The 115,343-nt window shown below is 60.3% G+C and carries 97 protein-coding genes (2 of these 97 cut by a window edge); 52 read left to right on the forward strand and 45 right to left on the reverse strand.

The window, feature by feature from the left end; all coding sequences use genetic code 11:
* The 3 genes in view from OK411_RS05620 to OK411_RS05630 are tightly spaced (at most 10 nt apart) and all read left to right on the forward strand, a layout consistent with a single transcriptional unit that may run on beyond the window.
* Positions 1-2,001: the 3' portion of an FUSC family protein gene (locus OK411_RS05620; RefSeq protein WP_217879356.1), read on the forward strand. 192 nt of this gene lie to the left of the window's left edge; 2,001 of the gene's 2,193 nt are visible here — the last part of the coding sequence; its start codon lies beyond the left edge, outside the window; it ends in the stop codon at positions 1,999-2,001.
* On the forward strand, positions 1,991-2,191 hold the full coding sequence (locus tag OK411_RS05625) for a DUF1656 domain-containing protein (protein WP_016771611.1): 201 nt from the start codon (positions 1,991-1,993) through the stop codon (positions 2,189-2,191). The genes OK411_RS05620 and OK411_RS05625 overlap by 11 nt, the downstream gene beginning before the upstream one ends.
* Before the next feature lie 10 nt (positions 2,192-2,201).
* The gene (locus tag OK411_RS05630) at positions 2,202-3,068 is read left to right on the forward strand and encodes an HlyD family secretion protein (protein ID WP_125927504.1); all 867 of its coding nucleotides are present in this window, start codon (positions 2,202-2,204) and stop codon (positions 3,066-3,068) included.
* Between the two features lie 45 nt (positions 3,069-3,113).
* Here the strand turns inward: OK411_RS05630 and OK411_RS05635 are convergent, their stop codons facing one another.
* The 3 genes from OK411_RS05635 to OK411_RS05645 form a co-directional block, all read right to left on the reverse strand.
* Positions 3,114-4,409 (reverse strand): hypothetical protein, encoded by a 1,296-nt coding sequence (locus OK411_RS05635; RefSeq protein WP_217879357.1) that lies wholly within the window; start codon positions 4,407-4,409, stop codon positions 3,114-3,116.
* 161 nt (positions 4,410-4,570) lie between these two features.
* Positions 4,571-5,395: an SDR family oxidoreductase gene (locus OK411_RS05640; protein ID WP_264364556.1), complete on the reverse strand. Its 825-nt coding sequence runs from the start codon at positions 5,393-5,395 to the stop codon at positions 4,571-4,573.
* Between the two features lie 36 nt (positions 5,396-5,431).
* Positions 5,432-5,896: a multidrug transporter gene (locus OK411_RS05645; protein ID WP_130926965.1), complete on the reverse strand. Its 465-nt coding sequence runs from the start codon at positions 5,894-5,896 to the stop codon at positions 5,432-5,434.
* Between the two features lie 170 nt (positions 5,897-6,066).
* Here OK411_RS05645 and OK411_RS05650 point away from each other — a divergent pair, with 170 nt between their 5' ends.
* The gene (locus OK411_RS05650; RefSeq protein ID WP_264364557.1) at positions 6,067-8,802 is read left to right on the forward strand and encodes an RHS repeat domain-containing protein; all 2,736 of its coding nucleotides are present in this window, start codon (positions 6,067-6,069) and stop codon (positions 8,800-8,802) included.
* Positions 8,803-8,881: 79 nt separating this feature from the next.
* On the opposite strand, the gene OK411_RS05655 is transcribed toward OK411_RS05650, so the two are convergent.
* The 13 genes from OK411_RS05655 to yaaA all read right to left on the reverse strand — a co-directional run bounded on the left by OK411_RS05655 (position 8,882) and on the right by yaaA (position 27,010).
* Positions 8,882-10,333: a mannose-1-phosphate guanylyltransferase/mannose-6-phosphate isomerase gene (locus tag OK411_RS05655; protein ID WP_024011673.1), complete on the reverse strand. Its 1,452-nt coding sequence runs from the start codon at positions 10,331-10,333 to the stop codon at positions 8,882-8,884.
* Between the two features lie 154 nt (positions 10,334-10,487).
* Positions 10,488-11,144, reverse strand: coding sequence for an alginate O-acetyltransferase AlgF (locus OK411_RS05660; protein ID WP_016771605.1), 657 nt, complete (start codon positions 11,142-11,144; stop codon positions 10,488-10,490).
* A 14-nt stretch (positions 11,145-11,158) separates the two neighbouring features.
* Positions 11,159-12,331 carry an alginate O-acetyltransferase gene (locus OK411_RS05665; RefSeq protein WP_016771604.1) on the reverse strand — a complete coding sequence of 391 codons (1,173 nt, stop codon included), beginning with the start codon at positions 12,329-12,331 and terminating at the stop codon, positions 11,159-11,161.
* A 10-nt stretch (positions 12,332-12,341) separates the two neighbouring features.
* Entirely contained in the window at positions 12,342-13,907 is a 1,566-nt protein-coding gene (locus OK411_RS05670; protein WP_024011674.1) for an MBOAT family O-acyltransferase, read from the reverse strand.
* A 211-nt stretch (positions 13,908-14,118) separates the two neighbouring features.
* The gene (locus OK411_RS05675; RefSeq protein WP_123418168.1) at positions 14,119-15,243 is read right to left on the reverse strand and encodes a mannuronate-specific alginate lyase; all 1,125 of its coding nucleotides are present in this window, start codon (positions 15,241-15,243) and stop codon (positions 14,119-14,121) included.
* Between the two features lie 8 nt (positions 15,244-15,251).
* On the reverse strand, positions 15,252-16,718 hold the full coding sequence (locus tag OK411_RS05680) for an alginate O-acetyltransferase (RefSeq protein WP_024011676.1): 1,467 nt from the start codon (positions 16,716-16,718) through the stop codon (positions 15,252-15,254).
* A gap of 11 nt (positions 16,719-16,729) precedes the next feature.
* Positions 16,730-18,301: a mannuronan 5-epimerase AlgG gene (gene algG, locus OK411_RS05685; protein WP_130926962.1), complete on the reverse strand. Its 1,572-nt coding sequence runs from the start codon at positions 18,299-18,301 to the stop codon at positions 16,730-16,732.
* Between the two features lie 26 nt (positions 18,302-18,327).
* Entirely contained in the window at positions 18,328-19,809 is a 1,482-nt protein-coding gene (locus tag OK411_RS05690; protein ID WP_016771599.1) for an alginate export family protein, read from the reverse strand.
* Positions 19,806-21,323 carry an alginate biosynthesis TPR repeat lipoprotein AlgK gene (gene algK / locus OK411_RS05695; protein WP_413694505.1) on the reverse strand — a complete coding sequence of 506 codons (1,518 nt, stop codon included), beginning with the start codon at positions 21,321-21,323 and terminating at the stop codon, positions 19,806-19,808. The genes OK411_RS05690 and algK overlap by 4 nt, the downstream gene beginning before the upstream one ends.
* Positions 21,324-21,338: 15 nt before the next feature.
* Positions 21,339-22,508 (reverse strand): alginate biosynthesis protein Alg44, encoded by a 1,170-nt coding sequence (locus OK411_RS05700; protein WP_024011680.1) that lies wholly within the window; start codon positions 22,506-22,508, stop codon positions 21,339-21,341.
* Positions 22,509-22,543: 35 nt separating this feature from the next.
* Positions 22,544-24,025 carry a mannuronan synthase gene (gene alg8, locus OK411_RS05705; RefSeq protein ID WP_161806094.1) on the reverse strand — a complete coding sequence of 494 codons (1,482 nt, stop codon included), beginning with the start codon at positions 24,023-24,025 and terminating at the stop codon, positions 22,544-22,546.
* Positions 24,026-24,104: 79 nt separating this feature from the next.
* Positions 24,105-25,421: a nucleotide sugar dehydrogenase gene (locus tag OK411_RS05710; RefSeq protein WP_016771595.1), complete on the reverse strand. Its 1,317-nt coding sequence runs from the start codon at positions 25,419-25,421 to the stop codon at positions 24,105-24,107.
* A gap of 809 nt (positions 25,422-26,230) precedes the next feature.
* Positions 26,231-27,010, reverse strand: coding sequence for a peroxide stress protein YaaA (gene yaaA, locus OK411_RS05715; RefSeq protein WP_016771594.1), 780 nt, complete (start codon positions 27,008-27,010; stop codon positions 26,231-26,233).
* Positions 27,011-27,374: 364 nt separating this feature from the next.
* On the opposite strand from yaaA, the gene OK411_RS05720 reads away from it, so the two are divergent.
* Positions 27,375-28,451, forward strand: coding sequence for a polysaccharide deacetylase family protein (locus OK411_RS05720; RefSeq protein ID WP_413694506.1), 1,077 nt, complete (start codon positions 27,375-27,377; stop codon positions 28,449-28,451).
* Between the two features lie 177 nt (positions 28,452-28,628).
* On the opposite strand, the gene OK411_RS05725 is transcribed toward OK411_RS05720, so the two are convergent.
* Entirely contained in the window at positions 28,629-28,775 is a 147-nt protein-coding gene (locus OK411_RS05725; protein WP_264364559.1) for a hypothetical protein, read from the reverse strand.
* Positions 28,776-28,789: 14 nt separating this feature from the next.
* Here OK411_RS05725 and OK411_RS05730 point away from each other — a divergent pair, with 14 nt between their 5' ends.
* The 5 genes from OK411_RS05730 to OK411_RS05750 all read left to right on the forward strand — a co-directional run bounded on the left by OK411_RS05730 (position 28,790) and on the right by OK411_RS05750 (position 32,631).
* Positions 28,790-30,184 carry a PhoH family protein gene (locus OK411_RS05730; protein WP_024011685.1) on the forward strand — a complete coding sequence of 465 codons (1,395 nt, stop codon included), beginning with the start codon at positions 28,790-28,792 and terminating at the stop codon, positions 30,182-30,184.
* 240 nt (positions 30,185-30,424) lie between these two features.
* Positions 30,425-30,898 carry a cyclic pyranopterin monophosphate synthase MoaC gene (moaC, locus tag OK411_RS05735; RefSeq protein WP_264364560.1) on the forward strand — a complete coding sequence of 158 codons (474 nt, stop codon included), beginning with the start codon at positions 30,425-30,427 and terminating at the stop codon, positions 30,896-30,898.
* The gene (locus OK411_RS05740) at positions 30,895-31,137 is read left to right on the forward strand and encodes a MoaD/ThiS family protein (RefSeq protein ID WP_016771591.1); all 243 of its coding nucleotides are present in this window, start codon (positions 30,895-30,897) and stop codon (positions 31,135-31,137) included. The genes moaC and OK411_RS05740 overlap by 4 nt, the downstream gene beginning before the upstream one ends.
* 2 nt (positions 31,138-31,139) lie before the next feature.
* Positions 31,140-31,592: a molybdopterin synthase catalytic subunit MoaE gene (moaE, locus tag OK411_RS05745; RefSeq protein WP_016771590.1), complete on the forward strand. Its 453-nt coding sequence runs from the start codon at positions 31,140-31,142 to the stop codon at positions 31,590-31,592.
* 262 nt (positions 31,593-31,854) lie between these two features.
* The gene (locus tag OK411_RS05750) at positions 31,855-32,631 is read left to right on the forward strand and encodes an ABC transporter substrate-binding protein (RefSeq protein ID WP_264364561.1); all 777 of its coding nucleotides are present in this window, start codon (positions 31,855-31,857) and stop codon (positions 32,629-32,631) included.
* A gap of 101 nt (positions 32,632-32,732) precedes the next feature.
* On the opposite strand, the gene OK411_RS05755 is transcribed toward OK411_RS05750, so the two are convergent.
* The 5 genes from OK411_RS05755 to OK411_RS05775 form a co-directional block, all read right to left on the reverse strand.
* Positions 32,733-33,359, reverse strand: a complete 627-nt coding sequence (locus tag OK411_RS05755; RefSeq protein ID WP_122610760.1) for a transcriptional regulator — start codon at positions 33,357-33,359, stop codon at positions 32,733-32,735.
* Positions 33,360-33,443: 84 nt separating this feature from the next.
* Positions 33,444-34,571, reverse strand: coding sequence for an NAD(P)/FAD-dependent oxidoreductase (locus OK411_RS05760; RefSeq protein ID WP_122880348.1), 1,128 nt, complete (start codon positions 34,569-34,571; stop codon positions 33,444-33,446).
* Positions 34,572-34,721: 150 nt separating this feature from the next.
* Complete coding sequence (locus tag OK411_RS05765; protein ID WP_264364562.1) at positions 34,722-35,666, reverse strand: ornithine cyclodeaminase family protein; 945 nt, start codon at positions 35,664-35,666, stop codon at positions 34,722-34,724.
* A 117-nt stretch (positions 35,667-35,783) separates the two neighbouring features.
* Positions 35,784-37,262, reverse strand: a complete 1,479-nt coding sequence (gene rhlB, locus OK411_RS05770) for an ATP-dependent RNA helicase RhlB (protein ID WP_016771585.1) — start codon at positions 37,260-37,262, stop codon at positions 35,784-35,786.
* Positions 37,263-37,358: 96 nt separating this feature from the next.
* Positions 37,359-38,015, reverse strand: coding sequence for an alpha/beta hydrolase (locus tag OK411_RS05775; protein WP_110600245.1), 657 nt, complete (start codon positions 38,013-38,015; stop codon positions 37,359-37,361).
* Between the two features lie 468 nt (positions 38,016-38,483).
* On the opposite strand from OK411_RS05775, the gene OK411_RS05780 reads away from it, so the two are divergent.
* The 4 genes from OK411_RS05780 (at position 38,484) to OK411_RS05795 (ending at position 42,646) form a co-directional block, all read left to right on the forward strand.
* Positions 38,484-39,515, forward strand: a complete 1,032-nt coding sequence (locus OK411_RS05780; protein ID WP_016771583.1) for an amino acid ABC transporter substrate-binding protein — start codon at positions 38,484-38,486, stop codon at positions 39,513-39,515.
* A 66-nt stretch (positions 39,516-39,581) separates the two neighbouring features.
* Positions 39,582-40,763, forward strand: coding sequence for an amino acid ABC transporter permease (locus OK411_RS05785; RefSeq protein ID WP_073473652.1), 1,182 nt, complete (start codon positions 39,582-39,584; stop codon positions 40,761-40,763).
* Positions 40,764-40,773: 10 nt separating this feature from the next.
* Positions 40,774-41,868 (forward strand): amino acid ABC transporter permease, encoded by a 1,095-nt coding sequence (locus OK411_RS05790; protein WP_024011693.1) that lies wholly within the window; start codon positions 40,774-40,776, stop codon positions 41,866-41,868.
* A gap of 13 nt (positions 41,869-41,881) precedes the next feature.
* The gene (locus OK411_RS05795) at positions 41,882-42,646 is read left to right on the forward strand and encodes an amino acid ABC transporter ATP-binding protein (RefSeq protein ID WP_016771581.1); all 765 of its coding nucleotides are present in this window, start codon (positions 41,882-41,884) and stop codon (positions 42,644-42,646) included.
* Between the two features lie 53 nt (positions 42,647-42,699).
* On the opposite strand, the gene OK411_RS05800 is transcribed toward OK411_RS05795, so the two are convergent.
* Positions 42,700-43,188 (reverse strand): type II toxin-antitoxin system MqsA family antitoxin, encoded by a 489-nt coding sequence (locus OK411_RS05800; RefSeq protein WP_264364563.1) that lies wholly within the window; start codon positions 43,186-43,188, stop codon positions 42,700-42,702.
* Positions 43,185-43,496, reverse strand: a complete 312-nt coding sequence (locus OK411_RS05805; protein ID WP_122610756.1) for a type II toxin-antitoxin system MqsR family toxin — start codon at positions 43,494-43,496, stop codon at positions 43,185-43,187. The genes OK411_RS05800 and OK411_RS05805 overlap by 4 nt, the downstream gene beginning before the upstream one ends.
* A 166-nt stretch (positions 43,497-43,662) precedes the next feature.
* Here OK411_RS05805 and OK411_RS05810 point away from each other — a divergent pair, with 166 nt between their 5' ends.
* The 5 genes from OK411_RS05810 (at position 43,663) to OK411_RS05830 (ending at position 47,640) form a co-directional block, all read left to right on the forward strand.
* A complete protein-coding gene (locus tag OK411_RS05810) occupies positions 43,663-44,322 on the forward strand; it encodes a FadR/GntR family transcriptional regulator (RefSeq protein ID WP_016771578.1) in 660 nt (219 codons plus the stop codon).
* Positions 44,312-45,616 carry a CynX/NimT family MFS transporter gene (locus OK411_RS05815; RefSeq protein WP_123443481.1) on the forward strand — a complete coding sequence of 435 codons (1,305 nt, stop codon included), beginning with the start codon at positions 44,312-44,314 and terminating at the stop codon, positions 45,614-45,616. Before OK411_RS05810 ends, OK411_RS05815 begins: the two co-directional genes overlap by 11 nt.
* 189 nt (positions 45,617-45,805) lie before the next feature.
* Entirely contained in the window at positions 45,806-46,276 is a 471-nt protein-coding gene (locus OK411_RS05820) for a nuclear transport factor 2 family protein (RefSeq protein WP_264364564.1), read from the forward strand.
* Positions 46,277-46,317: 41 nt separating this feature from the next.
* Positions 46,318-46,620 carry a GIY-YIG nuclease family protein gene (locus tag OK411_RS05825; RefSeq protein ID WP_073473642.1) on the forward strand — a complete coding sequence of 101 codons (303 nt, stop codon included), beginning with the start codon at positions 46,318-46,320 and terminating at the stop codon, positions 46,618-46,620.
* Positions 46,621-46,704: 84 nt separating this feature from the next.
* On the forward strand, positions 46,705-47,640 hold the full coding sequence (locus tag OK411_RS05830; RefSeq protein WP_122610752.1) for a glutathione S-transferase family protein: 936 nt from the start codon (positions 46,705-46,707) through the stop codon (positions 47,638-47,640).
* Between the two features lie 117 nt (positions 47,641-47,757).
* Here the strand turns inward: OK411_RS05830 and OK411_RS05835 are convergent, their stop codons facing one another.
* Both OK411_RS05835 and yejK read right to left on the reverse strand, forming a co-directional pair.
* Positions 47,758-48,108 carry a glutaredoxin family protein gene (locus OK411_RS05835; protein WP_217879368.1) on the reverse strand — a complete coding sequence of 117 codons (351 nt, stop codon included), beginning with the start codon at positions 48,106-48,108 and terminating at the stop codon, positions 47,758-47,760.
* Positions 48,108-49,112, reverse strand: a complete 1,005-nt coding sequence (gene yejK / locus OK411_RS05840; RefSeq protein WP_016771572.1) for a nucleoid-associated protein YejK — start codon at positions 49,110-49,112, stop codon at positions 48,108-48,110. The genes OK411_RS05835 and yejK overlap by 1 nt, the downstream gene beginning before the upstream one ends.
* Positions 49,113-49,507: 395 nt before the next feature.
* On the opposite strand from yejK, the gene OK411_RS05845 reads away from it, so the two are divergent.
* Positions 49,508-49,789: an HU family DNA-binding protein gene (locus OK411_RS05845; protein ID WP_003221909.1), complete on the forward strand. Its 282-nt coding sequence runs from the start codon at positions 49,508-49,510 to the stop codon at positions 49,787-49,789.
* A 194-nt stretch (positions 49,790-49,983) separates the two neighbouring features.
* On the opposite strand, the gene rlmF is transcribed toward OK411_RS05845, so the two are convergent.
* Positions 49,984-51,003 carry a 23S rRNA (adenine(1618)-N(6))-methyltransferase RlmF gene (gene rlmF / locus OK411_RS05850; protein WP_016771571.1) on the reverse strand — a complete coding sequence of 340 codons (1,020 nt, stop codon included), beginning with the start codon at positions 51,001-51,003 and terminating at the stop codon, positions 49,984-49,986.
* A gap of 233 nt (positions 51,004-51,236) precedes the next feature.
* On the reverse strand, positions 51,237-54,083 hold the full coding sequence (locus OK411_RS05855) for a valine--tRNA ligase (RefSeq protein WP_073473636.1): 2,847 nt from the start codon (positions 54,081-54,083) through the stop codon (positions 51,237-51,239).
* Positions 54,084-54,241: 158 nt separating this feature from the next.
* On the opposite strand from OK411_RS05855, the gene OK411_RS05860 reads away from it, so the two are divergent.
* Complete coding sequence (locus tag OK411_RS05860) at positions 54,242-57,199, forward strand: RHS repeat protein (protein WP_136491997.1); 2,958 nt, start codon at positions 54,242-54,244, stop codon at positions 57,197-57,199.
* 52 nt (positions 57,200-57,251) lie between these two features.
* Here the strand turns inward: OK411_RS05860 and OK411_RS05865 are convergent, their stop codons facing one another.
* From OK411_RS05865 to OK411_RS05875, 3 genes are read right to left on the reverse strand one after another with little or no spacing between them, the layout of a single operon-like run.
* On the reverse strand, positions 57,252-57,638 hold the full coding sequence (locus OK411_RS05865) for a hypothetical protein (protein ID WP_056783087.1): 387 nt from the start codon (positions 57,636-57,638) through the stop codon (positions 57,252-57,254).
* Between the two features lie 8 nt (positions 57,639-57,646).
* Positions 57,647-58,075 (reverse strand): DNA polymerase III subunit chi, encoded by a 429-nt coding sequence (locus OK411_RS05870; protein WP_125918303.1) that lies wholly within the window; start codon positions 58,073-58,075, stop codon positions 57,647-57,649.
* A gap of 57 nt (positions 58,076-58,132) precedes the next feature.
* Positions 58,133-59,623 (reverse strand): leucyl aminopeptidase, encoded by a 1,491-nt coding sequence (locus OK411_RS05875; protein ID WP_039759172.1) that lies wholly within the window; start codon positions 59,621-59,623, stop codon positions 58,133-58,135.
* Positions 59,624-59,919: 296 nt separating this feature from the next.
* On the opposite strand from OK411_RS05875, the gene lptF reads away from it, so the two are divergent.
* From lptF to pdxJ, 8 genes are all read left to right on the forward strand, one after another.
* Positions 59,920-61,041, forward strand: a complete 1,122-nt coding sequence (gene lptF / locus OK411_RS05880; RefSeq protein ID WP_016771566.1) for an LPS export ABC transporter permease LptF — start codon at positions 59,920-59,922, stop codon at positions 61,039-61,041.
* Positions 61,034-62,095: an LPS export ABC transporter permease LptG gene (lptG, locus tag OK411_RS05885; protein ID WP_073473630.1), complete on the forward strand. Its 1,062-nt coding sequence runs from the start codon at positions 61,034-61,036 to the stop codon at positions 62,093-62,095. Before lptF ends, lptG begins: the two co-directional genes overlap by 8 nt.
* Before the next feature lie 173 nt (positions 62,096-62,268).
* On the forward strand, positions 62,269-64,065 hold the full coding sequence (gene lepA, locus OK411_RS05890; RefSeq protein ID WP_016771564.1) for a translation elongation factor 4: 1,797 nt from the start codon (positions 62,269-62,271) through the stop codon (positions 64,063-64,065).
* 9 nt (positions 64,066-64,074) lie between these two features.
* Positions 64,075-64,929: a signal peptidase I gene (lepB, locus tag OK411_RS05895; protein WP_016771563.1), complete on the forward strand. Its 855-nt coding sequence runs from the start codon at positions 64,075-64,077 to the stop codon at positions 64,927-64,929.
* Positions 64,930-65,098: 169 nt separating this feature from the next.
* Positions 65,099-65,788, forward strand: coding sequence for a ribonuclease III (gene rnc / locus OK411_RS05900; protein ID WP_024011703.1), 690 nt, complete (start codon positions 65,099-65,101; stop codon positions 65,786-65,788).
* The gene (gene era / locus OK411_RS05905) at positions 65,781-66,683 is read left to right on the forward strand and encodes a GTPase Era (protein WP_016771562.1); all 903 of its coding nucleotides are present in this window, start codon (positions 65,781-65,783) and stop codon (positions 66,681-66,683) included. Before rnc ends, era begins: the two co-directional genes overlap by 8 nt.
* A 166-nt stretch (positions 66,684-66,849) precedes the next feature.
* A complete protein-coding gene (gene recO / locus OK411_RS05910) occupies positions 66,850-67,539 on the forward strand; it encodes a DNA repair protein RecO (protein ID WP_016771561.1) in 690 nt (229 codons plus the stop codon).
* A 39-nt stretch (positions 67,540-67,578) separates the two neighbouring features.
* The gene (pdxJ, locus tag OK411_RS05915; protein ID WP_076566005.1) at positions 67,579-68,322 is read left to right on the forward strand and encodes a pyridoxine 5'-phosphate synthase; all 744 of its coding nucleotides are present in this window, start codon (positions 67,579-67,581) and stop codon (positions 68,320-68,322) included.
* 127 nt (positions 68,323-68,449) lie between these two features.
* On the opposite strand, the gene mltF is transcribed toward pdxJ, so the two are convergent.
* Entirely contained in the window at positions 68,450-69,910 is a 1,461-nt protein-coding gene (mltF, locus tag OK411_RS05920; RefSeq protein ID WP_264364565.1) for a membrane-bound lytic murein transglycosylase MltF, read from the reverse strand.
* Between the two features lie 285 nt (positions 69,911-70,195).
* On the opposite strand from mltF, the gene purL reads away from it, so the two are divergent.
* The 3 genes from purL to OK411_RS05935 all read left to right on the forward strand — a co-directional run bounded on the left by purL (position 70,196) and on the right by OK411_RS05935 (position 75,726).
* A complete protein-coding gene (purL, locus tag OK411_RS05925; RefSeq protein ID WP_024011705.1) occupies positions 70,196-74,092 on the forward strand; it encodes a phosphoribosylformylglycinamidine synthase in 3,897 nt (1,298 codons plus the stop codon).
* 5 nt (positions 74,093-74,097) lie between these two features.
* Positions 74,098-74,409 carry a YqfO family protein gene (locus tag OK411_RS05930; protein ID WP_016771558.1) on the forward strand — a complete coding sequence of 104 codons (312 nt, stop codon included), beginning with the start codon at positions 74,098-74,100 and terminating at the stop codon, positions 74,407-74,409.
* A gap of 963 nt (positions 74,410-75,372) precedes the next feature.
* The gene (locus tag OK411_RS05935; protein WP_136491999.1) at positions 75,373-75,726 is read left to right on the forward strand and encodes a DUF6124 family protein; all 354 of its coding nucleotides are present in this window, start codon (positions 75,373-75,375) and stop codon (positions 75,724-75,726) included.
* Positions 75,727-75,788: 62 nt separating this feature from the next.
* Here the strand turns inward: OK411_RS05935 and OK411_RS05940 are convergent, their stop codons facing one another.
* From OK411_RS05940 to OK411_RS05975, 8 genes are all read right to left on the reverse strand, one after another.
* Positions 75,789-81,506 carry a membrane-targeted effector domain-containing toxin gene (locus OK411_RS05940; protein WP_264364566.1) on the reverse strand — a complete coding sequence of 1,906 codons (5,718 nt, stop codon included), beginning with the start codon at positions 81,504-81,506 and terminating at the stop codon, positions 75,789-75,791.
* A gap of 129 nt (positions 81,507-81,635) precedes the next feature.
* Complete coding sequence (gene nagE / locus OK411_RS05945) at positions 81,636-83,351, reverse strand: N-acetylglucosamine-specific PTS transporter subunit IIBC (protein ID WP_264364567.1); 1,716 nt, start codon at positions 83,349-83,351, stop codon at positions 81,636-81,638.
* 23 nt (positions 83,352-83,374) lie between these two features.
* Positions 83,375-85,888: a phosphoenolpyruvate--protein phosphotransferase gene (gene ptsP / locus OK411_RS05950; RefSeq protein WP_264364568.1), complete on the reverse strand. Its 2,514-nt coding sequence runs from the start codon at positions 85,886-85,888 to the stop codon at positions 83,375-83,377.
* A 34-nt stretch (positions 85,889-85,922) separates the two neighbouring features.
* Positions 85,923-86,945: an SIS domain-containing protein gene (locus OK411_RS05955; RefSeq protein WP_217879375.1), complete on the reverse strand. Its 1,023-nt coding sequence runs from the start codon at positions 86,943-86,945 to the stop codon at positions 85,923-85,925.
* Positions 86,926-88,032, reverse strand: a complete 1,107-nt coding sequence (gene nagA, locus OK411_RS05960) for an N-acetylglucosamine-6-phosphate deacetylase (RefSeq protein ID WP_264364569.1) — start codon at positions 88,030-88,032, stop codon at positions 86,926-86,928. The genes OK411_RS05955 and nagA overlap by 20 nt, the downstream gene beginning before the upstream one ends.
* A gap of 40 nt (positions 88,033-88,072) precedes the next feature.
* A complete protein-coding gene (locus OK411_RS05965) occupies positions 88,073-88,804 on the reverse strand; it encodes a GntR family transcriptional regulator (RefSeq protein WP_016771550.1) in 732 nt (243 codons plus the stop codon).
* Between the two features lie 282 nt (positions 88,805-89,086).
* On the reverse strand, positions 89,087-89,602 hold the full coding sequence (locus tag OK411_RS05970) for a L,D-transpeptidase family protein (protein ID WP_024011712.1): 516 nt from the start codon (positions 89,600-89,602) through the stop codon (positions 89,087-89,089).
* A 76-nt stretch (positions 89,603-89,678) separates the two neighbouring features.
* Positions 89,679-90,230 carry an NUDIX hydrolase gene (locus tag OK411_RS05975; protein WP_264364570.1) on the reverse strand — a complete coding sequence of 184 codons (552 nt, stop codon included), beginning with the start codon at positions 90,228-90,230 and terminating at the stop codon, positions 89,679-89,681.
* A gap of 147 nt (positions 90,231-90,377) precedes the next feature.
* Between OK411_RS05975 and OK411_RS05980 the strand changes: the two genes are divergently transcribed.
* From OK411_RS05980 to purT, 5 genes are all read left to right on the forward strand, one after another.
* A complete protein-coding gene (locus OK411_RS05980; protein WP_136492005.1) occupies positions 90,378-90,977 on the forward strand; it encodes a CoA pyrophosphatase in 600 nt (199 codons plus the stop codon).
* Positions 90,978-91,016: 39 nt separating this feature from the next.
* Positions 91,017-91,541, forward strand: a complete 525-nt coding sequence (locus OK411_RS05985; protein ID WP_264364571.1) for a gamma carbonic anhydrase family protein — start codon at positions 91,017-91,019, stop codon at positions 91,539-91,541.
* Positions 91,538-91,753 (forward strand): DUF1289 domain-containing protein, encoded by a 216-nt coding sequence (locus OK411_RS05990; protein WP_264364572.1) that lies wholly within the window; start codon positions 91,538-91,540, stop codon positions 91,751-91,753. The genes OK411_RS05985 and OK411_RS05990 overlap by 4 nt, the downstream gene beginning before the upstream one ends.
* Positions 91,754-91,907: 154 nt before the next feature.
* Positions 91,908-92,375: a VUT family protein gene (locus tag OK411_RS05995; RefSeq protein WP_016771544.1), complete on the forward strand. Its 468-nt coding sequence runs from the start codon at positions 91,908-91,910 to the stop codon at positions 92,373-92,375.
* Positions 92,376-92,475: 100 nt separating this feature from the next.
* Positions 92,476-93,657 carry a formate-dependent phosphoribosylglycinamide formyltransferase gene (purT, locus tag OK411_RS06000; RefSeq protein ID WP_024011715.1) on the forward strand — a complete coding sequence of 394 codons (1,182 nt, stop codon included), beginning with the start codon at positions 92,476-92,478 and terminating at the stop codon, positions 93,655-93,657.
* A 97-nt stretch (positions 93,658-93,754) separates the two neighbouring features.
* On the opposite strand, the gene OK411_RS06005 is transcribed toward purT, so the two are convergent.
* The 3 genes from OK411_RS06005 to OK411_RS06015 all read right to left on the reverse strand — a co-directional run bounded on the left by OK411_RS06005 (position 93,755) and on the right by OK411_RS06015 (position 97,370).
* A complete protein-coding gene (locus OK411_RS06005; RefSeq protein ID WP_264364573.1) occupies positions 93,755-95,071 on the reverse strand; it encodes an MFS transporter in 1,317 nt (438 codons plus the stop codon).
* A gap of 232 nt (positions 95,072-95,303) precedes the next feature.
* On the reverse strand, positions 95,304-96,545 hold the full coding sequence (locus OK411_RS06010) for a CNNM domain-containing protein (protein WP_264364574.1): 1,242 nt from the start codon (positions 96,543-96,545) through the stop codon (positions 95,304-95,306).
* A 12-nt stretch (positions 96,546-96,557) separates the two neighbouring features.
* A complete protein-coding gene (locus tag OK411_RS06015; protein ID WP_016771539.1) occupies positions 96,558-97,370 on the reverse strand; it encodes an inner membrane protein YpjD in 813 nt (270 codons plus the stop codon).
* A gap of 210 nt (positions 97,371-97,580) precedes the next feature.
* On the opposite strand from OK411_RS06015, the gene ffh reads away from it, so the two are divergent.
* The 5 genes from ffh to rplS all read left to right on the forward strand — a co-directional run bounded on the left by ffh (position 97,581) and on the right by rplS (position 101,151).
* Positions 97,581-98,957, forward strand: a complete 1,377-nt coding sequence (ffh, locus tag OK411_RS06020) for a signal recognition particle protein (protein ID WP_007967791.1) — start codon at positions 97,581-97,583, stop codon at positions 98,955-98,957.
* Positions 98,958-99,206: 249 nt separating this feature from the next.
* Complete coding sequence (gene rpsP, locus OK411_RS06025; RefSeq protein WP_003185073.1) at positions 99,207-99,458, forward strand: 30S ribosomal protein S16; 252 nt, start codon at positions 99,207-99,209, stop codon at positions 99,456-99,458.
* A 5-nt stretch (positions 99,459-99,463) separates the two neighbouring features.
* Positions 99,464-100,000, forward strand: coding sequence for a ribosome maturation factor RimM (rimM, locus tag OK411_RS06030; RefSeq protein WP_016771538.1), 537 nt, complete (start codon positions 99,464-99,466; stop codon positions 99,998-100,000).
* Positions 100,001-100,002: 2 nt separating this feature from the next.
* Positions 100,003-100,755, forward strand: a complete 753-nt coding sequence (gene trmD, locus OK411_RS06035) for a tRNA (guanosine(37)-N1)-methyltransferase TrmD (RefSeq protein WP_038860625.1) — start codon at positions 100,003-100,005, stop codon at positions 100,753-100,755.
* 45 nt (positions 100,756-100,800) lie between these two features.
* Positions 100,801-101,151, forward strand: a complete 351-nt coding sequence (gene rplS / locus OK411_RS06040; protein ID WP_003175895.1) for a 50S ribosomal protein L19 — start codon at positions 100,801-100,803, stop codon at positions 101,149-101,151.
* Between the two features lie 163 nt (positions 101,152-101,314).
* Here rplS and OK411_RS06045 read toward each other — a convergent pair whose 3' ends face one another.
* The gene (locus OK411_RS06045; RefSeq protein ID WP_136492008.1) at positions 101,315-103,123 is read right to left on the reverse strand and encodes a cation:proton antiporter; all 1,809 of its coding nucleotides are present in this window, start codon (positions 103,121-103,123) and stop codon (positions 101,315-101,317) included.
* A gap of 108 nt (positions 103,124-103,231) precedes the next feature.
* Between OK411_RS06045 and xerD the strand changes: the two genes are divergently transcribed.
* The 7 genes from xerD to OK411_RS06080 all read left to right on the forward strand — a co-directional run bounded on the left by xerD (position 103,232) and on the right by OK411_RS06080 (position 110,641).
* Complete coding sequence (xerD, locus tag OK411_RS06050; RefSeq protein ID WP_024011721.1) at positions 103,232-104,128, forward strand: site-specific tyrosine recombinase XerD; 897 nt, start codon at positions 103,232-103,234, stop codon at positions 104,126-104,128.
* A gap of 365 nt (positions 104,129-104,493) precedes the next feature.
* On the forward strand, positions 104,494-105,225 hold the full coding sequence (gene dsbC / locus OK411_RS06055) for a bifunctional protein-disulfide isomerase/oxidoreductase DsbC (protein ID WP_016771534.1): 732 nt from the start codon (positions 104,494-104,496) through the stop codon (positions 105,223-105,225).
* 131 nt (positions 105,226-105,356) lie between these two features.
* Positions 105,357-106,661, forward strand: coding sequence for a homoserine dehydrogenase (locus tag OK411_RS06060; protein WP_024011722.1), 1,305 nt, complete (start codon positions 105,357-105,359; stop codon positions 106,659-106,661).
* A gap of 107 nt (positions 106,662-106,768) precedes the next feature.
* Positions 106,769-108,178 (forward strand): threonine synthase, encoded by a 1,410-nt coding sequence (thrC, locus tag OK411_RS06065; protein ID WP_024011723.1) that lies wholly within the window; start codon positions 106,769-106,771, stop codon positions 108,176-108,178.
* Positions 108,179-108,298: 120 nt separating this feature from the next.
* The gene (locus OK411_RS06070) at positions 108,299-109,672 is read left to right on the forward strand and encodes a transporter substrate-binding domain-containing protein (RefSeq protein ID WP_264364575.1); all 1,374 of its coding nucleotides are present in this window, start codon (positions 108,299-108,301) and stop codon (positions 109,670-109,672) included.
* Positions 109,673-109,789: 117 nt separating this feature from the next.
* A complete protein-coding gene (locus OK411_RS06075; protein WP_016771531.1) occupies positions 109,790-110,197 on the forward strand; it encodes a response regulator in 408 nt (135 codons plus the stop codon).
* A 162-nt stretch (positions 110,198-110,359) separates the two neighbouring features.
* On the forward strand, positions 110,360-110,641 hold the full coding sequence (locus OK411_RS06080; protein ID WP_016771530.1) for a DUF3509 domain-containing protein: 282 nt from the start codon (positions 110,360-110,362) through the stop codon (positions 110,639-110,641).
* 222 nt (positions 110,642-110,863) lie between these two features.
* On the opposite strand, the gene OK411_RS06085 is transcribed toward OK411_RS06080, so the two are convergent.
* Positions 110,864-112,063: a CaiB/BaiF CoA transferase family protein gene (locus tag OK411_RS06085; RefSeq protein ID WP_264364576.1), complete on the reverse strand. Its 1,200-nt coding sequence runs from the start codon at positions 112,061-112,063 to the stop codon at positions 110,864-110,866.
* Positions 112,064-112,209: 146 nt separating this feature from the next.
* Between OK411_RS06085 and OK411_RS06090 the strand changes: the two genes are divergently transcribed.
* From OK411_RS06090 to OK411_RS06100, 3 genes are all read left to right on the forward strand, one after another.
* Positions 112,210-112,752: a YaeQ family protein gene (locus OK411_RS06090; RefSeq protein WP_083366913.1), complete on the forward strand. Its 543-nt coding sequence runs from the start codon at positions 112,210-112,212 to the stop codon at positions 112,750-112,752.
* Between the two features lie 54 nt (positions 112,753-112,806).
* Positions 112,807-114,516, forward strand: a complete 1,710-nt coding sequence (gene recJ, locus OK411_RS06095; protein WP_016771527.1) for a single-stranded-DNA-specific exonuclease RecJ — start codon at positions 112,807-112,809, stop codon at positions 114,514-114,516.
* 255 nt (positions 114,517-114,771) lie between these two features.
* Positions 114,772-115,343: the 5' portion of an NADH:flavin oxidoreductase/NADH oxidase gene (locus OK411_RS06100; protein ID WP_039759093.1), read on the forward strand. Its footprint extends 535 nt past the window's final position; 572 of the gene's 1,107 nt are visible here — the first part of the coding sequence; the start codon lies at positions 114,772-114,774; the stop codon falls past the right edge of the window.

Below are 115,343 nucleotides of genomic sequence, written 5' to 3' on the forward strand. Positions count from 1 at the left end.
ATCGTCATGCAGCCGCAAAGCGGTCAGGTGTTCGCCAAAAGTTTCTATCGCTTGCTCGGCACGCTGGCCGGGTCGGCGATGATGGTCACGCTGATCGCTTTGTTCGCGCAGAACACGGAGCTGTTTCTCGGCTCGCTGGCGATCTGGGTCGGCATCTGCTCGGCCGGTGCCGCGCGTTGCCGCAATTTTCGCGCCTACGGTTTTGTTCTCGCCGGTTACACCGCAGCGATGGTCGGTCTGCCCGCGCTGGCGCACCCGGACGGCGCCTTTATGGCGGCGGTGTGGCGGGTGCTGGAGATCTCGCTGGGGATTCTCTGTTCGACGCTGATCAGCGCGGCGATTCTGCCGCAGACCGCCAGCGCGGCGATGCGCAATGCCTTGTATCAGCGCTTCGGTGTGTTCGCCTTGTTCGTCACCGATGGCTTGCGCGGGCGCAGCAAAGCCGAGGCGTTCGAAGCCAGCAACGTGCGCTTCATTGCCGAAGCCGTCGGCCTGGAAGGGCTGCGCAGTGTGACCGTGTTCGAAGACCCGCACATGCGCCGGCGCAACGGTCGTCTGAGTCGTTTGAACAGCGAGTTCATGGGCATCACCACGCGCTTCAACGCCTTGCATCAGTTGCTTGAACGCCTGCGCGGCAATGGCGAAGAGCATGTCGTGGCGGCGATCAAACCGGGCTTGCAGGACCTCGCCGAAGTGCTCGACGGCTTCAGCGGTCGCGCCCTGACCAGCCCCGATGCGGCCCGTTTGGCGACCGCGTTGGCCACCTATAAGGAAGGTCTGCCGGCACGTGTCAGAACCCTGCGCGGGATCTTTCAGGACACTGCTCCGAGCGAAGCCGAACAACTGGATTTCCACACCGCCTACGAATTGCTCTACCGCTTCGTCGATGACCTGCACAGCTATGCGCAGACCCATGCGTCCCTGGCCGAGCACCGCCACGAACGCGAGCGCTGGGACGAGCCGTTCACCCCGCAAACCAACTGGTGGGCCGCAGCCGCGTCGGGAATTCGTGCCTCGTTCATCCTGATTGTGTTGGGCAGTTATTGGGTCGCCACCGCGTGGCCGAGCGGGGCGACCATGACCCTGATCGCCGCCGCCACCGTCGGCCTTTCCGCCGCCACACCGAACCCCAAACGCATGGCCTTTCAAATGGCCTGCGGCACGTTTCTCGGCGCACTGATCGGCTTCGTCGAGATGTTTTTCATCTTCCCGCTGATCGACGGTTTCCCCTTGCTCTGTGTGATGCTCGCGCCGGTGATCGTGCTCGGTTCGTTCCTCGCTTCACGACCGCAATACGCCGGTGTCGGCCTCGGGTTGTTGATCTTTTTCAGCACCGGTTCAGTGCCGGACAATCTCACGATTTACAACCCCTACACCTTCATCAACGACTACATCGCCATGGTCATGGGCATGCTCGTGTGTGCGGCTGCGGGGGCGATCATTCTGCCGCCGAACAGTCGCTGGCTGTGGCAGCGCCTGGAGCAGGACTTGCGTGGGCAAGTGGTCTACGCGATCAGCGGCAAACTCAAGGGTCTGGCCTCGCGTTTCGAGAGCCGCACCCGCGATCTGCTGCATCAGGCCTATGGCCTCGCGGCAGGGCAACCGAAAGTGCAAAAAAGCCTGCTGCGCTGGATGTTCGTGGTGCTCGAAGTCGGCCACGCGATCATCGAATTGCGCAAGGAACAGGCGATCCTGCCGGTGCACCCGGCGTATGCCGAATCGCAGCCGTGGCGCCAGGCAATCCGCGTGATGGGGCGCGCGTTGGTGCGCCTGTTTTTGCAGGCGAACGCGAGCAATCTCGAACGCGCACTCGTGGCGGTCGATCACGCGATCAGCCGCGTCGCCGCCACCGACGAGCCGTTCGCGCCGCACTTCGATACCTCGGCGTTGCGCCGGGTGAAAAGCTACCTGCACTTCATCCGCACCTCGCTGCTCGACCCGCAATCACCCCTCGCCGAATTCGCTTCTGCCAGGCCCGAAGGACTTGCCCATGCCTCGTGAAATCGCCTTCCACGGCGTGTACATGCCGACCATGACCCTGATGTTTTTCATCGCTGCGGGACTGGCCTGGGCAGTTGACCGCTTCCTCTCGGGGTTCGACCTGTACCGTTTTTTCTGGCACCCGGCGCTGCTGCGTCTAAGCCTGTTTACCTGTCTGTTCGGCGCCATGGCGCTGACTGTCTACCGTTGAGAACATCTTGATGAAAAAGTTTTTCAGCCTGCTCGCGACCCTGCTGGTGTTGGCCCTGGCGCTGTGGATCGGCCGCACGTTGTGGGAGCACTACATGAACACGCCGTGGACCCGCGATGGTCGCGTGCGTGCCGACATCATCAACGTCGCCGCCGACGTCACCGGCGAAGTGGTCGAAGTGCCGGTGCGTGACAACCAGTTGGTGAAGAAGGGCGATCTGCTGATGCGCATCGACCCCGAGCACTATCGCATCGCGGTCAAGCAGGCGCAGTCGTTGGTCGCCTCGCGCAAGTCGACCTGGGAAATGCGCAAGGTCAACGCCCACCGCCGCGCCGACCTCGACAATCTGGTGATCTCCAAAGAGAACCGCGACGACGCCAGCAACATCGCCGACGCTGCGCTGGCCGATTACCAACACGCCCAGGCGCAACTGGAAGCCGCTGAACTCAATCTCAAACGCACCGAAGTGCGTGCGGCGGTGGACGGCTACGTGACCAACCTCAATGTGCATCGCGGCGACTACGCGCGCATCGGCGAGGCGAAAATGGCCGTGGTCGACATGAACTCGTTCTGGGTTTACGGATTTTTCGAAGAGACCAAACTGCCGCACGTCAAAGTGGGTGACAAAGCCGATATGCAGTTGATGAGCGGCGAGGTGCTCAAGGGCCATGTCGAAAGCATTTCCCGCGGCATCTACGACCGCGACAACCCGGAAAGCCGCGAGCTGATCGCCGATGTGAACCCGACGTTCAACTGGGTGCGCCTGGCGCAGCGGGTGCCGGTAAGGATTCACATTGATGAGGTGCCGGCGGGGGTGTTGCTGGCGGCGGGGATTACTTGCACGGTGGTGGTGAAGCAGGACATGGCAGGCAATTGATCGACCGAGTCGCCCCTGGACCGGGCGACGCGGTTATGCTTCCAGCTACTGGGAAATGTTGTAGCGATACAGACAACCCAGAGGATTTTCTGGGTTGATGTTGAGGGCAACAATCAATTTTCCAGGGTCCTGCTGATAATGAAGCCTGGAGAGAGAGTCGGTGGTCTCCTCGCGAGGGATGACGCCACCCGCGTCTGAAAAATCGGAGTTGTAGCCACCGCTGCGTGCTTTAACACAGGCAATATAATTGCCCTTCTCGTCTCCACCAGAAACTACGATGTTATCAGCGAAAGGAACATGGTCCGCCCAGTTGACTCGCCTGTCGCTGCCGAGATCTGCTGGAAGCGGCATGATATTCGGACTGCCGAAAACGTCGAAATCGGGCTTACCTTCTTCATCGAAGGCGATCAACATGCCGTATCGGTCACTCAAGGCGTTGCCCATGTTGGTGTAGCCGGATGCCGTGAACCTATTGGGGGCTCGCTGTCTCACAGTATTGAGTTCGGCACCCCTGGAGTTGTACCGGACTACCAGAATCCCGGGTCTTTCCGGGTGACCGAAATTCTCATGGGGCGCGCCACTGTCTGAATTCAACATCACGACGAGACCGTCCGTGTTCACGTCGGGCTCGTATTTTTCGTAGCCTGCAAATAACAACAGTCCATTGTCGAGCACGCAACCGTCGCTGAGTGACGTCGATGCATGCCGCAGCCTGTGCTTTATTTCAACTCGGCCATCTGTGCCGAATGCCTTTACGGGTGCTCCCTGCGCATCGAATTTGTACAGGTGCGCCCTGAGCACGTCAGGCGTGTGGTAATCAACGCCGACAATAATGCTGCCATCGGGTAACGCGAACACGAATGCCGGGCCTTTTTTCGTAAGCCGTTGTGTGTTTGGGGGATCGATGATGACTTGGCCATTGTCGCCAAAGCTGCTCACTCGATTGCCTTTGCTGTCGAGGCAGAGAATCGCGGGGCTAACCTCGCTCGACTTCCCATTGGTTGTGCTGCCCGCCATGAACAGCCGCCCATCGGCACCTTCTGCAATAGGCCCGCCAGAGGCCTGCTCATTGGCCAGGAACGAACCCATGACACGCCCTTCGACACCGAACGCCAGGTCTACGGCACCCAAGTGGTTCAGCTTGGAAATGAAGAAGGAGCTATTGTCGAAGGTACTGGTAACCAGCAACGATTTATCGCGCAGCAGCGTCGATCCGGTGAGGGGCCGGGACTTCGCCGGGTCGTCCTGAAATATATCGTCAAGTTGAAGTTTGCCTTCACCGCTTCCCCATGTAGCGTCGATTGTGGCCCTGATGTTCGTGGCCTTCTTAGCGGTTGTCATATACGTCCCTGCGCGGTTGTCGTGAGGTCGGATTACTCGCCGGGCTTTAACACAGCCTCAACACCGTTCACCTGGCTTGAACTCACGATAGGCCTTCCTTTAGAGGGCGCCTACTGTCAACTCTGACAGGTCGGGATACCGCTCGTCGCAACAACTGGGTATCAGAGCTTTGCGCGCAATCCGAAGCGCTTCATCAACGTCGATTCCAACAACCCTTTCGGCAACAACGCCGCCAGCAACGGCAACGCCCGGCTGCCGTTGCCGATGCGAACCAGCCGTGGCGGCTTGCTCTGCCGCACCGCTTTCAACAGCTCGGCAGCAAACTCACTGGCCGGGGTGGGTTTGTCCTGCGATGCCTTGGCCCGTGCCCGAATGCCTTCACGCAATGGAAACCACGGCGATTGCTCGTTGATCAATTGCTCGGCTTCATGTCCGGCATTCTTCGCAAAGCTCGATTCGATGGCGCCGGGCTGGACTTCAATCACACGAATGCCAAACGGTGCCAGTTCCATTCGCAAGGCATCGCTCAACGCGTGTACCGCCGCTTTGGACGCGCAGTAGGCGCCGGCAAATGGCGTGACCAGTACACCTGACACGCTGCCGATATTCACCACCAGCCCCTTGGCCCGACGCAGCAGCGGAAACAACGCGCGGGTGACGCCGACAATCGAAAACACGTTGGTCTCGAACTGGCGCTGCATCGCCTGCACGCCGCCATCGAGCAGCGGCCCCATCGCGCCGTAACCGGCGTTGTTGATCAGTACATCGAGGCCGCCGTGTTCCTGGTTCAGACGCTCGGCGAGTTGCTCAAGCGCGGCGCCATCATTGACGTCCAACTGAATCGCGGTGAAACCGGCGGCGCTGAGCGCAGCGACGTCTTCAGTCTTGCGCGCACTGGCCCAGACTTCGTAGCCGGTGGCTTTGAACGCGTCGGCGAGGGCGCGGCCGATGCCGCTGGAACAACCGGTAATCAACGCAACGGGCATGGCGCATTCCTTGTGCAAAAAAGTCGGGGGAGGGGATCAGTCGGCAAAACTACCCTGCAAATGCTCGGCGCGAAACTCCAGGGTTTGCGGGCGATAGCCGGGGCGCAGCGGCGGCAGTGGCAAGCAATCTTCCCAGGTGGCGCCGGCCTGCAGTTCGCCGGGGCCGCGATAGCGCGGGGCGGTGTATTGATTGTCGGCCAGATTGACCGTATCGCCCGGCGCGTACGCGGCGATGCGCCAACGCAGTTCGGTCAGCGGCACATCGTTACCGTTGTTCATTTTCAATTGCAGTGGACGGTCGGACGGACATTGTTCGGGAGCATAGGCAATGCGCAGTTCCAGGCGCGCCAGTTGTTTGATCTCGCGGTTGTCCAGCCACACCACCCACATGGCTACGAAGCCGAGGCCGATGGCAGCGGCCACCGACACCGGCAAGGCCTTGGCCGGATAGCGCAGCAGCAGGATCAGCCAGGTGATGACCAGCAGGATGCCGATGAACATGCGGGAACGCTCCGTGAGTGAGTGAGCTTCATCCTACCGAAGGCGTCGCACAATGGATATTCGGAGCGGCAACAAGCCTGCCGTTGGTCGGGACTGTAATTTCTGACAGTAGGCATCCACGTCCGGGCTTGCTCTCATGCGCGAAGGGCACACTGGGACGTTGACGCACTATGGGCATCCACCGCAATACGCCAACGCTTGCCGTGAACGATCCGCGTGGTTTGGCGATCCTCAACGTCAACTACTGGCGCGCCGATGCGGCGCTGGCAAGTGAGCCCCGAATCGAGCGGACGTTGCGGGACGTTGCCGGGCGTGTAGTCAAACAATGGGATGCGCGATTGTGGGCGTTGCAGGTGATCGATCCGCAAGCGCCCGCCAGCCTCACCACCACCCATGCCTTGAACGATATCGCGCTGCGCTCGGACAGTAGCGATGCGGGAGTCCAGGTCCGGTTGCCGGGTTTGGCCGGCCAGACGCTGTTCAACTGGGACAGTCGTGGCACATGCCGCGAGATTGCATACGATGACTTGCTGCGCCCTGTCGCGGTGTTCGAAGAAGGCACAGGCGTACCTCGCCGCTGCGCCGAGCGTTTTGCCTATGGCCGGCCCGGCTTTGGCGAGGCGCTGCGCAATCAGCTCGGTCAGTTGATCCGGCATGACGATCCGGCCGGCAGTGTCCTGTTCGAGCAATTCGCAATCACCGGCCAGTGTTGTGAAAACACCCGACACTTCGTGCTCGAGTCGGTTGTGCCGGATTGGCCAGATGCTGACGTTGAGCGCAAGGTACCGCTGGAGTCCGAAGGGGCAACCACGCAATGGCGCTTTTCACCGCAGGGCTCCGTGCTGGAACAGGTGGATGCCGCTGGTCATCGGCAGGTATTCGCGCTGACTCACGACGGACGATTACGCGGGGTTGATCTACGGCTCAGGTATCAGACTTCAGACCATCCTGTGGTCAGTGATATTCGGTACAACGCCGAAGGTCAGGTCACCCAGGAGCTGGCAGGTAACGGCGTTCTGACCACGCTGAGCTACCGCCGTGAAGACGGCCGTCTGCTCATGCGTCATGCTCAGGATCAAGAGGGCAACGTTTGGCAGGACCTGTTGTATGCCTATGACCCGATGGGCAATGTGCTGAGCATCGAAGACCAGGCATTGCCGGTACGCTGGTTCGCCAACCAGCGCATCGAGCCGGTCAGTCGCTACCGCTATGACAGCCTTTGCCAGTTGACTCACGCCACTGGCTGGGAGGCCGGCGCTGCCGGTGGTGGGCCGACCGCTGTCGCCAACTACAGCCAGAGTTATCGTTATGACGCCGCCGGCAATTTGCTCGAGCTGAGTCACGTTGGCCCACAGAGTCCAGGTCATCAATTGCAGGCCGCGCGCTACAGCAATCGTTGCTTGCCGTGGCATGACGGTAAGCCGCCATCTGAGTCCCAGATCGCTGAGGCGTTCGATGCGCGAGGCAATTTGCTGTTGCTGGATCAAGGACGCCGGTTGCAGTGGAATCTGCGGAACCAGCTGAACTCGGTGGTGCTCGTGCTGCGCGTATCAGGCGCCGATGATTGTGAAAACTATCTCTACGACGGCGCCGGTCAGCGGGTATTGAAAACGCGTTCGTCACGCACGGCTGCGCGTAGTCTTCTTGCACGGGTGCGGTATCTGCCAGCGCTGGAGTTACGCACCGACACTGGCACCGGAGAAAGCCTGCAAGTGCTCACCGTGCAGACCGGACTCAACACCGTACGCGTCCTGCACTGGCAAAGCCCACCGCCGACCGGCCTGAATAATCTCTACCGATACAATTTCAAAGATCACCTGGGTTCGATCAGTGTTGAGCTGGACGCCGATGCGCGGCTGATCAGCCGCGAGCATTTTTATCCATTTGGAGCGACGGCGTGGGCCAAGGAGCCCGACGTCAGCTACAAGACCGCGCGCTATTCGGGAAAGGAACGTGATGCCACGGGGCTTTATTACTTTGGGTTTCGCTATTACGTGCCGTGGCTGCAACGCTGGTTGAATACCGATCCTGGCGGGGCGATCGACGGTCATAATCGCTATCGCGCGATGCGCAATAACCCAGTCACTTACAGAGACAGCGACGGGCGCAAGCCCGACAAGCATGCTCCCGATCGGGTGTACCACGATCTTGCCGACCAGAAACTGGTCAATCCCGTGCAAGCCGCCGGCATGCAGCCAGTGCGCCGTTACTTCGAGAATGACCCCAATCCCGATGTCCAGGCCTATCGCCGCGAAATACCGGTAGCGCTGGCAGAGCTGGGAGCCCGGGACAACTCCGTGCTCAACACACATCAGGCACATGTCATTGCCGCCGCGCGGACGCACACCGCGCCACCTTCGGGGGCCGTGCTGTACCACTCCGGTGAATTCGTTTCTTCGACAATGAATCGGGTGTTGGGGGAGGAGACCACCAGCCGGATCATGGGACCCATGTCCGTTGCGTTCAACAGCCCTGTCGAAGAACCGCAAGTGCTTGCAGCCAGGCGCGGTGCCGTGGCCAAAGGCTTCCAGATCGGCGGAAATCTGCTGATGCACGCCGCTAACCCCGCAGTTCAGTTGGTGGGCTCACTGAGTGTGGCAATGGGCAATGCCATGCAGGTTTCCGAGGCTCAGACGCGGATCCAGTACAAACTGCTCAGCACACCCGTTGCCGTGCCTCTTGCCATCTCCTCGAACAGTCCGGCGGTCGACTTGCAGTCCTTCAATCGATCGACCCGGCGGCAGCCGTTGTTTGCAGAACCGGAATCAACACCGACACCGTTGGCGCAGCAACTGTTTGCAGCCGCGTTTACACAGGGTCCCGCGGGGCTGGCGCAGGGGACGGAAGGCGAGTCGGTCGATGAGGATTCACCGCTGGCGAGACGCCGCAATTCAGTCTTCGGCTAGACAAAAAAAGCCCCCGCCCAGCCCGCTGCGGATAGGGAACGCAACGGGCTGGACGAGGGCTTCTCGTTTTAGTGATCGATTACTGCGCGATGGTCTTCACCGACACGCCGCGTTCGATCGGGGTGGAGCGGCCGTAGATATCTTCGAAACGTTCGATATCGTCTTCACCCAAGTACGAACCCGACTGCACTTCGATGATTTCCAGCGGGATCTTGCCCGGGTTGCGCAGGCGATGCACCGAGGCGATCGGGATGTAGGTCGACTGGTTTTCGGTGAGCAGGAACACGTTCTCGTCGCAGGTCACTTCGGCGGTGCCGCTGACCACGATCCAGTGTTCGGCGCGGTGGTGGTGCATCTGCAGCGACAGGCACGCGCCCGGCTTGACCGAGATGTGCTTGACCTGGAAACGCCCGCCCATGTCCACCGAGTCGTACGAGCCCCACGGACGATAGACTTCGCAGTGGTTCTGGGTTTCGCTGCGGCCCTGGGCATTGAGGGTGTTGACCATCTGCTTGACGCCCTGGACCTTGTCCTTGTGGGCAATCATCATCGCGTCCTTGGTTTCGACCACGACGATGTTTTCCAGACCGATCACCGAGACCAGTTTGCCGTTGCCGTGGATCATGCAGTTCTTGCTGTCCTGGATGACCACGTCGCCTTTGCTGACGTTGCCGTTGGCGTCTTTCTCGTTGACTTCCCACAGCGACGACCAGCAGCCGACATCGCTCCAGCCGGCGGTCAGCGGCACCACGCAGGCGCGCTGGGTTTTTTCCATCACCGAATAGTCGATGGAGTTGTCCGGGCAGCAGGCGAAGGTGGCTTCGTCGAAGGTGATGGTGTCGGCGTCCTGCTGGCTGCGCTCAAGGGTCAGCAGGCAGGTGTCGTAGATGTCTGGATCGTGCTTTTTCAGTTCTTCGAGGAAGCGGCTGGCGCGGAACAGGAACATGCCGCTGTTCCAGTAGTAACCGCCGGATTCGACGTACTCGGTGGCGCGCTTGACGTCCGGTTTTTCGACGAAGTGCGAGACGCGGCTGACGCCTTCAGGCAGCAGCGAATCAGCAGTGGATTTGATGTAGCCGTAGCCGGTTTCCGGTTTGGTTGCCGGTACGCCGAACAGGACCATCTCGCCGTTCTCGGCTGCGACAGTCGCCAGGGCCAGCGCACGTTGCAGGGCTTTCTGGTCTTCCAGCACGTGGTCGGCCGGCAGCACCAGCATCAGTTCGTCACGGCCTTCATTGACCAGCATCATCGCGGTCAGGGCCACGGCCGGCGACGTGTTGCGGCCGAACGGTTCCATCAGGATGCGCTGGCATTCCAGATTGCGTGCGGCCAGTTGCTCGTTGACGATGAAACGGTGTTCCTTGTTGCAGACCACGATCGGGGTGTCCATGCCTTCGAACACCAGGCGCTCGAGGGTTTGTTGGAACAACGTGTGTTCGCCGGTCAGAGCGAGGAATTGTTTAGGGAACTGCTTACGCGAAAGAGGCCACAGACGCGAACCGCTACCACCTGACAAGATCACCGGAATCATAATGTTTACTCCATAAAATCAATTTGGTTAGAGCCCTGTGGGAGCGAGCCTGCTCGCGATGGCGATGGCTCAGTCGACATTGATGTTGCATGTCAGACCGTATTCGCGAGCAGGCTCGCTCCCACAAGGGGTACTGCGTCAGTTCACAAAAGGATTAGCGAGTCGACACCGGGCGTTTCACCCAGACTGGCGACAGGTTGCTGCCGTTGCCGGTGACGTACAGTACGGCTGCCTCACCACGCTCCAGAGCGACCGGTTTCACGTCGCCGACTTTCTTGTCGCCTTCGTACAGCGCCAGGCTGACTTTCACCGGGTTGATTTCACGTTCGCCACGACCCTTGGCTGCCACGTTCGGCACCACTTCGGTCTTGCCGTCGGCGGTCTTCAGGGTCAGCGGTTTGTCGCTGAGGTTCTGCACACGAACCAGGGATTTCTGCTTGTTCTTGAACGGCGGCTCTTCGATCAGTTGTGGCGCGCCGGAAGCGTTGTTGACCAGGGTGTAGTAGTGGTCACCGGCAAGCTTGACCGGCAGGGTCTGGCTGCCGACCTTGGCGCTGTAGTCGCCGCCCGGCATGAAGCTGAAATCGCTGCTGGCCAATGGCGCGATGTCGCTCAGGTTGGTGCTGCCGACAGTCGCGCTGACTTCAGCGTTGCTGGCGTTGTAGACACGCACGAAGGTCGAGCCTTTCGGAGCGGTCGGGCCGTACAGCGCGGCGTCGCCACCGGCGAAGGCTGGGACGGAAAGTACGCTGAGGCCAGCAACCAGTGCGAAGCTTTTAGCGAGACGACGAGGAGTAGTAGTGAAAGTCATGGTGTACCTCTCTTTCAGTTTTGCGCCCGATCGGGCGTCTCGGATTTAGTGTTGATGGCTACGTTTTGTTGGCGGGCGCCGGCTTGTTTGAGCTCTGCGACCCACTGCGGGTCGGCGTCGCCGATTTCGTTGTTCACAGGCAGATATCGTTCAGGAAACTCCCAGATCAGCACTTGTGGCGGGCTGTTCTTGAAGTCATCGCTTTTCAGGTAGCTGAGCATCGGCAGAATCGGGCCATGGCCGTCTTCGGCGTAGTTGACGACGTCGCTGTGCAGCGCTTGTTTGAGCGCACCGACGAAGTTCCAGTTGGGGTTGGCGCTGTAGCTGGTGCCGATCAGCGCGACCGGTACTTCGCTGTTGGCGAACAGGGCGTCGTCACCGGCAGGCTGCTCGGCGGCAACGGTGTTGCGTTTGAGCAGTGGCTCAGGCGCCGGCATCATGTTTTCGAACAGCGGATCGAGCGGCAGGAACAGACGCAGATCGCCCTTGTGCGTGACCTTCTCTGCTGGCGTGGTGACAAAGCGCTGTGGCTCGCCGCTCAGCGGGAATTTCTCGGCAATGGTTTTCGCCAGCGTGTTGGCGGCGATCTCGGCGCCTTCCGGCGTCCAGTGGGTGTCGGTGCGCAGGAACACTTGCTGACCGTTCTGCTTGGCCTGTTGCAGCGGGCCGAGCAGGTCAGGGGCGAGGATCTTGTCGGCCGCGACACGGGCGTGGAAATCCTGATACAGGTTCTGGTGAATGCTCGAAGGCTTCACTTCATCCAGATGCTCCGGATACAGACGCACCTTGGCCGGTACGATCGCCATCACCAGTTTCACGCCTTTCTCTTTCAGGGTCTGGCGCACGCCTTCGACCAGCGCGTAGTTGCCTTGCAGGTTCTGCTGTTCGTTGACGATCGGGTTGAATTCCTCATCGCTGTACAACCACTGGTCGCGGCCGAGCACGACGCCCGGACGACCTTCGTTGAACAGTTTGAAATCCAGCGCGGCCCAGAGGTTGGTGCCCAGACGCTTGATCGGGAATTCATCGTCGTAGTGGGTTTCCACCGCCTTGGTCCAGCGGCCATTGAGCACCGTCGCGTCGGCGTTGGTGCTGAAGCCGAAGAAGCTGCGAATCGACCACAGACCGAGGACCAACAGCGTCACCAGGAACAGGGCGATGTAGAAGATGCGTAATGAGCGGGTCATGTCAGATCCCTCAGAACTGGAAGTAAAGGAACGGCGAGAAGCTTTGCGCCGAGAGTTTGAGAATCGAGGCGATGAACAGCAGCAGGATCAGCCCGCGCATCACGTAGCGCGACCAGTCAGCGGTCCAGTAAGCCGGTTGCACCTGGGCTTCGACGCCGACGGTGTAGCCAGGTTCGTGGATGCTCGCCGGATTTTCCCCAGGCGCTGCCTTGATCATTCCCGGCGTCGCCGTGGCAGGGCCATCGGCCTCGACGTTGACTTCCGGTTTGGTCTTGGCTGGCGGCTGATTGGTGTACAGATCACGCAGGCCGAAGAAGGCCAGGGTCACGTAAGCCACCACCAGGGTTGCCACTTGCAGACCGGTGAGGCTGGCCTGATTGAGTTCCGACAGCGACCAGTCGCCGAAGCTGAACATTGCACCGTACATGCGCCCGGCAACGTGCAGGTTTTCGGCACGGAAGATCACCCAGCCCATGACTACCAGCAGGAAAGTCAGTGCCCAGCGGATCGGGTTGAGGCTGCGCGGCGAAGTGTTCAGGCCGAGCATTTTTTCGATCGCCAGCCACATGCCGTGCCAGGCGCCCCAGATGATGTAAGTGATGTTCGCGCCGTGCCACAGACCACCGAGCAGCATGGTCAGGAACAGGTTGCGATAGGTCATCAGCGTGCCTTTACGGTTACCGCCGAGGGTGATGTACAGGTAGTCACGCAGCCAGGTGGACAGGCTGATGTGCCAGCGGCGCCAGAACTCGGTGATCGACTGGCTGATGTACGGCTGTTTGAAGTTTTCCATGAAGCGGAAACCCATCATCAAGCCCAGACCGATGGCCATGTCGCTGTAACCGGAGAAGTCGAAATACAGCTGCGCGGTGTACGCCAGCGCACCGAGCCAGGCATCACCCGTGGTCGGGTTCTGCAGGGCGAAGCAATGGTCGGCGACCACGGCGAGGGTGTCGGCGATGAAGACCTTCTTGATGAATCCCTGCATGAACCGCGTGCAGCCCTCGGAGAACTTGTCGAGGGTGTGCGTGCGGTTGTTGAACTGATCGGCGAGGTCGCGAAAACGCAGGACCGGGCCGGCAATCAGGTGCGGGAAGATCGCCACGAATGCTGCGAAGTCGATCAGGTTACGCGTGGCCGGAGTGTCGCCACGGTACACGTCGATGATGTAGCTGATCGATTCGAAGATGTAGAACGAAATACCGATCGGCAGCAGCACGTGGGTGAGGATGAACGGCTCGAGACCGAACGAAGTCATGATCTCGTTGATGCTGTCGACACCGAAGTTGGCGTACTTGAAGTAACCGAGGATGCACAGGTCGACGGCCACGCCGAGCAGCAGCCAGCGCTGCGCCGGTTTGGTTCGCACGCCGGCAGCACCGACCTTGAGGCCGATCCAGTAGTTCCACAGCGTGACCGCTGCGAACAGCGCGAGGAAGTCCACCCGCCACCAAGCGTAGAACACGTAGCTGGCGATCAGCAGCAGCAGGTTGCGATAGCGTTGCCCGCTCAGGTAGTACAAGCCGAGAAAGATCGGCAAGAACAGAAACAGGAACACGTTGGATGAAAATACCATCCCGATCTCTCCATGTTTGAACCAACAGTCAAGGGCCAAAGCCCCCCCAAACCCCCCGTGGTAGTGGAGGGGTGAAACAGTCCTGCGATCGTTCCCACGCTCTGCGTGGGAATGCCTCAATGGACGCTCTGCGTCCGCTTCGGCATGGGACGCGGAGCGTCCCGGGCTGCATTCCCACGCGGAGCGTGGGAACGATCAGCCATCAGTGTTTTCAGGAACCCTTGTTGCCCTTTTCATGCGACGGGTCGTAGACCTTGGTCAGGTCGCCGCCAAGACGGAAGGTCTTGAACGGTTGCATGTCGCGCTTCTTCTCGATCACATCCGGCGCACAGGTGTAGAGCGTGCAGAACGGTTCGAGCCAGGCGAATTTCATGTCCTCTTTCAGGTCGGTCATGTCCTGCTTTTTGCCGTTCTTTTCTTCGAACTCGTCAGGGTCCTTGACGCCGGCCAACACCCGATCACCCAGACGCTTCAGTGCGCCATTGTTTTCCTGACGCAGATCGACACCGTTGACCTGAGCGAAACTGGCGATCATTGCCAGCGGCGGCAGGGCGTAGTTGTGATAGGCGAGGGCGCGTTGCTGGCGCTTGAGTTCGTTGGGCAGGAAGCCATCGGCATCGACTTGATTGACGCCGACCTTGTATTCCTTGACGGCCCAGTCGAACAGGTCGCGGCGGTTGGTGGCGACGGCGGTGGCCATCACCGACCAGGCGGCCCAGTACGAGTGGTTGTTGGTTTTTTCCAGCGGCAGGTTGTCCCAGTCGCTGACCACCTGATCAGCCATTTTGCTGAACCAGGCTTCGATCAACTGCGCTTCCTGCTGATGCTGGGCCAGCGGATGCGAGTCGGAAAACTTCAGGCGAATGTACGACGAGGCCATGCTGCCCAGCGCCCATTTGCGCATCGACTTGCCGGTGTGGTTGAAGTCTTTGGACATCAACGCGTCAGCCTTGGCCCACGCGGTCAGCCAGTTGAGCGTGCATTCGAGCTGCTCCGGGCGACCGTCGCGCATGAACTGCATGACCCGCTTGGCGGTGCCGCGCTCCAGCGTAGTGATGTCTTTGGTGGTGTCGCGAAAGGCTTTTTCCGACTGCACGTTCAGCGTCGCGCGGGCCTTGTCCGAACCTTCGTATTTGCTGCGAAATTGCAGCGGACCGGTGTATGGCGCCGGCATCGCGTCGCAGCCATCGCTGTTGTCGCCCGTCTTGAATTTATCCACCGGGGCGAAGTAGCCCTGCGGTGGACGCAATGGCGCGGCAGCCTGAGTTGCCCCGGCGAACATCGCCAGGCTCAGGAGTGTCGGTGCCAACAGGTTTTTCAGTTTCGGATTTCGCATAGCAGACCTCATTGCCCGAGCTGCGCGGTCTGTTGACCAGCGCCCGGGAATACGTTGCGTTTGCAGATTTTCGCTTCGACTTTTTGTGGCGCGGCGTCAGGTCCGGCTTCAGGACCCTGGACTTCGACCGCCAGCAGGTTTTGCGAGGCCCAGTCTTCGTCCGTGCGCAGCTCAAAGGCGAAACGACCGTCGGTGTCGGAGGTTTCCGGTTTCTCGATCTTGATGTCCTCGTGGCGACCGTTCATGTACCAGAGGGTGGCTTGCAGGGTTTTCACCGAGGTGTCGGCGAAGCGGATGTCGACCTGATGGTTGGCGTTCTGCAGGTTCAGGTTCTTGCTGTTGACCAGCAGTTCTTGCTTGCTGCCCGGCTTCAGCGTGGCACTGGCGGACATCTGCGCGTCCTTGCCTTCGCAACCGTTATCGAGCAGCGCCATCATCTGGCGATAGATGGTTTCCTGGTCGAGGCGATACAGCGGCGAGAATTCCCAGATGAGAATCTTCGGCGGGGTCTTCTGGAATTCCTCGCTGCCCAGGTACTGCAGCATCGAACCTTCGAAACCACCGCCGGGGAAGGCCACGTTGAGAATGTCAGCGCCGATGGCTTCTTCAAGGAAACCGGCGAAGTTGTAGTTCTTGCCGCTGTGCGATGTACCGACCAGGGTGATCTGCGGATTGCCGGAATCGCCGAACAGATCGCCGTCACCAGCCTCGCCTTTCGGCTCGGTGGTGAACTGGTCCATGTACTGGATCGCGTAGCTGGTGCCGCACAGTTGCCCGGCCATGTTGTGCAGGGTGCCGGTCTTGCCCATGCGTCCGGAGCGCTTGGTCTCGAATTCACGCTTGGGAATGTCGGCGAAGGCCGGGATCTGCTTGACCTTTTCGGCGACGATTTTTGCCGTGCGCTGGGCACCGTAAGGTGTCCAGTGTTGGTCGCCACGGAAGTAGAAATCGTGGGCGGGCAGGGTGTCCGGCAGCGATTCGTTGGTCAGTGGCGATAGGTCAGGCACCACGTAGCCCATCTTGGCGAAACGGCCAAGCATGGTCTTGTAGTTGCCCAGCGCTTTCTCGTAATCGAACGCGGCTTTTTCCTGCGGGTTGAGCTTGTTGCGGTTCACCAGGCCACGGGTCGGCTGGTAGACGATCACCAACTCGACGCCTTTGCTCTTGAACGCATCGTGCAACTGTTGCAGGCGCTTGTAGCCGGCCGGCGTGGTGTTGAACTCGGTACGCAGGTCTTCCTGGGTACGGAACAGCCAGTCGCCCTGAGCCTGTACCAGGGTGGTGAAATTCTGCTGATAACGCGTGGTGTAGTTCTTCGCGTCATGGGCCGCCGGGCACAGGTTGCAGCACGGCTCGGCGGTGAACTTCGGTGGCGTGACGCTTGCGCCTTCAGCGTCGGCGCGGGCGTTGCCGGCAGCGAGAATGCCGAGGGTCAGGGCCGAGAGGCTGAGCAGTTTGATCATGTGTGGGTGCATAAAAATTATCCTCAGTCCTGCAATTCGGTCTGGCGTTCGACAGGGTCGATCAGCACGGCTTTCTGCTGGCGCACCAACAGATCGAGAATCTCATCCTGGCGCTCGCCGAGGATGCCGTTGAAGCTGATCCCGCTGGACTTGGTCGGCGCCAGCATCGACACGCGATACAGCTCGACACTCAGCGGCGAGTCGATCGACAGCGGGCCGCTGCCATTGGCCGCCAGCTCGCCGCCGACCACGATCAGCGAGACCTGCGCATCGAACGGGTCGAGCTTGATGTCACGGTCGGTGTCGGTCAGGTCCTTGATGTGGCCGTAGATACCGGTCAGGCCGTTGGTCATGGCAACGTTTTCGTAGAGGCGGATGTTCACGCTGTTACGGATACGAATGCCGTGACGGGTATTGCTGATGACCTTGTTGCCCCACAGCAGGTTGTCGGCGGACTCGTAGAGCGTGATGCCGTCGGTGTGGTTCTTGTAGATCTCGTTGTAGGCAATGATGTTGTTGACGCTGTTACGGTCGATCACCAGGCCCGACAACTTGTTGTCGAAACTCTTGTTGTTGAAGATGAAGCTGTCGTTGACCTCACGGGAAATAATGATCCCGTGCTTCTTCTTCGTGCCGTGAACGGTGTTCTCGGCAATGATCAGACGGTGCGAGCGGTCATGCGGGTCGATGCCGTAGACGATGTTGTCTTTGTAGGTGTTGCCCTTGACCACAAAGTCGCTGGTTTCGTAGCAGTAGAAGCCGTACCACATGTCCGAGAACTCGGAGCCGACGATCCAGCCGGTCGGTTCCGGGCGCTTGAGGACCTTGGCCATGTTCGGCGTGTACTGGGAAATACTCACCCCGTACGACTTACTGTTGGCGTAACCGAAACTGGCCATCTTGCTGTTGACGATGTAGGTCTCGGTGCCGCCCCAGGAGAGCAGGAACGGACGGAATTCCTTCGGCGAACGGAAGGTCGCCGGGCCGTTTTCCTTTTCGCGCCAGCCGGTGACTTTGGTGTCACGCACGAACAGCTTGCCGTCGTTGACCAGGAACGAACCGGCTTCCTGGGACAGGCGCAGTTCCTGGGTCTGGCCATCGATTTCGAGGATGCCTTTCTCGCCGACCACGATCGGCAATTTGGCCAGGTACACGCCCGGAGCGGTCTCGCTGAAATACTGCTTGGGCAGTTTTTTCGCCAGATCCTTGAGGTTCATGTAGCCGTCGTCGATGAAGATCGCCTGCGGGATGCCGTGCTGACGCACGACCCATTCGGCCATCTTGTTATCGCCGCCGATGAAGTCCTTCAGGGCGTTTTCCTGCATCATCCGGCGCACGCTGATCTTGCCCGGCTTGCTGCGCACGATCTTCGCCGCAGCGGCTTCGGCGGTGAAGCCGGAGAGGTCGGGCAGTGTCGGCTTGGCCAGTTTCAGTGCGTCGGTCGGCGCGCTGCTGACGGTGTAGGTCTTGGCCTGTTGCAGTTCTTTGGCCACGGTCGCAGGTTTCGCCGGTTCAACATTGGCGAAGGCGCCGGCGCTGGCCAGCAGCATCGCGCCGGCCAGCAGGCTGAGTGAGCCTGTTCTGGTGCTGATCATGTCGGGCACTCCCTTGGCGGTTTGCATCAGAAGCGCCAGATCACGTCAATGAATGCGCGGTGCATGTAGGAATCAACCTGGCTGCCGTAGGCATCGCCCGGTTTGAACACACCGCCACGGAAACGCACCAGTGCCGAAGGCTCGTCGATCGACTGGCTCAACGCCGCCGGCAACAGGCCTTGCTTGAAGTACTTGGTGACGACCAGGTCCATTTCCTGACCCAGGTCCTTGTTGCCATCTTCAAGCGGCAAGGATGTGCTGGAGAGGATTGCGCCGGTGACGTCGTCGGTGTTGTTTTCCACCGCATTGATGCCGTTGCTGCCGACCGGCTTGTTGCCGTCGACACGCCAGAACTTGTGGTAGATCAGGCTGGCGTCGTACTCGTCGTTGACCATCCACGAACCGAACAGGGTGGCGGTCTGCATGTTGTTCATTTCGCCACGGAACGCTTCGCCGAAACGGTGCACGCGCGAGCGGGTACCGGTGTAATTGGAGCGGTTGCTCTCCAGACCGTTCTGTTCGTAATCGGCACTGGCGCGGGCGTATGCACCGCCGACTTGCCACTGCGGATCGAGGCGCAGACGCACGCCGACATCGGCTGCCCAGCCGCTGATGTCATCGCTGCGCTTGGCTTGTGTCGGGCGCGTGCCGTCGGCGTTCAGCGCATTGACCGTGTCGCGGTCGCCGCTCATGCCGGTGATGCTGCCCCAGTAGTTGACGGTGTTGGTGTTGCGCCAGTTGTAGGCGTCGCTGTCGGCAGTCAGGCCGATCCAGCTGATGTCGCCGTTCTCGGTCTTGTCCAGCGAATCGCGCGGGACGCCCGGCTCGGCGTAATCGAGTTTGCCGTCATCGTGAGTGTGGTGGCCGCGAATGCCGACCCACTGCCCTGGCGTCCACTGGTAAGCGGCGTCGGCGTAGGCGTGCAGGCGATCCTTGTCTTTCGGTGCCAGCTCTTTCAAGTCGGTGCGGTATTCGCTGAAACGCTCGGCAACACCGGCGTTGGCCCGCAGCAGGGTGGTATCGAAGGTCCAGTTCAGCGCTTCGATGTTGGTGTCGCGCCATTGGCCGTCGTCATTGCGCAGACGCTGACGACCGAACTTGAGGATCTCGCCAGGGTAGGGCGTGAAGCCGCTGTAGCCGACCCAGAACTCGCGCATCGCCAGGTAGTTTTTCTTGGTTTCGCGATCGCCGCTGTCGGTGGTCTGTTCGCCGTCCGATTGTTGCAGGGTGTCGGTCTCGATGATGTCGGTCGAGGTCACCGCCTGCCCCATCGCATAGGCGCTCCACGCGCCGCTTTCGCCGTAGATCCATGGACGCAGGTCGAGGCCCACGCCGTTGACATCGCCGCCGCCGGCAGTGCCGAGGTCACGGTCGTCTTCGGACTGGCCGGTGAGTTTCACTTCCAGACCGAAGTTCTTGCTTTCAGTCATCGCAGCCAGTGTCGGGCAAGACCAGAGCAGCGCGAAGGTGAGGCCAATACCGGCCTTCACGAATGGGTTCAGCTTCATAGTTTTTCCTCGCCGTCTTCTTCTTGCAGGGCGTGCAGTTGCAGCGTGTTCGAGTTCAGGGCGCCACGGCTGGCCTGTTCCTGTTGCAACAGGCGGCGGGCTTCGGGCAGGCGCTCGGGCGGCAATTGCGCCTCGAGGGTCGCTGCCAGTTCATCGGCTTGCGGGGTGTTCTGCGCCTTGGCCAGTTGGCTGAACACGTAGGCGTTCAGCGGGTCGGGCTTGGTGCCCTTGCCTTGCGAGAACAGCTGGGCGATGGCGAAGTCGGCACTGTTCTGGCCGTTGCGCGCAGCGGTCAGCAGGTGGTCCAGAGCCTTCTGCGGGTAGACCTTGCCCAGGTAGCCACGACGGTAGATCTGGCCGAGGTAGTAATCGGCAGCGACTTCGCGGCCGACGGCTTTCTGGAAATGTTCCTCGGCGACTTTCGCGTCAGCCGGGACCATTTTGCCTTCGTAGTAGACCTTGCCCAGCAGCAGTTCGGCGCGCGGCTGGTCGGCGGCGCGGCCGTTGTCCAGGTACTTCATCATCTGGTCGACGTCGCCCAGTTCGGGGAAGTCGTAAAGCAATTGCGCGAGGGTGACCCACGACGCCGGGTAGCCCGGAGCGATCGGCTCGAGCAGCGCCTGCGCGGTTTTTTCGTCGGTCTTGCCCAGGGTCGAATCAGCCAGCACGCGGGCCACGGAATCGACACGCTGCGCGGTGACGGTGCCACGGCTGTAACCGGCCTGCATCTGCTTGATCAGCTCGGCCTGTTGCTCCGGCTGGCCACGTTTCTGGTAAACGGTGGCCAGTTCGACGTAGCAGATGTCGGTGGTGTTGAGCGCGGCCTTGCAGATTTTTTCCACGTCATCCAGATGCTGGTCGTAAGTGCCCTGGGTGCGATACAGCAGCACTTGCGCCAGACCCGCTTCCGGGTAACCGGATTTGCGCCACTGATCGATCTGCTGCTGAGCGTTGATGTTGGGGAAGCTGTGCGGGTATTGCAGATACAGCATCGCCAGCGGGATCAACGTGTTGCCTTCGCCATTGGCGGCGGCTTTTTTCAGCAGCGTTTCGGCTTCGTGGTGCTCGGCTTCGGTGGAGCCCGGCTTGGCCACCAGCAGACGACCCAGACGTGCCTGGGCACGCGGCGACACGCTGGCCGCTGCGCGGTAAGTCGCTTCGGCCTGTTTCATCTGCGCCGGGTCGCGGCTGTCGACCTGGATATCAGCCAGGCCTACTTGCGCCTCGCTGTAACCCAGATCGGCCAGTTGCTGGTAATTCTGCGCAGCGGTGGCGGTGTCGCCACGCTTGAGCGCTTCGTTGGCCAGACGCTGATCGGGCAGCCCGGCGCAACCGGCCATAGAAACTGCTAGTGCCAGCGAGCACACCATCAATCCCATGTGGGAGCGACGGTGCGGCGATCCGACCTGCTCGCGAAGCAGTCGACTCGGTACTTCAGACAAACCGCGCTGGCCCTTTCGCGAGCAGGCTCGCTCCCACAGGGTCGGCGGTGTGTTCAAGTTATGCGTAGTCACAGGCATGTCCTCGACTTAAAGACCGGCAGCCATGGCTTTGTCGATCAGCCAGTTCAGGTTCGGGCCACGGTCGCTGTTCACTTCCACCGGGCGGCCGGCCAGGCTGCTGTCGAGCGGCTCGTCAGGCTGGATCTGTACGCGAATGTCGGAGGACAGGTCGGCGCTCTTCAGGCTGGTGCTGCTGACGATCTTGCCGGTGCGGGTCTTGTCTTCGCCGGCGATCTGGAAGCTCACCGGGGTGCCTGGACGCACGTCGCCGAACTGGCGATAGGAGAAGCGTGCTTCAACGTTGGCCTGGGTGTTGCGCGGCACCAATTGGAAGATCACGTCGCCCTTGCTCGCGTACTGACCGTCAGCCACCAGTTGCTGGGCCACGGTGCAATCGCACGGCGAGGTCAGGGTGCCGGTCATTTGCTTGCCGAACAGTTCTTCAACTTTGGCCGGGGCCAGTTGGTCTTCGGCCAGATGGCCCTTGAGTACGTCGAGCATGCTGGTGCTGAAGGTCGCCAGCGGTGCGCCTTTGGCGGCAACGCCGTCGGACTTGACCAGGCTTTGTACGGTGCCGTCGCGCGGCATGGTGATGTTCATCCCCGGCACGCTGACCAGACCGGCCTGGGCGTGGCTGACGAAGTACATGCCGTACACCGACTTGAAGATGAAACCGGCAGCGACCAGGCCAACGGCGAAAATACCGGCGCTGAAGGTCACGGCTTTCAGGCGGCCGAACGGGGTCATGCCGGTGTCGTTGGTCTTGTTCTTGCGCGCCTTGGTGAAGTTGTCGCGCTGCAGCGTCGCCAGCACTTCGCCGATGCTGACGATGTCGCCGGCCAGGTGCGAAGTGATCAGGTGGCGCAGGGTGGAAATGTCCTGCGGCTCGAGGTTCTGGAACTGGCAGCCGGCGCGGCCGGTGGCACGATCGAAGGAACGCACCTGCAGTTCAACGTCCATGGCCAGGCCGAGGTTGTCGATGACAAATTGCAGACGCGCCTTGTACACCTCGCCGATGGTCAGCGGCATCTGCCCGGCGTTGAACGCCAGACCGCCAGCCGACAGATCGAGGACCCGCGCTTCGAGCGGCGTCCGGTCAGGGCCGAAGAAACGCAGCTTGGCCGGGATTTTCACGCGAGCGTGCTGGCGCTGGGCTTCGGATTCATGCACTACGTTGACGTTGACGGCGGTATTCATAGGGGCGATTTCCTTGTTAATTCAATAGGAGCGGGTCAGACCATCATCAGCAGCACGGCGACAAAAATGCTGCCGGCGGAGAAGGTCATGGTCCGAGACGACCAGGTGTTGAACCAACGTTGAAAGCTGGCGAGATCACGGGTCAGGGATGTGGGCTGGCGAGTCCAGGATTGTTGGTCGAGGCGGAAGAACACGTAGATCTTCACCAGGGCGCCAACGATCTGGTTGTAATACAGAATCGCCGGGTAAGCAGGGCCGATGCGGTGACCGGAACACGACAGCAACAGCGTCAGGATCAGGCGGGTGATGCCGATCCACAGCAGGTACACGAGGATGAACGCGGTGCCGTACTTGAAGCTGGCGATCAGTGCGACGGTCAGGCCGAGCAGCGAAGTCCACATCGACACGCGCTGGTCGAACAGCACCACCGAGGTGAATACGCCGAGGCGGCGGATACCCAGACCCAGTGCACGCGAGTTCTGGCGCAGGTTGTTGCCGTACCAGCGGAACATCAGCTTGCGGCTGGCCTTGATGAAGCTCTTTTCCGGCGGATGCTCAACGGTGTTGATCGCGGCGTCCGGCACGTAGAAGGTGTCGTAACCCAGGCGCATCAGGCTGAACCAGCTCGACTTGTCGTCACCGGTGAGGAACTTGAAGCGGCCCAGACGCCAGTGTTGCAGCGAGTCGCTTTCAACGTCGGCGATGAATTCCGGATTGGTCACCACGGAGGCTTTGAATACCGACATCCGACCGGTCATGGTCAGTACGCGCTTGGACAGGGCCATCGAGCACATGTTGATGTGGCGCTGGGCGAAACGCAGCTTGTGCCATTCGCTCATGATGTAGCCGCCGCGCACTTCGCAGAACTCGTTGGTGGTCAGGCCGCCGACATTGCCGAACAGCTGGAACCACGGCACGGTCTTGCGCACGACGCCTTCGCCGAGCACGGTGTCGCCGTCGATCACGGCCACCACGGCACGGTCGTCCGGCAGGTGGCGGGAGATTGCGCGGAAACCGAAGGCCAGACCATCGCGCTTGCCGGTACCGGGAATACGCACGAAGTCGAGCTTGACTCGCTCCGGCGGATTCATCCGTGCCCACAGCGCCTTGACCAGCAGCTCGTCGGACATTTCCACGATCGAGCAGACAATGGTGGTCGGCAGTTCGCAGTCGATGGCTTCGCGGATCACCGAGCTGTAGACCTGCGCGGTGGTCAGCGCGTCAATACGAAAGCTCGTGACCATCAGAAACACATGCGACGGATCGGCCGCTTTACCCAGCTTGCGTACTTTGCGACGCAGGTGCGGGTAAACGATGTAGAGAAAAATCATGCCGCGCACAAAGTGCGTTGCACCCATCGAGTAGCGCCAGATACCCACGGCGCCAATCAGGAAAATGAAGTCCTTCGACTCGGAGTCGAATGTGGACGTGGGCAGCATCAAGGCCAGGCCCATCAGCAGACTGAGATAAAAAAGCCAGCCGGCTGATTGCAGAAAAAAATGTTTGAGCTTGGTCATAACCGTCATCCGAAGGTGATGGAGGCTTCAAGCCGCAAGCGTGTTGCCTTTGCTTGCGGCTTGAAGCTTGAGGCTTGCCTTACCAGCAAATGCCTTCGGTGCGGCTACCGGCGCTGGTGGCCTTGGACATGAAGCCCACCAGGTCGATGACTTGCTTGCCCTGCGGCGCTTCCTGGGCCAGCGAACGGAATTTCTCGTCGCGGTTGCCGAGGATGATCACGTCGGAGTTGTCGATCACCGAGTCGAAGTCGGAGTTGAGCAGGGACGACACGTGCGGAATCTTCGATTCGATGTAGTCCTTGTTCGCACCGTGGACACGGGCGTATTCGACGTTGCTGTCGTAGATGCTCAGGTCGTAACCCTTGCCGATCAGCATTTCCGCCAGTTCGACCAGCGGGCTTTCGCGCAGGTCGTCGGTGCCGGCCTTGAAGCTCAGACCGAGCAGGGCGACTTTGCGTTTTTCATGGCTTTCAACGATGTCGAAAGCGTTCTGCACTTGCGATTCGTTACTGCGCATCAGCGAGTTGAGCAGCGGCGCCTCGACGTCCAGGGAACCGGCGCGGTAGGTCAGGGCACGCACGTCTTTAGGCAGGCACGAACCGCCGAAGGCGAAGCCCGGGCGCATGTAGTACTGGGACAGGTTCAGAGTCTTGTCCTGGCAAACCACTTCCATCACTTCACGGCCATCGACGCCGACGGCTTTGGCGATGTTGCCGATCTCGTTGGCGAAGGTCACTTTGGTCGCGTGCCAGACGTTGCAGGTGTACTTGATCATCTCGGCAACGGCGATGTCCTTGCGGATGATCGGTGCGTCGAGTTCTTCGTACAGCGATTGCAGAACGTCGCCTGAGGCGGTATCGAACTCGCCGATGACGGTCATTGGTGGCTGATCGTAGTCAGCGATGGCGGTGGATTCGCGGAGGAATTCCGGGTTGACCGCAACGCCGAAATCGACGCCGGCCTTCTTGCCGGAGCAGTCTTCCAGAATCGGGATGACCACATTGGCCACGGTGCCTGGCAACACGGTGCTGCGCACGACGATGGTGTGACGGGTGGTTTTTTCACGCAGGACAAAACCGATCTCGCGGCACACAGCCTCGATGTAGTTCAGTTCCAGGTCGCCGTTCTTTTTGCTTGGCGTGCCGACGCAGATCATCGACAGGTCGGTATCACGAATCGCCTCGGCGAAGTTGGTCGTGCCGCGCAGACGACCGGTCTGGATACCCTGTTGCAGCAGTTCGCCCAGGCCTGGTTCTACAATCGGCGATTTGCCGGCGTTAATCATGTCGATCTTGTCTTTGGCAACATCGACGCCAACTACGTCATGGCCCCGTGCAGACAGGCAACCGGCACATACTGCGCCAACGTAACCCAAACCAAATATGCTGATGCGCATCGCAATTACCTCTGTATATATCAGGCCTTAGAAGGCCGGAGTTAATGGTGTTCAGCGGTCACTAGTGCACTCGGAAGTGCGGCTTACAGGCGCCACAATGCCGTGTGCAGGCATACAAAGTTCCGAGTGTCTAATAAGTGCACTCAAGATGTGCGTAACTAGGCCTTGTTGTTATGACTTGCCCTGTTATGCAGCCGATCTTCCGTGCGGGAAGACTCTAGTGCAGTCGTGTAGCCTGCTCGACGTCCGGTAGGGAGCCGGTAAATCAAGCAGTTAGGTGCTCAGGCGAGCACGTTTATAGGGGCGCGGCCTTGGCCTTTGTAGGGGATATTAATGGTGCGTATCTCCTGTCCTTCGATTGTTTTGAGACTAGTTAGTCACTCAGGCAAGTTGCTGTGACAACTTGGTTACATGGCTATCAGCTCTGCGTAAGTTATCTCGTACAAACTCGGCGAGAATCGTTACCGGTGGTATGAGCAACGCATTTGGACATAGTTCCAGCCCGCTCATCGTGACAGCCGAAATTTTTTGAAATATTGATGAAGATGGCACTGGGTGCAAATTGATAGCACTAACGATTTCGCCCTTTAGTTATCGGGACGAAACCGGGGTCGATAGTTTTGTGCCACTACGGGTAAAAAATTTAGGTGCCACTACTGAAAAAAAACTTCAGTGTCGAGTGAAACTAAAATTAGAAAATAGAGTGTGGTTTTATTGGCGCCATGAATTTGGCGATATGTCGCGAGGGGATTTTGACTTCGGGCGGACTGCACGACTCCTGAGGAAAAGAGTCGTGCAAAGGGCATGCTTTATTCCGGGGCGTGGTCGCGCAAAAACACCAGATTGTCAGGTTTCGATTGTTCGGCGCTGTAGCGATAACCCTGGACATCGAATTGCTTGAGCTGAGCCGGGTCGTTGATGCGTTCCTGGATCACAAAACGGCTCATCAGACCGCGCGCTTTCTTCGCGTAGAAACTGATGATCTTGTACTGGCCGTTCTTCTGATCCTTGAACTCGGTATTGATGATCCGCGCCTTCAACGCGCTGCGCTTGACCGCGGAAAAGTATTCGTTGGATGCAAGGTTGAGCAGTACGTCATCGCCTTGCTCGGCCAGCGCTTCGTTCAGCCACTCGCTGATGCGCGTGCCCCAGAACGCATACAGATCCTTGCCACGGGCGTTGGCCAGTTTGGTGCCCATTTCCAGGCGATAGGGTTGCATCAGGTCCAGCGGCCGCAGCAGGCCATATAGGCCGGAGAGCATGCGCAGGTGTTTTTGCGCGTAATCGAATTGCGCCTCGCTGAAGGATTGCGCATCCAGACCGGTGTACACATCACCCTTGAAGGCGAGCAGGGCCTGTTTGGCGTTTTCCGGGGTGAAGGCCGGCGTCCAACTGCCAAAACGCGCGGCGTTGAGGCCACCGATCTTGTCGGACACGTGCATCAACTCGCTGATCTGCGCCGGACTCAGCTCGCGCAGCTGCTGGATCAGTTCCTGGGAATGGTCGAGGTACTGCGGCTGGGTAAAGCGCTGGGTCGCCGGCGGTGTTTCGTAGTCGAGGGTCTTGGCGGGGGAAATCACCATCAGCATGAAGTCGTCTCCTTTAATCGTGAGGGCGATTCTAGGGGGTTGTCCGGGTTGACTCCAGCTATCAAGCCCATAGGTGATCGACGGCTTAACTCAAACCCCTTGTGGGAGCGAGCCTGCTCGCGAAAGCGGATTTACATGATCGTTCCCACGCTCCGCGTGGGAATGCAGCCCGTGACGCTCTGCGTCACAGTCGTCGGACGCGGAGCGTCCGGGGAGGCGTTACCACGCAGAGCGTGGGAACGATCATCCGTGGCAGAGGGGGAACAGGACAGGATCAGCTATAGTGCCGCGCGGGTTTTGTTATGGAGACATCCCTTTGCGCATTGTTCTTTTGTTCACCGCGTGGCTGCTGAGCTTCGGCGCCATGGCGGCGCCCGGCGACGCGGCGACGCTGGATCGCACGACCTGGCCGGAGCAGCTCAGCAATCCGACCCTGTTCGACGTCGCGTCGCGGGCGGAAATCCTCATGTTCGCTCGCGGCCTGCTCGGCACCGAGTCCATCGACGAGGCAGCACTGGCCCAGCGCCTGGGCCTGCGCACGGTCAATATCGATGCGGTCAATCAGCTGCGCCAGCGCCTCTGGCAGCGCTTGCTCGCCAACTACAACCACGCCCAGCAAAGCTGCGATCAGGACGCCTCGTTCTGCTTCCTCGTCGAAGACCTGCCGACCCTGCGCGAGCAGGCGGCCAAGTTCGTCGTCAGCGACGACAGTTATTACACCAAGTGGGCCGAGCCGAGCCGGATCTTCCATTTGCAGTACCTCGACGAGTTGATGCGCAAGGCCGCGCTGTCGCCGCAAACCAGTAACGAATTCGATCGTCTCGGCGACTACGAGCGCAACGGCGACGACATGCACGACCGGCTGTTTCTGCTGACGTTCGACAGCGCCGCCAACGTGCAACCGGACAACACCGACTGGCTGGCCGAGTACCTGCGCAAGTCCAATCTGAGCGGAACGTTCTTTGTTCTGGGCAAGGATATTCAGGCGCGACTCACCGGCCGTTCGGTCAGCAGTCTGCAGGCGAGTTTCTCCCGGCAGTGCGTGGGCGTGCAGGGCTGGGAGTTCCGCTCCCACAGCCATTGGCAGGACTGGCAGGGTTCGGTGCGACGCAGCGCCGATCTGGTGAAGAACAAACTGCCGGAAAACTACGTGCCGCTGTTCCGTCCGCCGGATGGCCAGCGCCGCAGTGACGCGCAAGGTTTTTTCAATAGCCAGGGCCTGCAAGTGGCACTGTGGGACATCGATGCTCAGGACGGTGCCGGCAAGCTCAAGGGGCCGGCCAGCGCGCAGCGAGTGTTGACCCTGATGCTGCTGTGGCGGCACGGGGTGATCAATTTCAACATGAAACAGGATGCGGTGAAGACGTCGCTGCCGTGGCTGATCACCCAGACTGCGCAGAGCGGGATTGGCTGGGAAGACTGTCAGGACGCGTTTCGTTGAGAAATGAGAAAAAGCCCGTAAACATTGGACTTGGGGTGATTTTCAGGAGGAATTCGATGCAGGCGGACTTCCGACTTTAGCGGGGTACGGGGAGTCCGCCAAGGGCTTTTCGTCACTCTGCAAAATAAACTTAAAAAAACCGTCAAAGTGCTTTTTTATGTCATCGGTTTTGGAGTATTACGAAGACAGACCGCCGAAACCTGCGACACAGGTGGCGTCTTCCCAGACTCCTATTGTGTGCAGTTCATCCAGGCCCTCGTGGATGAATTCGGCAGTCACCTCGAGGCGCAGCACTGTCAAGGTATTGCGTCGAATGGCTCCCATAAAGGTGACCGAGTATGGATGATCACGGACGCAGCCCTTCCTCCAACCAGCCAATCCTGTATGTACTCGATACCAACGTATTGATTCACGATCCAAATGCCCTGCTGAATTTCGAAGAGCACCACGTCGCTATCCCGATGACCGTGCTGGAAGAGCTGGACAAGCTCAAGAGCGGCCATCACAGCGTGGCCGCCGAATGCCGTCAGGCGATCCGCCTGATCGACAAGACCCTGGGCGATGCGTCCCCCGAGGACGTCGAACTCGGTGTGCCGATCCAGCGCGGCAAGGGCGGGCCGAAAGGCTTGCTGTCAATTCTGATGAGCAAACAGGCCGAGTCGAACCTGATTCTGCCCGAGCACCTGAACGACAACAAAATCATCAACCAACTGATTGATCTGCACACCCGCGATCCGCAGAAACCGGTGGTGCTGGTCACCAAAGACATCAACATGCGCCTCAAGGCGCGCGCCTGTGGCATCGACGCCGAGGACTACAGCACCGACCAGTTGGTCGATGACGTGTCCCTGCTGCCCAACGGCTACCACAACATGACCGGCTCCTTCTGGGACCGCGTGAGCAAGGTCGAAACCCGTCAGGACCACGGCCGCACCTGGCATCAGGTGCAACTGATCGACAACCTGCCGGCCGTGCACATCAACGAGTTCATCATCGACGAGCAGGGCTTTGTCGGCTGGATCAAGGAAATCCAGGAAGACCGCCTGCTGATCCTCGACCTGCACCAGGAACCGCTGCTGCATCAGGAGGCCTGGGGCCTGAAGCCGCGCGACATCTATCAGAGTCTGGCGCTGTATGCGTTGCTTGACCCGGACATTCATCTGGTCAACCTGTCCGGCGCCGCCGGTTCCGGTAAGACCATTCTGGCGCTGGCCGCTGCGATCGAGCAGACCATGGTCAGCAAGCGTTACCGCCGCATCATCGCCACCCGCAGCGTGCAGGGTCTGGATCAGGAAATCGGTTTCCTGCCCGGCACCGAAGCGGAGAAAATGGAGCCTTGGCTGGGCGCCATCACCGACAACCTCGAAGCCTTGCACATGGATGACGAAAACACCCATGGCAGCGTCGACTACATCCTCAGCAAAGTGCCGTTGCAGTTCAAATCGCTCAACTACATTCGCGGTCGCAGCTTCCAGCAGAGCCTGATCCTGATCGACGAATGCCAGAACCTCACGCCGCACCAGATGAAAACCATCATCACCCGTGCCGGCGCCGGTTCCAAAGTGGTGTGCCTGGGCAACCTGGCGCAGATCGACACCCCTTACCTGTCCGCGACCAGCTCCGGGCTGACCTACCTGACCGAACGCTTCAAGGACTTCCCCAACGGTGTGCACATCACCCTGCAAGGGGTGCCTCGCTCGATCCTGGCCGAATACGCCGAATCGCATCTGTAACCCTTCCCACAAGACCGGGCGGCCCTTAAAGCCGCCCGGTTTTTTTATGGATGAATGCATATCTCCTGTGGGAGCGAGCCTGCTCGCGAATGCGGTGTATCAGTCGACATCTATAGTGAATCTGAATCCGCTTTCGCGAGCAGGCTCGCTCCCACAGGGGGCAACGGTGATTTCATAATCAGTGATGCGGATATCTGACCCACAGGTTTACAATCCACGCTCCTGATCAGGAGTAATCCCGTGCTGACTCATCTCGATTCCCAAGGTCGCGCCAACATGGTCGACGTCACTGAAAAAGCCGTGACGTTCCGTGAAGCGACGGCTCAAGCGCTGGTGCGCATGCTCCCTGAAACCCTGCAGATGATCGTCGGCGGCGGCCACCCCAAGGGCGATGTGTTCGCCGTGGCGCGCATTGCCGGGATTCAGGCGGCGAAGAAAACCAGCGATCTCATTCCCCTGTGCCATCCGCTGATGCTGACTGGCGTCAAAGTCGAACTCAGCGCCGAGGGTGAGGACAGCGTGCGTATCGTCGCGCGCTGCAAGTTGTCCGGGCAGACCGGTGTCGAGATGGAAGCGCTGACCGCCGCCAGCGTCGCCGCCCTGACCATTTACGACATGTGCAAAGCCGTCGACCGTGGCATGACCATCGAAAGCGTGCGGCTGCTGGAGAAAGTCGGCGGCAAGAGCGGCCACTTCCAGGCGGAGCAGCCATGAAACTGACCGTGAAATTTTTTGCCCGCTACCGTGAAGCGCTGGGCGTGGATTCGGTTGCGGTTGAAGGCGATTTCGCCACCGTCGATGACGTTCGCGCACTGTTGGCACAACGTGATGGCGCCGAAGTGCTGAGCGAGCAGAACCTGATGTGCGCACGTAACGAAGACCTCTGCCAGCTCGATGAGCCGGTGGTCGATGGCGACGAAGTGGCGTTTTTTCCCACCGTGACCGGAGGCTGAACATGGCGATTCGCGTGCAGGCCACGCCGTTCGATCCGGGCGCTGAAGTCAATGCGATGCACGCGGCCAATGTCGGCGTTGGCGCGGTGGTGAGCTTTGTCGGTTACGTGCGCGATTTCAACGACGGTCTCGACGTGGCAGGGATGTTCCTTGAGCACTATCCGGGCATGACCGAAAAAGCCCTCGGCAAGATCGCTGTCGAAGCTGAGCAGCGCTGGCCGCTGTTGAAACTGGAAGTGCTGCATCGCATTGGCGCGCTGGAACCGGGCGAACCGATCGTCTTCGTCGGCGCCGCCAGCGCCCACCGCCAGGCCGCATTCGATGCCTGCGCCTTCGTCATGGACTACCTGAAAACCCGCGCGCCGTTCTGGAAGAAAGAAAATACCAGCGATGGACCACGTTGGGTCGAAGGACGTGATAGTGATCATGCCGCCGCCGATCGCTGGAAGAAGTAATTCCTGTAGCGCCCTCCAGTCAGTCTTCGCGAGCAGGCTCGCTCCCACAATTGGAATGCGTTCCCCTGTGGGAGCGAGCCTGCTCGCGAAGTCATCATCTGCGACACCGAAAATCCTTCCTTCTCTACCCGATTGACGATTTGTACCTGAGAGTCCAGTATGGATTTCCAAGTACAAAAAAGCTTCTGTCTTGCAGCTATCAGCTTGCCGCTTGTAGCTGCTCTTCTTCGCCAAACCAACAACAACCCGCGAGAGAACGAACATGAAGAAACTCCCCCTCATCACCGGCCTTGCCTTCAGCTTGCTGGCCTGTACCAGCACCTTTGCCGCCGAGAAAACCTTGCGCATCGGCATTGAAGCGGCCTACCCGCCATTCGCGTCGAAAACCGACAAAGGTGAAATCGTCGGTTTCGACTACGATATCGGCAACGCCCTGTGTGCGCAGATGAAGGTCAAGTGCGTGTGGGTTGAAGGTGAGTTCGACGGGCTGATTCCTTCGCTGAAAGTGAAGAAGATCGACATGGCGCTGTCGTCGATGACCATCAATGAAGATCGCAAGAAGTCGGTGGATTTCAGCCACAAGTACTACTTCACTTCTTCGCGTCTGGTGATGAAGGAAGGCGCTACGGTGGATGATCAGTACGCCAGCCTCAAAGGCAAGAACGTCGGCGTGCAGCGCGCGACCACCACTGATCGTTACGCCACCGAGGTGTTCGAACCCAAGGGCATCAACGTCAAGCGCTACGGCAACAACGAAGAGATCTACATGGACCTGGCGGCGGGGCGCCTTGATGCGATTTTTGCCGACACCATTCCGCTCAATGACTTCCTGTCGATGCCGCGTGGCAAGGGTTACGCGTTTGTCGGGCCGGAGCTGAAGGATCCGAAGTACGTCGGCGAGGGTGCCGGGATTGCCGTGCGCAAGGGCAACGGTGAACTGGTCAGCCAGTTGAACCGCGCCATCGACGGGATTCGCGCGAATGGCGAGTACCAGAAGATTTCCGAGAAGTATTTCAAGACCGATATCTACGGCGATTGATCAAGCGCTTTCGCTAGCAGGCTCGCTCCCACAGGGGTAACGCATTCCAAATGTGGGAGCGAGCCTGCTCGCGAAGAGGCCGGGGCTGGCGATGCAAATCTTCAGCCCTTCAATTCCTTCAAATGCTTGTACACCGTCGCCCGCCCCATGTTCAGCACATTGGCCACGTAGTTCGAGGCGCTCTTGCCCTTGAACGCGCCTTCGGCGTGCAGCGCGAGCACCAGTTCGCGTTTGTGATCGCGGGTCAGCAGATTCAGGCTCAGCTGCCGCTCGCGCAACCAGGCGTGGAGGAAGGTGTTGATGCGCTCCTGCCAGTCATCACGGAACAGCGAGTCCGGCTGCGGAATCAGTTTGCTCGGTGACAGGAACAGGTCCAGCGCCGCCTTGGCGTTCTCGAACAGGGAAATATTCAGATTGATGCACAGCACCGCCAGCGGACGACCTTCGCTGTCACGCAGCACGGTACTCAGGCTGCGAATTTTCTGACCGTCCCAGTTGAGCTTTTCGTACGGGCCGATGTTCCTGTCGCTGACATCCTCGCTGAGCATGTCTTCCAGCGATGAATCGTCGCCGATCTCGCGCTTGGACAGGTTGTTGGCGATGTAGTCGACCTTCTGCGTACGCAGGTCGTGCAGCACCACCTCGGCGTGGGGGAAGAACAGCGTGGCGATGGCGTCGGCGATGGCGCGGAAGTTATCCAGCGCCGGATCGAATTCGGGGGCAGTCATGACAGTGGAGCTCCAGGCAGCGTCAGCGCCCCTTGTGCCGGGGCGCTGCGAGTGTGCCGCAATCTTTTCGACGAGTCGATGCGATCAAGCCAGTCGGGCCGGGGAGAGCATGGCGCTGTCCAGACCGAATTCATGCAGGTGCTCGGGAAACGGCTCGCCGCGCACCAGCGCCGCACTGGCTTGGCCCATCGCCGGCGACGTCTGGATGCCATAGCCACCCTGCGCGGCGACCCAGAACAGCCCCGGAACTTGCGGATCGAAGCCGCTGAGCAAATCACCGTCGGCAACGAAACTGCGCAGGCCTGCCCACGTGCGGGTCGGGCGGCGGATGGTCAGCGTGGTGGCCTCTTCGATCTGATAGATGCCCATGGCGATGTCGAGTTCTTCCGGCTGCACGTCGTGCGGTTCGACCGGATCGGCGTTGGCCGGCGAGCCGAGAAACATGCCGGCGTCGGGCTTCATGTAGAAGGATTCGTCGAGGCTGACCAGCATCGGCCAGTGATGAGTGTCCACGCCTTCCGGGCCGGCAAAGATAAATGCGGCGCGGCGTTTCGGTTGCAGACCCAGCGGCTGCGCGCCGGCCAGGGCAGCGATCTTGTCGGCCCAGGCACCGGCGGCGTTGATGAGCACCGGTGCGCTGAATGTCTCGCCGTTGGTCTGCACGATCCACAGGCCATCGGCATCGCGGCTCAAGCCGAGCACCTCGCAATCGGTGCGGACTTCGCCGTGATTGCGCCGAATGCCGCGCAGGTAGCCTTGATGCAGCGCGTCGGTGTCGATGTCGCAGGCCGATGGATCGTAGATCGCGCCGTGGACTTTTTCCCGGCGCAGGATCGGCAGGCGCGCGCAGGCTTCGTCGGCGCTGAGCAGTTGCATCTGCGGCACCGTGGCTTTGGCGCTGAGGTATTGGTTGTTCAGTTCGGCGGGATCACCGATGAAGTCGACGGTCATTTCGCCGCGTGGGGTCAGCAGCGGGTGCTCGCAAAAACCGCTCGGAGGACTGTCGAAAAACGCGCGGCTCGCCTGAGTCAGTGCGCGGACCTGTGCGGTGCCGTAGGCGGCGGTGTACAGCGCGGCGGAGCGACCGGTGGAGTGATAGCCGGGATGGGTTTCACGCTCGAGCACGATCACTTTGCCGTGCGGCGCCAGCCAGAACCCGGTAGAAGCGCCGGCAATCCCGCCGCCGATGATGATGAAATCTGCGTGGTTCATGTAGGTCTCCAGTGGGTACGCAATATCAAGGCGTTCGCTAGTCCCTTGTGGGAGCGAGCCTGCTCGCGAAAGCGGTGTATCAGTCGACATCTTCGGTGAATGTCAGACCGCATTCGCGAGCAGGCTCGCTCCCACAGGAGATTTTTGGCGTTAATGGGTTAAGTGATAAACCGCATTGGCGAGGGCGATGTCTTCCAGGCCCAAGCCGATTGAACGGAAGAACACGTGACGGCCGTAACCCGGGCGCTGCACTTTTTCGCTGAGCAAGTCGGCGAGGTCGCCAACAATCGAATCCTTGCTCCAGCCATGCTGTTCGGCGGCAATCAGCATCTCACCTGCCGAACCCGGCGTGGTCTGACGATAGTCGCAGAACACCTGCATGTCGTTGAGGCTTTGCGGCGGTACTTCATGGGCGCGCGGGGCGTTGGTGCTGATCGAGGTGATCAGCGCCGGTTTGTGCAGTTGCGCCGGATCGATCACCGGCCCGGCAGACGAGGTGCAGAGCATGATCACGTCAGCATCGGAGATGGCGGTCTCGCGGCTGTCGGCAATCTTCAGTGACGGCGCGATGGACTTCAACACAGTCTGTGTTTCCGCATCTTCCAGCAGCGATGGCGAATACAGGCTGATGCTCTGCCAGTCGCGCAGCGCCTTGGCGTAATGCAGATGCGCCTGAGCGACCTTGCCGCTGCCGATGATTGCCAGTCGCTGGGCGTCCAACGGGGCGAGGGCGTCGACCGCCACTGCCGTGGTCGCGGCGGTGCGCACGGTGGTCAGTTCGCCGGCATCACAGAGCAGCAGCGGCTGGCCGGTTTTCATCGACATCAACAATGTCCATGCCGTCACCAGCGCACCCTGCTCACGGACGATGTACGGCGAAGTCTTCACTCCGTACACGCCATCCTCGGCCAGCACGCCCAGATAATTGATGAAGTCGCCGGCGCCCTGCGGGAACTCGACCCATTGCTGCGCCGGCTGCACGGCGTTACCGGCCGCCAGATCGCGGAACAGCTTGCGCAGGATTTGCGGAACATCGATACGCGCCAATAGCTCATGGGCCTGGGCTTGATCGATCACATAAGGCGTACCGGACATTTCGCGCTCCAAAACCAAACTTATTTTTCCATTATGGACTTTTAGTTCTGGCGAGCAACCATCGGGCATAAAAAAAGCGCAGTCCGTTTCCGGCTGCGCTTTCTCATATAGCGGAGCTTACTGCGGACGCTTTCGCTCAACCGCACGCAGCAGATGCGTCGGCGGGGTTTCGCAGCTGATCTTGCGACCAAGCTTTTCTTCGATGGACGGCAACTGGTAGGAATCGTCCTCGCCGGCAAAGCTGATCGACACACCGTCAGCGCCTGCGCGACCGGTACGGCCGATGCGGTGCACGTAGTCGTCCGGCACTTCCGGCAGGGTGAAGTTGATCACGTGGCTGATGCCGTCGATGTGGATGCCGCGACCGGCGACATCGGTGGCCACCAGCACGCGAATCTTGCCTTCGCGGAAACCTTCCAGAGTCTTGATGCGCTTGTGCTGCGGTACGTCGCCGGACAGCTGCGCGGCGTTGATGCCGTCACGCACCAGACGCTCTTCGATGCGGCGTACTTCGTCCTTGCGGTTGGCAAACACGATGACCCGCTCCCAACCGTTGTCGTTGACGAGGTTATAGAGCAGTTTGTATTTGTCGGCAGCGGCCACGGCGTAGATGTGCTGCTCGACGTTCTCGTTGGCGACGTTGGTGATTTCGATTTCGACGATGGCCGGGTCGGTGGTCCATTGCTTGGCCAGATTCATCACGTCTTCGGTAAAGGTCGCGGAGAACAGCAACGTCTGGCGTTCGGACTTCGGCGGGGTCTGGCGAATGATCTGCCGTACCTGCGGGATGAAACCCATGTCCAGCATGCGGTCGGCTTCGTCCAGGACCATTACTTCAACCATGTCCAGATGCACGTCGCCGCGCTGGTTGAAGTCGAGCAAGCGGCCCGGCGTGGCGACGAGGATGTCGCAATGACGTGCTTCGAGGTGCTTGAGCTGTTTGTCGAAATCCATGCCGCCGACGAACGTCATGACGTTGAGGCCGGTGTACTTGGTCAGGTCAGCGGCGTCCTTGGCGATCTGCACCACCAGTTCGCGGGTCGGCGCGATGATCAGCGCGCGCGGTTCGCCCATGTAGCGCTCTTTCGGCGGCGGCGTCTGCAGCAACTGAGTGATGATCGAGATCAGGAATGCGGCGGTCTTGCCGGTGCCGGTCTGCGCGCGGCCAATGGCGTCTTTGCCGGCGAGGGTGAAACCCAGCACCTGCGCCTGGATCGGCGTGCAGTACGGAAAGCCCAGGTCCTGGATGGCGTGCATCAGTTCCGGAGCAAGCTTGAAATCGTGAAAGCGGGTTTTGCCTTCCTGCGGCTCGACGACGAAGTCTTCGAGTTTCCATGGAATGACCGGTGCCTTGGGCTTCGGTTCGCGACGTGGCCTGGCCGGTTTCGGCGCTTCGCTGGGTGCAGGCTCTACGGCAATTGGCGCTGGCGCAGCGGGTATTTCTTCTGGCTTCGGTGCGGCTGCGGGAGCGGGGCGGTCGGCCTGCGGGGCATCGGTGCGATGACCGGGGGCGTGCGACGGCGCACTGGGAACTGGCGCGAGCTGCTCAGCCTCGCTTTTACCGAACATCTTCTTGAGTGCTTTGAGCACGGTCATCTCATCAGTTGGTTAAGGAATGTACGCCGGCCAGTGTAATGCAAGAATCGGGCGCGGCGTAGTAGGAGGGATCAATGGGCGGACATTGCTCGCAAATCAGCGCAGGCGTTCGCTCAGCCAGACGCCGACGTCGCGAATCTCTTCAGGTAACACTTCGTGCTCCATTGGGTATTCCTGCCATGTCACGGTGACACCATGCTTCACCAGATGCTCATAGGCAGTGCGCCCCATCGAGTTCTGCACCACGCCATCGAACTGACCGTGCAGACACAGCACCGGAATACGCTGCTGACTGGCGGATAACTCCAGTTCGTCGCTGAATGTCGGTGCGTACGTCGACAACGCCAGCACCCCGCCCAGCGGTCCCTGCCATTTAAGGAACGCGGTATGCAATACCACCGCGCCGCCCTGGGAAAATCCTGCGAGGAAAATCCGCGAGGCGTCTATTCCGCTGGCGCGCTCGTTTTCGATCAGCTCGATGATGCGCTCTGCCGACGCCTCCAGTTGGTCGCGATCGATCGCCCGGGCCGGGCTCATGGCCTTGATGTCATACCAGCTGGGCATGGCATATCCGCCATTTATCGTCACTGGACGGGTCGGTGCCTGCGGCAGCACAAAGCGCGTGCTCAACAGACTTTCCTGCAACGCCTCGGCCACCGGCAGGAAGTCGTAACGGTCGGCGCCGAGGCCGTGCAGCCAGATCACGCAGGCGTCTGCGGGCTTAACAGGCTGAAGAATCAAGGGCTCGGTCATGTCTGCTCCAAAAATGTGCGGGCGCTCTCATTGAGTGCGTTATTGAAGGGCGCGCCCGGTTGATCCGTTAACAAGATGTCGCAAGGTTACAAGTTTAGCTATTGACGTGTCGCGCAATCACTTTCGCAAGCGGTGTGGTACGGCGTTTGCTATGGAGCTTTGCGTACGAAGCATCCGTTGCGCGGCGGTAACACTATCAGTGTCAGTCGCGCGATGGGATAGCAACGAATCCGGTGATGGATGTTCGCCAATGGCCGCTACGGGCTTAGCGAACGTGAAAGGGCTACAGCCCGTTCGGCCGATTGGTGAGAAGTGAGTGATCCATGATGTGGATTTTCTCCTACTAGACTCATAGCGAAGGTCTTACGTCGGTTGACCCCAAAAAAAGCCAACACGGGTCAACAACGCCTCAAAAGGGTGCGACAGGACTCAAGCTCCGACACAACAAGAGCAAAACTGGAGGTTTGAATGAAGATGTTGAAATCCACTCTGGCGGTCGTGACTGCTGCAGCAGTACTCGGCGTCAGCGGGTTCGCTCAGGCGGGTGCAACCCTGGATGCGGTACAGAAAAAAGGTTTCGTGCAGTGTGGCGTGAGCGACGGTCTGCCGGGCTTCTCGGTACCGGATGCGACCGGCAAGATTCTCGGCATCGATGCTGACGTCTGCCGCGCTGTGGCGGCAGCCGTTTTCGGCGACGCCAACAAGGTAAAGTTCAGCCAGTTGAACGCCAAGGAGCGCTTCACCGCGCTGCAATCCGGCGAGATCGACATCCTGTCGCGCAACACCACCATGACCAGTTCCCGTGACGCGGGCATGGGCCTGAAATTCCCGGGCTTCATCACCTACTACGACGGCATCGGCTTCCTGGTGAACAACAAGCTGGGCGTGAAAAGTGCCAAAGAGCTCGACGGCGCGACCATCTGCATCCAGGCCGGTACCACCACCGAACTGAACGTTTCCGACTACTTCCGTGGCAACGGTCTGAAATACACCCCGATCACCTTCGACACCTCCGATGAAAGCGCCAAGTCGCTGGAATCCGGTCGTTGCGACGTGCTGACCTCCGACAAGTCCCAGCTGTTCGCCCAGCGCAGCAAGCTGGCCTCGCCGAAGGACTACGTGGTGCTGCCGGAAACCATTTCCAAGGAACCACTGGGCCCGGTTGTACGTAACGGCGACGACGAGTGGCTGGCGATCGTGCGTTGGGTCGGCTACGCGCTGCTCAATGCCGAAGAAGCCGGCATCACTTCGAAGAACGTCGAAGCTGAAGCCAAGTCCACCAAGAACCCGGACGTGGCCCGTATGCTCGGCGCTGACGGCGAGTACGGCAAAGACCTGAAACTGCCGAAAGACTGGGTTGTGCAGATCGTCAAGCAAGTCGGCAACTACGGCGAAATCTTCGAGAAAAACCTCGGCAAGAGCACTCCGCTGGAAATCGACCGTGGCCTGAACGCCCTGTGGAACAACGGCGGCATTCAGTACGCACCACCAGTGCGCTAATGGTTCTATCGCCCGGCGGGCCAACCGCCGGGTGATGTTCTTGTTCCATTTCTTCCGGGGCACTTCATGCAAAATTCAATCGGCGCACCAAAGCAGAGGCTCAGCCTCAGCGATCCACGAGTGCGTGCGTGGCTATTCCAGATCATCACCGTTGTGGCGGTGGTCTCGCTTGGCTGGTACCTGTTCGACAATACGCAAACCAACCTTCAGCACCGGGGCATCACCTCCGGTTTCAGCTTTCTGGAGCGCAGTGCCGGATTCGGCATCGCTCAAACCCTGATCGACTACACCGAAGCGGACAGCTACGCGCGGGTGTTTGTCATCGGCCTGCTCAACACCCTGTTGGTGACCTTTATCGGCGTGATCCTGGCGACGATTCTCGGTTTCATCGTCGGCGTGGCGCGGCTGTCGCAGAACTGGATCATCGCCAAACTGGCGACGGTGTATGTGGAAGTATTCCGCAACATTCCGCCGCTGCTGCAGATCCTGTTCTGGTACTTCGCAGTGTTCCTGACCATGCCGGGGCCGCGCAACAGCCACAACTTCGGCGACACCTTCTTCGTCAGCAGCCGTGGCCTGAACATGCCGGCCGCACTCGCTGCCGACGGCTTCTGGGCGTTCGTGATCAGCATCGTCCTGGCCATTGTCGGCATCGTGCTGATGTGCCGCTGGGCCAACAAGCGTTTCGAAGAAACCGGCGTACCATTCCACAAGTTCTGGACCGGCCTGGCAATTGCGCTGGTGATCCCGTCCTTGTGCGCGCTGATCTTCGGCGCTCCGTTGCACTGGGAAATGCCCGAGCTCAAGGGCTTCAACTTTGTCGGTGGCTGGGTGTTGATCCCGGAACTGCTGGCGTTGACCCTGGCGCTCACCGTGTATACCGCAGCGTTCATCGCCGAGATCGTGCGTTCCGGGATCAAGTCGGTCAGCCATGGCCAGACCGAAGCGGCGCGTTCGCTTGGCCTGCGCAACGGCCCGACCCTGCGCAAGGTGATCATCCCGCAAGCCCTGCGCGTGATCATTCCGCCGCTGACCAGCCAATACCTGAACCTGGCGAAGAACTCCTCGCTGGCGGCCGGTATCGGTTACCCGGAAATGGTTTCGCTGTTCGCCGGCACCGTGCTCAACCAGACCGGGCAGGCTATCGAAGTGATTGCCATCACCATGAGCGTGTACCTGGCGATCAGTATCAGCATTTCCCTGCTGATGAACTGGTACAACAAGCGCATTGCGCTGATCGAGCGGTAAGGAAAAGCGCATGAGTACTCATACTTTCAAACCCGACATGCCTCCACCGAACAGCAGTATCGGCGTGGTGGCGTGGATGCGCGCAAACATGTTCTCCAGCTGGCTCAACACCCTGCTGACGCTGTTTGCGTTCTACCTGATCTACCTGGTCGTGCCACCGATCCTCAGCTGGGCGATCGTCGATGCCAACTGGGTCGGCACCACTCGCGCCGACTGCACCAAGGAAGGCGCCTGCTGGGTGTTCATTCAGCAGCGCTTCGGCCAGTTCATGTACGGCTATTACCCGACCGAACTGCGCTGGCGCGTCGACCTGACCGTGTGGCTGGCGGTCATTGGCGCAGCACCGCTGTTCATCTCGCGCGTGCCGCGTAAAGCGGTGTACGGCCTGAGCTTCCTGGTGCTGTACCCGATCATCGCCTTCATCTTATTGCACGGCGGTTTCGGTCTGACCACCGTGCCGACCAGCCAGTGGGGTGGCCTGATGCTGACCCTGGTGATCGCCACCGTCGGCATCGCCGGAGCATTGCCGCTGGGCATCGTGCTGGCGCTGGGACGGCGTTCCAATATGCCGGCGATTCGTGTGGTCTGCGTGACTTTCATCGAGTTCTGGCGCGGCGTGCCGTTGATCACGGTGTTGTTCATGTCCTCGGTGATGCTGCCGCTGTTCCTGCCCGAAGGCATGAACTTCGACAAGCTGCTGCGGGCGCTGATCGGCGTGATCCTGTTCCAGTCGGCGTACGTGGCTGAGGTGGTACGTGGCGGTCTTCAAGCGATCCCTAAAGGTCAGTACGAAGCGGCCGCGGCGATGGGCCTCGGTTACTGGCGTTCGATGGGCCTGGTGATCCTGCCGCAAGCGCTGAAGCTGGTGATCCCGGGCATCGTCAACACGTTCATTGCGCTGTTCAAGGACACCAGCCTAGTGATCATCATCGGCCTCTTTGACCTGCTCAACAGCGTCAAGCAAGCCGCTGCCGACCCGAAATGGCTGGGCATGGCCACCGAAGGCTACGTGTTCGCCGCCCTGGTGTTCTGGATTTTCTGTTTTGGTATGTCGCGCTATTCCATGCATCTGGAACGCAAGCTCGACACTGGCCACAAGCGTTAGGAGTTCTCTGTAAATGAGCGAAGCAATCAAAAAGCCTGTGGGTCCGGAAGGCATCATCCAGATGCAGGGCGTGAACAAGTGGTACGGCCAGTTTCACGTACTCAAGGACATCAACCTCAACGTCAAACAGGGCGAGCGCATCGTCCTGTGCGGCCCGTCGGGTTCCGGTAAATCGACCACGATCCGTTGCCTCAATCGTCTGGAAGAACACCAGCAGGGGCGCATCGTCGTCGATGGCGTGGAACTGACCAATGACCTCAAGCAGATCGAAGCGATCCGTCGCGAAGTCGGCATGGTGTTCCAGCACTTCAACCTGTTCCCGCACCTGACCATTCTGCAGAACTGCACCCTGGCGCCGATGTGGGTGCGCAAAATGCCCAAGCGCAAGGCCGAAGAAATTGCCATGCATTACCTGGAACGCGTACGCATTCCGGAGCAGGCGCACAAGTATCCGGGGCAACTGTCCGGCGGTCAGCAACAGCGTGTGGCGATCGCCCGCGCCCTGTGCATGAAGCCGAAAATCATGCTGTTTGACGAGCCGACTTCAGCGCTCGATCCGGAAATGGTGAAAGAGGTTCTCGACACCATGATCGGTCTGGCCGAAGACGGTATGACCATGCTTTGCGTAACCCACGAAATGGGCTTCGCCCGCACCGTGGCCAACCGCGTGATCTTCATGGACAAAGGCGAAATCGTTGAGCAGGCCGCGCCGAATGACTTCTTCGACAATCCGCAGAATGATCGGACCAAGTTGTTCTTGAGTCAGATTTTGCATTGATGGTGGATGAGTAAAAAACAACCCGGCGATTTGCCGGGTTGTTTTTTTCGGGGTCAGGAAACCGAAAGGGATTCATGTTCTTTGTGGACGATGTGCTCGAAACCTCTCAAATCTGCACCTTCGCCAAGAATCTTTGCATCGGTTAGCAAATATGGGTAACGATCCAATAAACGCATCAGCAGTATGAGTGCCTTGGGCGGCAAGATTTCGCCGCGCTCATAGCGAGAGAATGCGTTATGCCCACCCCCAGATAGCAGTTGCACCGTCTCTTTTTGCGTCAGATGCAATTTGCGGCGGATACGCTTCATCTCGTCGCCGATCATTTTCCTGGCAGCGATGACCAACTCATCACCTGCGTCGCAATAACGTTCCGCGCTATCGGTATCGGCGTCCCATTCGACCTCACCGCAGTTCTGGCACTCCCAGCCAGAAAGATCATCCACACGCCGCTCCATGCCATTGACTTTCAGGGTTTCGCCGCGCCCCTGAAAATGCCTCATTCCCTCACGTGCACCGCAGCTGACACATTGCTGGGTTTTCATGGGTTTTTCTCCTTGAAGGAGATCACCGGTGGGCTGCCGCCGGGGCGGTATGTCACCTTGATGTAAATCTCCTGATCTCGTGAATTGATGTGATACACGTCTTGCCAGATTCGATGATCCTCATAAGTAGTCATCGATTTGTACAACATCCTGGTTTGTAGCTCGAAAACAATCTCCTGCATTTCGCTGACATTGAAGCCGAGCTTCTCAGCTGACCTTACTGAAGTTTTGGTGAAAGCATTTTGACCCAGTCGCCTCACTTCAGACTTGATCACCGCCAAGTCGTAATGGGGTGTGTTCTTTTCCATAAGAAGCCAAAACCCTGTCCCTGAAATTACCCTTAAAGGGTAATTTTGACCAATCGAAAATGCCGCTCCATGTGTCTCCGATTGACCCTAGGTGGTTGCCGTCCTACATGGGTCTGACTAACATGTCGGAAAATTCATCCTATGATTGGATGAAAAGGTGAGGTTCATGTCCGACATTTCTCCTTTGATCAAGCGATCCCTGGTCGATCAGGCTTTGGATCAACTGCGTCAGCGCATCAACAGCGGTGCGTGGCAGGTCGGCGAGCGCCTGCCGACCGAGCCTGAGCTGTGCGCCGAGCTGGGCATCAGCCGCAATACCGTGCGTGAGGCGATGCGTGTTCTGGCGTTCTCGGGGTTGATCGAGATTCGTCAGGGCGACGGCAGTTATCTTCGTGCGCTGGTCGACCCGCTCGACACACTTAAAGCGCTATCGCGTTGTTCGCTGGAGCAGGCCCGGGAGACCCGGCACATCCTTGAAGTCGAGGCCATCGGCCTGGCCGCGTTACGCCGTACCGATGAGGATCTGGCGGCGCTGCGTGAAGCGCTCGGCACCAGCGGCAGCCATTACCACGGCGATCTCGACACCTATATCGCCTGCGATCTGGTGTTCCATCGCCGACTGGTCGACGCCGCCCACAACCCGACCCTCAGCGAGTTGTATCGCTATTTCTCCAGCATCGTCGGCGCGCAATTGCGCCAGACCCTGAATATCTCCCCGCGCCGTCAGGAAGTGTTCGATCTGCACATCGACTTGCTCGATGCGGTCGAGCAACGCGACCCGGAACGGGCCAAAGCCTTGTCGAGGCAGCTGATCAATGAACCTTGAAACCGAGAAGACCATGTCCCGCAGTGAGTTATCCACAGCGTCGAAACGCACCCCCGAACTTGAAGAGCTGCTGATCGATGCCGAGGCCGACGACGAGCAGGTGCAGCAAAGCCATCCGTTGGTAAAACGTCCGTGGCTGTTGCTGCTCGGGCTGATTCTAGTGGCGCTGAACCTGCGCCCGGCGTTGTCGAGCATGGCGCCATTGCTCAGCGAGGTCTCCAGAAGCCTCGGGCTGTCTGCGGCGCAGGCGGGATTGCTGACCACGTTGCCGGTGCTGTGCTTGGGCTTGTTCGCACCGCTGGCGCCGATCCTTGCGCGGCGGTTTGGTGCTGAGCGCGTGGTGTTGGGGATTCTGCTGACACTGGCCGGCGGCATCATCCTGCGCAGCAATTTCGGCGAGATCGGGCTGTTCGCCGGCAGCGTCCTTGGCGGCGCCAGCATCGGCATCGTCGGCGTGCTGCTGCCGGGCATCGTCAAGCGCGACTTCGCCAAACACGCCGGGACCATGACCGGCGTCTACACCATGGCGCTGTGCCTGGGCGCGGCGATGGCGGCGGGTTCGACCGTGCCGCTGAGTGAACACTTCGGCAACAGCTGGGCGATGGGCCTGGGCTTCTGGGTGATTCCGGCATTGGTGGCGGCGGTTTTCTGGCTGCCACAAGTCGGCTCCAAACATGGCGCACACAACGTCGCCTACCGCGTGCGCGGGTTGCTGCGTGATCCGCTGGCCTGGCAGGTGACCTTGTACATGGGCCTGCAATCGTCGCTGGCCTACATCGTGTTTGGCTGGTTGCCGTCGATCCTCATCGGTCGCGGGCTGACACCGACTCAGGCCGGATTGGTGCTGTCCGGTTCGGTGATCATTCAGCTGGCCAGTTCGCTGGCCGCGCCGTGGCTGGCGACCCGTGGCAAGGATCAGCGTCTGGCGATCGTCGTGGTCATGGCGCTGACCCTGGCCGGCCTGTTCGGCTGCCTGTACGCACCGATCGAAGGTCTGTGGGGCTGGGCGATTCTGCTCGGCCTCGGGCAGGGCGGTACGTTCAGTCTGGCCCTGACCCTGATCGTCCTGCGCTCGCGCGATTCCCATGTCGCGGCGAACCTGTCGAGCATGTCGCAGGGTTTTGGCTACACCCTGGCGTCCATGGGGCCGTTCGCCGTGGGCGTGGTGCATGACTGGACCGGCGGCTGGAATGCGCTGGGCTGGATTTTCGGCATTATCGGCGCCGGTGCAATCCTCGCCGGGCTGGGTGCCGGCCGGGCGCTGTATGTGCAGGTGCAAAGCGAAAAGATCTGAATGCACTGGCTGCAAATGTGGGAGTGAGCCTGCTCGCGAAAGCGGTGTTCGGTCAACAAAGGTGTTGAATGTTGAATTGCCTTCGCGAGCAGGCTCGCTCCCGCAAGGGTTTTGCATATTGCCGATAGTGTTTCTGCGCGCGGCAGATTATGGTGCTGGCAATCTGTACCTATTTCTTTGGAGATTGCCTTGAGCGAAGCCCATAGCGCCCTGATCACCCGCTTCTACCAAGCCTTTCAGCGCCTTGACGCCGAAGCCATGGCCGCCTGCTACACCGATGACGTGGTATTCAGCGATCCGGCCTTTGGTGAGTTGCGCGGGCGCGATGCCGGCGACATGTGGCGCATGCTCACCGCCCGCGCCAAGGATTTCTCCCTGACCTTCGACAACGTGCGCGCCGACGAGCGTACCGGTGGCGCGCATTGGGTGGCGACTTACCTGTTCAGCCAGACCGGCAATGTCGTGGTCAACGATATCCAGGCGCGATTCGTGTTCCGTGACGGCAAGATCTGTGAGCACCACGACCACTTCGATCTGTGGCGCTGGTCGCGCCAGGCTCTCGGTTTCAAAGGCCTGCTGCTGGGCTGGACGCCGCTGGTGCGCAACGCCGTCCGCGCCCAGGCGCGCAAGGGACTGAAGGCATTTCAGGCCGGGCGCTGATAAGATCGCCGCCTGTTTTCCTACACGTTCAGATCACCCAAGTGACCAGTCTTAGCGAACAATCCGTCGATGCTGCCGAGCCAGTGAGCAAATCCTGGTTCGTCTACCTCGTGCGTGCCGCCAATGGCTCGTTGTACTGCGGAATCAGCGACGACCCCGTACGCCGTTTCGCCAAGCACCAGAGCGGCAAGGGCGCGCGGTTCTTTCTCTCCAGCCCGGCGATGGCGTTGGTCTACACCGAACTGTGCCGCGACAAAAGCGATGCTCTGCGCCAGGAACGGCTGATCAAGAAGCTGCGCAAAAGCGCCAAGGAATGCCTGGTGGCGTCTTATCAATCTGACTGATTGGTTCCCATCAGGCAGATCTGTAGGCTGCTAATCAAATGCACGCTAAGCTGCGGGCTCACTATCTGAGCGGCGGAGCCGAGCATGTCCGAGTTGATTCTGCACCATTACCCGACCTCTCCATTCGCCGAGAAGGCCCGCCTGCTGCTGGGTTTCAAAGGCCTGTCCTGGCGTTCGGTGCATATTTCCCCGGTGATGCCAAAGCCGGATCTGACGGCATTGACCGGTGGCTACCGCAAGACTCCGGTATTGCAGATCGGTGCTGACATCTATTGCGACACCGCACTGATCGCTCGACGCCTGGAACAGGAAAAAGCCCTGCCGGCGTTCTTCCCCGAGGGCCAGGAAATGACCAGCGCCAGTTTTGCGGCGTGGGCCGATTCGGTGGTGTTCCAGCACGCCGTGAGCCTGGTGTTCCAGCCGGAATCGGTGGCGGTGCGTTTCGGCAAATTGCCGCCGGAAGCGATCAAGGCATTCCTCGCCGACCGCGCCGGTTTGTTCAGCGGCGGCAGCGCCACGCGTCTGTCCGCCGAGCAGGCCAAACATCAGTGGCCGACGATCATGGCGCGTCTGGAGCAGCAGTTGCAGCGCGAGCAGGGCGACTTCCTTTTTGGTGAGCCGTCGATTGCCGACTTCGCCCTGGCGCATCCGCTGTGGTTCCTCAAGGCGACCCACGTGACGGCGCCGCTGGTGGATGAATATCCGGCAGTCGCGGCGTGGCTGGGTCGGGTGCTGGGGTTCGGCCATGGCGCGGCGAGCGAGATGTCTTCCGCCGAGGCACTGGAGGTCGCGCGTAACGCGACGCCAGCGGCATTGCCGGATGAGCGGTTCGTTGATCCGAACGGCTTCAAGGCGGGCCAGCAAGTGGCAATTGCCGCTATCGATTACGGCGTTGATCCGGTGGTGGGCGAGCTGCTGTTTGCTGGCCGTGAAGAGCTGATCATTCGCCGTGAAGACGAACGTGGCGGCGTGGTGCATGTGCACTTTCCGCGCTTTGGGTTCCGTATCGAGGCGCGCTGATTTATCGAGTCAGCTGCAAAACCTGTGGGAGCGAGCCTGCTCGCGAAGACGATGGATCATTCAACATGTCGTTGGCTGATGCAGCGCTTTCGCGAGCAGGCTCGCTCCCACAATGGATTATTTGAGGGCAGCGAGGATTTCTTCCGGATCAAACCCGCGAATCAACGTACCGTTCACATCAATCAGCGGAATCCCGCGTCCACCCAATGCCTCATACGCCTTGCGCGCATCGGCATCCTTCTCGATGTCGTACTCCTTGAACGGTATGCCCTTGCTGTCGAGAAAGCGTTTGGTCTGTTTGCAGTAGCCGCACCAGTCGGTGGCATAGAGCACGACACTGGCCTGCGCCCGGGTCTGCTGCGAGACCATTTGCGAGGGGTTGAACACCCGCTCGATCTTGCCCCAGTTCTGATAGACCACGACCACCAGCAGTACCAGGGCGACTTTTTTCAGCACGTTGCCGAGCATCAGTTACGCCGCTTCAGCTGGTCGGTCAGCGAAGTCGGCAGGCCTTTGATGATCAGGGTGCCGTTCTCTTCGTCGTACTCGATCTTCGACCCCAGCAGATGCGCTTCGAAGCTGATCGACAGGCCTTCGGCGCGGCCGGTGAAGCGGCGGAATTGATTGAGGGTGCGCTTGTCTGCCGGAATCTCTGGCGAGAGGCCGTAGTCCTTGTTGCGAATGTGATCGTAGAAGGCCTTCGGGCGTTCTTCGTCGATCAGCTCCGACAGCTCCTCAAGGCCCATCGGTTCGCCGAGCTTGGCCTGGCTGCTGGCATAGTCGACCAGAGTCTTGGTTTTCTCGCGGGCCGAGTCTTCCGGCAGGTCTTCGCTCTCGACAAAGTCACTGAAGGCCTTGAGCAGTGTTCGCGTCTCGCCGGGGCCGTCGACGCCTTCCTGGCAGCCGATGAAGTCGCGGAAGTATTCCGAGACCTTCTTGCCATTCTTGCCCTTGATGAACGAAATGTACTGTTTGGACTGCTTGTTGTTCTGCCACTCGGAAACGTTGATCCGCGCTGCCAGATGCAATTGGCCAAGGTCGAGATGGCGCGAAGGCGTTACGTCGAGCTCGTCGGTCACCGCCACGCCTTCGCTGTGGTGCAGCAGGGCGATCGCCAGGTAGTCAGTCATGCCTTGCTGATAGTGGGCGAACAGCACGTGGCCGCCCACCGACAGGTTGGATTCTTCCATCAGCTTCTGCAGATGCTCGACCGCCACTTTACTGAACGCGGTGAAGTCACGGCCGCCGTCCATGTACTCCTTCAGCCAGCCGCTGAACGGGAACGCGCCGGATTCCGGATGGAACAGGCCCCAGGCTTTGCCCTGTTTGGCGTTGTAGCTTTCGTTGAGGTCGGCGAGCATGTTTTCGATGGCGGCGGACTCGGCCAGTTCAGAGTCACGGGCGTGCAGAACTGCGGGCGTGCCATCGGGTTTTTTGTCGATCAGGTGGACGATGCAATGGCGGATCGGCATGGGCTTCTCGGCTGTTGGAAGGGAGGAGGGCAGGCTCCCCCGAAAAAGCGCTCAGTGTACCGCAACCACTGGTTTTGGCGCGGGTTGCAGGGCAAAACCGGGGCGCGCGCCCGGCCTTAAGCGGTTTTTTACCGATTTAGCGCAATAAAGCTGACCAAATGGGTAGCTAGAGGCGGATATTTCCTTGTCGCTGTGCTAGTTTTGCCCGGTCTTACGCGAAGTCACTGCGTTAAGCGTGCATTCAGCATTTGTCAGGTCGAACCAAACCCTGATTTCGGCATCTATAACCCGACTCGTCGTGGTTATCGCCGAGGGTGCCAGATCCAGAAGATCGGGCTCGATGGCTGACACTGCACTCTGCAATCCATATGAATTTGATAGGGAAGGAACACTACATGGCTCTTACTAAAGACCAACTGATCGCCGACATCGCTGAAGCTATCGACGCGCCGAAAACCACCGCGCGTAACGCTCTGGACCAACTGGGCCAAATCGTTGCCGATCAGCTGGAAAACGGCGGCGAAATCACCTTGCCAGGTATCGGCAAGCTGAAAGTGACCGAGCGTCCTGCCCGCACCGGCCGTAACCCTTCGACTGGCGCTGCCATCGAAATCCCTGCAAAGAAAGTGATCAAGCTGGTTGTGGCCAAAGGCCTGACCGACGCTGTGAACAAGTAAGACGCAGCGATAAAAAAAACCGTGCTTCGGAGTGATCCGGGGCACGGTTTTTTTGTGTCTGTGATTTGACGGTCAAGTCGCGGGCAAATGTGGGAGCGAGCCTGCTCGCGAAAGCGGTGGGTCAGTCGATATTGAAGCTGACTGACACGCTGCCTTCGCGAGCAGGCTCGCTCCCACAGGGGATCTGCTGTGTCTTAGCGCACCCAGCGCTCGCGCCGCCAGATCTGCTGCTCGGACTTGGTCTGAAAGGTCCAGGCGACAAAGCGGCTCTGCTTCTGCCCCTGCGACATCTCCACGACCTGACTCTCCAGCACGCCAGCCTTCTTCAGTGCCGTCTCGATGGCCGGCAGGTTCGAGGCCTTCGACACCAGGGTGCTGAACCACAACACCTTGTGCTGGAAGTTCGCGCTCTCGGCAATCAACTGCGTCACGAAGCGCGCTTCACCGCCTTCACACCACAGCTCCGCCGATTGCCCGCCGAAGTTCAGCACCGGCAGCTTGCGTTTCGGGTCGGCCTTGCCCAAGGCGCGCCACTTGCGCTCGCTGCCCTTGGTCGCTTCTTCCATCGAAGCGTGGAACGGCGGGTTGCACATGGTCAGGTCGAAACGCTCGCCCGGCTCCAGCAAGCCGATGAGGATGTGCTTGCGGTTCTCCTGCTGGCGCAGCTGGATCACTTTGCTCAGATCATTGGACTGCACGATGGCTCGCGCCGCCGCCACGGCTGTAGGGTCGATCTCCGAGCCGAGGAAGTGCCAGCGGTATTCGCTGTTGCCAATCAGCGGATACACGCAGTTGGCGCCCATGCCGATGTCCAGCACGTTGACGATCGCGCCGCGCGGCACTTTACCGTCGTTCATGCTCGCGAGCAGGTCGGCGAGAAAGTGCACGTAATCGGCACGCCCCGGAACCGGAGGGCAGAGGTAGTCCGCCGGGATGTCCCAATGTTGAATGCCGTAGAACGCCTTGAGCAGCGCCCGATTGAACACACGTACCGCGTCGGGGCTGGCGAAGTCGATGCTTTCCTTGCCGTACGGGTTGGTGATCACATACTTGGCCAGTTCCGGCGTGGTCTTGATCAGTGCCGGAAAGTCGTAACGACCCTGATGGCGATTGCGCGGATGCAGGCTGGCCTTCTCGCGCGGCTCGACGGCTTTGCTCGGGGACGCGGCGTCAGGCTTCTTGCGCGCAGGTTTGGGTGTGCGGGGGGCGGTCATGGGCGTGGTCGATTCGGGTATGGCTGAAAGTGGCGGGTATTGTCCCACATCTGAAGGCAACACCGTTCAAACTGTGGGAGCGAGCCCGCTCGCGAAGGCGGTTTCACATCCGGCAGATTTGTCGGCTGATACAGCGCTTTCGCGAGCAGGCTCGCTCCCACAGGGGACTCGAGGTTTTGCAGGAATAAAAAAGGGAGGCCACTTGGGCCTCCCTTTTTCACTGCGGTTTGCCGTTACAGACTGGCAATCCGCGCGTGCTGCTCGGCCAGTTTGCCCAGGGCTTGTTCGGCCTCGGCCAGTTTGGCGCGTTCCTTCTCGATGACTTCGGCCGGGGCCTTGTCGACGAATCCTGCGTTGGAGAGCTTGCCGCCAACGCGTTGGACTTCGCCCTGCAGACGCAGGATTTCCTTGTCCAGACGTGCCAGTTCCGCGCCTTTGTCGATCAGGCCGGCCATCGGCACCAGCACTTCCATCTCGCCCACCAATGCGGTAGCGGACAGCGGTGCTTCTTCGCCAGCGGCGAGTACGGTGATCGATTCCAGGCGCGCCAGCTTCTTCAGCAGCGCTTCGTTCTCGGTCAGGCGGCGCTGGTCTTCAGCGCTGACGTTCTTCAGGAAGATCGGCAGTGGCTTGCCCGGGCCGATGTTCATCTCGCCACGAATGTTGCGCGTGCCGAGCATCAGTTCCTTGAGCCATTCGATGTCGTTTTCCGCCGCCGGATCGATGCGCTCCTCGTTGGCCACCGGCCAAGGCTGCAGCATGATCGTTTTGCCCTGAATACCGGCCAGCGGCGCGATACGCTGCCAGATTTCTTCAGTGATGAACGGCATGAACGGATGCGCCAGACGCAGCGCCACTTCCAGCACGCGCACCAAGGTCCGGCGAGTGCCGCGCTGGCGTTCGACCGGCGCGTTCTCGTCCCACAGCACAGGCTTGGACAGTTCCAGATACCAGTCGCAGTACTGGTTCCAGATGAACTCGTACAACGCTTGCGCGGCGAGGTCGAAACGGAACTGATCCAGTTGGCGGGTCACTTCGGCTTCGGTGCGTTGCAGCTGCGAGATGATCCAGCGATCTGCCAGCGACAGCTCGTAGGCTTCGCCGTTCTGGCCGCAATCTTCGCCCTTGTCCAGAACGTAACGCGCGGCGTTCCAGATCTTGTTGCAGAAGTTGCGATAGCCTTCGACGCGACCCATGTCGAACTTGATGTCGCGACCGGTCGAGGCCAGCGAGCAGAAGGTGAAGCGCAGGGCGTCGGTGCCGTAGCTTTCGATGCCATTGGCGAATTCTTCGCGGGTGGCTTTCTCGATCTTCTTCGCCAGTTTCGGTTGCATCAGGCCCGAGGTGCGCTTCTGCACCAGGGTTTCCAGGTCGATGCCGTCGATGATGTCCAGCGGGTCAAGGACGTTGCCCTTGGACTTGGACATCTTCTGGCCTTGGCCGTCGCGTACCAAGCCGTGCACGTACACAGTCTTGAACGGAACTTGCGGCGTGCCGTCTTCGTTCTTCATCAGGTGCATGGTCATCATGATCATCCGGGCAACCCAGAAGAAAATGATGTCGAAACCGGTGACCAGCACGTCGGTGGAGTGGAATTTCTTCAGGAACTCGGTCTGCTCAGGCCAGCCCAGCGTGGAGAATGTCCACAGGCCGGAGCTGAACCAGGTGTCGAGTACGTCGTTGTCCTGTTGCAGCGCAACGTCCGGGCCGAGGTTGTGCTTGGCACGCACTTCGGCTTCGTCGCGACCGACGTAGACTTTGCCCGACTCGTCGTACCAGGCCGGAATCCGGTGGCCCCACCACAGCTGACGGCTGATGCACCAGTCCTGGATGTCGCGCATCCACGAGAAGTACATGTTTTCGTACTGCTTGGGCACGAACTGGATGCGACCGTCTTCAACGGCAGCAATCGCCGGCTCGGCCAGAGGCTTGGTCGATACGTACCACTGGTCGGTCAGCCACGGCTCGATGACCGTGCCGGAGCGATCGCCTTTCGGCGTTTTCAGGTTGTGATCGTTGACACTCACCAGCAGGCCGGCAGCGTCGAACGCGGCAACGATCTGCTTGCGCGCTTCGAAACGTTCCAGACCGGCGAACTCCGCCGGAATCTTGCCGTCGATGCTCTCGTTCAGCGTGCCGTCGAGGTTGAACACCTGCGCGGCAGGCAGCACGTTGGCGTTCTTGTCGAAGATGTTCAGCAGCGGCAGGTTGTGGCGCTTGCCGACTTCGTAGTCGTTGAAATCGTGGGCCGGGGTGATTTTCACGCAGCCGGTGCCGAATTCAGGGTCGCAATAATCGTCGGCGATGATCGGGATGCGCCGGCCAACCAGTGGCAGCTCGACGAATTTGCCGATCAGTGCTTTGTAGCGTTCGTCGTTCGGGTTAACCGCGACGGCGGAGTCGCCGAGCATGGTTTCCGGACGGGTGGTGGCGACGATCAGGAAGTCATTGCCCTCGGCGGTTTTAACGCCATCGGCCAATGGGTATTTCAGGTTCCACAGGAAACCTTTCTCTTCGTGGTTTTCCACTTCGAGGTCGGAAATCGCCGTGTGCAGTTTGGTGTCCCAGTTGACCAGACGCTTGCCGCGGTAGATCAGGCCGTCTTCATGCAGGCGCACGAAGGCTTCCTTGACCGCTTCCGAGAGGCCGTCGTCCATGGTGAAGCGCTCGCGGCTCCAGTCGACGGACGAGCCGAGGCGGCGGATCTGCCGGCTGATGTTGCCACCGGACTGATCTTTCCACTCCCAGACTTTCTCGAGGAATTTTTCCCGGCCCAGATCGTGACGATTCTGGCCCTGGGCTTCGAGTTGGCGCTCCACCAGCATCTGCGTGGCGATACCGGCGTGGTCGGTGCCCGGCTGCCACAGGGTGTCGCGACCCTGCATGCGGCGGAAACGGATCAACGCGTCCATGATCGCGTTGTTGAAGCCGTGACCCATGTGCAGGCTGCCGGTGACGTTCGGCGGCGGGATCATGATGGTGTAGGACTCGCCCGCGCCTTGCGGGGCGAAGTAGTTCTCGGACTCCCAGGTCTTGTACCAGGAAGTTTCAATGGCGTGCGGCTGGTAGGTCTTATCCATGCGCGGCGGGACCCTATTGGCATTTATTCAGGAAAAGCCGGCAAGTATAGCGGGGCATGGTGAGTAGGGCGAGCGGGGCGCGACCGGTCAGCAGCGCGCGGGCGGTGGTGCAAGTTGTCTGCTAGTACTTTTCCAACAGGGAACGAAGGGCAGATCAAATGTGTGCATCTCAAACATCGCTGCATGCCAATACTCCATCGATCACGGTGCTGGATAGCCGCTGCCTTCTTGTGCGGGATGTGCGTTACCACCGCCATCCCGATTCACTCGCTGTTACAAGCGAACGCATTGACCGTCACCATTACGATGGTCGCGGGTTCCTGATGCGCAGCGCTGACCCACGATTAAACGAAGCCGGGTTGGCCAATTTCATTTATGTCAGGAGTCTGTCCGGGCGCGTGTTGAGCCAGCAGGGCGCCGACAATGGCAGCAGCGTGGTGCTACCTGACGCCGTCGGTCGTTCATGGAGGGTGGTAAGCAATATGCCCGGCCCTGACCACGGTGCGGGATCCACAAGTCAGCTTGTTACCAGCACCTATCAATATGAAGGGAGCGATCTTCTCGGTCGTCTGACCAGCGTTTCCGAACAGGAGGGGAACGAGCGCCCGAAAATCAGCGAGCGGAGGGTCTATGCCGCAAACACTGAGGCTGAAATCGCGCTGAACCTGGCCGGCCGGTGCGTGAGCCACTACGACACGGCCGGTCTGACGAAGACTGATAGCGTGGCGCTGACAGGTGTGCCGCGCTCGATTAGCCGTCGTTTCTTCAAGAGCGCAGACAACCCGGGCGAGGTGGTCGATTGGCAGGGTGACAACGCCTCGGACTGGAATGACGGCCTGGATGACGAGACCTTCACCAGTCTGGTTACCACCGATGCGACGGGCGCGCTGCATACATCTACGGACGCAGCGGGCAACCTGCAGCGCGTGGCTTACGATATGGCAGGCGCAATCCGGGGGCATTGGGTGACGCTCAAGGGCAGCGCGGAACGGGTTGTCGTGAAGTCGCTGACGTATTCGGCGGCGGGTCAGAATCTGCGTGAAGAGAGCGGCAACGGTGTGGTAACCACTTGGAAATACGAGCAGGAAACCCGGCGCCTCTCGGGAATCAGAGTGGAACGACCGCTCGGGCATGCGGCGGGAGCTAAAGTGCTACAGGATCTGAAGTACACCTATGATCCGGTTGGTAACGTCAGCGTTGAGCGCGACGATTCGCAGACACCATGTTTCTGGCGAAATCAGAAGATGCTGGCGCAAAACACTTATATCCATGACTCGCTCTATCAACTGATCAGCGCAACCGGACGCGAGATGGCGAATGCCGAGGGGGCATGCGGCTCCCCTCTGGTCTGCGGTCCTGACCACGCCGCTTACACCAGTTACACCCGCACTTACCGCTACGATATGGCTGGCAATCTGATTCAGATACGCCACATCGCACCAGCCTCGCAAAATAATCACACCGCCAGGGTCACGATCAGCAACCGCAGCAATCGCGGTGTGTTGGACACCCTGGCGACAAATCCCGAGGAGGTGGAAGCATTTTTCTCGGCGGGTGGGCAGCAGACCACTTTGCATCCCGGACAGCGGCTTGTCTGGACGCCGCGCAACGAACTTTTGCAAGTGACCCCGGTGATGCGTGATGGCGCGATGGATGACCATGAGACGTATCGCTATGACAGTGCTAGTCAGCGAGTGCTGAAGTTCAGCGCGCAGAAAGTGTGTGGTTGCATACACAAGCAGCGGGTCGCCTACCTGCCGTCACTGGAGCTCAGAGCGAAGGGTATCGGCGCAACAGTGGCGGAGCGTCTGCACGTCATCAACGCAGATGCGTCAGGTCGATCCCGACTGCGAATCCTGCATTGGGACAGTCCGAGGCCGCCGAACGCCGATAATGACCTGCTGTATTACAGCTATGACAACTTGATTGGCAGTAGCGCAGTGGTCGTGGACGGTGAGGGGAAGCTTGTAAGTAAAGAGGAATATTACCCATTTGGCGGCACAGCCATATGGGTGGCGCGAAGTGCCATTGAGGCGGATTTCAAAACCGCCAGATACTGCGCAAAGGAACGCGATGCCACGGGACTTTACTACTTTGGCTGGCGCTACTATCAGCCCTGGGCAGGGCGCTGGTTAAGTGCTGATCCGGCAGGAACGGCGGACGGCATGAACCTGTTTATGATGGTCGCCAATAATCCCGTCACGTTTTTTGACAGCAATGGTTTGTACAAGGAAGGGCAAGAAGCCAGGCAAATGGTTGGCGAGTCATTTATCCATCCATTGCATATGCCTGCCTTCGAAAAAGTATCCAAAGAACACAATGTAGCAATAAGCGTTAGAGAGTCCGGAAGTTACACCATCAAGGCTTTGGGCGAAGGTGCCGCTGCCAAGGGCCATAACATTCTTGAAAAGACCATCAAACCGTCTTCCTTGAAAGCAGTTTACGGGGATGGCGCTGAAGCGATGCTCGTGCGGGCAGAAAAAAGCGGGTTGGTCGGGCGAGTGGGGCAGTGGGGCCGGGGCGGTGTTCGAGGACTTTATGCGCGCAATAGCATCAGCGATGAAGATGTTTCCTACAGCGTTAATCTGCAAAGTCCCATCGAACACGAACTCCTGGATGCCTGGGTGAAGTTCAAAGTCGTCACGCCCTACACGGGTGACTACGATATGCACGATGTTATTCAGTCAAGACAAGGAAAAGGTATTGTTCCGCGTTCGGGAAGTAGCGAGGAGGCGCAAGTCATGAATTTGATCAATCATGCTATCGCCGAGCTGGATTCTGCGAGGCCGTTCGATAACACCCCGATGAATGTGATCCGTCATGGTCCGCAAGTGAACTTCGTTTCACATATGTGGAATCATGAATTCGACAAGGTCAAACAGGACAACGGATATTTGGAGGCGGTTGCCCGGCCAGGCCCGTTTCCGATAGCGATGGTGCACCAGGGGCAGTGGTCGATTATCGAAAGTACCCGCGAACTGTTCGATTTTTACGGGGCGTTGAACACCGCAGTTCCGGAACACTGGGCGCAAGAGTTTGTGAGTCGGGGAAAAGGCATGGTTGCCACGCCCAGACATGCCAGAACACTGGATTGGCATCGCAGCAACACCGTCTAGAAGTCGGGTTTGCCGGGTTGCCAACTCAGTGCTGATCGTGGGGGCGCCAAGGCTACTCGTACTGGCTGAGCAGCCGCTCCATCCGCGCATCGAGGCGGCGTTTGATTTCGGTCTCGATGTGCGGGGCGAAGTCGTCGATCACGTCTTGCATGATCAATTGCGCGGCGGCGCGCAGTTCGCTGTCCAGGTGCAACAAGGCGTCCGGGCCTTTATCAACCGGTGCGGCAGCCGGGGCAGCCGGCGGCGCTGGTGGCGGCTCGACGGCCGCCGGCTGATTGCCGACGGAATCGAACAGCATCGGAATCTGTTCCTGTTCGCCGTCATCGACCGTATCGGTCAAGAGCGGCGGTTGCAGGTTGTCATCGCCGAGCAACTGGCGGATCGATTCAAGATCGTCCAGCAGATGTGCGGACTTCTGTTGCGGTTTCGGAGTGTCCATTGGAGTGCTCAGAGTCGCTGTAAACGGTGGTCTTGCAGAGAATAGCCCTGTTCGCGGTAGAAACGGAAACTCTCCCGCGCCGCCGCTCGGATGGTCGGATCTTCCACCACCACTTCCGCCACGCGGGCGAATTTGCTGGCGAAGGCCGGGACTTTCAGGTCGAGATTGACCAGCAGATCCTGATGCTCACCGCAGTCTTCGCCCAGCCCCAGCACGATCAAACCGTCCGGTTCGCTGTCGGCCGGGCCGTGGGGCACGAAACTTTCGCCCTTGAATGCCCACAGACGCGCATCGAGATCGTCGCGCTGGGCCGCATCGCTGCAATGCAGGTAGATGCGGTGGCCCATGCGCCAGGCTTTCTCGGTGAGCTTGCAGGCGAAATCCAGGCGCGCTGATGGATCGGCGCTGGGCAGGATATAGAAGTCGACTTTGGTCATTGCGGTTCCAGAGCGGCAAGCGGCGTCACCCGAGAGTGACGCCACCTTTCAGCGGTTTCAGGCCTTGGCGCGATCGAGCAGGTACTGGGTCAGCAGTGGAACCGGACGGCCGGTGGCGCCTTTGTCCTTGCCGCCGCTGGTCCATGCCGTGCCGGCGATGTCCAGGTGCGCCCAGTTGAGGTTCTTGGTGAAGCGCGACAGGAAGCAGGCGGCAGTGATGGTGCCGGCCTTCGGCCCGCCAATGTTGGCGATGTCGGCGAACGGGCTGTCCAGCTGTTCTTGATACTCATCGAACAGCGGCAGTTGCCAGGCGCGGTCGTCGGCAGCCTTGCCGGCGCTGAGCAGTTGGTCGATCAGCTCGTCGTTGTTGCCCAGCAGGCCGGACGTGTGTGCGCCCAGGGCCACCACGCAAGCGCCGGTCAGGGTGGCGATGTCGATCACCGCTTGTGGCTTGAAGCGCTCGGCGTAGGTCAGCGCATCGCACAGCACCAGACGGCCTTCGGCGTCGGTGTTGAGGATTTCCACGGTCTGGCCGCTCATGGTGGTGACGATATCGCCCGGGCGCGACGCGTTGCCGCTCGGCATGTTTTCGGCGCAGGCGAGGATGCACACCAGATTGATCGGCAGTTTCAGCTCAAGCACTGCACGCAAGGTCCCGAACACGGAGGCAGCGCCGCCCATGTCGTATTTCATCTCGTCCATGCCGGCGCCCGGCTTCAGGCTGATGCCGCCGGTGTCGAAGGTGATGCCCTTGCCGACCAGCGCGTATGGCTTCTCGGATTTCTTGCCGCCGTTGTATTGCATGACGATCAGGCGCGGCGGCTGGGCGCTGCCCTGGCCCACAGCGTAGAACGAGCCCATGCCGAGGGATTTGATCTTCTTCTCGTCGAGCACTTCGACTTTCAGATCCTTGAACTCTTTGCCCAGATTCTTGGCCTGTTCGCCCATGAACGTCGGGTGGCAGATGTTCGGTGGCAGGTTGCCCAGATCGCGGGTGAAGGCCATGCCGTTGGCGATGGCGGTGGCGTGGTTCACGGCACGCTGCACTTCGGCTTGCGCAGCCTTGATGGTCAGCAGGGTGATTTTCTTCAGGGCGCGCGGTTCGGCTTTCTGGCTCTTGAACTGGTCGAAGGTGTAGCCGCCGTCGACCAGGGTTTCTGCCAGCAGGCGAGTCTTGCCGTAGCTGTCGCGACCTTTGACGATGACTTCATCCAGCGCCAGCACGGCGTCACCGCCGCCCAGGCCTTTGAGGGTGTTGAGGATGCCGGCAACGATTTTGCGGAACGGACGGTCGCCCAGTTCTTCGTCCTTGCCCACACCGACCAGCAACACGCGCTCGGCTTTCAGGTTCGGCAGGCTGTGCAGCAGCAGGCTCTGACCGACCTTGCCGGCCAGGTCGCCACGCTTGAGCACGGCGCTGATCGCGCCACCGCTCGACTCGTCGACCAGTCTGGCGGCGACACCGAGTTTGCGGCCTTCGCCGACGGCAACCACCAGGGTGGCGGTTTTCAACGTTTCTGGGCTAACGCTTTTTACAACCAGTTCCATGTCCGGATCCCTGAATGAATGGTCAACACGCAGGCGCTCGACGTTGTCCGCAGTCGCCTGCTTATAGATAGAAGAGGCGCAGGCCAAAGCCTGCGACAAGGGCCGCAGTTTGAACCTCGCTCCCCGCGCCTGACAACCCTCAGCAAAGGATTACAGCGATGGATGAGTGTGCGCAGTGACAGGCGCACACAATCACAGGATAATGCCGCATCTTTTTTCGACCGCTCTGCATGGCGGGCCGGTCGATGTGTTTGCTTGTTTGGCCGCCTTAGCCTGACAACCCTGGAGTGTCTGGTTTGATCGTCTTCCGTTATCTGTCCCGCGAAGTCCTGTTGACCCTCAGCGCCGTAAGTGCCGTGCTGCTGGTCATCATCATGAGCGGTCGCTTCATCAAATACCTGGCGCAGGCTGCGGCCGGTCAGCTCGATCCGGGCTCGCTGTTCCTGATCATGGGCTTTCGTCTGCCGGGTTTCCTGCAACTGATTCTGCCGCTGGGCCTGTTCCTCGGGATCCTGCTGGCCTACGGTCGCCTGTACCTCGAAAGCGAAATGACCGTGCTCTCGGCCACTGGCATGAGCCAGCAGAAGCTGTTTCGCATGACCCTGTTTCCGGCAACGCTGGTGGCACTGGTGGTGGCGTGGCTGAGCCTCGGCCTGGCTCCGCAGGGCGCCAACCAGTTCCAGCTGCTGCTGAACAAGCAGGACGCGCTGACCGAGTTCGATACCCTCGAACCGGGACGCTTCCAGGCCTTGCGCGACGGCACCCGAGTGACTTACACCGAAACCCTGAGCGACGATCGCGTCAATCTCGGCAGCGTGTTCATCTCGCAGAAGAACCTCGGCGCCGATAAAAAGGACCGCGGGATTTCCGTGCTGGTGGCCGAGTCGGGCCGTCAGGAAATCCGCCCCGACGGCAATCGTTACCTGATTCTCGACAACGGCTATCGCTATGACGGCAGCCCGGGGCAAGCCGATTACCGCGCCATTCATTACGAAACCTACGGCGTGCTGCTGCCCAAGCCGGACGTCAGCGAAGAAGTCACCGATCGCGATGCAATGCCGACCTCGTCCCTGTGGGGCAGCGACGACATCCGTTCGAAAACAGAACTGCAATGGCGTATGTCGCTGCCGTTGCTGGTATTCATCGTGACCCTGATGGCGGTGCCGCTGTCGCGGGTGAATCCGCGCCAGGGGCGTTTCCTAAAGCTGCTGCCGGCGATTCTTCTTTATATGGCTTACCTGACCATCCTGATTGCCGCTCGCGGCGCCCTTGAAAAAGGCAAGATCCCGCCGGCCCTTGGCCTGTGGTGGGTGCACGCGATCTTCCTGGTGATCGGCCTCGGCCTGCTGTATTGGGAGCCGCTGCGCCTGAAGCTGGCCAGCCGTCGCAGCGCCGCGCTGGAGGTGGCCCGTGGTTAAACTCGACCGCTACATCGGCAGCAGCGTATTCATGGCGATCATCGCCGTGCTGGCGATCATCCTCGGCCTGGCGACGCTGTTTGCCTTCATCGATGAAATGGGCGACGTCAGCGACACCTACACCCTGGTCGACGTGCTCGGTTTTGTATTGCTGACCGCACCGCGCCGGCTGTATGAAATGTTGCCGATGGCCGCATTGATCGGGTGCCTGATCGGTCTCGGCAGTCTGGCCAGCAGCAGTGAGCTGACGGTCATGCGCGCTGCTGGCGTGTCGATCGGCCGTATCGTCTGGGCCGTCATGAAGCCGATGCTGGTGCTGATGCTCGCCGGCGTGCTGATCGGCGAATACGTTGCCCCGGCCACCGAAAGCATGGCCCAGGCCAATCGCTCGCTGGCCCAGGGCAGCGGCGACGCGCAAAGCGCCAAACACGGTATGTGGCACCGTCAGGGTGAAGAATTCATCCACATCAACGCGGTTCAGCCGAACGGTCTGTTGTACGGCGTGACGCGTTATCACTTCGACAAGGAGCGCCATCTGCTCAGCTCCAGCTTCGCCAAAAAGGCCGAGTTTGACGGCACCAAGTGGCAGCTCACCGACGTTGCCACCACGCTGTTCCACGAGCGCAGCACCGAGGTCGTCAATGCCCCGAGCGAGGAGTGGGACGTGGCGTTGAGCCCGCAACTGCTCAGCACCGTAGTCATGGCGCCGGAATCGCTGTCGATCAGCGGCCTGTGGGGCTACATCCACTATCTGGCCGAGCAGGGCCTGAGCAACGGCCGTTACTGGCTGGCATTTTGGGTCAAGGTGTTGCAGCCGCTGGTGACCGCCGCGCTGGTGCTGATGGCGATCTCGTTCATCTTTGGCCCGCTGCGTTCGGTGACCCTCGGTCAGCGTGTTTTCACCGGCGTGCTGGTGGGCTTCACCTTCCGCATCGTCCAGGATCTGCTGGGGCCATCGAGTCTGGTGTTCGGTTTCTCGCCGCTGTTCGCGGTGCTGGTGCCGGCCGGCGTGTGTGCGCTGGCGGGTGTCTGGCTGCTCAGGCGAGCGGGCTGATGAACAAGCTTTCATTGAGCGCTTGAACCCTGAAAACGCCTCGGTCGCCAGACCGGGGCGTTTTTGCATGCGATCCGGGTGACAGGCGAACGTGACGCTTGCGCCGTGTATCAGGTACAATTCCCGGCTATTTTTCGGCGGGCCAAGCCTGCAGCCTTTTTGAGTGTTGATCCGTGAGTGATTTGAGTCATATCCGCAATTTCTCCATCATCGCCCACATTGACCATGGCAAGTCGACGCTGGCTGACCGTTTCATCCAGATGTGCGGCGGCCTGGCCGAGCGTGAAATGGAAGCTCAGGTACTGGATTCCATGGATCTTGAGCGTGAGCGCGGGATCACCATCAAGGCCCACAGCGTTACCCTCTATTACAAAGCCAAAGACGGCATCACCTATCAGCTGAACTTCATTGACACCCCGGGCCACGTCGACTTCACCTACGAAGTCAGCCGTTCCCTGGCCGCGTGCGAAGGTGCCTTGCTGGTGGTCGATGCGGGCCAGGGCGTCGAAGCCCAGTCCGTGGCCAACTGCTACACCGCCATCGAGCAGGGCCTTGAGGTCATGCCGGTCCTGAACAAGATCGACCTGCCCCAGGCCGAGCCGGATCGCGTCAAGGACGAGATCGAGAAGATCATCGGCATCGACGCTACCGACGCCGTCACCTGCAGCGCCAAGACCGGCCTGGGTGTCGACGAAGTGCTCGAGCGTCTGGTGCACACCATTCCTGCACCCACCGGCAACATCGAAGATCCGCTGCAAGCGTTGATCATCGACTCCTGGTTCGACAACTACCTGGGCGTTGTTTCCCTGGTACGCGTGCGCCACGGCCGTGTGAAGAAGGGCGACAAGATTCTGGTCAAGTCCACCGGCAAGGTGCACCTGGTCGACAGCGTCGGCGTGTTCAACCCGAAACACACCGCCACCGTTGATCTGAAGGCCGGCGAAGTGGGCTTCATCATCGCCAGCATCAAGGACATTCACGGTGCGCCGGTCGGTGACACCCTGACCTTGAGCTCCACGCCGGACGTGCCGGTGCTGCCGGGCTTCAAACGCATCCAGCCACAGGTTTACGCCGGTCTGTTCCCGGTCAGTTCCGACGACTTCGAGGATTTCCGCGAAGCGCTGCAGAAGCTGACCCTGAACGACTCGTCGCTGCAGTACACCCCGGAAAGCTCCGACGCCCTGGGCTTCGGCTTCCGTTGCGGCTTCCTCGGCATGCTGCACATGGAAATCATCCAGGAGCGCCTCGAGCGCGAATACGACCTGGACCTGATCACCACTGCGCCGACGGTAATTTTCGAGCTGGTGCTGAAAACCGGTGAAACGATTTACGTCGACAACCCGTCGAAGCTTCCGGACGTGTCGGCGATCGAGGACATGCGCGAGCCAATCGTGCGCGCCAATATCCTCGTACCGCAGGAACACTTGGGTAACGTGATCACCCTGTGCATCGAGAAACGCGGTGTTCAGGTCGACATGCTGTTCCTCGGCAATCAGGTGCAAGTGACCTACGACCTGCCGATGAACGAAGTGGTCCTGGACTTCTTCGACCGTCTCAAATCCACCAGCCGCGGCTATGCTTCGCTGGACTACCATTTCGATCGTTATCAATCGGCTAATCTGGTGAAACTGGACGTGCTGATCAACGGCGACAAGGTCGATGCCCTGGCATTGATCGTGCACCGTGACAATTCGCACTTCAAAGGTCGCCAGTTGACCGAGAAGATGAAAGAACTGATTCCTCGTCAGATGTTCGACGTGGCGATTCAGGCCGCCATTGGTGGTCAGATCGTGGCGCGGACAACCGTCAAGGCGCTCAGAAAGAACGTATTGGCCAAATGCTACGGCGGTGACGTCAGTCGTAAGAAGAAACTGCTCGAGAAGCAGAAGGCCGGTAAGAAACGCATGAAACAGGTCGGCAACGTGGAAATTCCACAGGAAGCCTTCCTCGCCGTGCTCAGGTTGGAATAATCAGGTCCTATGTCGCTAAATTTCCCGCTGTTGCTGGTCATCGCCGTGTTCGTCTGCGGCCTGTTGGCGTTGCTTGATCTGCTGTTCCTGGCACCGCGTCGGCGTGCTGCCATTGCCTCTTATCAAGGCAGTGTCAGCCAGCCCGAGCCTGTGGTGGTCGAGAAGCTGAACAAAGAGCCGTTGCTGGTCGAATACGGCAAGTCGTTCTTTCCGGTGCTGTTCATCGTGCTGGTGCTGCGTTCGTTCCTGGTGGAGCCGTTCCAGATTCCGTCCGGCTCGATGAAACCGACCCTGGACGTCGGCGACTTCATTCTGGTGAACAAGTTTTCCTACGGCATCCGTCTGCCGGTGATCGACAAGAAGATCATCGAAGTCGGTGACCCGCAGCGCGGCGATGTGATGGTGTTCCGCTACCCGAGCGACCCGAACGTCAACTACATCAAGCGTGTGGTCGGCCTGCCCGGTGACACGGTGCGTTACACCGCCGACAAGCGTCTGTTCGTCAACGGCGAATCGATTGCCGAGAAGATGGTCGGCGCCGAGGCGGGTTCGCTGGGCAGCGCGGAGCTCTATCAGGAAAAACTCGGCGCAGCCGAGCACCTGATCCGCAAGGAAATGAGCCGTTACCGCGCCACCCCGGACCGTTCGTGGACAGTGCCTGCCGGGCACTACTTCATGATGGGCGACAACCGCGACAATTCGAATGACAGCCGCTACTGGGATGATCCGAACATTCCCAAGGATCTGCTGGGCATGGTTCCCGACAAGAATATTGTCGGCAAGGCCTTCGCGGTCTGGATGAGCTGGCCAGAGCCGAAACTCAGCCACCTGCCGAATTTCTCGCGGGTTGGCCTGATCAAGTAATCAAACACGGCGCTGTTGACCACAGCGCCGAATGCATTTCTGGAGCCGGCACAATCGGCTTCGCAATCGCCAGGATTTATTTTTTGAACACAGCGTTAATTGTCCCAGGCCTGCGCCGTACCCCGGCGATGGCAGTGGAAACCAGCCACGAACTCAGCGTGGGTAAACCGTGAGCGTTTCTCTAAGCCGTCTCGAGCGCCAGCTCGGTTACACCTTCAAGGATCAGGAGCTGATGCTGCTGGCCCTCACGCACCGCAGTTTTGCCGGGCGCAACAACGAGCGTCTGGAGTTCCTCGGTGATGCCATCCTCAACTTCGTCGCTGGCGAGGCGCTGTTCGATCGCTTCCCGCTGGCCCGCGAAGGCCAGTTGTCGCGTTTGCGAGCACGGCTGGTAAAAGGTGAGACCCTGGCCGTACTGGCTCGCGGTTTCGACCTCGGCGATTATCTGCGCCTGGGTTCGGGTGAACTGAAGAGCGGTGGTTTCCGCCGTGAATCGATTCTGGCCGATGCCCTCGAAGCTCTGATCGGTGCGATCTACCTCGATGCCGGCATGGACGTCGCCCGCGAGCGCGTGCTGGCCTGGCTGGCCGGCGAATTCGAAGGCCTGACGCTGGTCGACACCAACAAGGATCCGAAAACCCGCTTGCAGGAACACCTGCAATCGCGCGGTTGCGAACTGCCACGCTACGAAGTGGTGGATATCCAGGGCGAACCGCACTGCCGAACCTTCTTCGTCGAATGCGAAGTGGTCTTACTGAATGAAAAAAGCCGAGGTCAGGGTGTGAGCCGTCGTATTGCCGAACAGGTAGCGGCCGCCGCAGCACTGATTGCCCTAGGCGTGGAGAATGGCAATGACTGATACAAACGCAACTCGCTGTGGCTACGTTGCCATCGTCGGCCGTCCCAACGTCGGCAAGTCGACGCTGCTCAACCACATCCTCGGGCAGAAGCTCGCGATCACCTCGCGCAAACCGCAGACCACCCGCCACAACATGCTCGGCATCAAGACCGAGGGCGACGTACAGGCGATCTACGTCGACACACCGGGCATGCACAAGGGTGGCGAAAAGGCCCTGAACCGCTACATGAACAAAACCGCTTCGGCGGCGCTGAAAGACGTCGATGTGGTGATCTTCGTCGTCGACCGCACCAAGTGGACCGACGAAGACCAGATGGTTCTGGAGCGTGTGCAATACGTGACCGGCCCGCTGATCGTCGCGCTGAACAAGACTGATCGCATCGAAGACAAAGCCGAGCTGATGCCGCACCTGAGCTGGTTGCAGGAACAGCTGCCAAACGCGCAGATCATCCCGATTTCCGCGCAGCACGGGCACAACCTCGAAGCGCTGGAAAAGGTCATCGCCGATCACTTGCCGGAGAATGATCACTTCTTCCCGGAAGACCAGATCACCGACCGCAGCAGCCGTTTCCTTGCCGCCGAACTGGTGCGCGAGAAAATCATGCGCCAGATGGGCGCCGAGCTGCCGTACCAGATCACGGTTGAAATCGAAGAATTCAAGCAGCAGGGCAAGACCTTGCACATCCACGCGCTGATTCTCGTCGAGCGTGACGGCCAGAAGAAAATCATCATTGGCGACAAGGGCGAGCGCATCAAGCGCATCGGCACCGAAGCGCGCAAGGACATGGAGCTGCTGTTCGACTCCAAGATCATGCTCAACCTGTGGGTCAAGGTGAAGGGCGGCTGGTCCGATGACGAGCGCGCGCTGCGTTCGCTGGGTTATGGCGACCTGTAAGTAGCGATCTCGAAAACACCGCTACTCACTGTGGGAGCGAGCCTGCTCGCGAAGAGGATGTAACATTCAGCATTGATGTTGACTGTCACTCCGCTTTCGCGAGCAGGCTCGCTCCCACAGTGGTTTTGGGTTGTATGTAAAACCGCGTTTCTTCATCGAGAACTCAATGTCGCAAAACCCGCCTCCCGCCCAACCCGCCTACGTCCTGCATTCGCGCGCCTATCGCGAAACCAGCGCACTGGTCGATTTCCTCACGCCGCAAGGTCGGCTGCGGGCGGTGTTGCGCAGTGCGCGAGGCAAGGCCGGGACGCTGGCGCGGCCGTTCGTGGCGCTGGAGGTCGAGTTCCGTGGCAAGGGTGAGTTGAAGAATGTCGGGCGCATGGAGAGTTCTGGCACCTCTGCGTGGCTCAACGGCGAGGCGCTGTTCAGCGGTCTGTATCTCAACGAACTGTTGATTCGCCTGCTGCCCGCCGAAGACCCGCATCCCGCCGTATTCGACCACTATGCCGCGACCCTCTTGGCGCTGGCCGAAGGTCGACCGCTGGAGCCATTGTTGCGCTCCTTCGAATGGCGATTGCTGGATGATCTCGGCTACGGCTTCTCCATGAACACCGATATGCACGGTGAGCCTGTGGCACCTGACGGTCTCTATCGCCTGCAAGTCGATGCCGGTCTCGAAAGGGTGTATCTGCTGCAACCCGGCTTGTTCAACGGCACTGAACTGCTGGCCATGGCCGAAGCCGACTGGTCGGCGCCTGGTGCGCTGTCGGCGGCCAAGCGTCTGATGCGCCAGGCCCTGGCGGTGCATTTGGGCGGGCGTCCGCTTGTCAGTCGCGAGCTGTTTCGCAAGCCCTGATATGCTGTGCGCCGAACCTCTCAATTCAGGAGCGCATCCGTGACCAGCAGCAATCGCATTCTTCTCGGCGTGAACATCGACCACGTCGCCACCCTGCGTCAGGCCCGTGGCACGCGCTACCCGGATCCGGTGAAAGCGGCGCTGGATGCAGAAGAGGCGGGCGCTGATGGCATCACCGTGCACCTGCGCGAAGATCGCCGTCACATCCAGGAACGTGACGTGCTGCTGCTCAAGGATGTGCTGCAAACCCGCATGAACTTCGAAATGGGCGTCACCGAAGAAATGATGGCGTTCGCCGAGCGTATTCGCCCGGCGCACATCTGCCTGGTCCCGGAAACCCGTCAGGAGCTGACCACCGAAGGCGGCCTGGATGTAGCGGGGCAGGAGGAGCGCATCAGGGCTGCGGTCGAGCGCTTGTCGAAGATCGGCAGCGAAGTGTCGCTGTTTATCGATGCTGACGAGCGGCAGATTGCGGCTTCCAAGCGCGTCGGTGCGCCGGCTATCGAGCTGCACACCGGTCGTTACGCCGATGCCGAAACCCCGACTGAAGTGGCCGAGGAATTGAAGCGTGTGGCGGATGGCGTTGCGTTTGGTCTGGCCCAAGGCTTGATCGTTAACGCCGGTCACGGCTTGCATTACCACAACGTTGAAGCCGTGGCTGCGATCAAAGGCATCAACGAGCTGAACATCGGCCACGCGCTGGTGGCGCATGCGTTGTTCGTTGGCTTCAAGTCTGCCGTATCGGAAATGAAAGCGCTGATTCTGGCGGCTGCCAAATCCTGAGCAGCTACACAAAACCCCTGTGGGAGCGAGCCTGCTCGCGAAAACGATGTATCAGTCAAAGATTATGTCGACTGACACGACGCTTTCGCGAGCAGGCTCGCTCCCACAGTTGGATTTGAGGTGTGGGTTAAAGCGGGGCAGGTTCTTGCGCCGGTTTCGACTTGTCGATCGCCGGCACATGCAGGTTGCCCTCGGCCACCTGATCGCCTTCAAGCTGCGGCTGGGTCACCCAGGTCAGGATGTCGTAGTAGCGACGAATGTTCGCCACAAAATGCACCGGTTCGCCACCGCGGGCGTAACCGTATCGGGTCTTGCTGTACCACTGTTTCTGCGACAGACGCGGCAGGATCTTTTTCACGTCCAGCCACTTGTCCGGGTTCAAGCCTTCCTTCGCCGCCAGTTTGCGCGCGTCATCCAGATGGCCGCTGCCGACGTTGTACGCCGCCAGGGCGAACCAGGTGCGATCCGGTTCCTGGATCGAGTCGTCCAACTGATCCTTCATATAAGCCAGGTACTTGGCGCCGCCCATGATGCTCTGCTTGGGGTCGAGGCGGTTCGATACGCCCATCGCCTGCGCGGTGTTCTGGGTCAGCATCATCAAGCCGCGTACGCCGGTTTTCGAGGTCACCGTCGGCTGCCACAGGGATTCCTGATAACCGATGGCGGCCAGCAGGCGCCAGTCGACTTTCTCTTTCTTCGCGTAATTCTTGAAGTGCTGTTCGTATTTCGGCAGACGCTGCTGCAAGTGCTGGGCGAAGGTGGTGGCGCCCATGTAGCCAAGCACATCGACGTGGCCGTAATAGCGATCTTTCAGGCGTTGCAGGGTGCCGTTCTTCTGCACCTTGTCCAGATAGGCGTTGATTTCATTGAGCAGGCTGTTGTCTTCGCCCGGGCCCACCGCCCAGCTCTGACTGCGCGCGTCGCCGAGGTCGAAGGCCACGCGGATGTTGGTGAAGTACACCTGATTCATCGCCACTTCGTTGGAGTCGACCAGGGTCAGGTCGATCTGGCCTTCATCAACCATGCGCAGCAGATCGACCACTTCAACCGCGTCGGATTCTTCGTATTCGATGCCGGGATATTTCTGTTTCAGCGCGGCCAGTTGCTCGGCGTGGGTGCTGCCCTTGAGCACGGTGATCTTCTTGCCGACCAGATCCGCCGGATCGGTGGGGCGCGACTGGCCGTTGCGGTAGATGATCTGCGGGGTGACTTCGAGGTAGGAGTGGGAGAACCGCACCTGCTTCTTGCGCTCGTCGCTGCTCACCAGACCGGCGGCCGCGAGTACCGGGCCGTTCGGCTTGCCGACCTGGTTGAACAGGTCATCGAGATTGTCGGCCGTCTCGATCTTCAACTCGACGCCCAAATCGTCGGCGAAGCGCTTCACCAGCTCGTATTCGAAGCCGGTTTCACCGCTGCGATCCTGAAAGTAGGTGGCGGGGCTGTTGCGGGTAACCACGCGCAGCACACCGTCCTCCTTTACGCGCTCGAGTGTGTTGGGTTTATCAACACAGCCACCGAGTATCAGGAAGAGTCCGGTTGCGATCAGCCATTTGGCGTATCGCGGACGCAAAGCCGTTGGGAAAAACATCTGCGCAGTATACGCAAACGGCCACGGGCGCCATATCTCGACAGCGTAGGACTAGTCTGCTAGCGATCACAAAATCGAACGAAATCCCTTGAATACGGGCCTTCAGGGCATTTTGTTACAGTAAAAATAAGCCATGCTGAAACGCTCGATTTACCTGACCCCGAAGGCAGAAACACAGATTGCTACCCGAGTGCAACCGTGCGTAGCGTTTCGGGTGATGTTGAGGTCGGTTTAGGCTAGAATGCACGGCCTCAAAGCACACCCCTTCCCGAGGCTGTCCCGAAGATGTTGATCCTGCGCGGCGCTCCTGCCCTTTCTGCCTTTCGCCACAGCAAACTCCTTGAGCAACTGAGCCAGAAGGTTCCAGCTGTCAGTGGCCTGTATGCTGAATTCGCTCACTTCGCCGAAGTCACCGGCGTCCTGACCGGCGACGAACAGCAGGTGCTAGCGCGCCTTCTGAAGTACGGCCCAAGTGTTCCGGTTCAAGAGCCTACCGGCCGTCTGTTTCTGGTGTTGCCGCGTTTCGGCACCATCTCGCCGTGGTCGAGCAAGGCCAGCGACATCGCCCGCAACTGCGGCCTGAGCAAGATCCAGCGCCTGGAACGCGGTATCGCCTTCTATGTTGCAGGGCAGTTCAGCGAAGCCGAAGCCCAACTGATCTCGGACGCGCTGCATGACCGCATGACCCAGATCGTGCTGGCCAACCTCGAGCAGGCCGCCGGTCTGTTCAGCCACGCCGAGCCGAAGCCGCTGACCGCCATCGACATCCTCGGTGGCGGCCGCGCCGCGCTGGAAAAGGCCAACACCGAGCTGGGCCTGGCCCTGGCCGAAGACGAGATCGACTATCTGGTCAACGCCTTCAACGGTCTCAAGCGCAACCCGCACGACATCGAATTGATGATGTTCGCCCAGGCCAACTCCGAGCACTGCCGCCACAAGATCTTCAACGCCAGTTGGGACATTGACGGCCAGAGCCAGGAAAAAAGCCTGTTCGGCATGATCAAGAACACCTATCAGATGCACAGCGAAGGCGTGCTGTCCGCTTACAAGGACAACGCTTCGGTGATCGTCGGCAACGTCGCCGGCCGCTTCTTCCCGAACCCTGAAACCCGCCAGTACGGCGCGGTGCAGGAGCCGGTGCACATTCTGATGAAGGTTGAAACCCACAACCACCCGACCGCGATTGCCCCGTTCCCGGGCGCATCGACCGGTTCCGGTGGCGAGATCCGTGACGAAGGTGCAACCGGTCGCGGCGCCAAGCCAAAGGCTGGCCTGACCGGTTTCACCGTATCGAACCTGCAGATCCCGGGCTTCGAGCAGCCTTGGGAAGTGCCGTACGGCAAGCCTGAGCGCATCGTCACCGCGCTGGACATCATGATCGAAGGCCCGCTCGGCGGCGCTGCGTTCAACAACGAATTCGGTCGTCCGGCGCTGACCGGCTACTTCCGTACCTTCGAACAGTCGATCACCACTCCGCACGGTGACGAAGTGCGCGGTTATCACAAGCCGATCATGCTCGCTGGCGGCATGGGCAACATCCGTGAAGAACACGTCAAAAAAGGCGAGATCGTCGTCGGCTCCAAGCTGATCGTGCTCGGCGGCCCGGCGATGTTGATCGGTCTCGGTGGCGGCGCGGCTTCGTCGATGGCCACCGGCACCAGCTCGGCGGATCTGGATTTTGCTTCCGTGCAGCGTGAAAACCCTGAAATGGAGCGTCGTTGCCAGGAAGTCATCGACCGTTGCTGGCAGCTGGGTGACAAGAACCCGATCAGCTTCATCCACGACGTCGGCGCGGGCGGTCTGTCCAACGCCTTCCCGGAACTGGTCAACGACGGCGACCGTGGTGGCCGTTTCGAACTGCGCAACATCCCGAATGACGAGCCGGGCATGGCCCCGCACGAAATCTGGTCGAACGAATCCCAGGAACGTTACGTGCTGGCAGTCGGCCCGGAAGACTTCGAGCGCTTCCAGGCGATCTGCGAACGCGAGCGTTGCCCGTTTGCCGTCGTTGGTGAAGCCACTGCCGAACCGCAACTGACCGTGACCGACAGCCACTTCGGCAACAACCCGGTGGACATGCCGCTGGAAGTGTTGCTGGGCAAGGCGCCGCGCATGCACCGTTCGGTGGTTCGCGAAGCCGAGCTGGGCGATGACTTCGATCCGTCGAACCTCGACATCAGCGAGTCCATCGAACGCGTTCTGCATCACCCGGCCGTGGCCAGCAAAAGCTTCCTGATCACCATCGGCGACCGCACCATCACTGGCCTCGTTGCCCGTGACCAGATGGTCGGCCCGTGGCAAGTGCCGGTGGCCGACGTTGCCGTCACCGCCACCAGTTTCGACGTCTACACCGGTGAAGCGATGGCGATGGGCGAGCGTACTCCGCTGGCTCTGCTGGACGCGCCCGCATCGGGCCGCATGGCTATCGGCGAAACCATCACCAACATTGCCGCCTCGCGGATCAACAAGCTCTCCGACATCAAACTGTCGGCGAACTGGATGTCGGCGGCCGGTCACCCGGGCGAAGACGCGCGTTTGTATGACACCGTGAAAGCGGTCGGCATGGAGCTGTGCCCTGAGCTGGGCATCACCATTCCGGTGGGCAAGGACTCGATGTCCATGGCCACGCGCTGGAACGACAACGGCGAAGACAAGACCGTCACCTCGCCGATGTCGCTGATCGTTACCGGTTTCGCGCCAGTGGCTGACATCCGTCAGACCCTGACTCCGGAACTGCGCATGGACAAGGGCACCACCGACCTGATCCTGATCGACCTCGGTCGCGGGCAGAACCGCATGGGTGCATCGATCCTCGCGCAAGTCCACGGCAAGCTCGGCAAGCATGCGCCGGACGTCGATGACGCCGAAGACCTTAAAGCCTTCTTCGCGGTGATCCAGGGCCTCAACGCCGACGGTCACCTGCTGGCTTACCACGACCGTTCCGACGGTGGTCTGCTGACCTCCGTGGTGGAAATGGCCTTCGCCGGCCACTGCGGTCTGAGCCTGAACCTGGACAGCGTTGCCGAATCCGCTTCGGAAATCGCCGCGATCCTGTTCAACGAAGAGCTCGGCGCAGTGATCCAGGTTCGTCAGGACGCCACCCCGGACATCCTCGCGCAATTCAGCGCCGCCGGCCTGGGCGACTGCGTGTCGGTGATCGGTCAGCCGATCAACAATGGCCAGATCAACATCACCTTCAACGGTGACACCGTGTTCGAAGGCCAGCGTCGTCTGCTGCAACGTCAGTGGGCCGAGACCAGCTACCAGATCCAGCGTCTGCGCGACAACGCCGACTGCGCCGAGCAGGAATTCGACGCGCTGCTGGAAGAAGACAACCCGGGCCTGAGCGTCAAGCTCAGCTACGACGTCAATCAGGACATCGCCGCGCCTTACATCAAGAAAGGCATCCGCCCACAGGTTGCCGTGCTGCGTGAGCAGGGCGTCAACGGTCAGGTGGAAATGGCCGCCGCGTTCGACCGCGCCGGTTTCAGCGCGATCGACGTGCACATGAGCGACATCCTCGCCGGTCGTGTCGACCTCAACGAGTTCAAAGGCCTGGTGGCCTGCGGCGGTTTCTCCTACGGCGACGTGCTCGGCGCCGGTGAAGGCTGGGCCAAATCGGCGCTGTTCAACAGCCGCGCCCGCGATGCGTTCCAGGGCTTCTTCGAACGTAACGACAGCTTCACGCTGGGCGTGTGCAACGGTTGCCAGATGATGTCCAACCTGCACGAGCTGATTCCTGGCAGCGAGTTCTGGCCGCACTTCGTGCGCAACCGCTCCGAGCAGTTCGAAGCGCGGGTGGCGATGGTGCAGATCCAGGAATCGAACTCGATCTTCCTGCAGGGCATGGCCGGTTCGCGCATGCCGATCGCTATCGCCCACGGTGAAGGACACGCCGAATTCGCCAGCGAAGAAGCACTGCTGGAAGCCGATCTGTCCGGTTGCGTGGCGATGCGTTTTGTCGACAACCACGGCAAGGTCACCGAAGCCTATCCGGCCAACCCGAACGGCTCGCCGCGCGGGATCACCGGCCTCACCAGCCGTGACGGCCGTGTGACGATCATGATGCCGCACCCGGAGCGTGTGTTCCGTGCGGTGCAGAACTCGTGGCGTTCGGAAGATTGGAACGAAGACGCGCCGTGGATGCGTATGTTCCGTAACGCTCGCGTGTGGGTTAACTGATCGTCGTGTACAAGTTGGCGTTTTTTGTTCCTGACAGTCATGTCGAGGTGGTCAAAGGGGCTGTGTTCGCTGCCGGTGGTGGGCGGATCGGTGACTATGACCACTGTGCGTGGCAGGTGCTTGGCCTGGGCCAGTTTCGACCGTTGGACGGCAGTCAGCCGTTTATCGGTCAGGCGGGGCAGGTCGAGCGGGTTGAGGAATGGAAGGTTGAGCTTGTCGTTGCGGATGAGTTGATTGTGGCTGTTGTGGCGGCGTTGAAGCTCAGTCATCCGTATGAGACGCCGGCTTATGAGGTGTGGCGGCTGGAGGATTTCTGATCTTCTTGGCTGCTTGAACGGGAAACCCGCAGATGAGTGATTGTCTGCGGGTTTTTTGTTGCCGCTGATTTTTGTCCGGGCGCATTTTCACTGTGGGAGCGAGCCTGCTCGCGAAGTCGGCCTTACAGGCGAGCATGCTGGCTGATTCAGTGAATATCCGTTTCTTCGGGTGTTGCGGCTGGCGGTTTCGCCCTTACGGCGACTCACTTTTTTTACAAACGCCTAAAAAAAGTAAGCAAAAAAACGCTTGCTCCTACGTTCGGCCCTCGCAGGCTCGGGTTCCTTCGCTGCGGGACTGATCCGGGCGCAGCGGCTACGGTTTGCTTCGCTGCACCTCCTTCCGCTGTGTCTGGCTGCGCCAGACGGTCGCTGCGCTCCCACGCCCGGATCAATCCCTCCACTCAGCCTTCCGACGTCGCCGGTGGATCAAGATCAAGAGCACTCGAGCTTGTGCTCATTGTTGAGTGGGGCGGCTTCGCCGCGGGCAGCTGCGATGCTTTGCTTTTGCTTTTGTGGGAGCGAGCTTGCTCGCGAAGGCGGCCTGTCAGCCGACCCGTTTCTCACTGAATGATCCGATCACAACTGTAGGAGTGAGCCTGCTCGCGATGAGGCCCATCCATGCTCTCGAGAACTTGAGATTGTTTAAATCCGGTACCCGATGACCTGAACCTTCCCACAAGGTTTTCAGGTTGTCCGTCGGACGTGCGATCTCTAGTCTTTTCCCGTCGCTGCGAATCAGCGATCGGGAGTGAGATCCCCGGATAGCTTGCAACTGGCGCCAGCACCACGATAATTGGCGCCAGCTCAATCTGCTGCCTGCTTTATGGCGGCTGTGTGCGGGCAGACTTCGGTCTGGCCGGTTGCCTGCTCCGGTGGATCTCACCTCGCACATAGCTGCCACCTATTCGCCGCGTGAGATCCGGCGATCGATGGCTGCCCATCAGCATCAGCAGGAGAAGCATTGTGGATAAAATCGTTCCCGATCCACCATACGAACCCACCCCCCTCGAACAAACCATCCGCGCCGACGACCTCGCGAAAAACCGCGAAGCGATCAAGCGCGCTCTGGATTTTTACCTGTGCCCACAGCCGAGCAAGGCGCGCCCGCCCGGCACCATGTTCCTCATCCAGCCCGACGTCGACACCGAAACCCTGCTGGCCCACGCCTGTGAGTCACTCGCTTCAGCCAACACCCTGGCCAGTGATTTCGCCGATCAGTTGGGGCGACCGCAGCGCAATACGGCGCTGGCGATTCAGCAGATCATCATGCTCGCTGAGCTGGCGGTGAACCGTGCGCTGGATCGGGTTGATCCGTAGGCGTAAAAAACCACCGGGCCGTCGAGCCCGGTGGTTTTCCACGACGTGCAATCGCGTGGATGTCACGTCACCTGTGTCAGCTTGACGTCCGTTACAAGCATGTCGACCAAGGTTCGCAGGTATTTGAAGCTCTGATCTTTTTTCTCCCAGCGATCAATGAAGAACAGACCTTTGTCGTTGATCTGAATCGGCGTCTCAACGATCTCGCCGGACCTGGATCTATGCACCACACTGGCTTTGCGGGTATCTGCATTTTCGATCAGGAATTGGCCCTGTCGAGTCAGTCTGCTGCGACTGACAGAGGGAGGCGCAGCAGGTTTTTTCGTGCCGGGGACGGCCACCTCCATCACAAAGTCGCTGCTCAAGGCCCTCACGTTGGCCTCGTGCTGGCCGCTGACAAATTCCCATGTGCCGCGATGAATATCCCTGGCCAGCTCAGGGGCGGTGTCGCGCACGTGCAGGCTGACGGCTGAAAGTGTATCGGCCAGACCTGGCACGCCGAGGTTGTAATTGGTGTGCGCACTGCCGATGAGGGCCACCCATTTATGCGGGCCGTTGGCCAGTTGATCAGCCTCGATCACTTGGGTTGCAAAATAGCTGAACATCTCGTTTCGCGAGACTGCTTTGTCATGCAGGCCCTTGAGGTGGTAGGACGCTGTGCAATCGATCGCTCTGATGCGGATATTGTATTTGGCTGCTGCCTGGTAGAGCTTCGTGTAGGTATCGCTCCCACCGTAAGCCATCATGTGCCCTCGGTCCTGACGATGCAGGTACGCCTTCAGCCTGTCCGGCATACGTTGGGTTCGCAAAAAGATGTCGAGATCGGCCTGGTGCAGATCGGTGAACAGGTGCTCGACATACAACGTGTCATAGCCTGCTTTCTTGAGCGCTTTCATGTGCTTTTTCAGCAGCGCTTTGCTCGCTACATCGGCATGGGCTTCGCCGATCAGCAGATTCAAGCGTCCGTCGGCCAGCTGCCGCAGAAAAGCCTCGAATGTGCAGTCGGAGGTGAGCACCGGCAGGATCGGCGCATCGGGAGGGACGTAGTCGGTGAAAGCGTCTCTGGCGGTTTTTTCCAGGAGCTTGCGCTGAGCGATGAAAGCCTCGTAGGCCGTTCTTTCACTGGAGATCGTCGGGGTGTAATTCGAGTCCATGGAGTAGGGCTTATGCAACATTTCAGCAATATCGTCACGCAGCGGCAAAGCCACATCGAAATCGCTGAAGTGATCAACGGCGCTAGCTGCGGCGGGCGGCCTGGAGACGGGTAGAGGTGCCTTGTAGGTGCTCGGCATCTGTACCAGGAAATCACCCTGCGCAGTCGCATCGCCGGCGATGGCGCCGGGTGTATCCCTGCTTATGCGTGCCGGTTGGTACAGGTCGATGTCTTCAACACGTATGGCTACGGCCTCGTGCAGGTCGGCCAGGCCCGGCGTGTTGTCGAACGTGGTCATGCGCGACTGTTCGGTCAGGGCAATCCAGCGCTCTTCGCCGACGTCGGCCACATCGCTGGCAAGCGCCTTGTGCGAATAGAAGTTTCTGATGGAGTTGTTTCGCGGAGTCAGCGGCGAGACTTCGGACATCACCATGATTCCTTCGAGCTTATAGCTGGCCGAGCCGTCTAGCGCATGGATGCTCATGCCTTTTTCCCGGGCCCTGCGCACCAGCGCCAGGTAAGAAAAAGCTGCGTCCGGCGCATACCCCATGGCTTTGTCGAGCGCCTTCAGGTGTTTGTTGATATGAAACCAGGAGCCGTTCCTGTTGAGCTTTTCCAGTTTGAGATGAAACACGTCACCCGGCAGGTATTCGAGAAAGAGATGCTTGTAGCCGTTCGCCACGAGGACGTCGAGATGCTCGATCAATAACTGTTTGCTGGCGATCGAACCAGGTTGTGCACCGATCACCAGGTTTTTTGCGGCGAATGCATCGCTGCCGATCAACTGTGCGAATGAGGTATTGGCGGCAACCGCCGGCACTTCGGCACGGGCGGGCAGCGGTGCGAGCCGGGCAAAATGGCGCGTGGCATCTTTGGTGAGTTTTTCGACCTGTTCCAGATAGGCTGTGCGTACATCGCTCAACTGATCGACCACCCGGGCCATGATGGTCTGCCGCGGGATACCCATGTCGCTCAGTTGCAGCAATGCCTCGCGCGATTGCGGCACCAGCAACGTTTCGACGCGCTCGCGGTAGTCGATCGCGACTCCATAATCTTTGTGCGGACCGGGTGTATCGGGCACAGCTTCGTATTTCGGTGCACCGCCGGACAGGCCGCTGCGCACCATCACCCCGTCGGAATTGCGTACGGTCAGAATGCCGGTCGAAAGCAGTCCGGAGCCATTCGGATCCGGGCGGTAGAGCAAATAACGGCCCAGCGCGTCCGGGTTGTTACTGGCGTAATACGACTGTCCTCTGAAAGCGACCGCTTGCATATCATCCCAGACGGGTTCAGTGGCCATTTGATCGACCAATGCCAGAGCACTCTGTTGCTCATCGCCGGCAGTGGCGACAGCCTGACGCAACGGGCGCCGGACGGGCTTGAGTGACCGTAGCGCCGGACGCAGATCCGTCAGCACCGCGCCGGCACTGTTGAACAGATAACCGAGCAAGTGCCGGAACGCTTCGTTGTTGTTGCCCTGACGATAGGCATGCAGGGCGAGCATCGCGTCCTTGAAGGCCAGCAACAGGCCGGTGCTCAGGCTCAACAGCGGGAAGGGCGCGGTGGCGATGGCCGCGACCCACTCAACGCTCGTCCAGATCAGGCCAGCGATCATTTCGCTACGACTGGTGGTGGTCGCGTGGACGTTGTCGATCCGCCGTTGCAGCTTCATGTCATAGAGCGCGGTCAGCAGGTCGCTGACGGCGTCAGCCGGTCGCATCGAGTCGTAGCGGGCGGGGCTGGGGGTGGTTTTGTTGAGGTCTTTGGGCAGCTTCTTGCGGATGTTGTCCAGGTGCGTGCGGACCCGGGTCTGGGCGCTGATACCCACGCGCGAGGTGAAGTACTCGACCATGCCCGATTGCAGCAGCAGATAATTGAACAGGCGCGCTTCACGAAAACGCACGCCGTCCGGCGCGTCCGGCGTATACAGCAGAACCGGATTACTGCCATGGCTGAACAGCCAGGTATCGATCACCCATTCGCCGTCGATCATCAACCGGTGGATCGGGTACTTCGTCCGCGTCTGCCCCGACGTTTGATCCATGCTGGTGATGCTTTGCTGGAGCCATTGAAGGTCGCTGCTGGCGATATGTCCTTGCAGCTGGCATTCCAGCGCGGCGCTTTGCATCTGGCGCTGAGTGATCGCCAGCGTCGCGTTGCGGCGGAACGCGTAGCCTTCGCTCTGGGAATTCTGCAGCTCCTTTTTGACTTTTTCGGTATAGCGTTGGCCGATCCACACCCCTGTGACCGAGCGCGCGACATTCTGCGCGGTCAGGCTGCTGATATCGATGCCTTGCGGACCTCTGAAGCGCGCCGAGCGTGAGAATTTCTGCTCGAGAAAACCCACGCCGTCGGCATAGCCGTCGCGATACAGCCGGGTATAGGTCAACGGCTTTGGTGTCCATGAGGGCACGATCGATTTTGGCGAGTAGGCCCAGACGGTGTCAGGATCGACGTCATTGGCCGCACGTTTGAGCAAGCGGTTCAGGCTGAGCTTCGCTTGCTCGTGCACGTAGGCGTCAAATGTCTGGAAACGCCCGCCCGACAGCGGATGTTGATTGAATGCGAGCAGTGCGCCCTCGGCGTCGTCGCTCAGCGTCGTCAGTTGTCGGCGATTGGCCGCAGTGGTCGAGCGATACCACACCGGTGTACTGAAATCATAATCATCGATGCGTGTGGCAAGCACGTGTTCAGCCATCGCTTTGAGGCAATCGAGATGGTTGCCGAGGTGATCGAAAGTCACCTTCTGGTGCTCCGCTGCTTCCGGTTTGAAGCTCAGCCCCGACAAGACTTTGCGCAGAGCAGGACGAAAGCGCATCGGTGCGCGGCTGACCAGGTAACCAGCCATGGTTTGGGCTGCGTCACTCTGCTTGGCCCACGACAACACATGGGCCTGACACTCGCGCTCACTGTCAAAGGCCTCGAACTGGCGATCGCGTGGGGCCTGTGGCGTGCATAGCAGAACGCGTTTGAGCGCACCGGACTGATCGTTCTGACGCAGCACCCAAAGGTCTTGGAGTTGCGCACCGTGCAAACACAGCGTGGCGGCGCGTAACTGTGAATCGCTGCCGCTGCGCAGGCGCTGGATCATTTGCAGGTCGCTGTCGAGCAGGTGCCCTTGCAGCGCTGCGGTATGGGCGAGCGCGACGATGCGCTGATCGAGCATCTGCTCAATGGCAGGTTTGATTGCGGAGCTTGCCTGCATCTGCGTTTGCAAACGTGCGAAGTCGACGCGCGGTTCCAGCTCCAGTGCCTGCTTGATCACCCAGGCGGGCGTCACGTCCGCGTACTCGTCGGATAACGGCAGGTCGTTGTAAGTCAGCCTGGTGTGGCTGAGAAACTCCGAGCCTGGCAAGTCATCGCCGGTGTGCGGGCCGCGCAGGGTCAGCTCGAGCAGGTTGCGCTTGTGCACATATACGCCGTATCCCGGTACCCGCCGGTCGGTGGTGATTTGCAGGTTGTCCGGTTGCAGATCGTCGATTTGCAGATCATCACTCAAACGCTCCAGCCATTGCTGGCGGGCCACGGCCATCAGACTGACCGCCGGGCCCATCAGGTCAAGCAGGTTTTGCCGGGCGTGATTGTAGTTGCCCAGGTGCAACGCCAGTTCGGCCCGCTTGGCGGCGTCGGCGCTGCGGTACCAGTCCGGGGCGCTGTTGCGCAGGTGCCGTTCGAACAGAGTTTGTGCCTGAAGGGCCAGACGCGGAGTGAGATCCGGCAGCGCAGCGCCGATGGCGCGCTCCAGCTCGGCGATCAAGCGAGCGGGATCCTGCTGCGGGTTAGCGGCGAAACTCAGTGCATATTCGATATCCAGGGTGCGTTTTTCGATCAAGGCATCGTAGATGTGTTCGAACAGCGGTTGGCTGTCGATGGGCGCCAACTGCAATGGCCAGATTCCTGCTGTACCGACATCGTGGTAGCGGCTGGGCAGCAGCTGCATCAATTCGCCACGGCTGATGCTGTGCTTCATGGTCTCGAGCAGATGGGCGTCGAGATCAGCCAGGGAATTGAACAGCTCCAGGCCCCTGGCGGGCGTGAACAACACGACGAAACCCGCGCTCTGGTCGGTCAGCAGATCGCTGACTTTCGGGGTGTCGTTTTGCGTAACGACAAAGGCCCCGGCAAGCTCGACAGTGGTTTGCTGATAAGTGAACTGCAACGCATACATGGCCGGACGCAACAGCGGGCCCAGCGCCAGTTTCTTCATCAGTTCACCAGCCTGCGGGTGCAACAGGCGATCCTTGACGGCTTGTTGCGCCTCGTACTCGAGCGCGGTGAAACCGGCGTCGTATTTAAGGAAGGTTTTTGCCGGTTTGCCGTCGATCTGGTCACGCAGATCCATGTTGATCAGTTGCGTGCTGAGGCGCACCTTCAGCGTGGCGATCAGTTGCTTGCCTGCCTCGCTTTGCAGGTCGCTGGTTGCCAGCGCCTGATAGAGCGTGCGGCTACGTTGCAGGTAGTTGTCGCGATAGGTTTTCAGCTGCTCTTCGAGGCGTTTGAGATGAGCCTGCTCGGTGCTCGGTTTGTGCTCGGGCAGCAGCGGGGTTTCGGTGTTGAAGAGCAGACGGCCGATCTGGTTGAGATCGTTTTTGATCTCGTCGGGTGTGGGTGCGTTGGGGGTGCTCATGGGCACGATTTCCATGCTGGGGATGAAGGGCCAGCATGGCGAGCGGGGCGTGGAGGAGGGTGGTATTCATGTATCGTGCGCGGGCCGGATTTTCCCCGCCCGCCCCAGCCCTCCCGCCACCGGCGCAGATCAAACCTGCGCGCTGACCTCCCCGCGACTCAGCAATGTCTCGATAGCCGCGCTCAAACTCGCGGCCTTGTCCCCCACCAGCAAATGCCAGACGCCGCCGTCCAACTGGCTGACACCCAAGCAGCCGAGCGCTTTGAGCTGCGCATCGGACAATGCCTTGGCATCGGCCAGTTGCAGGCGAATGCGGGTCATGGCGATGCAATCGAGTTGCAGCACATTGTCGCGACCGCCCAGTGCATCCAGCCATTGCTGTGCCTCGTTGCGGGTAAGCGCAACGCTCTTCGGCTCATCGGCAACCACTGCGGTTTCCACCAACGCTGTTCGGCCCAGCGCAGGCATGGCCAAGCGAATCTCATCGGCAATGCTGTCAGCAAGCGGCCCGACCACGACCTGCAAACTGCCGCCCTTGCCCGGGCGCACCACGGCCATCGCGCCCAACGCTTTCAGCTCAGCGTCCGAAGCCTTGTTGCGGTCGACCATCTCCAGGCGCAGTCGCGTCGTGCACGCGCCGACGGTGAGCAGATTCTCTGCGCCGCCCAAGGCTTTGATATACGCACTGGCGCGTTCGGTTTCCGAGAGCACGGCTTTTTCGGCGCTGGCGACGTCTTCGCGCCCCGGCGTCTTCAGATTGAAGCGGCGGATACAGAAGTCGAAGACCAGGTAATAGATGACCGCATAAGCCAGCCCGACCGGCACCACCAGCCAGCCATTGGTCGACTTGCCCCAGCCGAGAATCATGTCGATGAAACCACCGGAAAAGGTGAAGCCCAGATGAATGTTCAAGCCGTTGGTGATCGCCATCGACAGCCCGGTCAGCAGCGCGTGCAGGAGGAACAGCAGCGGCGCGAGAAACATGAAGGCAAATTCGATTGGCTCGGTGACGCCAGTGAGAAACGAGGTCAGCGCCATCGACAGGAAGATCCCGCCCATCACCTTGCGCCGCTCCGGCAGGGCGTTGCGGTACATCGCCAGGCAGGCGGCGGGCAGGCCGAAGATCATCATCGGGAACATGCCGGTCATGAACTGGCCGCCCTTCGGATCGCCGGCAAAATACCGCGACAGATCGCCGGTCACCAAGGCGCCCGTGGTCGGGTCGGTGAAGTTGCCGAAGACGAACCACGCCATGTTGTTGAGGATGTGGTGCAGGCCGGTGACGATCAGCAGGCGGTTGAACACGCCGAACACGAAGGCGCCGATGCTGCCGCTTTCCATCATCAGCGCGCCGAACGCGTTGATGCCCTGCTGGATCGGCGGCCAGATATAGCCGAACAGCACGCCCAGACCCACCGCCGCGAACCCGGTGACGATCGGCACAAAACGCCGGCCACCGAAGAACGCCAGATACTCCGGCAGCTTGATGTCCTTGAACCGGTTGTACAGCGCGCCGGCCATCAGGCCGCTGACGATCCCGGCGAGCATGCCCATGTTGATCGTCGAGTCGAGCACCTTGAGCGTGGAGATCATCACCAGATAACCGATCACCCCGGCCAGGCCGGCGGTGCCGTTGTTGTCCTTGGCAAAACCGACGGCGATGCCGATGGCAAAGATCATCGCCAGGTTGGCGAAGATCACTTGTCCGGCATCGTGAATGATCGCGATGTTCAACAGGTCCGTGTCGCCCAGGCGCAGCAGCAGGCCGGCAATCGGCAGGATCGCGATCGGCAGCATCAGCGCGCGGCCCAGGCGTTGCAGGCCTTCGATGAAGAGTTGGTACATGGCGTTTGTCCTTTTTGTTTTTGTTAGCGCAGAGGCCAATGTTGATGACAGGCGTGGCGGACGGCGGCGGCGCTGGAGAGCTTGAGCAAGTCGCGGCTCAGGCGCTGACATTCGGCTTCATGCAGCTGACGCACGCGGTCCTTGATTTCACCGATCTGCACCGGGCTCACCGACAGTTCGGTGACGCCGAGGCCGATCAGCAACGGCGTGGCCAACGGGTCGGAGGCGAGGGCGCCGCAGACACCGACCCAGCGCTTGTGCACCGCCGCGCCTTCGCAGGTCATGGCGATCAGACGCAGCAACGCCGGGTGCAGGGCATCGACCCGCGCCGCCAGCCCGGCGTGATCGCGGTCCATGGCCAGGGTGTATTGCGACAGATCGTTGGTGCCGATCGAGAGAAAGTCGGCGTGTTCGGCCAGTTGTTCGGCTTGCAGCGCGGCGGCGGGGACTTCGATCATCACGCCGATTTCCGGGCGCTCGGCAATGCCCAGTTCAAGGCGCAAGGCATCGACGCGCTGGCGGATGTGCAGCAGCTCGTCGACCTCGGTGACCATCGGCAACAGAATCCGGCAACGCGACAACGGCTTGACCTGCAGCAGCGCGCGCAGTTGCTGATCGAGAATTTCCGGGCGCGCCTGGGCCAGCCGAATGCCGCGCAGACCGAGCACCGGGTTGGCCTCGGCGGGCAGTGGCAGGTAGTCGAGTTGCTTGTCGCCGCCGACGTCGATGGTGCGGATGATCACTGACTTGTCGCCCATGGCATCGATCACCGCTTGATAGGCGCTGCGCTGTTCTTCGACGTCCGGTGCCGTCTGGCGATCAACGAAGAGAAACTCGGTGCGCAACAGGCCGACGCCATCGGCACCGTTGGCAAAAGCGTCTACCGCTTCGTTGCTTGAGGCGACGTTGGCGACGACTTCGATATGCACGCCATTGCAGGTTTCAGCGGGTAAATGGGCTTTGGCCTGTTGGCTGTCGCGGCGCTGCCGGCGCTCGATTTGTGCCTGTTGCACTTCGCTCAGGCGCTCGGCGTTTGGCGTCAATTCGAGGCGCCCGCCGTCAGCGTCGAGCACCACGGCCTGATCTTGCGGTTGCTCTAGCAATTGCGCGCCCAAAGCGACGATGCACGGCAGACCTTTGCCGCGCGCCAGAATCGCTACGTGCGAGGTCGCGCCGCCCTCGGCCATGCACAACCCGGCGACACCTTGCGCGCTGAGTTGCAGCAGATCCGATGGCGTCAGTTCGTGGGCGGCAACAATGGCGCCGGCCGGCACCTGGTATTGCCAGGCCTCGCCAAGCAGGGCGCGCAGGACGCGTTGCTTGAGGTCGCGCAAATCGTTGGCACGTTCGGCCAGCAGCGGACTGCCGGTGCCTTGGAGCATGTCGCACTGGGTGTCGATCGACTGACTCCAGGCGTGCGTCGCAGCGGTGCCTTGTGCGATGAATTGCTGCGCGGCGTCGAGCAGGGCCGGGTCTTCGAGCAGCGCCATGTGTGCAGCGAAGATCGCTTCTTCGTCGGCGTTCTTGTGCTTTTTCGCCTGGGCGAGGGTGGCGGCGATTTCGCTGCGCACCGCGTTCAATGCCGTTTCAAGCGTCTGCTGCTGTTGCACTGGATCGTGATGGCCCGCATCCGCCGGTAGAGTTATCGCGTTCAAGCGAAACAACGGCCCGGCGACCAGCCCTGGCGCGGCGCAAACACCATGCAACACACCTGCCTCGGCCGGGCGTTTCGGCGCCGCAGTGCTGACCGGCGCTTGCGCGTGATGATCGTCCGGCAGCGCCGTGGCCAATGCGCTGAGCAAGGCTTGCAGCGCGGCATCGGCGTCCGGTCCCTGACAGCTGACCTGCACTTCATCCTGCTCACCGATCGCCAGGCCCATCAAACCGATCAGACTGTTGCACGGCGCCGATTTGCCGTTGAAATGCAGTTGTGAGTGGCTGCTGAACCCCTGGGCGGTCTGGCGGATCAACGCAGCGGGGCGCGCATGCAAGCCGCCGCGATGAGCGACCTGCACTTGACCACGAACCTCAGGCCCGCCGCTTGTATCGGTATTCGCCGCGACAACATTGCGCGCGATGATGTGCAGCAGCGGCTCGCCGACTTTCACTGTTTTGAGGGTGATCGGCCGTACCTGAAAATCCGCGCTGTTGGTCAGGATCAACAGGCTGACCAGGCTTTTGCAGTGCTGGCCGACCTTGTCCAGGTCATAGCGCAGCAGCGGCTGACCGAGGCTGACGCGATCGCTTTCCTTGACCAGCATGGCGAAACCTTCGCCGTTCAATTCAACGGTGTCGAGGCCCAAATGCAGGAGGATTTCCGCACCGTTGTCGGCGCGAACGGTCACCGCGTGGCTGCTGCGCGCAACGTGGATGACCACGCCGGCGCAGGGCGAATACAGCGTGTCGTTGAGCGGGTCGATGGCGATGCCGTCGCCCATCGCGCCACTGGCGAACACCGCGTCCGGGACGTTGGCGAGCGTCAGTACCGGGCCGCTGAGCGGGGCGCTGAGGGTCAGCTCTTTATTGTTGTCGGGCATGGCTGGGTCTCATCAGGTGTGCAGTCAGTCGGACTTAATGCGTGCGGGTCACTTTGCTCAAATGGCGCGGCTGATCCGGGTCCATGCCCCGCGCCACGGCCAGGCCTGCGGCCATCACGTAGAAGCTCTGGATCGCCAGAATCGGGTCGAGGGCCGGGTGTTCGGCGCGGCTCAGGGTCAGGTCGCGTTCGCTGACGTCATCCGGCGCGGCGAGCAAGACCCGGGCGCCGCGCTGGCGCATTTCCGCCGCCAGGCTCAGCAGGCCGGCCTGCTCGGCGCCGCGTGGGGCGAAAACCAGCAGCGGATAGTGTTCGTCGATCAGTGCCATCGGGCCGTGACGGACTTCGGCACTGCTGAACGCTTCGGCCTGAATCGCCGAGGTTTCCTTGAACTTCAGCGCGGCTTCCTGAGCAATCGCGAAACCGGCGCCACGGCCGATCACCATCAGGCGCTCGCAATCGCGCAGGGCTTCGATGGCCACGCTCCAGTCCTGTTTCGCCGCTTCGCGCAGGCCTGCTGGCAGCGCGTCGTGGGCTTGCAGCAATTCGCTGTCCTCTTTCCAGTGCGCGATCAAACGCGCGCTGGCGCTGAGGGTGGCGATAAAGCTTTTGGTCGCAGCGACACTGCTTTCCGTGCCGGCGAGCAGCGGCAGGCTGAATTCACAAGCCGCCTCCAGTGGCGAATCGGCAGCGTTGACCATCGACACGCTCAGCGCGCCACGCTTGCGCAACAGACGCAGGCTGTTGACCAGATCCGGGCTCTGCCCCGACTGCGAAAACGCAAAGGCGACCTGACCGCTGACTTTCAGCGGCGCCTGCTGCATGGTCACCACCGACATCGGCAACGAGGCCACCGGCACGCCCAGTTGCTGCATGGTCAGGTAGGCGAAGTAGCTCGCCGCGTGGTCGGAGCTGCCACGGGCGACGGTCATCGCCACTTGCGGCGGCTGCCGGCGCAGGCGCCCGGCGATCTCGATCATCGGCGCGTCGAGCTGTTGCAGTTGGGCTTGCACGGCCTCGAACGAGGACAGCGCCTCTTCAAGCATTTTTGAAGTCAATGTCTTCTCCTTCGACCATGACGGCGGTCAGTGTGAGTGAGCGATCGAGCCGCACGCAGTCGGCCCAGGCGCCGGGGGCAAGGCGCCCGCGTTCGGTAATGCCGAGGTAGTCGGCGGGAAATTGCGACAGACGCTGCGAGGCTTCGGCGATCGGCAAACCGATCTTGACCAGATTGCGCAGGGCCTGATCCATGGTCAGTGTGCTGCCGGCGAGCGTGCCGTCGGGCAGACGCACGCCGCCCAGGCATTTGGTCACGGTGTGGCTGCCAAGCTTGTATTCACCGTCGGGCATGCCGGCGGCGGCGGTCGAATCGGTGACGCAATACAGACACGGGATCGAACGCAGGGCCACGCGGATGGCGCCGGGATGCACGTGCAACAGATCGGGAATCAGCTCGGCGTATTTGGCGTGGGCCAGGGCTGCGCCGACGATGCCCGGCTCGCGGTGATGCAGCGGGCTCATGGCGTTATAGAGGTGGGTGAAACTGTTGGCGCCGGCAGCCAGCGCAGCGACGCCTTCCTCGTAGCTGCCGAGGGTGTGGCCAATCTGCATGCGGATGCCACGGCTGCTCAGCTCGCGAATCAATGCATCGTGACCGGCGATTTCCGGGGCGATGGTGATGACGCGGATCGGCGCCAGCGCCAGATATTCTTCGACTTCTGCCATCAATGCGGTGTGGGCGAAGTTCGGTTGAGCGCCGAGTTTTCCCGGGTTGATGTACGGGCCTTCAAGGTGCACGCCGAGAACACGCGCGGCGCCTTTCGGACGCTGTTCACAGAATTGTCCTACCTCTTTCAGGACATTTGAGATCTCCGCGCTCGGCGCAGTCATGGTCGTGGCCAACAGCGAGGTGGTGCCGAAACGCACATGGGTTTTGCTGATGGTTTCGAAGGCTTCGGCGCCTTCCATAATGTCTTTGCCACCGCCGCCGTGCACATGCAGGTCGATGAAACCCGGCAGCAGATAGGGCAGATCGTTAGCCGCCGGATCGCAGGGCACGCCTTCGATCGACACGATCTTGCCGTGTTCGTGAATCAGCCGGCCGCGAACCCAGCCGCTGGCGGTGAGGATGTTGTCTTCGGACATTTTCGTTCTCGCTTGGGGCCGCTCTCAGCGACGCGGCTCTTTATCTACGAAGCTCTGCAACAAAGTCGTAGTAGTCGTTGCGGCAATAGGTGTCGGTGACTTCGATCGGCGTGTTGTCTTCCAGATAGCCGACCCGGGTCATCAGCAGCATGGCGGTGCCGGGGGCGATGCCGACCAGCGCGGCGAATTCGTCCGAGGCGTTGATTGCCTGGATGTGCTGAAGGGCGCGGACGATCGGTTTGCCGATGCCGTCGAGGTATTCGTAAAGCGAATCGCCCACCGCTTGCGGCCTGGGCATGATTGAGGCGGGCAGGGTGCTCATCTCGATCGCCATGACCGTGTCATCGGCTTTGCGCAGGCGCTTCATGCGCGCCACCTTGTCGTTCGGCGACAGGCCGAGGCGGATCAATTCTTCGTGGGTCGGCAGGGTGATCTCCCGCTCCAGCCACTTCGAGCTAGGCACGAAACCTTTCAGGCGCAGCATTTCGCTGAAGCCGGACAGACGCGACAGCGGTTGTTCCAGGCGTGGGGTGATGAACGTGCCCGAGCCTTGCAGGCGGCGGATCAGGCCTTGCTCGAGCAAAACTTCCAAAGCCTTGCGTGCGGTGACCCGGGAGATGCCGAGCTGGTCGCTCAGGTTGCGCTCGGACGGCATCGCCTGTTCGGCCTTCCACTGCCCGGCATGAATCGCCGCTTCCAGATTGCGCGCCAGTTGCAAGTACAGCGGCGTCGGCTGGGAGTCATCGGGACGTAGGGTTTGAAGGTCGTTCATGTAGGTCGTTTCCGTCGCGAGTATAGGATTGTTGTGGCTCGCTTGTGCGACGGAAGCTAATACCACTTGAATACCATGTCAACGCGATGAACTGGCGTCTGGCCCAATGGAGTGGCGGTTGTCAGGGGTCACTGTTTAAAGTGGTATTAGTGGTGGCCCATAAAAAGCAAAAGATCGCAGCCTGCGACAGCTTCTACAGTTGAGAGTGGTATCACCCCTGTAGGCGCTGTCGCAGGCTGCGATCTTTTGATTTATTTTTTTTGCGGTGACCAGCGGTCGAGGTTACGGACGAATCTCGATCATCGTGCCGTCCGGTACCAGATTCCACACTTCACGCATGTCGACGTTGCGCATGGCGATGCAGCCGTCGGTCCAGTCGAGGGTATGGAACAACTGCTCCGGATTGTCTGCCGAATCCGGGGTGCCGTGGATCATGATCATCCCGCCGGGCTCGACACCTTCACGGCGTGCGCGGGCGGCATCGCTGATGTTCGGGTAGGAGATGTGCATCGACAGGTTGAATTTGTCGCTGGTCTTGCGCCAGTCGATCCAATAGAAACCTTCGGGTGTGCGTTTGTCGCCCTCGATCAGTTTCGGGCCTTTCTTTGCACCCTTGCCCAAGGAGATGCGATAGGTCTTCAGCGGCTTGCCGTCGGCAATCAACTGCAGTTGGTGGGCCGATTTCAGTACCAGGACTTTTTCGATCAGCGGAGTGTTCGAGGGCGTCACGGTGGTCACGAATGACGCTTGCGAAACGCTGACGAACGACAGGCACAACAGGGCAAGCAACCAACGCATTGAAACGATTCCCCAAGAATGACGCAGACACATAGTGATAGATGCAGGTGTGGTTATCGGCAGGGTGCCGCGAAGCTCAAGTGATCGCCGGCTGCACCAGTGGCGGAATCGACTCCGAACGCACCGGGTAAACCTCGCTGCGCCGATCGGCAAAGAAACACTCCAGCGTGCGCCCGACCGTGCGGAAAGCCAGCTCGTCCCAGGGAATGTCGGCTTCTTCGAACAGCTGCACTTCAAGGCTCTCCGGCCCGGCCGCGTATTGCAGATCGGCCAGTTCGGCGCGGAAGAACACATGCACCTGGCTGATATGCGGCACGTCGATCAGCGTGTAGATGCTCAGGTTGCGCACCCGGGCGCAGGCCTCTTCGGCGGTTTCGCGGATGGCGGCCTGCTCGATGGTCTCGCCGTTTTCCATGAAGCCGGCAGGTAGCGTCCAGTAACCGAGACGGGGCTCGATGGCGCGGCGGCAGAGCAGCACTTTCGTCCCCCAGGTCGGCACGCAACCGGCGACGATATTGGGGTTCTGGTAGTGAATGGTCTGACAGCTGTCGCAGACAAATCGCCGCCGCGAGTCGCCTTCGGGAATGCGCTGGGTGACCGGGTTACCGCAGTGGCTGCAAAATTTCATGCTCGGGTTCCTGAATGCTGCGCCTATCTTGGCGTGCAGCGGGGCCGGTCGGCAAGTTGTCGTTTCGCGACACGACGGGTTTCGGGGGCTTGGGCGCTCGCTTTGATTGGTGCATGATGCGGAGCAAGGCACCGATCGAGAACACTCATGCTGGACGAGCTACTGCATAGGGTAAGCAACCACACACCGCGTACGCTGGAGACCGACGCACGTTTCCCCGAAGCCGCCGTGCTGGTGCCGATCACCCGCAGTGACGAACCGGAACTGGTCCTGACCCTGCGCGCCAGCGGGCTTTCGACCCATGGCGGCGAGGTCGCCTTCCCCGGAGGGCGACGCGACCCGGAAGATCCGGACCTCATATTCACCGCGCTGCGCGAAGCCGAAGAAGAGATCGGCCTGCCACCGGGCCTGGTCGAAGTCATCGGCCCGCTGAGTCCGCTGATCTCCCTGCACGGCATCAAGGTAACGCCGTATGTCGGGGTGATTCCCGACTTTGTCGAATACCAGCCCAATGATGCCGAGATCGCCGCCGTCTTCAGCGTGCCGCTGGAATTCTTCCGCAAGGACCCGCGTGAGCATACTCATCGCATCGATTATCAGGGCCGCAGTTGGTACGTGCCGAGCTATCGCTTCGGCGAGTTCAAGATCTGGGGCCTGACGGCGATCATGATCGTCGAGTTGATCAACCTGCTCTATGACGCCAAAATCAGCCTGCACCGACCGCCGAAAAGCTTTATCGATACCTGAGCCGTCGTTCGAACGGCCGTGAGCCCTGAGGGAAACAAGATGAAATACCGCCTGGGCGACGCCCGTGTCGAAACCCATCCACAGAGCTGGGTCGCGCCCAATGCCGTGCTGGTGGGCAAGGTTCGCCTGGAAGAGGGCGCCAACGTCTGGTTCAACGCTGTATTGCGCGGCGACAACGAACTGATTCTCATCGGCAAGAACAGCAATGTGCAGGACGGTACGGTGATGCACACCGACATGGGCTATCCACTGACCATCGGTACCGGCGTGACCATCGGCCACAACGCGATGCTTCACGGTTGCACGGTCGGCGATTACAGCCTGATCGGTATCAACGCGGTGATTCTCAACGGCGCGAAGATCGGCGAGAACTGCATCATAGGCGCCAATTCGCTGATCGGCGAAGGCAAGGAAATTCCCGACGGTTCGCTGGTGATGGGCTCGCCGGGCAAAGTCTTACGTGAACTGACCGAGGCGCAAAAGAAGATGCTCGAAGCCAGCGCCGCGCACTATGTGCATAACTCGCAGCGGTACGCCCGCGATCTGGTCGAGCAGGAACAATGACGACTGTTGAACGACCAGTCGCCTCGCCCTGCGTGAATATCTGCGCGCTGGACGAAGATGATGTTTGCACCGGGTGCCAGCGCACGGTCGCGGAGATCACCCGCTGGGGCCGCATGAACAATGACGAGCGCCGCGTCGTGCTGGGGTTGTGTCATGAACGGGCGGAGGCGAGTGGATTGGTCTGGATGATTCCCGCGAAGTCAGGCGTCTGAACCACCGCTTTCGCGAGCAGGCTCGCTCCCACCTTGAAAATGCGTTCCACTGTGGGAGCGAGCCTGCTCGCGAAGACGTCGGTCCTGTCTCCGCACCTATTGGCGCAATACCAGCGCTCAAGTAACCTGTGCTCCACATTTACAGGCCGCCCCCATGATCTTCCTCATCGCCTACATCAGCAGCGTCGTGCTGATCAACTTCGCCTTTTCCACCGCACCGCACCTGGACATCATCTGGTCGGCCTGGGGCGGGCTGGTGTTCGTGCTGCGCGACATGGTGCAAACGCGCTTCGGTCATGGCGCGATCGTGGCGATGCTGGCGGCGCTGGTGCTCTCCTACATCACGTCCGACCCTTCCATCGCGCTGGCCAGCGCCACGGCGTTCGCGGTCTCCGAGTGCATCGACTGGCTGGTGTTCAGCATCACCAAGCGGCCGTTGCGTGATCGTCTGTGGATCAGTTCGGCGCTGAGCATTCCGCTGGATACCTTCATCTTTTTCGGCATGATCGACGCCTTGACGCCGCCGGTGATCATCACCGCGCTGGCCTCCAAGTTCGCCGGCGTTACCGCGGTCTGGCTGATCATGGCCTGGCGTGATCGCAAACAGGCTGTCGCGAGCTGAAGCCAAACCCTCGGGTTCATGTAAAATGCCGCGCTTTCTCCCCATGGAAAGCGCACCTGCGTGGCTTTCCTCGATGATCCGCTTCCTTTGAGGACCTGAGATGACCCGTATCGGAACTCCATTGTCGCCAACCGCGACCCGCGTATTGCTGTGTGGCTGTGGTGAGTTGGGCAAGGAAGTGGTAATCGAACTGCAGCGCCTGGGCGTTGAAGTGATTGCCGTCGACCGCTACGCCAACGCGCCGGCCATGCAAGTCGCCCATCGCAGCCACGTGATCAACATGCTCGACGGCGCTGCTCTGCGTGCAGTGATCGAAGCCGAGAAGCCGCACTTCATCGTGCCGGAAATCGAAGCCATCGCTACCGCCACGCTGGTCGAGCTGGAAGCCGAAGGCTTCACCGTGATTCCGACCGCGCGTGCGGCGCAGCTGACCATGAACCGCGAAGGTATTCGTCGTCTGGCTGCCGAAGAGCTGGACCTGCCGACCTCGCCGTACCACTTCGCCGACACCTTCGAGGACTACAGCAAAGCCGTTCAGGACCTGGGTTTCCCTTGCGTGGTCAAGCCGGTGATGAGTTCGTCGGGCAAGGGCCAGAGCCTGCTGCGCAGCGCCGATGACGTACAGAAAGCCTGGGATTACGCGCAAGAGGGCGGTCGCGCCGGCAAAGGTCGGGTGATCATCGAAGGCTTCATCGACTTTGACTACGAAATCACCCTGCTGACCGTGCGCCACATTGGCGGCACCACGTTCTGCGCACCGGTCGGCCACCGTCAGGAGAAGGGCGACTATCAGGAATCCTGGCAGCCGCAGGCCATGAGCCCGATTGCTCTGGCTGAATCCGAGCGCGTTGCCAAAGCAGTCACTGAAGCACTGGGTGGCCGTGGTCTGTTCGGCGTCGAGCTGTTCATCAAAGGTGATCAGGTGTGGTTCAGCGAAGTCTCGCCACGGCCGCATGACACCGGGCTGGTGACGCTGATCTCTCAGGACCTGTCGCAGTTTGCCCTGCATGCCCGCGCCATTCTTGGCCTGCCGGTACCGCTGATCCGTCAGTTCGGCCCGTCGGCGTCGGCAGTGATTCTGGTGGAAGGGCAGTCGACCCAGACCGCATTTGCCAACCTGGGCGCTGCGTTGAGCGAGCCGGACACCGCGCTGCGTCTGTTCGGCAAGCCGGAAGTGAACGGCCAGCGCCGCATGGGCGTGGCGCTGGCGCGGGATGAGTCGATCGAGGCTGCTCGCGCCAAGGCGACGCGTGCGTCGCAGGCGGTTGTTGTCGAGCTGTAAACCGAGTCGCGACAGCTATTCGCGAGCAGGCTCGCTCCCACATTTGGAATGCATTTCCCTGTGGGAGCGAGCCTGCTCGCGAAGCTTTTGATCTCCGTCAGGCAACCTGATTCAGATCGTTATTGCGCGTCTCCTTCAAGCACAGCACCGCAATCAGACTCAACACCGCCGCCGCCGACACATACCCGCCGACATAGCTCAACCCGCCCATCGCCACCAGTTTCTGCGCAAAGAACGGCGCTGCCGAGGCTCCGACGATGCCGCCGAGGTTGTACGCCGCTGAAGCGCCGGTATAACGCACGTGGGTCGGAAACAGCTCAGGCAACAGCGCGCCCATCGGTGCGAATGTCACGCCCATCAAAAACAGCTCGATGCACAGAAACAGCGCCACGCCCCAGGTCGAGCCCTGCGTCAGCAATGGCTCCATCAGAAACCCAGACAGAATCGCCAGCACGCCACCGATGATCAGCACCGGTTTGCGCCCGTAACGGTCGCTGGCCCAAGCGGATAATGGCGTCGCTGCGGCCATGAACAACACGGCAAAGCACAACAGGCCGAGGAACGTTTCGCGGCTGTAACCCAGTGTGGATACGCCATAGCTCAGGGAAAACACCGTCGAGATATAGAACAGCGCATAGCAGACCACCATCGCCGCCGCCCCGAGCAGGGTCGGCGCCCAGTATTGGCTGAACAACTCGACCAGCGGCACTTTGACTCGCTCCTGACGGGCGATCGCATTGGCGAACACTGGCGTTTCATGCAGTTTCAGGCGTACATACAGGCCGACCATCACCAGCGCCGCGCTGAGCAGAAACGGAATGCGCCAGCCCCAACTGCGGAACTGTTCGTCATCCAAGGTCATGGCCAAGGTCAGGAACAGGCCGTTGGCCGCAAGAAAACCAATCGATGGCCCGAGCTGCGGGAACATGCCGAACCAGGCGCGTTTGCCCTTCGGCGCGTTTTCCGTGGCCAGCAGCGCTGCGCCGCCCCATTCGCCGCCAAGGCCCAGGCCCTGACCGAAACGCAGCACGCACAGGAGAATCGGCGCCCAGGCACCAATGCTGTCGTAGCCCGGCAACACGCCAATCAAGGTGGTGCACACGCCCATCAACAGCAGTGAGGCGACCAGCGTCGACTTGCGCCCGATGCGGTCGCCAAAGTGGCCAAACAATGCCGAACCCAGTGGTCGGGCGAGGAAGGCAATGCCGAAAGTGAGAAAAGCGGAAAGCATCTGCGCCGTGCCGGAGGTCTGCGGAAAGAACACCGGCCCGATCACCAGCGCCGCAGCAGTGGCGTAAACGTAGAAGTCGTAGAACTCGATGGCGGTGCCGATGAAGCTTGCCGTGGCCACGCGGGTGGCGGAATTGGTCGGCTGGGCAGGCGCGGTTTCGCTGTGAGCGGTATGGGTCGTCATGCGGTGATCCCTGACAGTCATGAGCTCCAGTGGAGCGAATTATTATGGTCGAACACCCAGGGATGTGGGGTAGGGCGCGAGCGCTGTTTCGAGTAGGAACAGTCGTCGGTTTGCAGCGGAAACAGTCAGGATCCGGGCAGTGCCGGGTAGGCACAGGGATCGACGGCGCTTGGGTAAGCGCCTCGATTATAGGAAGGGGGCTAACGATCAAACAAGCGCAAACAATGCAGCTTTATCGAGCAGGCACCAGAGCAGGCACCGATGAGGTCAGCCAGATCAGCACCTTGCTCACCCGGTTCTCCTCGGTCTCGAGGATTTCCAGTCGATAACGCCCGATCTTCAGGCACACCGCGCTTTCCGGAATGGTTTCCAGCGCTTCGGTGACCAGGCCGTTGAGCGTCTTCGGCCCGTCGCTCGGCAGGTGCCAGCCCAGGCATTTGTTCAGGTCGCGGATCGATGCGGCGCCATCGATCACCATACGCCCGTCGGCTTGGGGATGGATGTGCGGGTTGTCGAGGCTGTGCTCGCTTTCGAATTCGCCGACGATCTCTTCGAGAATGTCTTCAAGGGTGACGATGCCCAGCACTTCACCGTATTCATCGACGACCATGCCGAGGCGGCGTTGCTGCTTGTGGAAGTTCAGCAGTTGCAGTTGCAGCGGCGTGCTTTCCGGGACGAAGTAAGGCTCGTAGCTGGCGGCCAGCAGTGCCTCGCGGGTCAATCCGCCGTTGCTCAGCAAATGGCCGATCTGGCGGGTGTTGAGCACCGCTTCGACCTGATTGATGTCGCTGTGAAACACCGGCAGACGCGTGCGCTTGTTCTCGCGCAGTTGCTCGATGATCTCTTCGATCGAATCGTCGAGGTTGATGCCGTCGACGTCACTGCGCGGCACCAGAATGTCGTTGACCGTGATGTTGTCCAGCGCATGGATGCCCGACACCGGGTGGGCGCGGACCGGATGGTCGTGATCCTCATTGTGATCGGCCGGCAACTCGTCCTCGCTCTGTTGCACCACCTGAGCCTTGCGCGTGAACGGGGTCATCAACAAAGCGCTGACCCGGCAGAACAGCCACGCGAACGGGTAGACGATTTTCATCGGCACGGTCAGCAGGGCATTGCCGAACGCCAGCACAGCGTCGGGATAGCGCCGAGCCACTGTGCGCGGGAAATAATCAGCGAACACCAACAGGATGCCACCGGCGCCAAGGCAGGCCGCCCACGGGCCGTTTTCTCCGCAGAGGAAAATCGCCAGCAGGGTCGCGATGATCACTGCGAGGGCGCGGCACAGGGTGTTGCAGAGGATCAGGCTGTCGAGCGGGAAGCTCAGCTTCGCCAGCGGTTTATCGCTGGCGCGCGAGGCGATACGTTGCGCGAGCAGGTGCTGCTGCGCGATTTCGACGGCGCTAAACAGCCCTGACCATAAAATCAGCAGGACAAATACCGCGAGCATCGGCCCTATGGGCAAACCGTCCATTTATGCCGCCCGTCAGATGTGCAGAATGTATTCACGAACCAGTTTGCTGCCGAAGTACGCCAGCATCAGCAGGCAGAAACCGGCGAGGGTCCAGCGAATCGCCTTGTGGCCACGCCAGCCCAGACGGTTGCGGCCCCACAACAGCACGCTGAAGACGATCCATGCCAGGCAGGCCAGCAGGGTCTTGTGCACCAAGTGCTGAGCGAACAGGTTCTCGACGAACAGCCAGCCGGAAATCAGCGATAGCGACAGTAGCGTCCAGCCGGCCCAGAGAAAGCCGAACAGCAGGCTTTCCATGGTTTGCAGGGGCGGGAAGTTCTTGATCAGCCCGGACGGGTGCTTGTGCTTGAGCTGATGGTCCTGAACCAGCAGCAGCAACGCCTGGAACACGGCGATGGTGAACATGCCGTAGGCGAGGATCGACAATAGAATGTGCGCGAGGATGCCCGGCTCTTCATCGATGATCTGCACCGTGCCCGTCGGCGCGAACTGCGCCAGCAATACCGTGATCGCGCCCAGCGGGAACAACAGCACCAGCAGGTTTTCCACCGGGATCCGCGAACAGGCGAGCAGGGTCAGGGCGATTACCGCAGCAGCGATCAGACTGGACGCACTGAAGAAGTCCAGGCCAAGGCCGATCGGGGTCAATAGATGTGTAAGCAGGCTGGCGCCGTGGGCGAGCACGGCGAAGACGCCGAGGCTGACCAGCAGGCGCTTGTTCGCCTTGGCGCCGGTGGCCAGGCGGGTGCTTTGATAGACGGTCGCAGCGGCATAGAGCAGGGCGGCGGCGAGGGTGGTCAGCAAACTGGGTGACAAGGGGAGCATAAATCCTGTTAGGCGAGCCCGAAAGGCGCTGAGTTTGGCATAGAACCGCCACGGCACGAAAGACTCCGCAAGCTGACGGCGAGGTGTCCGCCGGCCGCAGTCTTCGCTATAATCCGCGACCTGCCCACGCCGCAGGCTCGCCGAGCACATGTTGATTCCGGTCTGGGCCGCCATTATCCCGGTTCGTACAGGGCCTGAAAGGATCGCGCAATGTTTGAAAACTTAACCGACCGTCTCTCGCAGACGCTGCGCCATGTCACCGGCAAGGCGAAGCTGACCGAGGACAATATCAAAGACACCCTGCGTGAAGTGCGCATGGCGTTGCTCGAAGCTGACGTCGCATTGCCGGTGGTCAAGGACTTCGTCAATTCGGTCAAGGAGCGCGCTGTCGGCACCGAGGTGTCGCGCAGCCTGACGCCGGGCCAGGCATTCGTGAAGATCGTCCAGGCCGAACTCGAAAGCCTGATGGGCGCGGCCAACGAAGACCTCAACCTGAGCGCCGTTCCGCCAGCCGTGATTCTGATGGCCGGTCTGCAGGGCGCGGGTAAAACCACCACCGCCGGCAAACTGGCGCGCTTTCTTAAAGAGCGCAAGAAGAAGTCGGTCATGGTCGTGTCTGCGGACATTTACCGTCCGGCCGCGATCAAGCAGTTGGAAACCCTGGCCAACGACATCGGCGTGACGTTCTTCCCGTCCGACCTGAGCCAGAAGCCGGTCGACATCGCCAATGCGGCTATTAAAGAAGCCAAACTGAAATTCATCGACGTGGTTATCGTCGACACCGCCGGTCGTCTGCACATCGACGAAGAGATGATGGGCGAGATCAAGGCGCTGCACGCCGCGATCAACCCGGTCGAAACCCTGTTCGTGGTCGACGCCATGACCGGTCAGGACGCCGCGAACACGGCCAAGGCGTTCGGCGATGCGCTGCCGCTGACCGGTGTGATCCTGACCAAGGTCGACGGCGACGCCCGTGGCGGTGCCGCGCTGTCGGTGCGCGCCATCACCGGCAAGCCGATCAAGTTCATCGGTATGGGCGAGAAGAGCGAAGCGCTCGATCCGTTCCACCCTGAGCGTATCGCCTCGCGGATCCTCGGCATGGGCGACGTGCTCAGCCTGATCGAGCAGGCCGAAGCGACGCTGGACAAGGACAAGGCCGACAAACTGGCCAAGAAGCTGAAGAAGGGCAAGGGCTTCGATCTCGAAGACTTCCGCGATCAGCTGCAACAGATGAAGAACATGGGCGGCCTCGGCGGGCTCATGGACAAACTGCCGAGCATCGGCGGCGTCAACCTGTCGCAGATGGGCAATGCCCAGAACGCCGCAGAGAAGCAGTTCAAGCAGATGGAAGCCATCATCAATTCCATGACCCCGGCCGAGCGCCGCGACCCTGAGCTGATCAGCGGTTCGCGCAAGCGCCGGATCGCCATGGGTTCCGGCACGCAGGTGCAGGACATCGGCCGCTTGATCAAGCAGCACAAGCAGATGCAGAAGATGATGAAGAAATTCACCGCCAAGGGCGGTATGGCAAAAATGATGCGCGGCATGGGCGGTATGTTGCCCGGCGGCGGCATGCCGAAAATGTAAAGACTTCGCCGGTCGTCGCACCGGCGCAGACCCTGCAAGGACGCAGGATCAACAGCAAACCCGCACTCGGCGGGAGCTGACTGGCCGTTTTTATCGACGGCTCTCTATGCAAATCTGCACGGCATGCCATGGGCGCCGGAAAAAGTCATTTGCAAAAGTCCGGATATTCCTTAGAATATGCGGCCTTTCGGGCACCCATGCCCGCTGTGCATTTAGATTTGCAGCACCGACTACAGGAACGATGTTCACATGCTAACAATCCGTCTTGCCCTTGGCGGCTCCAAAAAGCGCCCGTTTTACCACCTGACCGTAACCGACTCGCGTAACCCGCGTGACGGCTCCCACAAAGAACAGGTTGGTTTCTTCAACCCTGTTGCCCGTGGTCAGGAAATCCGTCTGTCCGTGAACCAAGAGCGCGTTGCCTACTGGCTGAGCGTTGGTGCACAACCTTCTGAGCGCGTTGCTCAGTTGTTGAAGGAATCTGCCAAGGCTGCGGCCTGAGCAATATGAACGCGACGCCAGCCCCTGCCGATGATTTGATCGTTATTGGCAAAATTTATTCTGTTCATGGCGTTCGCGGCGAAGTGAAGGTTTATTCCTTTACTGATCCGACTGAAAACCTGTTGCAGTACAAAACCTGGACGCTCAAGCGCGAAGGCAATGTCAAACAGGTCGAGCTGGTCAGTGGACGCGGGAGCGACAAGTTCCTGGTCGCCAAGCTCAAGGGTCTCGATGATCGTGAAGAAGCTCGTCTTCTGGCCGGTTATGAGATCTGCGTGCCGCGCAACCTGTTCGCTGAATTGACCGAAGGCGAGTACTACTGGTACCAGCTGGAAGGTCTGAAGGTCATCGACACCCTTGGGCAACTGCTCGGGAAAATCGATCATCTTCTGGAAACCGGCGCCAATGATGTAATGGTCGTCAAGCCTTGCGCTGGCAGCCTGGATGATCGCGAACGCCTGTTGCCCTATACGGAGCAATGCGTGTTGGCCGTCGACCTGGAAGCGGGCGAGATGAAGGTGGATTGGGACGCGGACTTCTGAACGTGGCTAACTTGCGCGTAGAAGTGATCAGTTTGTTTCCCGAGATGTTTTCCGCCATTGGCGATTACGGCATCACCAGTCGTGCGGTCAAACAGGGGCTCTTGCAGCTGACCTGTTGGAATCCGCGAGATTACACGACGGATCGGCATCACACTGTGGACGATCGCCCGTTTGGCGGTGGTCCGGGCATGGTGATGAAGATCAAGCCCCTGGAAGATGCACTGGCTCAGGCCAAGGCAGCAGCCGGGGAGGCGGCGAAGGTGATTTACCTGTCCCCCCAAGGCCGTCAACTGACTCAGTCGGCGGTACGCGAGCTGGCACAATCGGATGCATTGATCCTGATTGCCGGCCGCTACGAAGGCATTGACGAGCGCTTTATTGAGGCTCATGTCGATGAAGAGTGGTCGATTGGCGACTATGTACTGTCTGGCGGCGAGCTGCCGGCCATGGTCCTGATCGATGCGGTTACACGACTGCTGCCCGGAGCTTTAGGGCATGCGGATTCCGCTGAGGAAGATTCCTTTACGGATGGTCTGCTGGATTGCCCGCACTACACCCGACCGGAGGTGTATGCGGATCAGCGTGTTCCCGACGTGTTGCTGAGTGGCAATCACGCGCATATCCGGCGTTGGCGTTTACAGCAGTCCCTTGGTCGGACCTATGAACGACGCGCCGATCTTCTGGAAAGCCGCTCGCTTTCTGGAGAAGAGAAGAAGCTGCTCGAGGAATACATCCGCGAGCGGGACGATAGTTAACAACGTATCGATGGTAGATCGAACGATTTACCTTAGGAGCACAGCATGACCAACAAAATCATCCTTGCACTCGAAGCAGAGCAGATGACCAAAGAAATCCCTACCTTCGCCCCAGGCGACACTATTGTCGTTCAGGTGAAAGTGAAGGAAGGCGATCGTTCCCGTCTGCAAGCGTTCGAAGGCGTTGTAATCGCCAAGCGTAACCGCGGCGTGAACAGTGCGTTCACCGTTCGTAAAATCTCCAACGGTGTTGGCGTAGAACGTACTTTCCAGACCTACTCCCCGCAGATCGACAGCATGGCTGTCAAACGTCGCGGTGACGTACGTAAAGCCAAGCTGTACTACCTGCGCGACCTGTCGGGTAAAGCAGCACGCATCAAGGAAAAACTGGCTTAAGCCCAGCTTCCGATGCAGAAAAAAGCAGCCTACGGGCTGCTTTTTTGTTGCCCGGGATTTGTGCTGCAAGGATCTTCGTCTGTCTGTGACCGAGTCGCGGCCTTCGCGAGCAGGCTCGCTCCCACAGAAGTCCGAATGTGGGGCCTGCTCGCGAATCGATCCATCAGGCGCTGGAACCTTGCGGTTGAATCAACGCCAGCAACGTCCACCCAGCCCCCGGTTTCAACGCCGTTTCCGGTGTCACCACATGCACCCAGCCGCTGTCATCACGCATGAACAGCAGCGTCGCGCGATTGCCGTGCAGCGCTTGGTAATCCTCCCATCCGAAGCCGTCCGTCAATGTCGTGCTGTAAAGCTCCGCTCCCTGGCCCATCTGGCCGGCCAGTTTCGAATAGGTCAGTGCCTCACTGCCCAATTGATTGCCCCGGTGTTCCAGGCTTGCGCGGTGCTTGTCGCTGCGGCGGCTTTCATGGCCGCTGGCCAGACCGAACAGGCGCTGATGACCGAAGTCATGACGAAAGCGCATTGCCGCCAATGTGTTCAGCTCGCCCGACGGTGACAGCGCCAGCAAATGCCCCAACCCCACCAGATCCAGATGCGCGTCGGCATGCTGCGACGCCGGGTTGCCGAAATAGGTCGGCAAGCCTTCCATGCGTGCCGCGCGGATATTCTCCCAGCTCGAATCGGTCAGTAGCACGCGACTGCCCAGTTGCTGCAGCGACTTGCCCAATTCACGGGCCGGGCCATTGGCTCCAACGATCAGAAAACCGCTCGGCGCCGGTTCGGCGACCTTTAACAGCCGTGCCAGCGGTCGAGCCGTTGCGCTTTGCAAAACCACGGTGCCGATGATTACCGCAAAGGTCAGCGGCACCAGGAGCAGGGCGCCTTCATGTCCGGATTCATCCAGGCGAATCGCGAAAATCGCCGAGACAGCCGCAGCGACGATTCCGCGCGGCGCGATCCAGCACAGCAGCGCCCGTTCACGCCAGCTGAGACTGGAACCGGCGGTGCTGAGCAAAACATTCAACGGACGGGCGATCAGCTGGATCACCAACAGCAGAATCAACACCAGCGGCCCCAGACCGATCAAAGCGTTCAGGTCCAGGCGCGCCGCGAGCAGGATGAACAGTCCGGAAATCAGCAATACACTGAGGTTTTCCTTGAAGTGCAGGATGTGCCGCACGTCCACGCCTTTCATGTTGGCCAGCCACATGCCCATCAGCGTCACCGCCAGCAGGCCGGACTCATGCATCACCTGGTTGGCACCGATGAAGATCGCCAGCACCGCTGCCAGCGAGGCCAGATTGTGCAGGTATTCCGGCAGCCACTGACGCCGGATCACCGTCCCCAGCAGCCAACCCCCGACGACACCAAACACGGTGCCGCAGAGAATCACCCCGCCGAAGGTGAAGAGGCTTTGCTTGAGGCCATGGCCTTCAGCGCTGGCGATGATGAAGCTGTACACCACGACCGCGAGCAGAGCGCCGATCGGATCGATGACGATGCCTTCCCAGCGCAGGATGTTGGCAATCGAAGCTTTTGGCCGCACCACCCGCAGCATCGGTACGATTACGGTCGGACCGGTGACCAGCGTCAGGCTGCCAAACAGAATCGCCAGCATCCAGTCGAAGCCCAGCAGGAAATGCGTGGCTACCGCGATGACGATCCAGGTCGAAATCGCACCGAGGGTCACCAGTCGATGGACGACGCTGCCGATCTCTTTCCATTCCGACAGGTGCAGGGTCAGGCTGCCTTCGAACAGAATCAGCGCCACTGCCAGCGACACCAGTGGCATCAGCAGCGGGCCGAACATTTCCTGCGGGTCGAGCCAACCCAACACCGGGCCTGCAAGAATGCCGGTCAGCAGCAAAAAAAGAATGGCTGGCAGCTTCAGGCGCCATGCCAGCCACTGACAACCCAGCGCCGCCGCGCCGATCCCGCCAAATGCCAAGAGAATTTGCTGCTCGTTCATTGATGCTCCCTGTTCCTTGATCTGGCTGGCTATGAAAGACTAGCGGCCATTCCCGTCGTTCACTGTCTATTTGCGCGCAGTGTGAAAAACTGCCTGCCCCGAGCATCCATGCCTGCCATCGACCATCCGCTGATTGATCAATTCCTCGACGCTTTATGGCTGGAGAAAGGCCTGTCCGACAACACCCGCGACGCCTATCGCAGTGACCTCGCGCTGTTCAACGGCTGGTTGCAGGAGAAAAAACTCGAACTGATCAATGCCGGCCGCGAATTGATCCTCGATCACCTGGCGTGGCGGCTGGAGCAAAACTACAAGCCGCGCTCCACCGCGAGATTTCTCTCCGGGGTGCGTGGCTTTTATCGCTATCTGTTGCGGGAAAAACTGATCAGCGTCGACCCAACGTTGCGCGTCGACATGCCGCAACTGGGGCGGCCGTTGCCCAAGTCGCTGTCGGAAGCCGATGTCGAAGCACTGCTCAAGGCGCCGGATCTGAGCGAAGCCATCGGCCAGCGCGACCGCGCGATGCTGGAAGTGCTGTATGCCTGTGGCCTGCGCGTGACCGAACTGATCAGCCTGACGCTGGAGCAGGTCAACCTGCGCCAGGGCGTATTGCGGGTGATGGGCAAGGGCAGCAAGGAGCGTCTGGTGCCGATGGGCGAGGAGGCGATTGTCTGGGTCGAGCGTTATATGCGTGATGGTCGTGGCGAGTTGCTCGGTGGCCGCCCCAGCGATGTGCTGTTCCCCAGTCAGCGCGGCGAGCAGATGACCCGGCAGACGTTCTGGCATCGGATCAAGCATCAGGCCAAGGTCGCCGGGATCAGCAAGTCGCTGTCGCCGCACACCTTGCGCCACGCGTTCGCCACGCATCTGCTCAATCACGGCGCGGACTTGCGCGTGGTGCAGATGCTGCTCGGGCACAGCGACCTTTCCACTACCCAAATCTATACCCACGTCGCCCGCGCCCGCTTGCAGGACTTGCACGCCAAACACCACCCACGCGGCTGACACATCCCACAATGTTGAAATACTGACCTGTGGCGAGGGGATTTATCCCCGTTCGGCTGCGCAGCAGTCGCAAACCCGGCTGGCTCGATTTGACTGAAAGATCGCGGTGGATGGTTTAGGGCTGCTTCGCAAACCATCGGGGATAAATTCCCTCGCCACAATAATGTGTGTCAGCCACATGTGGTTGTGGGTCAGTTGTACAAGCATGAAGATGTGTCAGTTGCACATGAGTGTGTGGCGACAGGCGCATTCGGCCCTCGTGACCTTATGTGTTAGGCTTTGCCGGTTTGCACGATGGACGGTTATGACCCGGTGTTTCGCACGGGCGTTCTGACCGTTTCATTGGCCCGCCCTCAGGAGTACTCATGCGTCTGACCCAGATTTTCGCTGCCGCCGCCATTGCGTTGGTGAGCACCTTTGCCGTCGCCGACGACGCGGCTGACAAAGCCATTCGTCAAAGCCTGGAAAAACTCGAACTCGAGGTTCCGGTCGAGAGCATCAGTGCCAGCCCGTTGCCTGGCATGTACGAAGTCAAACTCAAAGGCAGCCGCGTGCTGTACGCCAGCGCCGATGGCCAGTACATCGTGCAGGGCAACCTGTATCAGCTGGCGAATGGCAAACCGGTCAACCTGACCGAGAAGACCGAACGCCTGGGCATTTCCAAACTGATCAATGCCATCCCGGTGGCCGAAACCGTTGTCTACCCGGCCGTGGGCGAGACCAAATCGCACATCACCGTGTTCACTGACACCACTTGCCCGTACTGCCACAAACTGCACGCCGAAGTGCCCGAGCTGAACAAGCGCGGCATTGAAGTGCGCTACGTGGCGTTTCCGCGCCAGGGCCTGAATTCGCCGGGTGACGAGCAGCTGCAAGCAGTGTGGTGCTCGAAAGACAAGAAAGCCGCCATGGACAAAATGGTCGATGGCAAGGAAATCAAGGCCGCCAAGTGCGATAACCCGGTTTCCAAGCAATTCGCCCTCGGTCAGTCGATCGGCGTGAACGGTACACCGGCCATCGTTTTGGCCGACGGCCAGGTCATTCCGGGCTACCAGCCGGCGCCACAAGTCGCCAAACTGGCGCTGGGCGCGAAGTAATTCGCATCGTCACGGGCAACCGTTGACGATCGTGGTCCGGCGGCAACAGCGCCGGGCCATCAACAGAGAGCCGCGAGCACGCGGTTGTTTTCCGGCCGACCCTGTGTCGGCCGTTTCATGGGGAGTTCACAGTGAATCCGGTCAAAGTAGGCATCTGTGGGTTAGGGACCGTCGGTGGCGGTACCTTCAACGTACTTCAGCGCAACGCCGAGGAAATTGCTCGTCGTGCCGGGCGTGGAATCGAAGTGGCACAAATTGCCACGCGCACGCCAAAGCCTCAGTTCCAGACGACCGGTATTGCGATTACCAACGATGTCTTCGAAGTGGCCACGAACCCTGAGATCGACATCGTCATAGAGCTGATGGGCGGCTACACCGTTGCCCGCGAGCTGGTACTCAAGGCCATCGAGAATGGCAAGCATGTGGTCACCGCGAACAAGGCGCTGATAGCCGTTCACGGTAATGAGATTTTCGCCAAGGCACGCGAGAAAGGCGTGATCGTGGCATTCGAAGCGGCGGTGGCCGGTGGCATTCCGGTGATCAAGGCGATCCGCGAAGGCCTGTCCGCCAACCGCATCAACTGGGTTGCCGGGATCATCAACGGTACCGGCAACTTCATCCTCACCGAAATGCGCGAGAAGGGCCGTACGTTTGAAGACGTACTCGCCGAAGCGCAAGCGCTGGGTTACGCCGAAGCCGACCCGACCTTCGACGTCGAAGGCATCGATGCCGCGCACAAGCTGACCATTCTGGCGTCTATCGCCTTCGGTATTCCGCTGCAATTCGACAAGGCGTACACCGAAGGCATCACCAAGCTGACCACCGCCGACGTCAACTACGCCGAAGCGCTGGGCTATCGCATCAAGCACCTCGGCGTGGCGCGCAGCACTGACGCCGGCATCGAGTTGCGCGTGCACCCGACGCTGATTCCGGCCGATCGCCTGATCGCCAACGTCAACGGCGTGATGAACGCAGTGATGGTCAACGGCGACGCCGCCGGTTCGACGCTGTTCTACGGTGCCGGCGCTGGCATGGAGCCGACCGCTTCCTCGGTAATCGCCGACCTGGTCGACGTGGTTCGCGCGATGACTTCCGACCCGGAAAACCGTGTGCCGCACCTGGCCTTCCAGCCGGACTCGCTGTCGGCGCATCCGATCCTGCCGATCGAAGCGTGCGAAAGCGCTTACTACCTGCGCATTCACGCCAAGGATCATCCGGGTGTACTGGCGCAGGTGGCGAGCATCCTGTCGGAGCGCGGCATCAATATCGAATCGATCATGCAGAAGGAAGTCGAAGAGCATGACGGCCTGGTGCCGATGATCCTGCTGACCCACCGCGTGGTCGAGCAGCGCATCAACGATGCGATCACCGCGCTGGAAGCACTGGCTGGCGTCGACGGCCCGGTTGTACGGATCCGTGTCGAACATTTGAACTAAAAAGCAGCGGCAAGCTTCGAGCTGCAAGTGGCAAGAGAGAAGCAGTCTGGCTTTTACTTGCGACTTGCAGCTTGCAGTTTGCAGCTCAAACCGAAGGTTTGAAAAAAATGCGATATATCAGTACTCGCGGCCAGGCCCCGGCCCTGAATTTCGAAGAGGTCCTGCTGGCCGGTCTGGCGACCGATGGCGGTCTGTACGTCCCGGAAAACCTGCCACGTTTCACTCAGGAAGAAATCGCTTCCTGGGCCGGCCTGCCGTATCACGAACTGGCCTTCCGGGTGATGCGTCCGTTCGTCACTGGCAGCATTCCGGATGCCGATTTCAAGAAGATTCTCGAAGAAACCTACGGTGTGTTCGCCCACAGCGCCGTTGCGCCACTGCGTCAGTTGAACGGTAATGAATGGGTGCTTGAGCTGTTCCACGGCCCGACCCTGGCGTTCAAGGACTTCGCCCTGCAACTGCTCGGTCGCCTGCTCGATTACGTGCTGGAAAAGCGCGGCGAGCGCGTGGTGATTGTCGGTGCCACCTCTGGTGACACCGGTTCTGCGGCCATCGAAGGCTGCAAGCACTGCGAAAACGTCGACATTTTCATCCTGCACCCGCATCAGCGCGTATCGGAAGTGCAGCGTCGGCAGATGACAACGATCTTCGGCGAGAACATCCACAACATCGCCATCGAAGGCAACTTCGATGACTGCCAGGAAATGGTCAAGAACAGCTTCGCCGACCAGAGCTTCCTCAAAGGCACGCGTCTGGTGGCGGTGAACTCGATCAACTGGGCGCGGATCATGGCCCAGATCGTTTACTACTTCCATGCGTCCCTGCAGTTGGGCGGTCCGGCGCGTTCGGTGTCGTTCTCGGTACCGACCGGTAACTTCGGCGACATCTTCGCCGGTTACCTGGCGCGCAACATGGGCCTGCCGATCAACCAGTTGATCGTCGCGACCAACCGCAACGACATCCTGCACCGCTTCATGAGCGGCAACCAGTACGTCAAGGAAACCCTGCACGCAACGCTGTCGCCGTCGATGGACATCATGGTGTCGTCGAACTTCGAGCGCCTGCTGTTCGACCTGCACGGGCGTAACGGTGCGGCGATTGCCGGCCTGATGGACTCGTTCAAAAAGGACGGCAGTTTCAGCGTCGAGCAAGAGCGCTGGACCGAAGCACGCAAGCTGTTCGATTCGCTGGCGGTGGACGATGCGCAGACCTGCGAAACCATCGCCGACGTCTACGAGCAAACCGGTGAGGTGCTCGACCCGCACACTGCCATCGGTGTGAAAGCCGCGCGCGAATGCCGTCGCAGCCTGGATATCCCGATGGTCATTCTGGGTACTGCCCATCCGGTCAAGTTTCCTGAGGCAGTGGAGAAAGCGGGTGTAGGAAAAGCGCTCGAACTACCTGCTCATCTTTCTGATTTGTTTGAGCGAAACGAGCGCTGCACGGTTCTGCCAAACGACCTGAAAGCCGTGCAAGCCTTTGTCAGCCAGCATGGCAACCGCGGCAAGCCACTCTAAGCCAGTAAAAGCTGTCACATTTTGAAGCCCGTCTCCTGACGGGCTTTTTTGTTTCTGCTGCCACACTGCTCGGGTTTTCACCCACGAAGGACGGGTGAGTCGATCACGAAGGAAATGGCAATGCTGTTTTACAGAGGTTTGAAACCGGCACTGGGCTGGTTGTTTTTGTTGGCGGTGCTGGGGTGGACACACAGCGGCGTGGCAGCGCAAATGGCACTCGATCAGGCCAATGCGTCAGCCAGTGTCCAGGCTATCGAGCTGGATGCGCACGAGCAGCAATGGATACGTGACAACCCCAGAGTGACGGTGGCATCGGTGCAATATCCGTTGTACCTGTTTCAGGACGAACATGGCCAGTGGAGCGGTCTGAACAACGATGTGCTCAAGCGCGTCAGCGCAATGACCGGCCTGCAATTCGAGCACCAGGAATCGTTCTCTACCGACCATATGCTCGATCGCCTGCAAAGCGGGGTCGCGGACATCAGTACGACCTTGGCCATGAGTGATGATCGCAAGGCGTTTCTCGATTTCAGTCATGCTTTTGGAGGGGCAGGCTGGGTTTTTGTCGGACATGCCAATACCCCGCGGGTGGAGTCTTTCGAGCAACTGGCCAAGCGCGTTCTGGTGCTGCCCGCCCGTCATGCCCTGGAGGATGGGATTCGGCGCGATTATCCGTCGATTGAAATACGCTCGGTGAAAACCTACGCCGAAGCGCGGGCGCTGGTCGAGAGCGGTGAAGCCTACGCAACCATCGAAAACGAAATCGGCGCGCAGCTCTATCCGTTGGGCATGCTCAAGGTCGGTGCCCTGGTAGAGGGCAAGTGGGAAGCCGATCATCTGGCTGTACGAAAAGGCATACCGCAACTACTGAGTATTCTCAACAAGGCGCTGGAAGCGTTCCCTGCGGCGGAGTTGCGGGCGATGCGTCTCAAGTGGCTGGCAGGCGTTTCGCCGCCGCCCGTGCCCTCCGTTTGGGAACGGCTGGTCGAGTGGGCATGTTGGGCGATGGGGGTAATCGGCGTTTTCGGAATGCTGTCGCTGGTGTGGAACAGGCGTCTGGCAGCCGTAATCAAGCTGCGCTGCGCAGCGGAAAAGGAGCTGGGTGATCAACTGGCCTTTCAGCACGCCCTGATCGATTCGATGCCGGATCCGGTGTTTGTCCGTGATCTGCACGGGCGCTTGATCATCTGCAATCGCAGTTACGAGGAAGCACTGTCGGTGCGCCTGGACCAGATGCAGGGGCGCCTGCTGATCGAAGTCGATGCGTTTCCGGAAACCACCGCGCGGATGCTGCACGATGAATTCATCGCCCAGTTGCAGACCCGCAAGTCGCGCTTCAGCAAACGACAGCTGCTGTTCAAGGGCGGGTGTCGCGAGGTGTATCAGTGGACCGTGCCGTTTTACAGCGGTGACGGTAAATTGCGCGGCCTGTTGGGTGGCTGGACCGATATCACTCAGCGCAGGACCGAGAGCGGGTGTCGCTGTCTGCAGTAAAGAAGGGAAATGTCCTGCAAGACGCGGCTACTTTTCTGATGGGAGGCTTAAGACGCCTGCCCTAGAGTGAACGACAACTGCGGTGAGAGTCCGCGATGATCGCTCCAGAGGTCGCCCATGCGCTCGCTTAAAGTCCTGATTCTTGAACCCAACCCGTTCCAGCTGATGGCATTGCATCAAATGCTCAATGCCATCGGCATCTACGATGTATTGACCGCGCCTTCGCTGGCGTCAGCCTTGAGTTCACTGGGGCATCGCGGCGCGGTCGATATCGCCATCTGCGATCCGCAGCTCAAGGGTGGCGATGGGCTGGCTTTGATTCATCACCTGGCGGCGCACCATGAGGCGCGTGCCCTGATTCTGCTGGGCTCGGTCGCGCAGAGTTTGATGAGTGATCTGGAGCCGCTGCTCCGCCAGCAACGCCTGCGCCTGCTGGGACGGCTGCAAACGCCGGTTTCGGCGGTGTTGATGAGAGGTCTGCTGGACAGTTATCTGATCACCCCGCAGGAGCTCATCGAGGCCTGAAACCGGCGAATATTTTTCTGTCATCTTCGCCGTGCATGCTCTGTCAGACGCGGACCCGCAAGGTTGGGACGCGACAGGCAGAACTTTCTTCTCGGGCCGGTGGTCATTTAATGTGAACACGCCCCAGGCACTGTGTTTTCGGACTATTGAGTGGAGATCGAGATGGAAAGTATCAGTCTATTGCTCGGTGAGGCTCTGAGCCCGTATCAGGTGACGCTGACCCCTCGCGGCAGCCATGGTGAATGTCTGGTGACGCTGAAGAACAGCAGCGGCGCCATTGTGGTGGAACGCGAATTCAATCAGGCCCAGTTGAGCGACAAGCGCTTGCTGACCGACGTGGTGGACGGCCTGCACCGTGACGTGATGATCGCCGAAGGGCGGTTGGAACCCTGCGTGATTGCGGCGTTGCGCAATGCAGCTCTGGACAAGCGTCCGGCCCTGTAAAGATGAAATATTTTTTGCGGGAACCTTCCTGCATCCCTGTCAGTCAGACCCCATAACAGCGAGATCAAGCATTGTGCTCCGGTGCTTGTCGCTTGCTGCTACGGGTCTCGAAGCAGACCCCGTTTAACCCCGAGTCGTCTCCCCACTTCTCGGGGTTTCTTTTGCCCGGCGTTTGCGCAGTGCGCGGCTTGTTGCTTGAAAAACCGAAGCGCCCGGCGCTGCTCAGATGGCTCCGTCTTCGCGCAGGCGAGCGATTTGCGCCGCGTCGTAGCCCAGATCGCCAAGCACCTGCGCATTGTGTTCGCCCAACTGCGGCCCGACCCATTGGGATGAACCAGGGGTTTCGGAAAGTTTCGGCACGATGCCGGGCATCTTGAAGTCCTTGCCGTCCGGCAGCTTGGCATGCAGGAACATCTCTCGCGCCAGATATTGCGGATCGTTGAACATGTCCTCGGCGCTGAAGATCCGGCTGACCGGTACGTCGGCCTGATTGAGCAAGTCGAGAACAGTCTGCAGTGGTAAGGAATTGACCCAGCGATCAATCACGCCATACAACTCGTCCCGGCGACTGTCGCGCCCGTCGTTACTGGCCAGCAGTGGGTCGTTGGCAAGATCTTCGCGGCCAATCACGAGCATGAAGCGTTTGAAGATCGCATCACCATTGGCACCGATCTGTACATGTTTGCCGTCGGCGCTGGTGTGGATCGAAGAGGGCGTGATGCCCGGCATGATGTTGCCGCTGCGCTCGCGGATGAAACCGAACACGTCGAACTCCGGCACCATGCTTTCCATCATCGCGAAGATAGCTTCATACAGCGCAACGTCGACCACTTGGCCCAGTCCGCCGTTGACCTCGCGATGACGCAGCGCCATCAGCGCACCGATCACGCCCCACAGCGCGGCAATCGAATCACCGATGGAAATCCCGGTACGCACCGGTGGCCGATCTTCGAAACCGGTGATGTACCGCAGGCCGCCCATGGATTCGCCGACCGCACCGAAACCCGGCTGGTCCTTCATCGGCCCGGTCTGACCGAAACCGGACAGGCGCACCATCACCAGTTTCGGGTTCAGCGCGTGCAGGGTTTCCCAGCTCAGACCTAGTTTTTCCAGGACGCCGGGGCGGAAATTCTCGATGAGGATGTCGGCTTCGCCCAGCAGTTGTTTCAGGATCGCCAAACCGTCGGGGTGTTTCAGATTGAGGGTCAGCGACTTCTTGTTGCGCGCCTGGACAAACCACCACAACGAGGTGCCTTCGTACAATTTGCGCCACTTGCGCAGGGGATCGCCGCCGTCCGGCGACTCGATCTTGATCACTTCGGCGCCGAATTCGCCGCAAATGCGCGAGGCAAACGGCCCGGCGATCAGCGTACCCAATTCAATGACTTTCAGACCCGAGAGCGGTTTGCTGGTGAACGGCATGCGAAATCCTGTAGGACAAGGCTGAACGGATACAGGGTTTTAACATAGCCGGCTGTCAGACGCCGCAGCTCGATCGCCATCAATTCGTTGATTGCCTGTGGCATCGGTTAGACTTGCCGACTTTCCTCGTATCAAGAAGCCCGTTCATGGCCCAGCCGTCCACTACCTACAAATTCGAACTGAACCTCACCGACCTCGACCGCAGCGTCTACGAGAGCGTCAAGCAGACCATCGCCCGTCATCCTTCGGAAACCGAAGAACGCATGACCGTGCGGCTGCTGGCCTACGCGCTCTGGTACAACGAGCAGCTGTCGTTCGGCCGTGGTCTGTCAGACGTGGATGAACCGGCCTTGTGGGAAAAGAGCCTGGACGACCGTGTCCTGCACTGGATCGAAGTCGGCCAGCCGGATGTCGATCGCCTGACCTGGTGCTCGCGCCGCACCGAACGCACCAGCCTGCTGGCCTACGGCAGCCTGCGTGTGTGGGAAACCAAGGTGATCCCGGCGATCAAGAACCTGAAAAACGTCAACATCGCCGCCGTCCCGCAGGAAGTGCTGGAGACCCTGGCCAAGGACATGCCGCGCGTCATCAAGTGGGACGTGATGATCAGCGAAGGCACGATCTTCGTCACCGACGATCGCGGTCAGCACGAAGTCCAGTTGCAATGGCTGCAAGGTGAGCGCGGCTGAGGTCGCGACACCGCTGATATTTCCCACGAATCAAAGAGAAGCCTCCGTCGCCCCATGCGTATCGAACCTCGTCAATTGCCTGCCACGTTGCCTTTCCTCGGTGATCTGCCGCCACTGCTGACCCGCCTGTACGCGGCGCGGGGCGTGCAATCGGAAGCGGAGCTGGACAAAAGTCTGGCGCGCTTGATCCCGTTCCAGCAGCTCAAAGGCATTGATGCGGCTGTTGACCTGCTGGTGACGGCATTGGAGCAACGCCAGCGCATTTTGATCGTCGGCGACTTCGATGCGGACGGCGCCACCGCCAGCACGGTCGGTGTGCTCGGCCTGCGCCTGTTGGGCGCGGCGCATGTCGATTATCTGGTGCCGAACCGTTTCGAATACGGCTATGGCCTGACGCCGGAAATCGTCGAGGTCGCGCTGACCCGTGAACCACAACTATTGATCACCGTCGATAACGGCATCTCCAGCGTCGAAGGCGTCGCGGCGGCCAAGCGCGCCGGACTGAAGGTTTTGATCACCGACCACCACTTGCCCGGCGATGAACTGCCGCAGGCTGATGCGCTGGTCAATCCGAATCAGCCAGGCTGCGAGTTTCCGAGCAAAGCGCTGGCTGGCGTCGGGGTGATTTTTTATGTGTTGATGGCCTTGCGCGCACGCCTGCGCAGCCTTGGCTGGTACGAGAGCAAACCGCAACCGAACATCGGCGAACTGCTCGATCTCGTGGCGCTGGGCAGCGTCGCCGACGTGGTGCCGCTGGATGCCAACAACCGCATTCTTGTGCATCAAGGGCTGGAGCGGATTCGTGCCGGCCGGGCGCGGCCGGGGATCAAGGCGATCCTCGAAGTCGCCAAGCGAGAGGCTGCGCGGATCACTTCCACCGACCTGGGTTTTATTGTCGGCCCTCGCCTGAACGCCGCCGGGCGTCTGGACGACATGAGCCTGGGCATCGAATGCCTGCTCACCGCCGACGCCAATCTGGCGCGGGAAATGGCTGCGCAACTGGACGGCATGAACCAGGATCGCAAATCCATCGAGCAGGGCATGCAGCGTGAAGCGCTGGCGCAGCTCAAGGATCTGCCGGTCGAGTCGATGCCGTTCGGTCTGTGCCTGTTCGACCCGGAGTGGCACCAGGGTGTGATCGGCATCCTCGCCTCGCGGATGAAAGAGCGCTATTTCCGCCCGACCATTGCTTTCGCCGATGCCGGTGATGGTCTGCTCAAGGGCTCCGGTCGCTCGGTGCAGGGCTTCCATATTCGCGATGCGCTGAGTGTGGTCGCGGCGCAGCATCCGAACCTGATCGCCAAGTACGGTGGCCACGCGATGGCCGCTGGTCTGACCTTGCCGCAGGAGAATTTTCCGCTGTTCGCCGAGGCATTCGACGCTGAAGTACGTAGGCAACTTCGCGAAGAAGACCTCACCGGGCGCATGTTGTCGGACGGCACGCTGGCCGTCGAAGAGTTCCACCTCGAACTGGCCCGCGCCTTGCGCCATGCCGGGCCATGGGGGCAGCACTTTCCGGAGCCGCTGTTCCATGGCGTGTTTCAGTTGGTCGAGCAGCGCGTGGTTGGCGAACGGCATTTGAAAGTGGTGCTGAAAAGCGAATGCGGTTCGGTGAAGCTCGATGGCATCGCGTTTGGCATTGATCGCGATGTGTGGCCGAACCCGACGATTCAATGGGTTGAACTGGCTTACAAGCTCGACGTTAACGAGTTTCGTGGCAACGAGACTGTGCAGTTGATGATTGCTCATATCGAACCGCGCTGAAGATCAAAAGATCGCAGCCTTCGGCAGCTCCTACAGGGGATCGCATTCCTCTGTTGGAGCTGCCGAAGGCTGCGATCTTTTCTGGAACCCTCCAAGATCCCCGGTTGTCGACTAGGCTCTAAGCACTGCTTGATTGGCCTTGTGACGTCTTGTCGAATTTTTGCCCGCGGGGGCGGGCGCTGCACCCTTTTTCTGTCACTCGTCGACTTTTCAAACAGAACCCTGGAGCCTGCCCACTGATTCGAGAGGTGCCCCATGAGTCTGCTGCTTGAACCCTTTACCCTGCGCCAACTGACCCTGCCCAACCGCATCGCCGTGTCGCCGATGTGCCAGTACTCCAGCGTCGATGGCCTGGCCAACGACTGGCACCTGGTGCACCTGGGCAGCCGCGCGGTGGGCGGTGCCGGTCTGGTTTTCACCGAAGCCACGGCGGTTACCGCCGACGGGCGTATCACCGCCGAAGACCTTGGCCTGTGGAACGACGAACAGATCGAACCGCTGCAACGCATCACTCGCTTCATCACCGCCCAGGGCGCGGTCGCCGGCATTCAGCTGGCCCACGCCGGGCGCAAGGCCAGCACCCACCGGCCGTGGATCGGCAAGCATGGCAGTGTCAAACCCGAGGATGGCGGCTGGACCCCGGTCGGGCCATCGCCGATTGCTTTCGATCCGCAGCACACCCAGCCGAAACAGCTCGATGAAGGGCAGATCGCCGAAGTGATCCAGGCCTTTGTCGACGCGGCCAAACGCGCGCTGACGGCGGGGTTCAGCGTGGTTGAAGTGCATGCCGCGCATGGCTATCTGCTGCATCAGTTTCTCTCGCCGCT

This window comes from Pseudomonas sp. RG1, assembly GCF_025910115.1.
Lineage (GTDB): Bacteria > Pseudomonadota > Gammaproteobacteria > Pseudomonadales > Pseudomonadaceae > Aquipseudomonas > Aquipseudomonas atacamensis.

What these genes read in the sequence shown, in the direction of transcription:
- OK411_RS05625 (WP_016771611.1), top strand. Translation starts at nt 1,991, where the DNA reads ATGCCTCGTGAAATCGCCTTCCACGGCGTGTACATGCCGACCATGACC.
- OK411_RS05630 (WP_125927504.1), top strand. Translation starts at nt 2,202, where the DNA reads ATGAAAAAGTTTTTCAGCCTGCTCGCGACCCTGCTGGTGTTGGCCCTG.
- OK411_RS05635 (WP_217879357.1), bottom strand. Translation starts at nt 4,409, where the DNA reads ATGACAACCGCTAAGAAGGCCACGAACATCAGGGCCACAATCGACGCT.
- OK411_RS05640 (WP_264364556.1), bottom strand. Translation starts at nt 5,395, where the DNA reads ATGCCCGTTGCGTTGATTACCGGTTGTTCCAGCGGCATCGGCCGCGCC.
- OK411_RS05645 (WP_130926965.1), bottom strand. Translation starts at nt 5,896, where the DNA reads ATGTTCATCGGCATCCTGCTGGTCATCACCTGGCTGATCCTGCTGCTG.
- OK411_RS05650 (WP_264364557.1), top strand. Translation starts at nt 6,067, where the DNA reads ATGGGCATCCACCGCAATACGCCAACGCTTGCCGTGAACGATCCGCGT.
- OK411_RS05655 (WP_024011673.1), bottom strand. Translation starts at nt 10,333, where the DNA reads ATGATTCCGGTGATCTTGTCAGGTGGTAGCGGTTCGCGTCTGTGGCCT.
- OK411_RS05660 (WP_016771605.1), bottom strand. Translation starts at nt 11,144, where the DNA reads ATGACTTTCACTACTACTCCTCGTCGTCTCGCTAAAAGCTTCGCACTG.
- OK411_RS05665 (WP_016771604.1), bottom strand. Translation starts at nt 12,331, where the DNA reads ATGACCCGCTCATTACGCATCTTCTACATCGCCCTGTTCCTGGTGACG.
- OK411_RS05670 (WP_024011674.1), bottom strand. Translation starts at nt 13,907, where the DNA reads ATGGTATTTTCATCCAACGTGTTCCTGTTTCTGTTCTTGCCGATCTTT.
- OK411_RS05675 (WP_123418168.1), bottom strand. Translation starts at nt 15,243, where the DNA reads ATGCGAAATCCGAAACTGAAAAACCTGTTGGCACCGACACTCCTGAGC.
- OK411_RS05680 (WP_024011676.1), bottom strand. Translation starts at nt 16,718, where the DNA reads ATGCACCCACACATGATCAAACTGCTCAGCCTCTCGGCCCTGACCCTC.
- algG (WP_130926962.1), bottom strand. Translation starts at nt 18,301, where the DNA reads ATGATCAGCACCAGAACAGGCTCACTCAGCCTGCTGGCCGGCGCGATG.
- OK411_RS05690 (WP_016771599.1), bottom strand. Translation starts at nt 19,809, where the DNA reads ATGAAGCTGAACCCATTCGTGAAGGCCGGTATTGGCCTCACCTTCGCG.
- OK411_RS05700 (WP_024011680.1), bottom strand. Translation starts at nt 22,508, where the DNA reads ATGAATACCGCCGTCAACGTCAACGTAGTGCATGAATCCGAAGCCCAG.
- alg8 (WP_161806094.1), bottom strand. Translation starts at nt 24,025, where the DNA reads ATGACCAAGCTCAAACATTTTTTTCTGCAATCAGCCGGCTGGCTTTTT.
- OK411_RS05710 (WP_016771595.1), bottom strand. Translation starts at nt 25,421, where the DNA reads ATGCGCATCAGCATATTTGGTTTGGGTTACGTTGGCGCAGTATGTGCC.
- yaaA (WP_016771594.1), bottom strand. Translation starts at nt 27,010, where the DNA reads ATGCTGATGGTGATTTCCCCCGCCAAGACCCTCGACTACGAAACACCG.
- OK411_RS05720 (WP_413694506.1), top strand. Translation starts at nt 27,375, where the DNA reads ATGGCGGCGCCCGGCGACGCGGCGACGCTGGATCGCACGACCTGGCCG.
- OK411_RS05725 (WP_264364559.1), bottom strand. Translation starts at nt 28,775, where the DNA reads ATGGGAGCCATTCGACGCAATACCTTGACAGTGCTGCGCCTCGAGGTG.
- OK411_RS05730 (WP_024011685.1), top strand. Translation starts at nt 28,790, where the DNA reads ATGGATGATCACGGACGCAGCCCTTCCTCCAACCAGCCAATCCTGTAT.
- OK411_RS05740 (WP_016771591.1), top strand. Translation starts at nt 30,895, where the DNA reads ATGAAACTGACCGTGAAATTTTTTGCCCGCTACCGTGAAGCGCTGGGC.
- moaE (WP_016771590.1), top strand. Translation starts at nt 31,140, where the DNA reads ATGGCGATTCGCGTGCAGGCCACGCCGTTCGATCCGGGCGCTGAAGTC.
- OK411_RS05750 (WP_264364561.1), top strand. Translation starts at nt 31,855, where the DNA reads ATGAAGAAACTCCCCCTCATCACCGGCCTTGCCTTCAGCTTGCTGGCC.
- OK411_RS05755 (WP_122610760.1), bottom strand. Translation starts at nt 33,359, where the DNA reads ATGACTGCCCCCGAATTCGATCCGGCGCTGGATAACTTCCGCGCCATC.
- OK411_RS05760 (WP_122880348.1), bottom strand. Translation starts at nt 34,571, where the DNA reads ATGAACCACGCAGATTTCATCATCATCGGCGGCGGGATTGCCGGCGCT.
- OK411_RS05765 (WP_264364562.1), bottom strand. Translation starts at nt 35,666, where the DNA reads ATGTCCGGTACGCCTTATGTGATCGATCAAGCCCAGGCCCATGAGCTA.
- rhlB (WP_016771585.1), bottom strand. Translation starts at nt 37,262, where the DNA reads ATGACCGTGCTCAAAGCACTCAAGAAGATGTTCGGTAAAAGCGAGGCT.
- OK411_RS05775 (WP_110600245.1), bottom strand. Translation starts at nt 38,015, where the DNA reads ATGACCGAGCCCTTGATTCTTCAGCCTGTTAAGCCCGCAGACGCCTGC.
- OK411_RS05780 (WP_016771583.1), top strand. Translation starts at nt 38,484, where the DNA reads ATGAAGATGTTGAAATCCACTCTGGCGGTCGTGACTGCTGCAGCAGTA.
- OK411_RS05785 (WP_073473652.1), top strand. Translation starts at nt 39,582, where the DNA reads ATGCAAAATTCAATCGGCGCACCAAAGCAGAGGCTCAGCCTCAGCGAT.
- OK411_RS05790 (WP_024011693.1), top strand. Translation starts at nt 40,774, where the DNA reads ATGAGTACTCATACTTTCAAACCCGACATGCCTCCACCGAACAGCAGT.
- OK411_RS05795 (WP_016771581.1), top strand. Translation starts at nt 41,882, where the DNA reads ATGAGCGAAGCAATCAAAAAGCCTGTGGGTCCGGAAGGCATCATCCAG.
- OK411_RS05800 (WP_264364563.1), bottom strand. Translation starts at nt 43,188, where the DNA reads ATGAAAACCCAGCAATGTGTCAGCTGCGGTGCACGTGAGGGAATGAGG.
- OK411_RS05805 (WP_122610756.1), bottom strand. Translation starts at nt 43,496, where the DNA reads ATGGAAAAGAACACACCCCATTACGACTTGGCGGTGATCAAGTCTGAA.
- OK411_RS05810 (WP_016771578.1), top strand. Translation starts at nt 43,663, where the DNA reads ATGTCCGACATTTCTCCTTTGATCAAGCGATCCCTGGTCGATCAGGCT.
- OK411_RS05815 (WP_123443481.1), top strand. Translation starts at nt 44,312, where the DNA reads ATGAACCTTGAAACCGAGAAGACCATGTCCCGCAGTGAGTTATCCACA.
- OK411_RS05830 (WP_122610752.1), top strand. Translation starts at nt 46,705, where the DNA reads ATGTCCGAGTTGATTCTGCACCATTACCCGACCTCTCCATTCGCCGAG.
- OK411_RS05835 (WP_217879368.1), bottom strand. Translation starts at nt 48,108, where the DNA reads ATGCTCGGCAACGTGCTGAAAAAAGTCGCCCTGGTACTGCTGGTGGTC.
- yejK (WP_016771572.1), bottom strand. Translation starts at nt 49,112, where the DNA reads ATGCCGATCCGCCATTGCATCGTCCACCTGATCGACAAAAAACCCGAT.
- OK411_RS05845 (WP_003221909.1), top strand. Translation starts at nt 49,508, where the DNA reads ATGGCTCTTACTAAAGACCAACTGATCGCCGACATCGCTGAAGCTATC.
- rlmF (WP_016771571.1), bottom strand. Translation starts at nt 51,003, where the DNA reads ATGACCGCCCCCCGCACACCCAAACCTGCGCGCAAGAAGCCTGACGCC.
- OK411_RS05855 (WP_073473636.1), bottom strand. Translation starts at nt 54,083, where the DNA reads ATGGATAAGACCTACCAGCCGCACGCCATTGAAACTTCCTGGTACAAG.
- OK411_RS05860 (WP_136491997.1), top strand. Translation starts at nt 54,242, where the DNA reads ATGTGTGCATCTCAAACATCGCTGCATGCCAATACTCCATCGATCACG.
- OK411_RS05865 (WP_056783087.1), bottom strand. Translation starts at nt 57,638, where the DNA reads ATGGACACTCCGAAACCGCAACAGAAGTCCGCACATCTGCTGGACGAT.
- OK411_RS05870 (WP_125918303.1), bottom strand. Translation starts at nt 58,075, where the DNA reads ATGACCAAAGTCGACTTCTATATCCTGCCCAGCGCCGATCCATCAGCG.
- OK411_RS05875 (WP_039759172.1), bottom strand. Translation starts at nt 59,623, where the DNA reads ATGGAACTGGTTGTAAAAAGCGTTAGCCCAGAAACGTTGAAAACCGCC.
- lepB (WP_016771563.1), top strand. Translation starts at nt 64,075, where the DNA reads ATGTCGCTAAATTTCCCGCTGTTGCTGGTCATCGCCGTGTTCGTCTGC.
- era (WP_016771562.1), top strand. Translation starts at nt 65,781, where the DNA reads ATGACTGATACAAACGCAACTCGCTGTGGCTACGTTGCCATCGTCGGC.
- recO (WP_016771561.1), top strand. Translation starts at nt 66,850, where the DNA reads ATGTCGCAAAACCCGCCTCCCGCCCAACCCGCCTACGTCCTGCATTCG.
- mltF (WP_264364565.1), bottom strand. Translation starts at nt 69,910, where the DNA reads ATGTTTTTCCCAACGGCTTTGCGTCCGCGATACGCCAAATGGCTGATC.
- purL (WP_024011705.1), top strand. Translation starts at nt 70,196, where the DNA reads ATGTTGATCCTGCGCGGCGCTCCTGCCCTTTCTGCCTTTCGCCACAGC.
- OK411_RS05940 (WP_264364566.1), bottom strand. Translation starts at nt 81,506, where the DNA reads ATGAGCACCCCCAACGCACCCACACCCGACGAGATCAAAAACGATCTC.
- nagE (WP_264364567.1), bottom strand. Translation starts at nt 83,351, where the DNA reads ATGTACCAACTCTTCATCGAAGGCCTGCAACGCCTGGGCCGCGCGCTG.
- ptsP (WP_264364568.1), bottom strand. Translation starts at nt 85,888, where the DNA reads ATGCCCGACAACAATAAAGAGCTGACCCTCAGCGCCCCGCTCAGCGGC.
- nagA (WP_264364569.1), bottom strand. Translation starts at nt 88,032, where the DNA reads ATGTCCGAAGACAACATCCTCACCGCCAGCGGCTGGGTTCGCGGCCGG.
- OK411_RS05965 (WP_016771550.1), bottom strand. Translation starts at nt 88,804, where the DNA reads ATGAACGACCTTCAAACCCTACGTCCCGATGACTCCCAGCCGACGCCG.
- OK411_RS05970 (WP_024011712.1), bottom strand. Translation starts at nt 89,602, where the DNA reads ATGCGTTGGTTGCTTGCCCTGTTGTGCCTGTCGTTCGTCAGCGTTTCG.
- OK411_RS05975 (WP_264364570.1), bottom strand. Translation starts at nt 90,230, where the DNA reads ATGAAATTTTGCAGCCACTGCGGTAACCCGGTCACCCAGCGCATTCCC.
- OK411_RS05980 (WP_136492005.1), top strand. Translation starts at nt 90,378, where the DNA reads ATGCTGGACGAGCTACTGCATAGGGTAAGCAACCACACACCGCGTACG.
- OK411_RS05985 (WP_264364571.1), top strand. Translation starts at nt 91,017, where the DNA reads ATGAAATACCGCCTGGGCGACGCCCGTGTCGAAACCCATCCACAGAGC.
- OK411_RS05990 (WP_264364572.1), top strand. Translation starts at nt 91,538, where the DNA reads ATGACGACTGTTGAACGACCAGTCGCCTCGCCCTGCGTGAATATCTGC.
- OK411_RS05995 (WP_016771544.1), top strand. Translation starts at nt 91,908, where the DNA reads ATGATCTTCCTCATCGCCTACATCAGCAGCGTCGTGCTGATCAACTTC.
- purT (WP_024011715.1), top strand. Translation starts at nt 92,476, where the DNA reads ATGACCCGTATCGGAACTCCATTGTCGCCAACCGCGACCCGCGTATTG.
- OK411_RS06005 (WP_264364573.1), bottom strand. Translation starts at nt 95,071, where the DNA reads ATGACGACCCATACCGCTCACAGCGAAACCGCGCCTGCCCAGCCGACC.
- OK411_RS06010 (WP_264364574.1), bottom strand. Translation starts at nt 96,545, where the DNA reads ATGGACGGTTTGCCCATAGGGCCGATGCTCGCGGTATTTGTCCTGCTG.
- OK411_RS06015 (WP_016771539.1), bottom strand. Translation starts at nt 97,370, where the DNA reads ATGCTCCCCTTGTCACCCAGTTTGCTGACCACCCTCGCCGCCGCCCTG.
- ffh (WP_007967791.1), top strand. Translation starts at nt 97,581, where the DNA reads ATGTTTGAAAACTTAACCGACCGTCTCTCGCAGACGCTGCGCCATGTC.
- rpsP (WP_003185073.1), top strand. Translation starts at nt 99,207, where the DNA reads ATGCTAACAATCCGTCTTGCCCTTGGCGGCTCCAAAAAGCGCCCGTTT.
- rimM (WP_016771538.1), top strand. Translation starts at nt 99,464, where the DNA reads ATGAACGCGACGCCAGCCCCTGCCGATGATTTGATCGTTATTGGCAAA.
- rplS (WP_003175895.1), top strand. Translation starts at nt 100,801, where the DNA reads ATGACCAACAAAATCATCCTTGCACTCGAAGCAGAGCAGATGACCAAA.
- OK411_RS06045 (WP_136492008.1), bottom strand. Translation starts at nt 103,123, where the DNA reads ATGAACGAGCAGCAAATTCTCTTGGCATTTGGCGGGATCGGCGCGGCG.
- xerD (WP_024011721.1), top strand. Translation starts at nt 103,232, where the DNA reads ATGCCTGCCATCGACCATCCGCTGATTGATCAATTCCTCGACGCTTTA.
- dsbC (WP_016771534.1), top strand. Translation starts at nt 104,494, where the DNA reads ATGCGTCTGACCCAGATTTTCGCTGCCGCCGCCATTGCGTTGGTGAGC.
- thrC (WP_024011723.1), top strand. Translation starts at nt 106,769, where the DNA reads ATGCGATATATCAGTACTCGCGGCCAGGCCCCGGCCCTGAATTTCGAA.
- OK411_RS06070 (WP_264364575.1), top strand. Translation starts at nt 108,299, where the DNA reads ATGCTGTTTTACAGAGGTTTGAAACCGGCACTGGGCTGGTTGTTTTTG.
- OK411_RS06075 (WP_016771531.1), top strand. Translation starts at nt 109,790, where the DNA reads ATGCGCTCGCTTAAAGTCCTGATTCTTGAACCCAACCCGTTCCAGCTG.
- OK411_RS06080 (WP_016771530.1), top strand. Translation starts at nt 110,360, where the DNA reads ATGGAAAGTATCAGTCTATTGCTCGGTGAGGCTCTGAGCCCGTATCAG.
- OK411_RS06085 (WP_264364576.1), bottom strand. Translation starts at nt 112,063, where the DNA reads ATGCCGTTCACCAGCAAACCGCTCTCGGGTCTGAAAGTCATTGAATTG.
- OK411_RS06090 (WP_083366913.1), top strand. Translation starts at nt 112,210, where the DNA reads ATGGCCCAGCCGTCCACTACCTACAAATTCGAACTGAACCTCACCGAC.
- recJ (WP_016771527.1), top strand. Translation starts at nt 112,807, where the DNA reads ATGCGTATCGAACCTCGTCAATTGCCTGCCACGTTGCCTTTCCTCGGT.